We start from the raw sequence: 106,904 nt of genomic DNA, 5'->3' as shown, positions 1-106,904 counted from the left end.
GAGCGGATGCCGAACAGGTAGCCAATGAACAGCGCCTTGAACATCAAGGTCGGATCGAGCGGCGGGCGGCCGTTGTCGGCGCAATAAAGCCCCGCAACACGATCATGGATGAAGGAAAAGTCGATCACCGCGTCGATCTTGCGCAGCAGGTGATCCTTCGGCACCAGACTGTCGAGCGTCACCATCTCAAGAGCCGTCTGGGTGGGGGCAGGTTTCTTCAACATGTCCCAATGAATCACAAACCCCCAGACGGTGCCAGGGGTTTGTCAGCAATCTGAAGGCGCCTCTCGGCGCCTTTTCTTCGTTTTAGGGTTCGCCAGGTCAGGCGGCCGGCAGCCGCGACAGCGGAATAGCGTCTTCGCGCTCGCCGCCGCGCTCCATGGCCATTTCGTCTGCCAACTGACGGATATGCGTGAAGTCGGTAGGTCCCTCGAAAACGGCGCCGCCGAGCCGGATGCCGATCGTCATCGGCGATCCCTCGGCCGAGAATGAGGCTTCCGCAACGCGCCGGCGGATGCGGGTGCCGACGTCCTGGGCGTTTTCGATGGTCGCGCCCGGGAGGAAAACCCCGAGCTCGTTGGTGGCGAGGCGCGCAACCAGGTCGCCCTTTCGCACGGACGACTGAATGATCGCGGCGAGCGACTGCATGACGGTGTCCGCCCATTGCGGGCCATAGCGCCTGCTGATCTCGTCGAGCGTATTGATGACGACGGCGATCATCACGCCGCCGGCGTCGGTGGCGATTCGCTTGCGCCGGTCGATGTAGTGTTCGACGGCCGCGGCAAAGGCTGTCCCGTTCAGTGTTTTGGTTACGGCATCGTGGCGCGCAGTATAGTTAATCGTTTCTTGTAGTTTTTTGAGGTCGCCAACTTTGAGCTGCAAGATCAATAGCAGCGGAAATGCAACAAGAAGTGAAATTAAGCCTGCGCCGACAAATCCCACCAAAAATGGTCGATCCGGTACGAGAAGGTTTAAGATAAGTAAAACGCCGACGGATCCAGCCACGTAGCAGACAGCACCAAGGGTTGCGATCCGAAGAGCTGAAACGATTGTGGCGGAAGAGTAACGCTGGCTAAAATTCATCGCGGGTCATGTCCGTTTGAAAGTAATGCCAGATAAACAGGTTCGGGCAAAGCCCCCGTTAAAAAATCCTGTAAAATTCTCGCTTTAGGCAGTTGTCCACTGGGATTAACTGTCTTGGCAGGAATGTCGGAAGCTGCGATTGGAATGTGGAAAGATGGGTGTTACTTCTTTGCCAAAGAAAATCTTTGGTATACGGGTACGCCGAGTGAATCTTTGATGTTGAGGGGCATCGAACTTGTTTAAGAGCAAAAGAATTTTTGCAGCATTGTCTGCGACGGTTGCTTTGAGTTTTTCGTTTTATGCTGATGCCAATGCAATGTCTCTGCAGCAGGCCATCGAAAAGACGATGAAAACGAACCCGCAGATCTTGCAGGCTGCGAAGGATAGAGAAGCTATCGAGTTTGAACTACGTCAAGCGCGCGGTTTATACTTGCCATCCGTAGATTTGGAGAGCGGGATCGGGCGCCGTCGCTTGTCGAACGAAAGTTCCGGTTCGCTGAGAGATGACCATGACTATCTGTCGCCGGGCGATGTTGGTCTGACGATCTCGCAGACACTTTATGATGGCGGCAGCCGCCGCGCCCAGGTCGAACAGCAGGCTTCGCGCGTCGATGGCGCGTCCTTTCGGGTTCTCGAACGGTCTGAGTCGCTCGCACTCGAAGTGACGCAGGACTATCTGGAATACATGCTCCAGAACCAGATCGTTGCTGCCGCCAAGCAGAACGTTGCGTTCCATACGCAGATGGTCGGCGACATCGACGAGAGCATCAAGGGCGGTGCGCTCACGGACGCTGACCGCCTTCAGGGCAGCGAACGTCTGCAGGCCGCCAAGGCCCGGCTGCGCGAAGCGCTCGAAGAGCTTGAGCAGACGAAAATCCGCTTCCTTCAGGTCGTCGGCGAGCCAATCACCAATGCGCAGACGCCGCCGTCCGTTGGCAAGTACGTCCCGAAGACGCTGAACGACGCGGTCTTCGTCGCCGCCAAGAACAGCCCGCGCATCTATTCGGCCAATGCCGACGTCGATGCGGCCGATGCCGGGGTTCGTGGTGCGCGCGCCAACTACCTGCCGAAGGTCAATCTCGAAGGCTCGGCCCGCGTCGGCAACGACATCGATGGCGACGAAGGCAACACCAACGACTATCAGGTCCGTGTCGTTGCCCGCTGGAACCTCTATCGCGGCGGCATCGACGTTGCGCGCGAGCAGGAGCAGATCCGTCGTGCCGGCGAGCAGCGCTACAATCTCGCCCAGGTTCAGCGCGAGGTCTCGGAGTCGGTCCGTTCCGCCTGGAACGAGCGCGTCAGCCGCGGCGAGCTGTCCGGCATCCTCAACAAGCAGGCCTCGATCAACAACCAGCTCGTCGGTTCCTACCGCGAGCAGTTCAAGGTTGGCCAGCGCTCGCTGCTCGATGTGCTCGATGCGCAGAACACGAAGTTCAACACTCAGGTTCTCGCTGATACCGCGCGCGTTGCGTCGCAGTTTGCCGAGTACAAGATCCTGGCGGCGTCGGGCAATCTGCTTCAGACGATGAAGCTGAAGCCGGTCGATCAGTCCAAACCTTATGCGCGGGAAGAGTTTGTGGTCCCCGCGGGCGTCGCGAATCCTGGATATGTCGAGCTTGATTCACATCAGAAGGCCGGTATGCCCCTGGACCTTCTAGCGCCAATTCGACAGCAATAGTCGACGTGGCCATGGAACAATGCTGAACGTAGCGCTCGGGACCTCCAGCAGCACACCGCTGCAGACATTCAAAGCCGCATTCAAATCCGTGGCTGCGTTCTATGGCCGACCAAGCTCCGACACGGTCCTCTTCTCCGGTCTCCCGGATGAGGTGACCGAGTCGCTTGAGATCGACGATGTCGAGCGCATGGCTGAGCGCATCGGCCTGCAGGTGATCAAGCATCAGGAGCGCGAGTGCCGCCAGAGCAATTTCGATTGCCCGGCGATCGTCGCGTTTGCCGACGGCAGCGTGTTGCCGCTGCTCGAGGTCGCCGAGGACGGCTCCTATGTCACTGATATCGTTCCGATTGCCGGCAACGCGATCCGTCTGACGCGGGAAGAATTCCTGGCGCTGAAGCCGCAACTGGCCTTTGCCTTTACGCTTTACTATCAGAACGCCTCGGAAGAGGCGCTGGTCGGCAATGCCGTCGAGATCGAGAAGCGGCACTGGCTGGCAACGACGCTTGCGCCTTACTGGCGCACCTATGTCCGCGTCATGGTCGCGGCACTCTTCATCAACCTGATCGCGCTCGGCTCGCCGCTGTTCACGATGAACGTCTATGACCGGGTGCTGCCGAACAAGGCGATCCCGACGCTCTGGGTTCTGGCCGCGGGTATCTCGCTTGCCTATGTCTTCGATTTCCTGCTGAAGACCGCTCGCTCGTCGCTGATCGACTATGCCGGACGCAAGGCGGATCTGCGCCTGTCGCAGCTGCTGTTCGACAAGGTGCTGAATTCGACGCTCGCCTCGCGGCCGATGTCGACGGGCGAATATGCCAACCGCGTGACGCAGTATGAATTCGTTCGCGAGTTCTTCACGTCGAACACGATCGGCGTCCTGATCGACAGCCTGTTCGTCTTCATCTTCCTCGGCGTCATTTATCTGATTTCCGGCTGGCTCGTCGTGATCCCGGCGGTCGCCTTCGTCCTGTCGGTCGCGATCGGCTTGTGGGCGCAGGCCGCGATCGGCAAGCGCATGGCGACGGCCGCCAACGAGGCGTCGCGTCGCCAGTCTCTGCTGGTGGAAACGATCTCGACGATCGAAACGCTGAAGAGCCTGCGCGCCGAAGCCACTATGCTGCGCCGCTGGCAGGAACTGACAAAGTATTCGAGCCGCACCAGCGAGGATATCAAGCACATCTCGACGAACGCCATCAACATGACGATGTTCATCCAGCAGATGGTGAGCGTCCTGATCGTGATTGCCGGCACCTACGAGTTTTCCGAAGGCCGCATTGCCATGGGCGCGATCGTCGCGACGGTCATGCTGGCAAGCCGCGCCGGCGCGCCGCTCGGCCAGATCGCCATGACGCTGGCGCGGTTCCGTCAGGCGACCATGTCGCTTCGCATTCTCGACAAGATCATGGAGCAGCCCGACGACCGTCCGTCCACGGTCGGCTTCGTCAATCGCGAGATCACCCGCGGCGCTTTCAGCTTCCAGGATGTGTCTTTCCAGTATCCGGGATCGGACTATCCCGTCATCAACAAGCTGTCCTTTACCGTGAAGCCCGGCGAGCGCGTCGGCATCATCGGCCGCATCGGCTCGGGCAAGACGACGCTCGGCCGCTTGCTCGACGGACTCTTTTGCCCTTCGGGTGGTCGCGTGCTGATCGATGGCGTCGATATCCGCCAGTACCACATGGCCGAGGTTCGCTCGGCGGTCGCCGTGGCCGGCCAGTCGTCCGATCTCTTCTCGGGAACGGTGAAGGAAAACCTGCTGATCGGACGCGCCGATGCGACCGACGAGGAGCTGCTCGAGGTCGCCCGCATGACCGGTGTCGACGAGTTCGTCGGCAATCATCCTCGCGGCTTCGACATGCCCGTCGGCGAACGCGGCACCAACCTGTCGAGCGGCCAGAAGCAGGCGCTGACGATTGCGCGCCTGTTGCTGACGAAACCGAAGATCGTGTTTCTCGACGAGCCTTCGGGCGCCATGGATCTGGCGACCGAGCGCAATCTGATCGCGCGCCTGTCGAAGGCTATCAGCCGTGACACGACGCTGTTGATCGCCACCCACCGCTACAGCATGCTTGAACTCGTCGATCGCCTGATCGTCATCGATAAAGGACGCATCATCGCCGACGGTCCGAAGGGTGCGGTCATCGAGGCCATGCAGCGTAAACCAGCAGGGGCGCAGTCATGAGCCTCAGCAATCGTCACGACAATCCTCCGCTTCTCGCCCGCGGCATTCTGGCATTGGTGGCGCTCGTCATTGCGAGCTTCGTCGCCTGGGCGGCTATTGCCGACATCAACGAGATCGCCCGCGGCGAGGGCAAGGTCATTCCGGTCTCGAAGACGCAGATCATCCAGTCGTCGGAGCCCGGGGTCGTCCAGCAGATCGCCGTCGTCCTCGGTCAGGTCGTCCGCAAAGGTCAGCTACTCGTCCAGCTCGACAATACAACGACGACCTCCACCCTTGGCGAATCCGTTGCCAAGGCGCGTGCGCTCGGTGCCAAGGTTGCGCGCCTGAAGCTCGAGGAAGCTGGTCAATACGATACGCCGTTCATTTGCCCGGAAGAGATCCTGGCCGTCGCGAACGATGTGTGCGCAAACGAGGAGCAGCTTTTCGCTGCCGATCGCGCCAGCTACCAGAACAAGCTTGGCGTCTTGCAGGAGCGCGTGCGCCAGCGCGAGAACGAGCTCAGCGAAGCCCACGCCAACATCGATCGCCTGCAGCAGAATATCGAAGGTGCCCAGCGCCAGTACGACCTAATTTTCCCGCTGGCACAGAAGAAGCTGGTGGCGCAGACGGAAGTGCTGAAGACCGAGCGGGATCTCACCGACCAGAAGGGCCAGCTCAAGGTTTACCAGGAAAGCATCGACCGCCTGCAGGCTGCCGTGCAGGAAGCCAAGCTGCAGCTCGGCGATCTTGCCCTCGAACTGCGTCAGCAGGCGCTGACGGACAAGGCGCAGGCGCTGGCCGAGCTTTCGGTCGTCGACGAGACCATCCGCGGCGCGTCCGACCGCGTCAAGCGCACCGACATCCGCTCGCCTGTCGACGGCATCGTCAACACGCTCGAGGTCAACACCATCGGCGCCTATGTCGATCCGGGCCGTGTCATCGCCGGCATCGTTCCGACCGCTGACACGCTGCTGGTCGAAGCCAAGATCTCGCCGCGCGATGTCGCCTTCGTGCGCCGCGGCCAGCCTGCCGTCGTCAAGGTCACCGCCTACGACTTCTCGATCTTCGGCGGCCTTGAGGGCGTCGTCGAGAATATCTCCGCAGACAGTCTCGTGGAGAAGGAAAAGGGCGAGACCTACTATCTGGTACAGGTCAAGACCGACAAGTCCGCGCTGGAGCGCAACGGCAAGTCCTATCCGATCATCCCCGGCATGGTTGCCTCGGTCGAGATCATGACCGGCAACAAGACCGTGCTGAGCTACCTGATGAAGCCGATCAACAAGGCGCGCAGCGAAGCGCTGACGGAGCGATAGGATGCTGATCGTCAAGCCAGGCAGCAACGCACTCACCGAACTCGAGCCGATCGAGGAGCCTTTGCCGGCCATCGGCGCCGAGGAGATCGAGCCGCGCTTCCGTGCGGTCGTCGGTCGAGGCGGCGAGCGCCGCGGTATCCGCCTCGAGCGGATCTACTGGGATGGCCTCGGGCGCATGTCGTCGGCCGGCAAGATGAGCACGGCCGACCTCGTGCACTATACGGCCTCGCAGATGCCGGAGTCCGGCAACCTGGCCTCGCTGCTGCGTGTGCTCAGCTTCAAGTGGGCGCTGCGGAGGCTGGATACCGTCGAGGACGCCTCGTCCATGGCAAACGTCAATGCCATCATCCAGGCGTCGCCGTCGCCGACGATCCTGCTGACACAGGAAAAAAAGATCCAGCTCTTCAACGATCCCTTCCTGACCATGCTGCGCCAGCGTCTTCCGCTTGGTGATGCGGCGCAGTTGACGAAGAGCTTGCGCTTCTCGATCGACACGCAGATCGATGAGGCGATCGCCACGCTCTATCGCAACAGGGGCAAGACGCTGAACACCGGCTTCACCATAGCCGTCGGCTCGGCCTCGATGAAGGGCCAGATCAATCTGGCTTTGGCGCCAACGCATGAGAAGCCGATGCTGATCGGCTATGTCTCTCGTTACTGACCAGAAAATCCCAGACATGAAAAAAGCGGCCGAGATTCAGCCGCTTATTCTGCATCTTGCCGGCGATTTTCAGAACGTCGTGCCTTCGCCTGGAGCGACCTTTTCGAGTGGCAATGCCGAGGCAACCTGCTTGGCGCCGGTGCGTGTTCCGTGCAGGTAGCCCTTGCCGTCCGCGATCGAGTAGAGTGGCACATAGTCGGGCAGCTTGGTATCCGGCAGAACCTCGTCACGCATGTTGTCGAGAATGAAGCGGTTGCCGTTCACCGCAACAGAAAGCACGGCGTGGTAGAAATGGCGCTTCTGATCGAACAGGACAATGACGGACATGTCCTTGAGCTCGACGCCTTCGGCGTGCAGCGCGGCCATCTTCAGGATCGCGAAGTCCTCGCAATCGCCCTGCTGGCGCGAGAGCGTTTCGGCGGGCGTCGCCCAGTAGTCGGCCACCTTGTAGGTGTCGATGTCGCGGCTGTAGCGGATCGTGTGATTGATCGTGATGTTGACCGCGTTCAGCTTGTCGCGGATCGAGGACTGCGACGTCTTGCTGAAGGCAACTTTGATCGCGGTCGCGGCCCCGGAGCACTTGCCTGCGCTGCAGTCAATTGCGGTTCCATCCGTCATTTCCGACAGGGACGGTTCGAGCTTCTTCAGGGCAGCCAGTCGTTTGAAAGGAATGGCAACCGTCCCGAAAGCGGCGCCACCTGCCGGCGCGGCGATCGCCGGACGCGCAACCGGTTGGGCTGGAGCGACGCTCTCGTTCACCCAGCCGGCCGGCTCGGGCTGTAGCGAGCGCGTCAGCGCGGCAACGTCGATGGTGCCGATGCTTTTCGTCGCAAGGCTGAGGAGGTTGGCGACGCCGCCGAGCGTCAGGGCGCGGGCCGTTTCAGCCGCCAGGTCAACGGAGTAGATCCCGCCTGACATTTGCGAAGACGGCAATACGGATGCCGCCGAAATATTCGGTGCAAATGCGGCTGAAAATGCAGACAAAGTAAAAGCAGCGATATTGCTTGTTTTTATACTGCGCTTCATCGATGGTTGTCTCTCGTTGGCTGCGAGAAACGTACAAAACATCTATAAAAATCAGGTATTTAAGCGTGGATAAGGTTGGTATAAATTATCTCTTCAAAAGAACATAAAAGTTTAGTGTGCCCGTAAACCAAGTTTGGGCGAAGGGTTTGCTTTCCGGTGTTGCCTGTGCAGATATGAAATCCTGTCAAAGGGCCGGAAAAGGCCGCGATTGCGAGTGGTGGGGGAACAGGTGACAGTGCAGTCAATCGAGCCGGTGCAAGGCTCGCATGGTTTACGCTCGACACGGCAAGTGTCGCCTTCGGAAGGCGCCGGTCCCCTCAAACTCATCAAATTCGTTCTCGCAATGTCGATCGTCGTCGCCTGCGGTGCGCTCATGGGCTGCCAGTCCGACGTCGATGGCATCGCCAAGAATGTGAAAACCAACGATATCAAGGCACCTTCGAGCGAGGTCGAGGAAAGCTTCGGAGAAACGGGAGCGGAGATCACGCTGCTGCTGCCCAAGGGCGCGACCGGCATCTATGAGGGTGCTGCGCGTGACGTGCGCGACGGTGCCGGCCTCGGCGTCGGCGAACTCGGCGGCAACCAGGTCTTCGTGAAGGTTGTCGACGTGGCCTCCGGCGCTCCAGCCGCCGCGACCGCGGTCAGCGAGGCGAGGGCGCGCGGTTCCGTTCTCCTCGTGAGCTACGCATTGCCTGCCGTCACCTCGGCTATCGCTGCGGTGCCGGCTGACCAGCGGCCGGCTTTGCTCAATCTGGGCGCCCCTGTGCCGCCAACATCGGGCAATGTCTACAACTTCGTTTCCGATGAAATCGACAGCGCCATTGAAGGCGTGCAGGTAGCCGCCGCCAGCGGCCACAAGAAGGTGCTGGTTTTCGCCCAAAACGACTTTCCCGCTGCTGACGAGGCCCGGTTGGCAAGCGCCATCCACGCCGGCGGCGGCACGTATCTCGGCCTTGCCCGCTACGATCTGACGGACGCTGCCGCCGCTGATGCGGTCAAGAGGGCGGGCGCCAATCTGCAGAATGCCGATACCGTGCTCGTTCTCGGGAAAACGGTGATCACCACGACCATCGCCGGCGCCGTGAAGGCCAGCGGCAAGACGAACGTCACCTTCGTCGGCACAAGCGCCTGGCCGCCGCAAACGTATACGGATCCCTCGGTGGCAGGCACGGTGATTGCCATGGTCGAGCCCGAAGGCGCGACGATGATCGCCGAGCGCTACCAGCGGCACTACAAGCGCGCACTCTCCACCGACGCGGCTTACAGCTACGATGCTGTTGCCGTTGCCTCGGGCATTGTCCGGACAAAGGGACCGGAGGGAATGAACGCACAGAACCTGACCAGCAAGGTCGGCTTCCGCGGCGTGACCGGTCTCTTCCGGATGACGCCGGCGGGTACCGTGGAGCGCAAGATGAGCCTTTATTCCCTTAACGGCGGCAAGCTCAGCCTGCTCGGCGCCACGCCGGCCTCGTTCTGATAACCCACACACTTGGACATCGGACCGTATGGGTCCGCCTTCACCAAGCGCCGTGCTAGGCGCTTAGAGACCCGGCCGGCAGGTGCTTCGCCCGGCAAACGGAAGGGTAGTTGCCGCGCCGCCATTGTCTCCTGCTAATCAGGAGTCAGGGCACGAATTCACGTCAAACGGCCAGGCAGCATTCCTTTTGCTCTCACTTGGCGGCCTTGTCGGTGCCAAGTAGGTAGCCTCCGTCCCAGTGATAGATCTGCTTGTCGTCGACCGTGACCTTGACGACCGCCTGGAATCCGGCGAGCGTCCCGCTGCCGGCATGAAACGCACAGGTTCCCTGCATCGGGCTGGCGGTGTCGTAGGTGACGCAGTACCCCACCGCCGTATCTCCGTTTCCTACGGCAATAACCGTCGTGCTACTGCCGAAAAGGGGACTGCCGGTCACCGGCCCATAGTACAAGATCTTGGTGCCCGCCGGGATCGCCGCGAGGTTCGATTCCGTAATCGTGCAGAAGCTCGGCGCCTCGCCGGTGTACTGGCTGCACTCCTTGGAGATCTTCAGCGGTTGCATAGCCGGTGCGGCGGCCGCCACGGAAGCTAGTGCCAGGATGGCGCCAGCCGACAGGATCAACAGTCTGCTCATTGCCTAGTCCTCGCTATCTCCTCTCCTCGCAATTCGCTGCTTGGGCTAGGGTTGCCATGCCTCGCCGCCGGCTCGCCAAAGTCCGGACCCTAAGGCCGTGCAGCCGCAAAGAAGGGCTCCGGACTCTCCACTTCGATCAGCCGCCGGCGCTCGATCTGCCAGAACCGGTTGCCGATGGCGCGCACGAAGCTGCGGTCGTGGGAAACAACAAGGCAGCTCGCCTGGTGGGCCATGAGTTCGCCCTCCAGCGCTTCCTGCCCGTCGATATCGAGGTGGTTGGTCGGCTCGTCGAGCAGATAGAAGTTCGGCTCCGCCAGCCGCAAAACCAGCATGCCGAGCCGTGCCTTCTGCCCGCCCGACAGCCGCCCGACCGGACGCGACTGCATGTCGATGGTCATGCCGGCCCCCGCGAGCAGCGCCCGCGCTCGCTGGTCGCCAACGTCGAAGCGGCGGATGATCGTCTCCATCGGCGTATCGCCGTCCTTCAAGTCGGCCAGCGCCTGGTCACGATAGCCGAGCACCAGCGAAGGGGTGGCCTTGATGCCATCCTGCGCCGTCTCCGCGTTGCCGATTGCCTTTCGAAGCATCGCGATCAGCCGCGATTTGCCGGCGCCGTTCTCCCCGAGCAATACGATCCGGTCACCCTGGCAGATGAACTGCTTGCCGGTCCGGTAGAGCGTCGTGCCTTCAGGGGTACGGACCTCCGCGTCGTCGAGTGTCACAAGCACCTTGGCATGCGTGCCGCGGTTGGCGAGCTTGATCGCACCGGCCGATCGCTCGAGATGGGCGGGCTTGGCCGCATCCTCGAGCTTGTCGGCGCGTTGCTTCAGCTGCTTTGTCTTGACAACCAGCAGGTCGCTGCCGGAGTTGATGCCGATATTGTTGAGTTTCGCCGCCTGCTTGCGCAATTGCTCGGCCGTCTTCATGTCGCGTTCGTAGCGTCTCCTGTCGGCCGCATCCGCCTCATCAAGCGCTGCCCGCGCCCGGCTGTAGGGCAGGGAGAAGACCTGCGACTGCTCCGGCCGCAGGAACAGCGTACGATTGGTGACGGCATCGAGGAAGGCACGGTCGTGGCTGGAGATGATCACAGGCACATCGCGGGGCAGCGCGTTCAACCAATCCTCAAGCGCCGCGATCTTGCCGAGATCGAGGTGGTTGGTCGGCTCGTCGAGCAGCAGCGCGTCCGGCTCCATCACCCAGGTGCGCGCCAGCATCGCCAGCCGCTGCCAGCCGCCGCTGAGCTGCCTGACCGGGCGGCTGCGCAAGGCTTCGGGCACGTCCAGCGAATCCAGCACGATGTCCACGCGCCAGCTTTCGTTCGCCTGCTGATCGGCAGGCAGCGCCTGCAGGACAGCATCGTGGAACGGCACGTCAAGCAGCTTGGCCGGCACGTCCTGTTCGACATAGCCGATCGTCAGCCCGCGCGAGCGCGTGATGTCGCCGTGGGTTGCCTCGAGCTCTCCTGAAATGCAGCGGAGCAGTGTGGACTTGCCGCGGCCGTTGGCGGCGACGAGCCCCAGACGGTCGCCGGCATTGATGACGAGGTCAAGCTTGGCAAAAAGCGGTGCGCTGAGGGTGACGCCGAGATTGCGGATATTGATAAGGGTCATGATCTTGCTCTGGTCTTGCCGAGCGATCACACGGGCGAGGGCATGCAGCCTTCATCGCGTGCGTGTGCTTCGAGCTCGGTGGATGAGTATTGCAGACGGGCGAATGCCCAAACTGCTGCCACGAAGGGCAGACCAGGGAAGAGAGTTTGTGAGAAACGGTCTCTGGTCAGCCCTGCAAACGCATTTGCAGGGCGTTGACGGGGCCACGTTGCCGGTTGAACCGGAAATAGAAATTTTGCACGCGACCCTCCTTTCTCTTTGAGTGCATAGGAGAAATAGCATTGCGGACCCAGGAATGCAACCGAAGCGCTTGTGCTGCGCGGTCGCGCTCCCGAACTTGCATTGGGCAGCGTGGTTGCTGTAAGCGGCTCGACAGGTATTCTTAAATTTCCAGGAGAGACGCCATGGCAGGCGGTGACGACGATTACGTTTATGATGAAGTGACGGGCGAATGGCGTCCGGCTTCGGAAATGGCTGCCGCGGCCGCGCAGGCCGCTGAGGTCCGGGATGCTGCCGGAAACGTCCTCAAGGACGGCGATTCCGTCACCCTCATCAAGGATCTGAAGGTGAAGGGCGCCAATCAGACCCTAAAGCAGGGCACGGTCATCCGCTCGATCCGGCTGACGGATAACCCGGAAGAGATCGACTGCCGCCACGACACCATCAAGGGCCTTGTCTTGCGCACGGAGTTCGTCCGCAAGCGTTGAGCGCGTGACGGGCAGAAGATTTCGCGGGGCGGAACGAGGGCGATAACCCCCTTCCGCTCAGCGCTTCAAACTTCCGAGGATGCCGCGCACCAGGGCCCGGCCGACCTGTGTCGCCACCGTACGGGCCACGCTCTTCATCGCCGCTTCCACGACCGTTTCGCGCTGGTAGCCGGAGGAGCGGGCGCGGCCCTGGCTCTTGGCCTGCGGTTCGGTCTCATCATCGCCGAAGCCCGGCAGTGTCCAGCGGCCCGAGGCGCTGCCCTCGGTCGGCTCGGTCGGCTGCACCTGCTTGGCTGCATCGGAGTCGGATGCCTTCTTGGCGCGCGCCGCCAGAATCTCGAAGGCGGATTCACGATCGAGATCTTCGTCGTAGACCCCGAGCACCGGGCTCTTATCCATGACCTGCTGGCGCTCCGGATCGGTCAACGGGCCGACGCGTCCGGACGGCGGGCGGATCAGCGTCCGCTCGACGATCGAGGGTGAGCCCTTCGCCTCCAGTGTCGACACCAGCGCTTCGCCAGTGCCGAGCGTAGTGATGACGGTGGCGCAGTCGAAGGCAGGGTTGGGACGGAAGGTGTCCGCCGCTGTCCTCACAGCCTTCTGCTCGCGCGGCGAATAGGCGCGCAGCGCATGTTGCACCCGGTTGCCGAGCTGAGCGAGCACGGTTTCCGGCACATCGAGCGGGTTCTGCGTCACGAAATAGACGCCGACCCCCTTCGAGCGGATAAGACGCACGACCTGTTCGACGCGCTCGATCAGTACCTTCGGCGCGTCGTTGAAGAGCAGATGCGCCTCGTCGAAAAAGAAGACGAGGTTCGGCTTCTCGGGATCGCCGACTTCCGGCAGTTCCTCGAAGAGCTCGGACAGCAGCCACAGCAGGAAAGTCGCATAGAGCCGCGGGTTCATCATCAACTTGTCGGCGGCGAGCACGGAAATCTGGCCATAGCCGCGGTTGTTGGTCCGCATGATGTCGGTGATCTTGAGCGCGGGTTCGCCGAAGAAGTGCTCGGCACCCTGCTGTTCCAGCACAAGGAGACCACGCTGGATCGAGGCGACCGACGCCTTCGAGATCAGACCGAACTGGCTGGAAAGCTCGGTTGCGTTCTCCGCCATGTAATTCAGCAGCGAGGAAAAGTCCTTGAGGTCGAGCAGAGGGAGGCCGCCCTGGTCGGCGAGCTTGAAGGCGATGTTGATGACGCCTTCCTGCGGCTCGGAGGCATCCATCAGCCGCGCGAGGAGCAGCGGCCCCATTTCGGCAATGGTGGTGCGGACGCGATGGCCCTTCTCGCCGAAGAGGTCCCAGAAGATGACCGGGAACTGGTCGAACTCGTAATCGTCGAAGCCGATCTGCTCGGCGCGCTTGGTGAGAAAATCCTTCGGTTCGCCCTTGGCGGCGATACCGGAAAGATCACCCTTGATGTCGGAGCAGAAGACGGGCACGCCGGCCCTCGAGAAGCCCTCGGCCAGCACCTGCAGCGTTACCGTCTTGCCGGTGCCGGTTGCGCCCGTTACCAGGCCGTGGCGGTTTCCGAATTTCAGGTCGAGATATTCCGGCTTGTTGATGCTGTCATCCGAATTGCGGCTGACGCCGACGAAAATCTTGCCATCCTCGAGCATTTCGAAAATTCTCCCTGCGGCTGTCGGCGCCGATTGCGTCAAAATGCGGAGCGTCGTTTCCGCATGGTCATTGTAATATCGCTTCCCTGTTATAAGCAGGGAGCCCGGTGCGGACAACTGTCTGCATTAAAAGGAAAAGTAGGATAAAGCGGGCTTTTGCGGCCGGCGGCTTGAGTTGCCCGGAAAGTTCGACTAACGTTGACGTTAACGTCAAAAATAGGAGGCTGACAATGAATGAAATCGTAGACCAGATCGCCGCGCGTGTGGGCATCACTCCGGAACTGGCCGAAAAGGCGGTGGGCATGATGCTCGGCTTCCTGCAGCGCGAGGCGGCAGACGGTCCGGTCGCCAAGATGATCGAAGCCATTCCGGGCGCTTCCGACCTCGTTGCCAAGTACAACGGCGAAGGCGCGAACGGCGGCGGGATCCTCGGCAGCATCATGGGCGCGCTCGGCGGCGGCGGCATTATGGCGCTCGGCCAGCAGCTGATGTCGGAAGGCCTCGGCATGGGCGAGATCACCACGCTCGCCAAGGAAACCATCGCGATTGCCGAGCAGCACGCCGGCAAGGAAGTCGTGGACGAGGTTGTCGGCTCGGTTCCGGGCCTCAGCCAGTTCGTCTAAGCGGCAAAACGAGACTTTTGGCGGGCGGGCTTGTTCCCGCCCGTTCGCTTTTGTTACGGCGTGACGCCAAGCAAGGCCAGCCAAGCTTGCGACTGGTCGCCGGCAGCCTTGCGTCCGGCATCGTCAAGCACACGGGGGCCGCAATAACGGTCGATGTTGGTTCGGTCGGTGTCGTTGATCTCTGGGTTGTGCGATGCCGCAATAACCTGACGCCAGGCACAGCCAAGGACGGGCTCGACAACGATGCCCTCGTTGCAGCCGGTGCTCAGGCAGAAAGAAATTTTCCTCTGACTTTCGATGCGACCGGCGATGGCATCCGCGTAAAGGCCGGTCCAATCAGCACGGATCTGTTCGCAGCGCTCGGCAGCGTCGCTTTGCTGGCAACCGATCTTCGGAATATAGCTGTCCGCGGGTGGCCAGTCGGCAACCTCGGCGAGGCTGACGCATCCACAGGCAAGAAGAACGGCTGCAATCAACTGCGACATCGGGCCTCTTAACCGGGAAGAGAATCACTGGAGACAAGCTACAGCTTCTCTTGCGTGTTAGGGAGGCACTTCTGAAGCGTCATGGCATCAAAGCCGCAAGGCAGCCGGTTTAATGCTTGCTCTTCGTTTCTCTTGCCAGCTTAAGGATGACGTCGTCGGCAGCGTCGGCCAGAGCCATCGCGATTTCGGCTGCCTTCCATCCCCTTTTCTCGCCATTGCGAATGAGCTCGAAAAGGAGGGGTTCGAACTCCGACCTGCAGGTTTCCATACGCTGATCGGAAATCGAACGATTCTTAGCCAATTGACTATCTACCATGTCAATACCCCAAAACCCTCGAGATAGATTTAGCAAGGCGGCGAGAGAGCGCAAGTAAATATATTAATCGAGCTTTAACAATTTCGACTAATATATACTTTATTCGCCAAATGCTAGAAAAATACAAGAAGGGCCCGTCGGGGTTGGACGAGCCCCGCCTTCTTTGTCGCACAGAAAAAGCAACGCGGTCAGCCGGAGAATCTTCGCTATACTAGGCGAAAGGGTCAACACATCCATATTTTGTATAGCACACCATAAATGTGTTGCGATGGGTCTCGTCCATACGAGATGGTACAATATCTATGCTCGCCATGCGCGAGCTGCCGGGAAATTCTATTCGGTTTTACTTTAGTTAAGCGTGTATTTCCGGACTTTACTTTGGATCGTGGTTGCGGGTGGCTGCGCCCAGTTCATGCCACTCCCGGCCATCGCGGCGGATCAGTTCGTCGGCGCAGGATGGACCACTGCTTCCAGGCGCGTACGGCTCCGGCGTTTCGCTGCTTTTCGCCCATATATCCAGGAAGGGTTGCACCGTCGCCCAACCGGCCTCGATGCCGTCGGCGCGCTGGAACAGCGTCTGGTCACCGGTGAAAAGATCGTAGAGCAGCGACTCGTACCCGGTCATCTTGCCGATGTCGAACTCGTCGGCATAGCGGAAGTCGAGCGAGACCGGGACGGTGTCGACAGATAGGCCGGGCGACTTGATGGAGATCTCGACGCTCAGCCCTTCGTCGGGCTGGACCTGGATGACCATCTTGTTCGGCGGCAGGTGACGGTTGACATCCGTTTTCCGAAACTGCGCGAAGGGCACCTGCTGGAAGGTGATGACGACTTCCGTATCGCGCGCCTTCAGCGCCTTGCCGGTCCTGAGATAGAAGGGCACGCCGGCCCAACGCCAGGAATCGACGTAGAGCTTCATCGCGACGAAGGTTTCGGTATTGCTGTCGGGCGAGACGTCCTTGGTTTCCCGGAACGCGGTAATGTCGTTTCCGTCGAGCTTGCCTGATGTGTAGGCGCCGCGGACGGCATGTGCTTCGGCTTCCTCCGGCGTATAGATGCGCAACGCGCTCAGCGCCTTGCTCTTTTCCGTACGGATCGCTTCGGCGCCAAATCCGTTCGGGGCCTCCATCGCGATCATCGCCAGCAGTTGGAACAGATGATTGGGGATCATATCGCGCATTGCGCCGGTCGCGTCGTAGAATTTGCCGCGCGTGCCGACGTCGACTGTTTCGGCGGCGCTGATCTGCACGTGGTCGATATAGTTGTTGTTCCAGAGCGCCTCGATCATCATGTTGGCAAAGCGGGCGGTCAGAATATTCTGTACCGTCTCCTTCCCCAGGAAGTGGTCGAGGCGGTAGACCTGGCTCTCGGAGACATTGGCGAGGATGCGGGCGTTCAGCGCGCGGGCCGAGGCGAGGTCGGTGCCGAAAGGCTTCTCGATGGCAATCCGCCGGAAGCATCCGTCAGTCTCGCTGGTGAGTCCGTGCTGGGCCAGCTTTTCGACCAGCGGGCCGAAGAACTGCGGCGGTACTGCGAAGTAGAAGGCCGCGTTACAGTTGGTCAGGTGCTTCTTGATCTCGACGAATATGCCATCTTGCGTGAAATCGCCTGAAATATAGGAGATACGCTGCCGCAGACCCCGCCAGGCGTCGTCGGTCTCCGGGCGGATCGGGTCGCTCAATCCGGCTAGGAAGCTGTCCAGCCTCGCAACCAGTGAGGCGTCGTCGCCAGCTTCTATGCCGACGCCGAGGATCTTCAGATCGTCGCCGACCAATCCACTTCGCGTCAGATTGATGATCGCCGGTATCAGCAGGCGCCGCGTCAGGTCGCCGGTCGCGCCGAAGATGACGAGTGTGGCTGACGGAATGGGGGCGGCGTCCATGAAGGTTTCCTCGCTGTTTCCATCGACTATACTGCGCGCTTGTGCGGCGGCAAGCAGGATGCCGCCTGAGCATTGCACGGCAATGTCACCAGAATCGGTCCTACCCGTCGACCGGCCAATGGGATCCGGTCGATCTGCCAGGCGTGTCAGCCCTTTACCGCCACCATGAAGATCCGAGGGAAGCGCAACAACACGCGCCCGTCCGACATCTTCGGGTAGGCCTTTTCAACGCGGCCGAGATAGTCCGCCAGGAACGCCTCGCGATGCTTTTCGCCTGCGTGATCGAGATAGGGCCGCAGGCCCGTTCCTTTGACCCATTCGACGATTGCCGCGGCGTCAGCCATTGGATGGTTGTAGGCTGTATGCCAGATGTCGACGCGGGCGGCCTTGCCGATGAACCGGCTGTAATAGGTGGAGGGCGGCGGCAGGGTTTTGCGGCGAACGCTCCGCGCCTCGAACGCTGCTTTCCACGGGCCGGCATGCGCTGTCTCCTCCATCAGCAGATGCGTCGGCTCGGCCAGATTATCGGGCATTTGCACCGCCAGCACGCCGCCCGGCGCAAGTCCGTCCATCAAGCGATCGAAAATGTCGAGGTGCTCAGGCAGCCACTGGAAGACGGCATTCGCAAAGAGGAGGTCCGCCGGTTCGCTCGGCTGCCAGGTGGCAAGGTCGGCCTCGACAAAGGGCGTGCCGGGCATGCGCTTGCGAGCCGCTTCCAGCATGTTCAGATCGCTGTCCAGGCCGGAAACGCCTTTGGCACCGAAACGCTCGACAATCAGCTCCGTTGAATTGCCCGGCCCGCAGCCGAGGTCCACGGCGTGGCGGACGTGTTCAAGCGGCACCTGCGCCAACAGATCCCGCGCCGGGCGTGTGCGTTCATCCTCGAATTTGACATACTGGCTGGCAGACCATGCCATGACCATCTCCCTTACAAATTAGCTTCCAGGGTGCGCGCTCGCATCGCGCCTACGTCGCGACCGGTCGGCGTCGAGCTCAAATACAGTCGACGAACGGCGGCGAACGCAAGAGGCCACGTACGAAATCGCCCATATCGTCTTTGTATGACAGTATTTATTAAGGGAGCAGGTGAGGCTCGCCCGAGCTATAGTCTCGGGCGGAGACCAAAAGGACTCAGGCCGCCAATATGGTGATCCCATGGGCGTTGGCTGCGGCATTCATGCGGTCCCGCGTTTCCGCTGACGGCGCCGCCTTCGGCGGTTCCTGCGAGCCAGCTGCCTCCAGAAATTCCACCATGTCGCTGTCGACGATAGCCGAGAAGATGGCGGCCTGATGGCCGGGATTGGAGTAGGCGTGCGGCTGGTTCGCCTCGATGCGGACGATGTCGCCGGTCGTCGCCTCGAACTCGTCGATGCCGTTCTCCGTCGCGCGGCGAATCGTCAGCCGACCCTCGATGATCCTGAAGACTTCGGGACTGGCGTGGCGGTGCAGCGGCGTCCGGCTGCCCGCCGGCACGGTAATGTCGAAGATGTTGAGCCAGGCTCCTTGCAGACGAGCCCGTCGCTCGATCCGATCGCCCAGCACGAAAAACACCCTCGCGCTCACCTGGGCAGGCGCCTTTGCAAATGAGTTGGACATCATGTCTCGCTTTTCTTTTTCTTGGCGGCGAGCCCGTTAGACCTTTCCAAGGTCAATGGCAACTGGCTCCAAGTCCGTCGTGGTTGGCGTTTTCAGCGTCGGCCGGCATATGGGCAATGATCCTGTCGGCATCAAGACGGTGCGGCGTATCGCCCCTTTGCGGCTCTCTTCGTCCGAGAGCCGCCGCATGTCCAGCACAGCTGGCGGAATATCAGCGACGAGCCGGGCCAGATGTTCGGGACCGTCACACCTGGAGGCTGCGAGCAGCTGTTCATCGACATCGAAGCACTCAATGCCGATACGCCCGAGAAAATTGCAGTGATCGAGGCGCGCCTGGGGATCATCAACGATGTCACGCTGGCCCTCAATTTGGCGAGCGTGAAGCAAGGACAGGTTACCGGCACCGCATTGGCGCCTACCGTTTAAGGCTGCAGCACTCTCCTGGCCCTCGCTCTGCGCCGCCAGAATGCGTTTGGCGACTTCCCCCAAAGCCTTTGCATTGTCCTTGGCGATGGACGCCGCGATGGCCTGCAGCGCTGCAATATGAATCGCAACCACAGTAACGCTACAAACTGCAGCACTCGTTTTGATTGAAGTCGGTTGCGGTCGAGCCGTCAGAACTGCGTGATGACACTGATCCCGACTCCTTCGGCCTGATCCAGCGTCATCAAGCCCGGGATCGCCTCTTGAAGCGTGATGCGCCGGCCGATTAGCTTCTGTGGCGCGATCTTGCCTGACGTCAGCATCGACAGCATCGCATCGTAGCGCCAGGCCTGCATGCCGTGGCTGCCGTAGATCTCCAGCTCGTGGCCGATCACCTGCGCCATCGGGATCTGCGGTGTCGCATATTCGCCGACCATGAGGCCGACCTGCACATGCCGCCCGCGCCGGCGCAGGTTCTTGATCGAGTTGAAGCAGGTGACGGGGTGGCCGAGCGCGTCGATCGAGACATGCGCGCCACCCTTGGTGATCTCGCGAACCGCTTGCGCCACATCGGCGACGCTCTTCGCATTGATCGTGGCCACCGCGCCGCAGTCGCGCGCGAAGGCGAGCTTCTCGTCGGAGAGATCGATACCGATGGCGTTGGCACCAAGCGCCGTTGCGATCATGATCGCCGATAGGCCGACGCCCCCGCAGCCGTGAACGGCGATCCATTCGCCGGGACCGGTGCGCGCCTGGTCGGCAACGGCGCGAAACGACGTCGCAAAGCGGCAGCCGAGGCTTGCCGCCGTCGCATCGTCGATGCTGTCGGGAAGGTGCACGAGGTTGGTGTCGGCATAATCGATCGCCACGTATTCCGCAAACGAACCCCAATGCGTGAAGCCGGGCTGGAACTGGTTCGGGCAGACCTGCTGGTTGCCGGAATGGCATTCGCCGCAATGGCCGCAGCCGGACACGAAGGGTACGGTCACGCGGTCGCCGACCTTGAAGCGCACCACGCCCTTGCCCGTTGCGACGACCTTGCCGGCCAGTTCATGGCCCGGCACATGCGGCAGCTTGATATCAGGATCATGGCCCATCCAGCCGTGCCAGTCGCTGCGGCAGAGCCCGGACGCGCCGACGGCAATGACCACACCATCCTCGCTGGGCGTCGGATCGGGTAGGGCGCGAATTTCGGGAGCCTTCTCAAAGGCGTCGTAGAACATGGCTTTCATCGATTTTACTCCCTATCAGCCGCAGCGATTCCGACGAATGATGCCACGCCGTCGGTGTCGCATCCAATCGCGCCATCCATGATTTTCCGTGATATACCCATCGATGGCGTGCAAGGGATCGCGCACGAATATTACGCCCTGGAAAGCCTCGTCGCCATTTTCTTGCGTAGGGTTCCAGGCCGCGGATTTCCGCTTGACCGGCTCTTCGCGCGGGGATTTTGCTCTTCGGACTTTTCAAGGAGAATGCCCATGGCCGTCGACACATCGCCCCGTTCAACCACCTGGACCTACGTCGAGGGAGAGTGGCTCACCGGCAATCCGCCGCTGATCGGGCCGACCTCGCATGCCATGTGGCTGGCCTCGACGGTCTTCGATGGGGCGCGTTGGTTCGACGGCATCGCGCCGGATCTCGACCGGCATTGCCAGCGCGTCAATCGCTCGGCGATCAACATGGGCCTGAAGCCCGTCAAGACCGCTGAGGAGATCGAGGCGCTTGCCTGGGAAGGCATCAAGAGGTTCGACGGCAAGACGCCTGTTTACATCAAGCCGATGTATTGGGGCGAGCATGGTTCGGCCGGCAGCGTCGTCACGGTCGACGGTGAATCCACCCGCTTCGCGCTTTGCCTGTTCGAAGCCCCGCTTGGCAACAATGCGCCGAATTCGCTGACCGTCTCGCCATACCGCCGCCCGTCGCCGGAAACGGCGATGACGGATGCCAAGGCCGGCTCGCTCTATCCGAACAGCGGCCGCGCCATTGCCGAGGCCAAAAGCCGTGGTTTCGACAATGCGCTGATGCGCGACATGAACGGCAACGTTGCGGAAACGGCGTCCTCCAACATCTTCATGGTCAAGGACGGCATCGTCTCGACGCCGATCGCCAACCGCACCTTCCTTGCCGGCATCACCCGCGCCCGCGTCATCGGCCTGCTGCGCAAGGCGGGCTTCGAGGTTCGCGAAGTGACGCTCTCGGTCGAGGATTTCATGAACGCCGACGAGATCTTCACGACGGGCAATTACTCCAAGGTCGTTGGCGTCAACCGCCTCGATGGCCGCGACTTCCAGCAAGGGCCGGTCACGCGCAAGGCGCTCGAACTTTATATGGATTGGGCCTTCGGCCGCAGCGAAAGCGACAGCTAAGTCTGTTGCCTCGGATCTGAATACAATGGCCGCGCTTGCCGCGGCCATTCGCTCGGCTGTAGGGAGGAGAGCCGACATCTCTTTGTTCGAACGACCGAGAAGCCCGCGTCATGATCGTGCGCCCCCGTCCCAGCCTGCTTAAACTCTTCTTCATTCTCCGCGGCTCGATCATCAAGCAGGTTTTTCCGCAGATCCTGCTGACCGGCTTCCTGTCCTCGCTCGTGGTTCTCGTTCACAGCGTCTGGCCGGGTGTTCTGCCGGTCTTCAGCGGCGCGCCTTTCGCGCTTCTCGGCATCGCGATCTCCATCTTCCTCGGCTTCCGCAACAACGCCTGCTATGACCGCTGGTGGGAGGCGCGCAAGCAGTGGGGACAGATGATCTTCTCGGCGCGTCACTTCGCGCGGCAGACGCTGATCCTCGAAACGGCGCATGGCGAGGCCGGGGCCGAAGCGCGCAGACGCCTGGTCACGCTCGTCATCGCCTTCATCCAGTCGCTGGTGCCGCATCTGCGTGCTGGCAGCGGCCGCGAAAAGGTCGAGTGCCTGCTGTCGCCTGAGCTGAAGGCCCGCTATCACGCGAGCCGCACGCCGCCGGAGGCGATTTCGCTGGAAATTTCCCGGGAGCTTGCCGATCTGCGTGCCAAGGACATGCTGTCAGACATCTCCTATCAGATACTCGACAAGACGCTGGGAGAGCTGACGCTGGCGCAGGCCTCCTGCGAGCGCATCCGCTGGACACCGGTGCCGTTCGGCTACACGCTTCTGCTCCACCGCACGGCGCATCTCTTCTGCCTGCTGCTGCCGTTCGGCTTCGACGACGTTCTCGGCTGGTTCATGCCGTTTGCGACGGCGCTGGTCGCCTACACCTTCTTCGGCCTCGATGCGCTGGGCGACGAGCTGGAAGCGCCCTTCGGCAACCAGCCGAACGCGCTGCCGATCGGCGCCCTTGCCGACACGATCGAGATCAATCTGCGCGAAGCGCTGGGAGAGACGGACCTGCCGCCGCTCCCAGTGCCGGTCGACTACCTGCTGATGTAGCGGCTACCTCGCCATCTGTTTTGGCCGCACGAGCCACGCGTAGGCAGCGCCGGCAATCAAAAGCACGCAGGTTCCGAGGAACACCGCCCGCATGCCGATATGGCCGCCGACGAAGCCGCCGAGCACCGGACCGGCGACCTGACCGACATATTGCGAGGAGACCGACAGCCCGAGGATGCTGCCGGCCGCACTGTCCGGGACATTATGGCGGATGACCGCGGAGATGCAGGGCAGAAGCCCGCCGAGCGCGATCCCCATCAGGAAGCGCAGGATGATCAGCTGCCAGGAGCTGGTCACGAATGCCTGCGGGATCAGCAGCAGGCCGGCGACGGCAAGGGCACCCGCAATGACCGGCCAGTGGCCGATCCGGTCGGCAAGCTTGCCGAGACGCGAGGCCGACAGGATGCTCCCGAGCGCTGCCGCCGACATGACGATGCCTGCTATCATCGTCACCCTGCCGGGATCTTCCGCCAGCTGCGCGACGTAGACGGTGATGATCGGCTCGATCGACATGTTGGCGAGCATCAGCAGCATGCCGGTGGCGAGCATCGCAATGACGGGACCCTTGTCGGGGATCGAGGCCCAGCCGCCGCTTGCCTTCGCGGCCTGCTTGCGGGCAGGGGACTTCTCTTCCTTGATCAGGAAGGTGGTTGCAAGGAACGCCAGGAAAATCATCCCACCGGCGGCGAGGAAGGTGTTGCGGATGCCGATCAACGGCGGCAGCGCGCCGCCGATCAGCGGCCCGACGAGGTTGCCGGCCATGATGCCGGAAGCGAGTACACCGAGCGCCCATGCGGATCGATCCTTCGGCGTCTGCGTCGCAACCAGCACCATCGAGCCGGACGAATAGCCGCCCGCAAGGCCGACGAACAGGCGCAACGCCACCAGCTGCCAGACGTTGTCAGCCATGCCCATCAGCGAGATCGCGACCGTCATCCCGGCGCTGGCGCGCACCAGCATCAACTTGCGCCCGTAGATATCGCCAAGCCGGCCCCAGAGCGGCGCCACGAAGGCGGCGGCCAGAAAGGTCGCGCCATAGGCGATGCCCGACCACTGCACGATCGCCGCGTGGTTACTGACCCCAAGCTCCTCGACATAGAGGGGCAGGAAGGGCAGCAGCAGCGTCATCGCGACAATCGTCGTGAAGGAGCCGAGCAAGGAAATGACCAGATTGCGCTTCCAGTAGATCGAGCCGCTCTCGACAACGGCTGCGTCCCATTTGGTATCGGTCATTTCGTGGCCTTTGCATTGATCGTATAGGTCAGTTCAGCCGCGCCGGAGGCAAGGACATGTCCCTTTGCGGCGGCAAGAAAATCGGCGCGGGTGAAGGCGTCGGGAAGCGGGAGCCTTTCGGTGTCGAGCGCATAGACCGTTACGCGGTAGCGATGGATGCGGAGATCGTTCCACGGTGGGCACGCGCCCATATAGCCGCCGTAGGGACCATCCTTCAAGAACCCAGCGAAGCCATTCTGGCCGCGGCGGCCATGATCGGTCATCTCCAGTGGCAATCCGCCCGGCGGCAAGCCGTCGCCATCGGCTCCTTCGGCGAGCTTTGTGACCGTGGCCGGGATGTCAGCAAGGATCCAGTGCGTGAATTCCGTCCGGGGCAGGTCGTGCGCGATCACCGTTCCGTCCTTGTTGAGCAGCGAGAGGTCTTGCGGCACATCCGGATCGGTCATGGCAAGCGCATAGGACCGCGTGCCTGCCGGTCCCTTCGACCAGGACAAGGCTGGGCTCTTGTTCTTGCCAGCCGCCGCCTTGCCGTCGGCCGCGATGCAGGAAGCGTTCTGCTCCGGCAAGGTGCCGCCCTTGCCGCTCTTTTCGAAGGTGACCGTCAAATCCGAGGCGAGGGTCGGCAACGCGCCGAGAGCAAGAATGAGGGTCGCTGCCGTTATCGTTTTACGCATGAGCGTGTCTCCTTTTCGATGAGACAGCTCTAACAATCGTGATGATCGCCTGATGCGCAGAAACGCTCAAAGAATTGTCGGAAAAGCTCAAACATTTGCGACGTGCTGCCTGGCTCGCATGCGCTCGGCGAAGCGTCGCGGCGAACGATAGCCGGCCGCAAGCGCCGCCTCGCGGAGCGAGATCCCTTCCTCCGAGAGCAGCGTTGCCGCAAGGTCCACACGCACCTCCGTCAGCAGGTCGCGCAAGGACGTCGATTCCGCCGTCAGCCGGCGCCGCAACGTCGCGTTGCTGGTGCCGAGCTCGGCGGCGATCGCATGGGCGGTCCAGGACTTGTCCGGCTGCCAGCGGATGAGCGAGCGCACCGCGTCGCTCGTTGTCTTCGGCTTGACCGGCAGGACGCCGCGCATGCCAAGCACCGTCAACACCTCCATCACGCGATGTTCGATCAGCAGGGCAGGCAGCGTCCCGCTCGTCAGGCCCTCGCCGGCATGGTGGATCGCGGCAGCAAGAACCGTGTCGAGCGGCAAATCGATCGGCCGAACCGCCCGCTGCGGCGGGAACGAACGCGCCGCCCGCGCGACAAGTTCGTCGGGGAAGCCGATGAAGATCGCCCGGTAGACGCCGCTGGCAGGATCAGGGTCATTGACGACATCGCCGCGCCAACCGCCGGGCAGGACCAGAACGGTGCCCGCGCCAAAGCGCATCTGCCGTCCCATGGTCACGAGTTCCTTCGAACCCTCGACGATGACCACGATCGAAGCGCGCGGAAAGGCGCAGCCGGCGATGCGTTCGCGCTCTCGGGTCACGAAGGTAAAGAGCGCGGAGAACTGCTCCGCCACCTCAGGCAACGCCCGCGGGCGGTTGTCCTTGGCGGCAAGCTTCTGCAGCCGCTCCAACATGGTTTGCGCTTCCGACATGCGATCGTCCGTCATCGATGATGGCGATGATCTTGAACCATCGCCGCAGACTTTCCAAGCCGCCAGTGGTGCCGCAGTTGCCGCAATGGGCTTGAGATGCTATAAATCCGATTGCAAAATGCAATCGGATTTTGGGGCGAGGCCACTGACGCCGAAAGGATTTGTGCCATGGACACCCTGCAAACATCGCGCGAGCAGACCGTTCGCGGGCTCTACGATGCCTATCTTCAGGGCCGCAAGGAGATCGCGGCCGGGATGCTGACGGAGGACTTCACCTTCTCCAGCCCGCGCGACGATCACATTGATCGCGTTGCCTATTTCAGCCGTTGCTGGCCCGAGCCGCCGCCATTTCGCGAGATCGAGATCGAGCACCTTGAGATCGCGGACGACGAGGCCGTGGTACGCTACCGGGCCGAAAAGCATGACGGCAGGGCATTCCGCAACATGGAGGTCATGCTCTTCAGGGGCGACAGGATCGCCTCGGTGGACGTCTATTTCGGTCGCAACGTCTAGAACATGTCCCTCGAAACGGGAGCAGGCCCGAGACATAGGCGAAAGGGAAAACGGAACTCGGTAGCGGGCCCGCGCCAGGCGTCCCGGACTTGCCGCCGAACACGATATTAGCGATGCGCGACGAGTTTCGTCAGTCTGTCGTTCTCTCTCGGCCCGCTCTCCAAATCCGGTACCGGATTTCCACGTCGACGGGTGCAAACACCACGAGGGGAAGCCTGCTGTTGTATCGCAAGAGCGGCTCGTCCGAGCTCCGCACGAACGTTTTCTTCTTGGTATTGTCCGGGCACGCCATCCGCGTACTCGCGACCGCGCCAACTCCGGTAACGACGTAGTAGTCATATCCCCAGCCATCGACCGTGCGCTTCTCCAGCTGGGAGCCGATGGTATGTCGATTGCAATCCACCAACTCGGTTCGACCGACGATCACGCCAACCCGGCGCGCATCTTCGTCGGAACGCTTCGGCAGGAAGATAACGTGTCGTTGCTGGCCCGCTGGCGCCTCGGGAAATGCCTTCAACTCGTCCCGCGCCTGACGGGGCTCCGCCGCAGAAGCCCCACTCACCGCAAGCGACAGAAAAACCAGAACTGAAATTGAGTATTTCGCAGCTTTACCCGCCCAAAATGAAGTTGCCATTTTTCACCCTTCTACCCGCAATGGTGGTCGAGGTTGGGTTGCCGATACAGCTATCGCTTTCACGTGACGCCCGTCCAGCTTGCATACCCAGACCAAGTGCCCGTAGATTATCCAGAAAGGCCATGTTAGCGTCGGGTTGTAGTTCAGCGCCTTGAGATGGAAAAAGCAATGCTTCGTTTAGGCCGGAAGTATAATCGCTTAGCGTCAACGGCGAGCTGCGGATGTGCAAACCCGGAGCTCCACAGGGTCTCAAACCACCTCGCGGATTACTCTCGCAGAAGTTTCTGAAGACTGTCGGGCCGCGATCGCGGCAGGCCTACCAGGTCTGGCAAGCGCGCAGTCTTCGCCCCCGCAAAAGCTGATGCTGCGACAGGCTCGTCTGTTTGACGGCAAGACAACTACCCTGCGAAACTCGGTCCAGATACTGATCGAAGGCAATGTGGTGTCGTCCATTGACGCGAACGGCAATCCTCCGCCCGCCGACGCGACGGTTATTGACTGCGCTGGCAGGGTCGTGATGCCGGGCCTGATCGATGCCCATTGGCATTCGATCTTTGCCGCGGTGCCATTGAACGTTCTTCTTGCAGGTGATCCCGGCATAATTTACGCCGCGTCGACTGCCGAAGCAGAGCGGACCCTCATGCGCGGGTTCACCACCGTGAGAGACCTGGGCGGGCCCGTCTTCACCTTCAAACAGGCAATCGACACCGGCATCATTCCGGGTCCCCGCATCTTTCCTGCGGGGGCAATGATCACCACGTCCGGGGGGCACGGCGACCTCAGGATGCCGTCGGAAATACCCGCGAAAGATGGCCAACTCAGTGTCGGCGAATTGCTTGGCGCCTCGGCGATCGTCGATGACATCGGCTCACTGAAGCGGCGCGTCCGCGAGCAACTCTTGCAGGGCGCGTCCCATATCAAACTGGTGGGAGGCGGCGGTGTCTCCTCGCCTCGCAGCCCTCTCGACATGACGACGTTCAGTGAAGATGAAATCCGGGCCGCCGTCGAGGTGGCCAGGGATTGGAACACCTATGTCACGATCCACGCTTACGCTCCCCGTACCGTGCAGCGCGCTATCGCGGGGGGCGTCGCCTGCGTCGAGCATGCCCGTTTGATGGATGAGGACACGGCAAGAATGTTCGCGGACAAGAACGTCTGGCTGAGCACCCAGCCGTTTCTGAGCATGGAAGACGCCGCGTCGCAAACGGGTCCGGGTGTCGAGCGCGTCAAGCAGCTGTTTGCCAGCACGCCGAAGGTGTACGACTACGCCAAGAAGTACGGCATCAAGCTTGCCTGGGGATCGGATGTCCTCTTCTCGCCGCAGCTGACGCCCCGTCAAAACATCATGCTGACCCATTTGTCCAACTGGTTCAGCAATGCCGACGCGCTGAAGATGGCAACCTCGGTTAATGCCGAGCTGCTCGCTCTTTCAAATTTGCGAACACCCTATACGGGGAAACTCGGGGTTATCGAAGAAGGGGCACTCGCGGATGTGCTGGTATGGAACGGAAATCCGCTTGACGATATTCGATTGATCGAAGCACCGGAAAAGAATTTGTCCGTCATCATCAAGGATGGCCGCGTCCACAAGAACGTGCTGTAGTCACGCCACGTCGGCGGCGGAAAGCTTGCGCGTTTCGCTGCCCTCTTATCCCAAGCCTCGCACTCCACCCGATTGCACCGTGAACATAGCGAGTGGTGCCGTGGCGTGATAGGTGTTGGACTTGGATCAAGCCCAGCATTCACCTGAACTCCTAGCAAAGGACAAATGCCATGGGAGACCAGAAGCGCCCGCTCCGACCAGGGGAATACGCTCCCGCCTTCGCACTTCCCTCGGCAAATCAAAAAGGAACGGTCTCACTCGCGAGCCTCCACGGTCAACCTTTTCTGATCGCCTTCTTCCGCGGGTTGCACTGCCCGTTCTGCCGGCGTCAGGTGGGGCAACTCGGTAGTCTACAGCCTGCCCTGCGCGCCGCGGGGGTGGAAACAGTTGCCGTGATCAACACGCCGGTAGAGCGCGCCCGCATTTATTTCGAGCACCGGCCGACGCCGGCCGTGCTCCTGTGTGACGAGGCTTGCTCCACGCACCAGGCCTTCGGCGTGCCGCACGGTGAGTTCCTGCCCGAGGACAGCGGCGAGAAACCAGTATGGCCCTATCGGGCAAGCATGGAGCAATTCGAGGCCGCTCGCATTAACCCGACGGGTGAATTGCCGGAAGCGTTACACCCGATGGCGGCCAACGCCTTACTCAACGCCAAAGACGACTTCGAGCTTACTGACGTCGATCATGCCATCTTCGCAAGCCACCCCACACAGCTTGTCGGGCACTTCCTCATCGACGGCGATGGCATCGTTCGCTGGGTGCAGATTGAAGCGCGCGACGGGCCTGACAGCCTCTGCATCTTTCCAAACGCGGCGGAAATGCTTGCCGCTGCCAGCAGCCTCCGACGCTGAAGGCGTTGCATCTCCGACATTCGTCACGCATTTGCGCCGCTACCGGACACCTCATGGTCGCGAGGCAAGCTCGCCGAGGTGACTGCGGACCCATTTCACCTCCTCTGAGGCGGTGCGGCGGAAGTGCCTTTTGAAGTCGCGGCTGAATTGGGCTGGGCTGAGGTAACCAACCGACAGCGCGGCCTCTGCGATCGTTTTTTCCTGGCGCGCCATGATCAGCCTTGCTTCGTGAAGCCGCATCGCTTTGACGTATTGCATCGGGCTGCTGCCTGTCAGCGCCTTGAAATGTGCGTGATAGGAGGGGACGCTCATGCCCGCTTCCTGCGCGAGCGCAGTCACTGAAATTTCCGAGCTGTAGGTTTCGCGCAATCGGGCGAGGCTTTGGACGATCTTGCCGGAGGTGCCTTTCTGCTGTAGCGCCGCAATCATGTGTGCGCCCTGCGGGCCGACGAGGATGCGATAGTGCAACTCGCGCAGGATGCCTGCGCCCAGAACCACAATCTCCATGGGATCGTTGAGCACTCGCAACAGGCGTAGCACGACATCCTCGATGTCGGGTTCCATTCTGCTGGACATAAGACTTCTCGCCGCGGTGCCCGCCGGTCCGGAACGCCGTGCCTCGACGTGCGAGGCGATCTCGGCCGCGAGCTGCATGTCGAATTCGAAATAGACCGCGAGCAGGGGGCATTCTGCGCTGGCTACGGATTCCATCCGGAACGGAACCGGGACCGAGACCGCCAGATAATGCTCTTCGTCGTAGAGATAGACCTCGTCTTCAAGCATTCCCTGCTTGCGACCCTGCAGCACGAAAACCGCACCAGGCTTGTAGAGGACGGGGATGTCGTGGAGGACCTCTTCGGTCCTGAGGATGCGGACACCGTGAAGCCCCGTCGGATTGTAGCCGTGACGCGGGGCGAGGCGTCCGGCCAGTTCCACAAGCTCCCGGCGCCTTGATGGCGCACCCTTCGCATTTATAGGATTTGGCAAGACATTCATAGTTTCCGCAATCGATGAACCTGTAGGGAAAGATTATCAGTCAAATGAATATCACCAATCAAGAAGAGATTGTCCACCGTGTCACAGAAGACTTTCTTCATCACAGGCGCGAATTCCGGGTTCGGCCTGGCAGTCGCGACGGCAGCCAGCGAACAGGGACATACCGTCATTGGCACCGTCCGCTCCGAAGCCTCGCAAGCAAGGCTTGCGGAACGCCTGCCGGCGGTCCGTTCCGTCCTTTGCGACGTGACCGAATTCGACAGGATACCGGACGTCGTCGAGCAGGCTGAGAAAGACCACGGCCCGGTCGACGTCCTGATCAACAATGCCGGTTACGGTCACGAAGGGCTCCTCGAGGAGTCGCCGCTCGACGAAATGCGTCGTCAGTTCGACGTGAACGTCTTCGGCGCTGTTGCTGTTGCCAAGGCTTTCCTGCCGCGGTTTCGCGAGAGGCGCCGCGGGTTCATCGTCAATGTCACGTCGATGGGCGGCATGATCACCATGCCCGGCATCGCCTATTACTGCGGCAGCAAGTTCGCGCTTCAGGGAATATCGGAGGTGATGCGTGCGGAAATGGCGCCGTTCGGTGTCCACATCACCGCACTCTGCCCCGGCTCGTTCCGGACCGACTGGGCCGGCCGCTCGATGGTAAGGACTGAGCGGTCCATCGACAACTACGACGCGCTGTTCGATCCGATCCGAGAAGCGCGGCAAGCAAAAAGCGGCAAGCAGCTTGGCGATCCCAACAAACTCGCGGCAGCCGTGCTTAGCCTCATCGAGTCTGCCAATCCTCCACCGCAACTCCTGCTTGGAAGCGATGCGCTCAAACTCGTGTCTGACAGGATCGAGCGCCTGCAGCAGGAGATTGAGGCTTGGAAATCCGTCACGGTCTCGACCGACGGGTAATAGCGCAATGACAAAGGTGGCCGCGGTTCGGATTTCCGATCACGCGGTCTGCCGCTCTCCTCATACTGAGGAGCGTTTCGAGCCGTAAGCAGTCGTTGTTGGCACTCGTTGCGTGTTGCCGAGAACAAGGCGCGGCAAGAGAATCGGAAGATCGCCACGTGCTTTAGGGCATTGGCAGGCTGCCTATTTCGTCTTCCTGGACACCACCCCCACAGCCGGCGCCACCAGCGCGAATTCCTTCATCTCGTCGGGAGACAGGTAGTAGAGCCTGTCGGGGGGCGTTTCCATGGCGTGGATCCAGAGGTCCGGCTTGATTCCCATGTCGTCGAGATGTCGGGTGATATCGGCGGTGGTGCGTTGGGCTTCGGACATGGCGAGATCAGGCGACAGCTTCTCCCTGGTGGCGTTGAAGACCTGATGTACGCCGATGACAGCATCCTTGTCGGCCGTACGGACGACGCCGCCGGCCATGACGATCGGGCAGGAGGAAACACAAAGCGCGCCGCTGGCGACGCTGGTCGCGATCTTGCGTTCGCGGATAACCGTGGAGATGGCGATCGCGTCGCCAATCGATCCGCCTGGCGAATCGAGCGCGACTGTTTTGACGTACTCGCCACGGGCCCGGATTTCGGCGTCAAAGCGTGCGGCCGCGCCGGGTTCGATCGTGCCCTGCGCAAGGAGCACGCCGTCCGCCCGCAGTTCGAAGCGGATCGGCCTCATCAGGACCTCGGGGTCCGCGGTGATCTCGGCAGGTGCGTTTTGGGGTTTGCCCTGCGTGAGAGCCGGCGGAAGCATGGGCAGGGCACCCGGCGTAAGTGGATCGGAGGCCGGACTGTTGGGACTGGCGGAGCTGATCTCATGCCAGTCTATCACCACGAAGACGGCGGCTGCGGCGAGGAGAGCGTGGAAGGCATGCCGCATCAGCGTGCCGTCATCGGCGGAGAGCACGTAGTCCTTCAACCTTTGCCCCGCCGTTTCCAGTCTCATGCCGGCGGTCCTTTGCGTGGTCCTTTGCCTGACAGGTCGAAGCTTGCGACATTCGACTGGTCCGCCGCTTCACTGCGCTCTGCAGCATCCATGGCGGCCTCGACGTCGGCACCCTGCTGCTGGATCTCACGCCTCACTTCCAGCGCCTGCAACAGTTCGGCTGCGGTAATCCGTTCGGCGAAGGGCAGGCGCTGCTCCTGCTGGCGCAGCGTCGAGTGGACGATCGACAGCATGAAGATCAGCACCGCCGGCAAGATATCGATCGAGATGGCGCCGGCCCAGCTGGGGATGAAGTCGCCGGCGTAGCGCAGCACCGCTTCGGCCGAGGAGAGTGGAACGAACCGCCGTTCGGACACCGGCTTGCGCTCGAGGATCTGGTCGGCTGCCTGTGAGAGCACCTTCGATTGTGCCGCGACGGAGGATCGGATCGTTTCCATCACCTGGTCTTGCCGGGTGACAAGATCCGCCTCGCGTCCATCCGCCACCGGAGCGATGAAGCCGAGCGACAGGTCTTCCGCCGCGCGCTTGACCGACGGCGCGATCGAGGTCTGCTCCAGCGAGGTGATGACGCCGGAAAGCCCGACGACTTCGGCAGCGAACTGATCGGCGCGCGGATTGATCGCGCCCGGCGCCGACACCAGCGTCCGCATCGTCTCGAGATGCTTGCGGCCCGCGTCGAAGAGCGTCGTCACCCGTTCGCGCGAGGCGTTGATGCCGTTTTCGAGCTCGGTCAGCTGCGAGGCCATCTGCGACAGGAGCTGCACGACGCTGCCGGCCCCGGTCGTACCGGTCAGCGCGCCGGTCTCGCGTTCCTGGTCGGCGAGGCGCTGGAACCGTTCCTGCGTGCGCTGGATGTCGGGCAGCAGGCTCTGGGCAGCGAGGGCGTTCTGATGCGCCTGGTCGAGATCGGCCGTGTAGTCTTCCAGCGTTTCGGCCAGATGCTGTTCGAGCGCCGCGGAACCCGCCAGCGCGGCCGCGTTGAGCCAGCTCGACATGGCGATGATCATCGCGCAGCCGAGCGCCATGACACCGAGCATGGCCGTCCGCCCGCCTGTACTGGTCACGTGCGGATAAAAACGGGCCATGTAGGTCCAGAAGGCGTAGATCGCCACCGAGACGGCGCTGGAATAGATGAGCGCCGCGAAGAACACGGCGGTTGCCGATCCGTCGAGGATGCTCCGCACGCCGAGATAGGTGTAGACGCCCGAGGCGAGCGCCAGGATCGCGAATGCGAACCGGGTCATGGTCTCGACGGATTCGATGCCTTCCTGCAAGCGATGCGACGTGCCGAGCGCCATGGTCTCCTCCGGGCCAATGCATGCCTTCCGAAAGCGCGCAGCCGTTCGGGGCAAGGACATGCACATGAACAAAGACCTAAGGCAGGTCGCGTAAGTCTTTGTTCACGCGATCGGCCTTAGCCCCTTAAGAAACCAATATAATACCGGCAAAAGCAAGGCTTGGCATCAGGCCGAAGCCTGACGCCGTCAAGCCTTATTCGGCGGGCGTGCTGTCGGCCGACGGCGCACGCAACGACTTTTCGGAGATGTCGATCATCGGTGTGAAGCCTGCCGCCGGCATGCGGACTTCGTCGCGGTCCTCGAGGGCGGCGGTGGGGACCACGACGCCCGGCCGTTCGCTGCGTGCGACTTCGAGCTGGCCAGTCAGGATGGCGCGCTCGGCGCGCAACTGCCGGATCTCCGACTTGGCAATCTCCAGGCTGGTGCGCAGCTGGCCGATTTCGTAGCGATCGGAATCCATGCGCGTATCGATGTCGCGGCGCAGCGCATCGGCATCCCGGTCGCGGCGCACGCGCAGGCTCTCCGCCTCACGCAGCTTCAGCGTCAGCTCGTTGGTCTGCGTGGCGAGTTCGCGGCGGGCGGACTCGCTCTCGGCGCCGGTCGTGCGTGCGCGCTGCAGTTCCTCGGCAAGGCGCTCCGAGCGGGAGAGGGCGGTGACGAGTTCCGATTTGACGCGCTTGAGATCGGCGCGGGCTGCCTGCAGTTCCTCATCCGTCATCTTGTTGCGGCCGTTTGCCGTGACGAGCAGCTTCTCCACGAGTTCGGCCTTGGAGCCGATCGCCTCGTGCTTCGTCGTCAGGTGGGCGATCTCGAGCGCCGAGGAGGCCTGCAGGGTCTCGTGCTCGACTTCGAGCCGCTTGTGGCGCTCCTCGAAGAGGGCGAGGTCCTGCTTCAGGCTCGCAACGGCCATCTGCAGGTTGCGCACCTGGGCTTCCTGTTCGATGAGGCTGGATTTCAGATGGCTGCGTTCCTCGTTGAGACGGGCCATTTCGCGCGCCTGGGTGCCGTTTTCGCGGCGCGAGGTTTCGATGAGCAGCTGGTGCGCCATCGTCTCGTTGTCGAGCTTTTCGCGGGTGGCCGAGAGTTCGCGGCTGCGCTGGTCGAGCTCCGTCTGGGCGCGCTTTAGGAGTGTCGAGGCTTCATCGAACTGGATGGCGCGATCCGTCAGTTCACGTTCGGCATCGAGCAGCCGGTTTTCGATGATCGTGAATTCTTCGCGCGTGACCTGATGCACGCTCTGCAGCTTTGTCAGCTCGTCGCGGAAGGCGTCGATCCCGGAGCGAAGCTGCGCGTTGTCGGCGTAAAAAGCCTTGTTCTCGGCAGTCAGGCGAAGATTGTCCTGGTCCGCCTTTTGACGCGCATGGCTTTCGTAGTCGAGAAGCGAGCTGATGCGCGCGCATTCGGCGCGGAGCGCACCGGTCTCGTTCAGCGACTGGCTGTGAGTGCCGAGCAGTGAGGAAACGCGCTCCTGTAGCGATGTGAGGCTCGACAGCAGGTCTTCCGACGTCCGCTGGTTTTCCTCCAGTGCCGAACCGAAAGCAGCGAAATCGTTGACGTCAGGGATAGCATAGCGCAGCGGCTCTTCGGCGGCCGGGCGTTGATCCGTTATCGAAGCGGGTCGGTATCCTGTTGTCGACAGCGACTTGCCGCCGTCTTCTGCGCGACGAAAAAAACTCATGACCATGACTTATGCCCCAAAAGTACCTGTCAAAACGCCGGCGAAATATGGATTTCAGCTAATTAAGCGACCTATCGAAAATTGCCTTGATTCCGTACCCGCATGCTGTGCGTGCATCTAGAAACGGCGGCGCGGTCGCTGTCAAAATACGCAAGATGACAATCAACAGGTTTGAGGGGCTGACCTGTGACATTCGCGCAACAGCCGCCTGGCGACCTTATTCCTCAGGGAGAATCCGCATGCCGTCCGTCTCAAGCTCGCTACCGAGTTCGACACTTTTCGTCTGCTTGTCGTAGACGCAAAAGTAGCTAACGAAGCCGTTCGCGCCCTTCGGTTTGCCGGTTACAAGGGCGATGCCGTAGTGCTCGCTGCCGAACGGATCGACGACTGCATGTGGAAACTCGATCGAGGCGCGCGCCGCCTGTTTGCACTTGGCTTCAACCTCGGACGCGAACTCCTGCCAGGCGTCGCCTGAGGAGGCGCGGGCGGTTCCCGCCGCAGCGATTGCCATGGCAAGTATGCAAAAGCGGATTTTATTCCTCTGCATCTGAAAAGCCCGTCTTCCAGCTGTTGTAAAACTCGCCCATGATCAGCGATTTAGGGCTGCAAAGCCAAGTGCTTGGCGAAGGCAATTTTTCCTCTCTGCCCGTCTTTTTTGATATTTCGCAGGTTGCCTCTCCATGCTTGCGCTCCTATGTTCCGCCTCACCTGCCGATTACGCAAACTATTGCCAAGAGGAGACCCACAATGGCTTTCGAATTGCCCGAACTTCCCTATGACTACGAAGCGCTTCAGCCCTTCATGTCGAAGGAGACCCTGGAATTCCATCACGACAAGCACCACAAGGCTTACGTCGACAACGGCAACAAGCTCGCGGCAGAGGCAGGCCTTTCCGATCTCTCCCTCGAAGACGTCGTGAAGAAGTCGTTCGGCACCAATGCCGGCCTCTTCAACAATGCTGCCCAGCACTATAACCACGTCCACTTCTGGAAGTGGATGAAGAAGGGCGGCGGCGGCAACAAGCTGCCGAGCAAGCTCGAAGCTGCCATCAATTCCGACCTCGGCGGCTACGACAAGTTCAAGGCTGATTTCATCGCTGCCGGCACGACCCAGTTCGGCTCGGGCTGGGCATGGGTTTCCGTCAAGAATGGCAAGCTCGAAATCTCCAAGACCCCGAACGGCGAAAACCCGCTCGTTCACGGCGCGACCCCGATCCTCGGCGTCGACGTATGGGAACACTCCTATTACATCGACTACCGCAACGCGCGTCCGAAGTACCTGGAAGCTTTCGTCGATAGCCTGATCAACTGGGACTACGTCCTGGAGCGCTACGAAGCCGCAGCGAAGTAATCGGCTCGCACAAAAAAAGATGTCAGCACCCGGCGCCTCGAAACGCCGGGTGTTTTTGTTTTCGATGACTGTCACAAGCTTGTCATGCCGCGCGCCTAAAGCGCTGACATGACATCCTTTTCCGATCTTCCCATTCTCCGTTTCGGCGTCGTCGCAGATCCGCAATATGCGGCGAGGGAGCCGCATGTCGGAATGAACCGCCACTATGCCAGAAGCCTTGCCAAGCTCTCCGCGGCGGTCGAGGTTTTCAATGGCGAGGAACTGAGCTTCGTCATCACGCTCGGCGACATCATCGATCGGGACTTCGAGAGCTTCGACGACATCCTCCCCGTCTACGACCGCCTGAGACACGAAAATTTCTTCCTGCTCGGCAATCATGATTTTTCCGTCGCAGCCGATCGGTTGGCCGATGTCGCCGCCCGCGTCGGTCTGGCATCGACTTACTACAGCTTCGCCAGGCAGGGGTGGCGGTTCATCGTTCTCGATGGCAACGAGGTCAGCACCTTTGCGCCGCCGGAAGGGCATCCCTATCGGGACATAGCCGCCCGTCGGCTCGCCGAGCTTAGGGCAGCCGGCGCCATCAACGCGCAGGAGTGGAACGCCATGCCGAGCGACGAGCAGGTCGCCTGGCTTTCCGACCAGATTAACAAAGCCCGTGCTGCAGGCGAGCGGGTTATCGTCATGAACCATTACCCCGTCTATCCGCCGAACGCGCACGACAGCTGGGACCGCGAGCGCATCATCACTCTTCTGACGGCGCACGAACATGTCGCGGCCTACTTCAGCGGCCACAACCACGCCGGCAATTTCGGCACGCTCGAGGGATGCCATTTCCTCAATTTCAAGGGAATGGTCGATACCGAGACCGAGAATACCTTGGCTATCGTGGAAATCTGGGCCGATCGCATCGAAGTTCACGGTTTCGGCCGTGAGGACAGCCGGACGCTGAAGCTCCGCTAGGCTGCCGCCAATCGTTGCCTGGATAGGGCCGGCAAAGGGTGCCGCCTTCAACCCATCGGTAGGGCTTGCTGCACCTGCTGTGCTATCTCGCTTCGATCCATCGCGCCCAAAAGCCCGTCCTTTGTGTCGCAGCCATCTTGGAAAAGATCGAAGAGCGTTGAGGCGGCTCGGCAGCCTTCGAGGCTATTCGGGTCTTTCTTGTGCAGGTAGCACCACTCCGAAAGAGCCTCGAACACGACATTGATGTCATCTGTAAAGGAGATCACGTTTGATAGGTCTGTCATTTCATTCGATGCTCCGCTCAGGCAGAAGCACGAAACTCCCAAGCGGCCGTTGCCAACAGATGCCGACCGATCATGGATAATACTGCCTGCGACGCAGCATGGCTATTAATTAAGACATAGCGGGCCTCCACCAAACGCGCTGGCCTCAGAAGTCCGGGGGAATTGATCTGATCTCTCGCAGATAATGTGCGATTGGCGCCAGTTCGACGACGCCAGGCATGCTTTGGACGATGTCCTCCGGTTGGCACCACGGATAGGGGAGCGATGTGATCCAATCCATGACCGCTCCCAAATGATCCGCCGAAATGATCTCCATCCGATCGATGCTAATGACTAGCCTTTGGACAAGACCTTGGATGTCGGAAAAGTACCAATCGTAGCGGCCGCAGCCAATTCGGATGTCTCCGTTATTCTTCGCCGACATGCCGACGAGCCAATGGCATGGAAAATGGCGTCGATTGGCGTCTGTGGGGCGAGCCAGGCAGAAAGTATAGACATTTTCGAAGTCGTTCGCGAAACGCCGGCAGAGAATCTGTTCGATCTCAGGCAGGCCCTTGGCTGAACTTGGAAAGGAGATGGCGTCGGTCTTGACCACCATCTCCAGCGCAATATCCTCGGCGAAGGCGTGGCGCATCAGGAACGGCCGGTTCCCGTCTTTCGCATGGAAGTACGCACTGACGGCTTCGAACGGACTTGGCATGGCGTAACCTCCGCAATAGACCCGCATCACCCTATCCTATTTTGCTGTTACGGTGGGCGACGGAGGCGCGGTCGTGGTCGTGATAACAATCCCGTCGCCCATTCAATCCGAAGCGGACTTTTTGGAGGCTGGACTTTAGCGTCTGGCTTTCCATTTCCCTTCGATCGAAACCCATCGAAACGTGCCTCGGCCATTGAAGATTGCGACCTACAACGTCAACGGCGTGAACGGACGCCTCGAGATCCTTCTTCGCTGGCTGAAGGAGGACAAGCCCGACGTCGTATGCCTGCAGGAACTGAAGACGGAAGACGCCCGGTTTCCACGCGGTGCGCTCGAGCGGGCCGGCTACGGCGCAATCTGGCACGGACAAAAGAGCTGGAACGGCGTCGCGGTCCTATCCAGGGGCTCGACGCCGATACTGACGCGGCGCGGTCTTCGGAGCGATCCTGATGACACGCACAGCCGCTACATTGAGGCAGCCATCGACGGCATCCTTGTCGGGTGCCTCTATCTTCCGAATGGAAATCCGGCCCCTGGCCCGAAGTTCGATTACAAGCTCCGTTGGTTCCGACGGCTGCACGAATATGCAGCCGAATTGCGCGACCTCGAAATTCCGGCCGTTTTGGCTGGTGACTTCAACGTCATGCCGACGGAAATCGACGTCTACAAGCCGGAGCGCTGGCTGGATGACGCCTTGTTCCGGCCGGAGGTTCGCAAGGCCTATGCCGATCTGGTCGCACAAGGCTGGACCGACGCCGTAAGGCACCTGCATCCGAACGAGCGCATCTATACCTTCTGGAAGTACTGGCGAAACTCCTTCGAACGCGACGCTGGTCTCCGGATCGACCATTTCCTGCTCAGCCCGATGATCGCCCCATGGCTCAAGTCTGCGAGCGTGCGCAGGAAGCCCAGGAGCTGGGAACATACGAGCGACCATGCGCCAGTGATGATCGAGCTTGAGGTTCCCAAGCGCGAAGACGACGCGTGAACACGAGCGATGAAACTGGAAGGAACGCAAGATGGATGCCGACCTCGATACGATGTCGCGGAACGAATTGATCACGGAGGCGAAGCGCCTCCGCGACGCGATCAGAAAACACCGCGACGCCACAGGTCACGACCTCTGTTGGCATCATCCTCAGCTCTGGGAAATGCTGCCGGAAAAGCTCAATCCCGACATCGCGGTGCCTCCCTGGCCGAAGTTCCTCCGAGGTTGCGTCCGCTATCGTGAGAGTTTGGATCGGCAGAAGCCCGACGCACCGGTCCTGGACGAAGAGTTCAAAACCTGATTCGCGCCAACTTCACCGACGGTGAAACTCGGGCGGAAGCGGAGAGCACTGGCGTGCACCTTTCATCCACTCAGGTGGTTGCAGTGGCTGGCGTGTTCATCCACTCGCTCGTCCAGAGCTGCCGCAACCGGTCGCCTTCGCCTCGGAAATAGGCGTCTGCCGCTTCGCAATGCTCCACACGATCGCTGCGAAAATTGCGGATTGCCTGACGCAGCTCACACCAGGCGACAATGTTGGCGGTCTGCGAGTAATAGATGAGGGCGATCGGCTGGATCCTGCGCTCCGTCGTGCGGCCGAGTTCGTCGCGGTAGTAAAGTTGCAGTTTCTGTTCGTCGCGGATGGCGCGACGAACCAGACCAAGATCGAGCCCGACAGGAGATTGGGCAACCGATCCCCAGGCGTAGAGCGCTTTTCGTTCCATCGCCTGGCGCAGCGGCGCAGGTACGGCGCCTGTTATCTTCTGGTTGACGCCCTTGGCCGCCTGCTTGAGTTCCTCGTCGCCGGTTCGATCGAGCAAAGCCAGCGACAAGACGATGGCCTCCATTTCCTCGACCGAGAACATCAGCGGCGGCAGGTCGAAGCCCGGCCGCATGATGTAGCCGATGCCCCGGCCGCCCTCGATCGGAACCCGCATCGCCTGCAAGGCGGCGATGTCGCGATAGATCGAGCGCACGGTCACCTCAAGCGTCTCCGCCATGGCCGCCGCCGTCATCGGTCTGGTCGCCAATCGCAGGATCTGGATGATCTCGAAAAGCCGTGAGGCCTTGCGCATTTTTCGCCTCCGTTGGTCCAGGCTCCTGACAATACACTGTCAGTTGGGCAGTCGTATAGCTTTCCCTATCGAATTGAAAATCAACACGGTCTTGGAAATCGACCCTTGAATTGGATAGCGGGTAACTGACATGACTTACAGCGAAAATCTCTGGCTCTACTTCACCCTTCTCTTCGGCATCATCATTGTTCCGGGGATGGACATGCTGTTCGTGCTGGCCAACTCCCTGAGCGGCGGCAGGCGCACGGGCATTGCTGCGACCGCCGGCATCGTGGCGGGCGGGGCGGTGCATTCGCTCTATGGCGCTATCGGTGTCGGTGTGCTCGCCGTCCTCCTGCCGACCCTGTTCAACCCGCTGCTCTTTGCCGGCGCCGCTTACATGGCCTGGATCGGCTTCACGCTGATTCGCAGTTCGATCACCGTGGAGACCGTCGGGGCGGGCGGTCTGGGCTCGGGCTGGCGGGCATTCCGCCAGGGCGCGGCGACCTGCCTGATGAATCCCAAGGCCTATCTCTTCATGATCGCCGTCTACCCGCAATTCCTGAAGCCGATCTATGGACCGATCTGGGCGCAGGGCCTGGTCATGGGCTTTATGACGATGGCGACCCAAGCGGCTGTCTATGGCACTCTAGCGCTGACAGCGGCGCGAAGCCGCACTTTGCTGGTGTCCAATCCCAAGGCGACGATCCTCGTCGGACGGGTCGCAGGCGCCCTTCTGATCGCCGTCTCAATACTGACGGCATGGCATGGCTGGCGCGTGTCCGTATGAGGAGGGCGCCGCCACCTGACGGTCCATCTTTCCTGATGTCTCACCCACTTGTTACTTTTTTGGTCTGAAAAATTTGCAATGATGCCGCCCGTCCAGCGAAGCCGGGGCTTTGAGGACCTTTGGTAATCAAACAGGAGTGCAGACATGAGACTGAAAGCTATAACCGCGGCAGTGCTCATCGCCGGTCTGGGGGTGATAGGCGTTGCGATTGCAGCGGAGGACGGCACGCACGAAGCACGTTCTGCGCTGATGAAGAAGGTCGGGGGCGCGGCAGGGGCAATGACAGCGATCGCCAAGGGCGAGAAGCCTTATGATGCGGAAGCGGTGAAGGCTGCCCTGATGACGATCTCGGAAACGGCAAAGGTTTTCCCGGATCAATTCAAGCCAGGCACCGAAACCGGGGATAAGGCAGCAAGTCCGAAGATCTGGGAAGATCACGAGGATTTCAAGGCTCGTGCGGCGAAGCTTTCAGCGGATGCCGACAAGGTTCTCGCCCAGCTTCCGACCGACGCAGCCGGAGTCGGCGGCGCTCTGAAGACGCTTGGCGGCAACTGCGGCGGCTGTCATGAGAAATTCCGCATAAAGACCGAATAGCGATCCAGGCATTTTGCTCGAACGATCCGTGCCAGCCTTGCCGCCGGTGCGGATCGTTTTATGTTTTCCGCAAAGCGGTTGGCAACAGGAGCGGTGAATGATCCGCAGGTTCGTCCGGTATTTGCTCTGTCTCGTCGGTGTATTCGTCATTGGCGGGGCGGTCTTCTATTTCATCACCGCGCCCAACGCGCTCCCCGAAAGCCACTGGGCCAACCTCGGCGACCCCGACCTGAAGAACGGCGAGATGGTCTTCTGGACGGGTGGCTGCGTCAGTTGCCACGCCGCGCCGGGATCGGAGGGCGATGCCAAGCTCACCTTGTCGGGCGGCCTGGCGTTGAAGAGCCCCTTTGGCACATTCCACGTGCCCAACATCTCGCCCGATGAGAAGGCGGGTATCGGGACATGGACGCTGGCGCAGTTCGGCAATGCGATGAAGCGTGGCGTCTCGCCGAACGGACAGCATCTCTATCCGGCCTTTCCCTACAATTCCTATGCCCGGATCAGCGACAAGGACATCAACGATCTCTTCGGCTATCTGAAGACGCTGCCGAAGAGCGGGAACGTCGCCCCGCCGCACGACTTGCCTTTCCCTTATAACATCCGGCTGGCATTGGGCGGCTGGAAGTTCCTCTATTTCAACGACGAGCCGCGCGTCGTGCTCGCGGCCAATGTCGACGACAAGGTCAAGCGCGGCCAGTATCTGGTCGAAGGCGCCGGCCACTGCGGCGAATGCCACACGCCGCGCGATCGGCTTGGCGGCTTCGTGGCAAACACCTGGCTGTCGGGAGCACCGAATCCGGAAGGCCGGGGCCGCATCCCTAACATTACGCCAGGCTCGAAGACCGTCGGCTCATGGAGCCAGGACGATATCGCCAACTATCTGGAAACCGGCTTCACGCCCGACTTCGATACGGCAGGGGGCTCGATGGCGGAGGTGCAGCGCAACCTCGCTCGTCTGCCGAAGCCGGAGCTCGAGGCGATCGCAGCTTACCTGAAGGCGGTTCCGAGCCATTAATATTAGCGATATCTCAAAAATGCCGCATTGCAGCACTCCACTCGGCTGCACGCACTGGAATGCCCTGTGGCGAACCCCGGTTCGCTTTCCGAACGACGCCCAAGAACGTCTTCCGAAAGGACAGCCGCATGCATGTTACGTCGGTCAACTCTGCGGATGATCTCGAAACTGTTGCCCGCAAGGGCGGCAAATTGCGGCGCATGGTCGCCCGGTTGCCGACCTACATGGCCGACATCCGCGAAAATCCTGCCTGGCTGCCGATGTTCCTGCTGGCGCGCACCGTCCCGGCGCGCAAGGTGCATTGGCTGACCGCGCGGCGCAGCAATGGTGCGATCGAGAATCTGCCGACGCTCTTCAAGGGCGTGAATCATGCAGATGCCGTCGCGGCGCTGCGGCGCGACGGGATATTTCCGAACCTGAGCCTACCCGAGGCGATCACCCGTGAAATCGCCAGCTTTGCAGATGCGACCCCATGCTTTGGAAATTTCGATCGCAAGATCGAGTTCCTGGCGTCCGATCGCCGAGCCGTGGAGCAGCAATGGGGGCGGCCGATCCTGAGCGGCCACCATTTCGAGCGAGCGCTTGATTGCCCAGCCGTTCGTGCTGTCCAGCGCGATCCGGTTCTGTCGGAGATTGCGCGCTGCTATCTCGGTGCGCAGGCCCGGCTGATCACCACCCGCACCTGGTGGAGTTTTCCGACGAGAGCAAGCGAAGCCGACCGCAGCCTGGCATCGCTCGACAAGTATCACTTCGATCTCGATGACTGGCGGATGCTGAAGTTCTTTTTCTATCTCGTCGATGTCGACGAGGGCACCGGTCCGCATGTCTATGTCAGGGGCAGCCACAACAAGCGGCGCCTCAAGCACCAGTTGACCCTTCTGGTCGGCCACCCCGCGCACGAGATCCTCGAATTCTACGGCAAGGAGAGCGTGATGACGCTGACCGGCGCGGCCGGCTTCGGCTTCGCCGAGGATCCCTTCGGTTTTCATATGGGCACGGTTGCCAAGACGAAGCCGCGTCTGATGATGGAGGTGGGCTTCGGTGTTTCCAAGCCCTCACGCCGCCGCTTCCACGGTGAGCCGGTCCTTCGATAAGACAAGCGGCGCGTCGGCCTAGGCCGCCTTCGGCTGGTGCTCGGCGCCGAACATCAGGACATATTGGTCGAGGTCGTCGCCTGCGTGCCCGAGGGCGCGGTAGATTTCAGCAGCAAAGGTCATCGGTGCCGATCCCGGCGCCGTCACCAGCTTTCCGGCGCGCACTGCCTGCGGGCTGTCCTTGTAGTGCGCCTGGCCGGCATAGCCCGGCGCGCTGGCGATGAAGTCGGCGGCGTTGCTGGTATGGTCGGTCGCATTCAATGCTCCGGCGCGCGCAAGCGCCAGAGTCGCGCCGCAGATTCCCGCCACGAGCTTGCCATGCGTAGTGAAGTCGTCGATCACAGGCTTCAGATCGGGTGCCTTTTCCGTTTCCCAGATCGTGCCCCCACACAGCACCAGCCCGTCGAAGGCATTGGCATGCAGGTTTTCCGCGACGGTGTCGGACGCAACGCGCATGCCGCCCATCGAGCGCACCTCAGCGCCGTCGGGCGTTGCGATCACCACGTCGAAGCCGAAATAGGAGCGCGCGGAGGCCGTCAGTTGGGCGACCTCCCAGTCGGCGAATCCATCGGTGAGGACGATTGCAAGTCGGGTCATCCGTTTCTCCTTGCAGGCTGTCCGGGGCGGTCAATGCCGCTCATGCCAAAGCTTGCATATAGCGCATGCCGGTGACCGGGCGAGGCACGAAGTCCATATTCTCGTAGAAGCGATGGGCCTGTACATTGCCGGTGGCGGCGCTGACTGAGAGGTAGCCGCAGCCTGCACTGCGGGCCGTGTCGCGGGCGCGGTTGACGAGATGCTGACCGACGCCATGGCCGCGATGGCCGTCCCGCACGAAGAGATGATGCAGATCCATGCCGCGAGCACCGTCCTGCGCCCTGTAGAGCGGCACAAGAATGGCGTAGCCGATCAGGCCTTCATCGCTTTCGGCAACCAGGGCGCTGATCCATGGCACCGGACCGAACAGGTCACGCTCGAGCTGCTCCGGGCTCGAGGCGGCCGGATCGCCGTGGTGCTTGGCGAGCAGGCCGATCATTTCGTTGAGTTCGGGCAGGTCACGCGGCTTGGCGGCGCGGATATTGATCACCGGCGGGCGGATCAATGAGATTTCGGTGTCTTCGATTTCAAGCATGGTCTTCGCGTCCTTGTGTGGTGTTCTGCCGTCAGGACGCTGCCGATACAACAAAGCCGCCTGACGGCGGCTTGTTGACAATATGATCTGTCCGGCCGCCCCTTACAGGTACAGCCAAAAATACGAGCTGGTGATGTGCGCGTTCTTGATCATGTGTTGATAGATCATCCAGAACGCGGTGTTTGTCAATGGGTTTTGTGAGCTCGCGCTTGGAAGCGAACAGCGTCGCCTGACGCAGCCGTCCGATCGCTCGGTCACCGACATCGAGAGCCAGATCGGCAAGTGTCATGCCGATCTGTACGCCGCCGCTGATCGCTCTTGGCGCCGAAATCGCGAGGCCGTTGATGTCGCTTTTCATCTCAGGGATATTTGTATATAGGGTACCCCCCTATGCTAAATGGATAAGCTTATGTCCCACACCACGCACCAGAAGAAGAAGCTGCTGGCTCGCGTCAGCCGTCTGAAAGGCCAACTGGAAGCCGTCGAGCGCGCGCTGGAGGCGGAGCGACCCTGCGGAGAGATCTTGCAGCTGCTTGCCTCGATCCGCGGCGCCCTGAACGGCCTGACCGGTGAAGTGCTGGACGACCACCTTCACGAGCATGTCCTGCATGCCGCCGATGAGAAGGCCCGGATGGAGGCCGTCGAGGAAATATCCGAAGTTCTGCGAACCTACATTCGCTGAGACAACCGACATGAGGAGCGTGCGATGGCCGCACAGACCCAAACACTTGAGCACGACCACGTTTTCCTGGGTGCCGACCACGACCGCAACGCCCGGCGCGTTTGGTTCGTCATTGCGCTCACCGCCGTCATGATGGTGGTCGAGATCGGCGCCGGAACCTACTACGGCTCCATGGCGCTGGTCGCCGATGGCTGGCACATGTCGACCCACGCGAGTGCGCTGCTGATCTCGGCGGTTGCCTATCTCTATGCCCGCCGTCAGGCGCACAATCCGCGCTTCACCTTCGGCACCGGCAAGCTCGGCGATCTCGCGGGCTTTGCCAGCGCCATCATTCTGATGCTGATTGCGCTCCTGATGGCCTGGGAGAGCTTCCTGCGCATCACCCATCCCGTGCAGATCAGTTTCGCCCAGGCGATCGGCGTCGCTGTCGTCGGTCTGCTGGTCAATCTGGCGAGCGCCTGGCTCCTGAAGGACGACCATCATGGCCACAGCCATGGCCATTCCCACCATCACGAGCATCACCATCACGGCGATCATGCCTACCATGGCGACCATGCACATTCCGCACATGCCTCGGACAACAACATGCGCGCCGCCTACGTCCATGTCATCGCGGATGCGCTGACCTCGGTACTTGCCATCGCCGCACTGCTGTTCGGCAGCCTCTACGGTTGGCTCTGGCTTGATCCGCTGATGGGCATCGTCGGGGGCCTTATCATCGCCCAGTGGTCGTGGGGCCTGATGCGGTCGTCCGGCCGCGTGCTGCTCGATGTCGTGCCGCAGGAGGCAGATCTACAGGACGAGATCCGTTCGGCGCTGGAAACGGGCGGCGAGCGGATCACCGATCTCCATGTCTGGCAGGTCGGTCCCGGCCACCACGCCGCGATCGTCGCTCTGGTGACCCCACAGGCGGAAAGTCCTGCCTTCTACAAGGCAAAGCTCGGACCCGTTGCCGGCCTCTCGCATGTCACCGTCGAGGTCACGCAGTCCGCAGCCGCTTGACGCGACTCATCGGGGCCACAATCAGTCTCTAGCCAAGTGTTCGTTGATTTGAGGCAGAGGAATTTTCATGCGTGGCTTTTCGATCCGTCGCCGGACCCTTCTCGGTTCGGCATTGCTTTCACCTGCCTTGCTCCTGCCGCGCGTTGCGTGGTCGGAAGACAGCGACGATGAAATCAACCGGCGGATGGACGCGCTCGAAAAGGCGATCGGCGGTCGCATCGGCGTGTCGGCGATCGACACGGAGACCAACATCTCCTTCGGTTACCGCGAGACCGAGCGCTTCCCCCTCTGCAGCACCTTCAAGGTCCTGGCTGCGGGGTTGGTGCTGGCGCGTGTCGACAAGGGACAGGAAAATCTCGAGCGGCGCGTCGTCTACGAGCAGGACGAGCTCGTCACCTATTCGCCGGAAACGGAAAAGCACGTCGGCGGCGAGGGCATGAGCATCGGCGAACTCTGCGAGGCGGCGATCACACTGAGCGATAACACGGCAGGCAACCTGCTGCTGGAGAGCTTCGGCGGACCGGCCGAGTTGACCAAATGGCTGCGCACGCTCGGCGATCGATCGACGCGGCTCGACCGCTGGGAAACGGCGCTCAACGAAGCCAAGGACGGCGACCCGCAGGATACGACCACGCCGGACGCGATGGTCGACACACTCGGTAACCTGACGCTGGGCTCGGCCCTGTCGGAACCTTCGCGTGACAAGCTGGTGGCGTGGATGGTGGCGAACACGACAGGCGGCGCGCGGCTGCGCGCCGGCCTGCCGGACACGTGGAAGATCGGCGACAAGACGGGCACCGGAAACAACGGCAGCGCTGCCGATATCGCCGTCGTCTGGCCGCCCGGTCACGGTGCGATCCTGGTCGCGGCTTACCTGACGCAGGCCAAGGCGCCGGTCTCCGAGATCAACCCTGTCTTCGCCGAGGTCGGAAAGATCGTGGCCGATATGGTCGGATAGCGCTTTCCTCTCAAAGAAATGCTACGGAAACGTGAATCTCCGTCGCATCGATCTGAGTCAGTTTGTGAAGGTTTCATCGCCGAACTGAAGCGTTGTGCCAGGCAGGTTTCGTGAAATGTGGCGCCACTGGTCCTTTGGCAACTCAACATGACCGCTTTGCGCCGAAAGCAGCCGCCCTGTTGTCGCCTATCGCCATACTCACGCGATCGTTGCGAGCAGATCCTCCACCGAGGCAACGCGGACGAAGGACTGCGCCGCCGGGGCAAGATCAGGGTCCAGAGTAACCAATGCGTCCGCCTGGAGCTGCGCGACGGCGATGTATTCGGCACAATAGGTATTCTTCCATTCGAGTTTGCTGGCGATGTTCCACGCGTACCGCTGCAACACGCGGTCGCCGAGCAGTCGAATTCTCAGACCGCGAAGATAGTCCAGCTGATCGTCAGCTTCCCTCTTGTCCAGATCGCCATTACGAACCGCCGAGTAGAGGCGGGCCAATACCTGGGATCGCAAGAGCGTCGGGGCAACCAAGGCGTGGCTGTCAGGGACCTCTGCGGCGTTCTTCGCGAGCAGGAGCGCAGCGTCTGCCGCGATCGCAAACCGCTTCTTCATCACGATCTTCCCTCCCTGGACATTGATGCGGATCCAGCTTGTGCGGTTAGATCATCCTCCCTCCAGTGCCGACAGCAAAAAATGCCCCAATCCGTCATCGAGCCCGCTCTGCCGCCTTCCGGTCGTCAGAAACGGTCCGCCGGATCGACCCGCTGGCAAAGCGCGACTACGCCAGCTCCGCATCTAGGCACCGATGATCGTGTCGGTGCTCGGCTGGTCCTTGCTGTCGCCGTCGCCGGTCAGCTGCCGCTTCAGCTCGTCGGCAATCTGCTTTTCGATGGCCTCGCGCTGTTCTGGCGGCATCGCCTTGAGATCGTCCTCGGTCAGGCCGAGCCGCTGAAGGACCTGGTCGCGGATCCGCTCCGCCGGAGTCTGTTCGGCGAGATCGGTAAACTCGGAGACAACAGCGTCATGGCGTGCTTTCGCGGGATCTTCGGTGCCGTCCATGGTCACGGTGCCGCTGCTCTGCAGCGCCCACATCGTGCTGGAGATCGACGTCGGCGTGCTGCTTGGCTGCAGTGCCGCGCCGCTCTGGCGAACGCTGAGTTCGATATCACCCGTCTGTTGCTTGTTGCGTTGGCCGGATTGGCTGAAGAGGTTGCTCAGTCCATAGGTGCTGGAAATGCTGCTGCCGATCTTCATGAAAATTCTCCTTTGAGCAATGCGCGGAGAATGGCGCGGCAGTCCTGCCCGGAGCTTGTGTCGGCGGGCTCGGATGGCCGGGACAAGTGGCGGCCATCCAATGGGTCTCGAGGCGTCAGGGCAGGGCGTAGCCGATCACATAGTCACCGGCCTTGGTGCCGACCGAGCCATGTCCGCCGGCGACGATGACGACGAACTGCTTGTTGTCGCTGGTCGTATAGGTCATCGGCGTCGCCTGGCCGCCGGCCGGCAGACGGGCCTGCCATAGTTGTTGCCCGTTGGTGACATCGTAGGCTCGCAGGTAGTTGTCGACGGCAGCCCCGAGGAAGGCGACCCCGCCCTTGGTTAGCATCGGGCCACCGATGCCGGGTACGCCGACCTTGAACGGCAGCGGCAGCGGCGTCATGTCGTGCACGGTGCCGTTCTTCAGCTTGTAGGCGATCTTGCCGGTGAGGAGATCGACGCCGGCGACGTAGCCCCATGGCGGCGCCTGGCAGGGGACCTTGAGCGGTCCGAGGAACGGTCCCATGAATACCCCGTAGGGTGCGCCGTCGTTGCGGTTGAGGCCCTGTTCGCTCCCTTTCTCATCCTGCCCCTTCGGCGGGATGTCGGAGGCGGGAACCAGCCGCGAGGTGAAGGCAAGATAGGTCGGCATGCCGAACATGATCTGCCGCTCCGGGTCGACAGCAACGCTGCCCCAATTAAAGGTGCCGAAATTGCCGGGGTAGATGATCGAGCCCACGAGCGAAGGCGGCGTATATCGCCCTTCATATTTGTATCGGTGGAAATCGATGCGGCAGGCGAGCTGGTCGAGCAGAGTCACCCCCCACATGTCGTTCTCCTGCAGCGGCGGCGGCGAGAAGGTGAGGTCGGAGATCGGCTGCATCGGCGACGTATGATCCTCAGGGATGGCACCTGATGGCGCGGGGATTTCCTTGAAGGGAATGATCGGCTCACCGGTACGACGGTCAAGCACGTAGATGTCGCCCTGCTTGGTCGGGCCTACCAGCGCCGGCACGACGGTCCCATCGGGCTTCCTCATGTCGAAGAGCACCGGCTGGGCCGGCACGTCCATGTCCCAGAGATCGTGATGGACAAACTGTTGAACCCATTTCAGCTGCCCGGTGTTGATGTCGAGCGCGACGATCGAGGAGGAGAATTTCTCGACGTTCTCGCTTCTGTTCATACCGAGCTGGTCCGGCACCTGGTTGCCGAGCGGGATGTAGACCATGCCGAGCCCGTCATCGACGCTGAAGACCGACCAGCTGTTCGGAGAGTTGGTCGTATAGGTCCGGCCTTGGGGCAGGGGGGTTGTCACATCGGGATTGCCGGAGTCCCAGTTCCAGATCAGAGCACCTGAATTGATGTCGAATGCGCGGATGACGCCGGACTGCTCGTGCGTCGAATAGTTGTCGTTGACGGCCCCGCCGATGATCAGCTTGCCGGCGACCGCGACCGGCGGCGAGGTCGAATAGTAGTAGCCGGCCGGATTGTACTTCATGCCCTGCTCAAGATGCAGCACACCCTGATCCGCAAAGCTCGTGCAGACCTTTCCGTCGAGCGCATCGAGAGCGATCAGCCGCGCATCCGAGGTCGGCAGGTAGACCCGATCGACGCAGGGCTGGCCGGCGGCCGTCGCCGTATCGTGGTAATAGGTGACGCCGCGGCAGGTCTGGTGCTGCCTGTCAGGGTTCATGCCGGAATTGGCGTCGTATTTCCATTTTTCCTTGCCGGTCGTCGCGTCGAGTGCGATCGCCCAGTTATGCGGCGTGCAGAGGTAGAGCGTGTCGCCCACTTTGAGAGGTGTCACCTGGTAGGTCGTTTCGCCGACATCATCGGGTCGCTTCACGTCACCGGTCTGATAACGCCAGACCTCCTTGAGATCCTTGACGTTGCTAACATTGATCTGGTCGAGCGGCGAGTAGCGCTGGCCGAATGGGGTGCGGCCATACTGGTGCCATTCGCCGTCCTGAACGGTGCCGCCGAATGTCGTCGTGCCGGAAGCCTCGGTCGGCAGGTTGCCGTGCAGGTCATGCGGGTCCGTCGTCATCGAGAAGCTCGCAACGGCGATGGCGATCAGCACCGGAATGGTAAGCGGCCAGTGGCTGGCCCCGTAGGACGTCCCGGTCGGACTCTGGAAGCCGAGGGGCCGACGGATCCAGGGCGTCAGCAGCCACAGTCCGAGCAGGATGATCAGACCGCCGCGCGGACCGAGTTGCCACCAATCGAAACCGACCTCCCAGATCGCCCAGACAAGCGCAACGATGATCAGAGCCGCGTGGACCCACAGGGCGGCTGCACGACGCAGCAGAAGCAGGACGGCGGTGATGAGAAACATCGCACCGGCGAAGAGGTAAAAGAAGCTGCCGCCAAGGATGATGAGCCAAAGCCCGCCGCCGACCAGGGCAAGGCCGAGGAGCATGAAAAGAACGGAGGTAATGACGATTACTACCATTATGGGGAACTCCCGCTGAGGTTAGCCGGGTGCGGTCAGGCGCGAAAAATGCCTTCTAATCAGCGAGATAGAGCGGTCGCAATGGGCGTCAACTGCGACCATAGGTGTCAGAGGGGATAGGTTTGCATCCGATCACGTGCCGCAGAAGGTCTGCAGCACACGTTCTTCCGGCTTCGGCGGCTCCATGTAGGCCGCAAAGTCCGGTTGGTCGTCATACGGCTTGGCGAGAACGGCAAGCAACGCCTCGAACAGCGAAAAGTCGGCATCCTCGACGGCGGCGTTGATCGCCTGCTCGATGCGGTGGTTGCGCGGAATGAAGGCGGGATTGACAGAGCGCATGGCCGCCCTGCGCTCGGCCTCGGTCCGGCCCTCGTCACGGGTCAGGCGGTCGCGCCAGCGGGCAAGCCATTCGCGCGCCCCATCCGGTTCCCGGAAAGCCGAGAGGAACAGTGCCTCGCCATCTCCTGGACCGACGGCGTCGGAAAGGCGGCGGAAGGCGAGGGTAAGATCGGCCTGGCTTGCCTGCATCGCGGCAAGCAGCGATTGAATAAGGTCCAGATCGCCGTCTTCGACGGTCGATAGGCCGATCTTCTCGCGCATGCCGCGCAGCCAGTGGATCTGGAAGCGCTCGCCATATTGCCGGATCACGCTGTTGGCGAGCTCGACGGCCTTTTCCGCATCCGCATCAAAGAGCGGCAACAGGGTTTCGCCAAGCCGTGCCAGGTTCCATTGGCCGATGCCGGGTTGATTGGCATAGGCATAGCGGCCGCCCTGGTCGATCGAGGAAAAGACCGTGCCGGGATGGTATTCGTCCATGAAGGCGCAGGGGCCGAAATCGATCGTCTCGCCCGAAATGGTCATGTTGTCGGTATTCATGACGCCGTGGATGAAGCCGATATGCAGCCACCTGGCGATCAAGGCCGCCTGCCGCTCGCAGACGGTCTCGTAGAGCGCGAGGTAGGGATTGTCCCTGTCCTTGAGTTCCGGATAGTGCCGGTCGATCACATAATCGGCCAGCGCCCGAACGCCGTCGGTATCGCCCCGCGCGGTGAAGAACTGGAACGTGCCGACGCGAATGTGGCTTGCGGCAACACGGGTAAACACTGCACCTGGCAGCATGTTCTCGCGATAAACGGGCTGCCCGGTCGAAACGGCGGCCAGCGCGCGGGTTGCCGGGACGCCGAGCGCATACATCGCTTCGCTGACGATATATTCCCGAAGCACCGGGCCGAGCGCGGCACGGCCATCGCCGCGGCGGGAATAGGCGGTCTGGCCCGCACCCTTCAGCTGGATGTCCCAGCGCTGGCCGTTTCGGTCGATCACCTCGCCAAGCAGGATCGCCCGCCCGTCGCCGAGCAATGGCACGAAGGAGCCGAACTGGTGCCCTGCATAGGCCATCGCCAGCGGATCGGCGCCTTCAGGCACGAGGTTGCCCGAAAAGATCGCCGCGCCGTCGCGCTTCAGCGCCTCGACATCGAGGCCGAGTTCTTCCGCAAGCGGTTCGTTCAGTTTGATCAGCCACGGCTCGGCGGCCTGCGAGGGCGCCTGGCGCGTAAAGAATTGCTGTGGCAACCGCGCATAGCTGTTGTCGAAGGCGAAGGGCCGCGAAGGGGATGCATTCTGAGCAAGGGTCATATGCTTTAGGTAGGGCTCCGGCGCGCATGACGCAAGCCGGGAGCCCTTGCTCCGAGCTTGCGGCTGGTCGTGCGGCGCTTCAGTAACCCAGCCATTCCCGGATGGCACGGCTGCCTTTCCATATAAGCATAACGACGCCACATTTGCGGGCGTATACAAGGATCTCTAATCCCCTTTTGGCATCACGCCATACCATACCGCGGCCATCGCTTCCGCGCCGGCCACGCCATTGCGAGTGATCCCTGACGATGTCGGATCAGATCTATCAGGCGGCTGCCGTCGGGCGCGCCAAGCCCAATTTCCGCGTGATAGCGATGATCGTGGCGAGCGCCATGTTTATGGAGCAGCTCGACGCCACCGTTCTGGCGACGGCGCTGCCGACCATGGCACGCGATTTCGGCGTCAGCGCCCCGTCGATGAGCATCGCGCTGACTTCCTACCTTCTCAGCCTGGCGATTTTCATTCCGGCAAGCGGCCTGATTGCCGATCGCTTCGGCTCGCGCACCGTTTTCCGCTCGGCGATCGCCGTCTTCGTGACAGGCTCCATCTTCTGCGCGCTGTCGCCCAATCTCCTCTGTCTCGTGCTGGCGCGACTGCTGCAGGGCCTTGGCGGCGCGATGATGCTGCCGGTCGGGCGCCTCGTGCTGCTCCGCAGCGTCTCCCGCAAGGACATGGTCAACGCCATGTCGTGGCTGCTGGTGCCGGCGCTGATCGGCCCGATCCTCGGCCCTCCGGTTGGCGGCCTGATCGTCACCTATCTCGACTGGCGCTGGATCTTCTACATCAACGTGCCGATCGGCATCATCGGCTTCACCCTGGTCTCGATCTTCATCGAGGACTTCAAGGGCGAGGCGAAGCGCCCGTTCGATACGGTTGGTTTCATTCTCTCCGGTATTGCGCTCGGCTCGCTGTTGTTCGGTTTTGAAAGCTCGAGCCGTCCGGGCGAGGGTGCGTTCTCGCTGTTCCTCATCGCGGTCGGTCTGCTCTTCGGCGTAGCCTATCTCAAGCATGCCCGCCGCCACCCGGCGCCGATCATGGACTTTTCGCTGATGAAGGTGTCGAGCTTCGGCACGTCGGTCATTGCCGGTTCGCTGACCCGTATCACGCAGGGCGCGCAGCCCTTCCTGCTGCCGCTCTATTTCCAGCTCGGTTTCGGACTGTCGGCGGCCAAGGCCGGCCAGCTCGTCACCGCAGCGGCCCTCGGCTCGATGGCGATGAAGGCCGTCGCACCCAGCGTACTGCGCCGTTTCGGCTTCCGCAGCAGCCTGGTCGCGAACGGCATCATTGCCACCTGCGGCTATGCCCTCTGCGCCGCCTTCCGGCCCGACTGGCCGCTGGGGCTGATCTTTGCGATCCTCGTCATGTGCGGCTTCTTCATGTCGTTCCAGTTCACGGCCTACAACACGGTGGCCTACGATGAGATCGACCGCGATCGCATGAGCTCGGCCACCAGCTTCTACACGACGTTCCAGCAGCTGATGCTGTCGCTCGGCATCTGCGTCGGCGCGCTGGCGCTCCACACGTCGATGACGGTCAACGGCAGCGAGACGCCGGAGCTCCACGATTTCTCCGCCGCCTTCCTTTTCGTCACCGCGATCTCGATCACGGCGACCTTCTGGAACCTGCGCTTTTCGCGCAGCGCCGGCGCCGACATCAGCGGTCATAACGCCGGCAAGGCTGCGCACACCGCAGAACACTGACCGCGACGCGGCAGAGAACTGACCGTCACGCGGCACTCGGAAGCGCCGGCAGGCAAGCCTCGCAGATCGCGGCAACATGCCGGTGATCGGTGCCGCAGCAGCCGCCGACGATCCTGATTTGCGGCATTCTCTGCATCAGCTCCCTGTACCGCTGCCCGAGATCGACCGGATCGCCGGCATCCAGCGTTTCGCTGTCGTCCAGTTCGGCATGGCTCATGCGCGAGGCATTTGCCCGCAGCCCATGAATGCGTTTTGTCCATCCCGCGCGATGATCCAGCGCCTCGGCAAAATGCGTCGGATGCGCGCAATTGATCATGTAATAGGCCACCGAACCGCCCGTCGCCGCATCCGTCGTCTCGATTACCTCCTGCATGCTGCGCCCGGTCACCAGCTTGCCGTCGGTCTCGACCGTGAAGGAGATAACGCAGGGCATATCGCGGGCCGAGGCCGCCCGGGCGATACCGATTGCCTCGTCGATGTTGTTCAGCGTGACGGCGGAGATCATGTCCGCATCGCTCTCGGCAAAGCTGCCGATCTGGACGCTGTGATAATCCTCGGCTTCGGCCGCGTTCATCCGGCCGGCCTTGTACCCATCGCCGCGTGGCCCCATCGCGCCGCTGAGCACGATCGGCCGCCCCGGCTCCTCGTGCCGCTCGCGCAATCCCGCAAGCAGGGCAATGCTTTGAACGTTTGCGTCATGCAGCGCCTCCGACGTGTAACCCAGCTTTTCCGCCCAATCGGGGCTCGCCCTCCATGTCGGGCTGTCGAGAATGAAGCCGGCGCCATGCTTGCGGGCGATGTCGAGGTAACGGCGATAGTAGGCGCGCAGCCGGTCGCGGCCTTCTTCTGAAGCCATCATCACGAAGGATGCGAAGTGCGGCAGCTGCAGTCCGTCATGAAAGATGAAGGTCGTTTCCATGCCGCCGTCGGTGACGAATGCGCCGCCCTTGAGTTGCGGCAGGCTGTGTCTGTACTTGGCCATGACAATCCCTCTATGTGCAAGCAATTCTCACGAACAAGTTCTCCGCTTCCGGGCTGCGAAACTAGACGACTTGCGGTATAGTTGGGCATCGCATGATGTTTGCCTTTGATTTCAGCCGCTTCCGCGGGGCGGATGACAAAAGGCCTCCATATAGACCAGAGCTGGCGGGCAAAAACCGTACCGGCGGTACAGGGAATTTGATGCGCAAGGGCCAGGAGACCAGAACCCGCATCCTGGATGTGGCCGAAACTGCCGTCCTGCAGAAGGGCTTCGGCGGCACCTCGATCGAAGAGCTGATCGCCGAGACCGGCATCACCAAGAGCGGCTTCTTCTACCACTTCCGGGACAAGAACGCGCTCGCCAAGGCGCTGCTCGAGCGGTACATCGAAAACGACGAACGAATCTACGACGAGATATTCACCCGCGCCCGCGAGCTGACCGAAGATCCGCTGCAATCCTTCATGCTCGGTCTGAAGCTGCTTGCCGAACTGCTGTCCGACCTGCCGAACGGCCATCCGGGCTGCCTCGTGGCCACGGTCTGCTACTATGAACGCCTGTTCGACCGCGACATCCAGGAAACCAACAAGCAGGCGGTGCTCGCCTGGCGACGGCGGTTCCGCGGCATGTTCGAGGAGATCATGGTAGTCTACACGCCGCGCGAACCGATCGAGATCGACCAACTGGCCGACATGGTTTCGACGGTGCTCGAGGGCGGCATCGTCCTGTCGAAGGCCTTGAAGGAACCGCAGGGGCTCGCCGACCAGGTTCTCGTGCTGCGCAGCTTCGTGAAGCTGCTGTTTCAGCCGCAGATCGTTCGCCAGTGATCCGGCCTAGCGGTCGTCTTCCATGGCAGCCGCCATCTCGGCGAGCTTGCGCACGGTATTGAGATTGCGCGCCGTTCCTAGTTTCAAGGCCGGCAGCTTGAGCTTCGATTTGCCGGAGCCAACAGGGAAGTGGACATAGATTTCGCGCCCGGCGAGAACGGCCTCTTCGCCATCGGGGGCCACCATCTTGTCCAGCGCATCATCAGGCGCCGCTTCCGGTAGGAAGCTTACCAGGAGATAGTTGGGCTTGGCATCTGGGAAGGGCGCGTTGGCGGCAATCGCTTCCAACTCCTTGCGGCTGCGCAGCATCACGCCGGGCTTCTTGCCGAGCAGCTTTCCCAGCGCGTCGTCCAGCTTCTGCTCGACCTCGACCTCTGCTGCATCGGCGCGAAACAGCACGTTGCCGCTCTGGATGTAGGTCTTCACGTCGCTGAAGCCGAGCTCTTCGCAGACCGCCTTCAGCTCCGCCATGGGCAGCTTGCCCGTGCCGCCGACATTGATCGCCCTCAGGAGCGCCACATAGACCGTCACGGGCTCCTCCAGCCGATTATATCTTGCCCGCGACCTTGATCGCGAAAGCATATTCGAAGGCGATCTCCTCGAGGCGCTGGAAGCGTCCCGAAGCGCCGCCATGGCCGGCATCCATGTTGGTCTTCAACAGGATCGGTGCCGAGCCGGTGGTCTTTTCGCGCAGCCGCGCCGCCCACTTTGCCGGCTCCCAATAGGTGACGCGCGGATCGGTGAGGCCGCCGAGCGCCAGGATCGGCGGATAGGCCTTGGCGCCGACATTGTCGTAGGGCGAATAGGCGGCGATCTGCTCGTAGTCTTCCTTGCTCTCGATCGGGTTGCCCCATTCCGGCCATTCCGGCGGGGTCAGCGGTAGCGTGTCGTCGAGCATGGTGTTCAGCACGTCGACGAAGGGAACGGCGGCGATCAGGCCGGCGAACTTTTCCGGCGCCATGTTGGCAACGGCGCCCATCAGCATGCCACCGGCCGAGCCGCCCTCGGCGATGATGTTGGCATAGGAGGTGAACTTCTCCTGATTCAGATAGTCAGCGGCGGCAATGAAGTCCTTGAAGGTGTTGGTCTTCTTTTCCATCTTGCCGTCTTCGTACCAGGCAAAGCCCTTGTCCTTGCCGCCGCGGATATGGGCGATGGCATAGACGAAGCCGCGATCGGCGAGCGACAGGCAGTTGGTGTTGAAGCCGGCCGGAATGGTGATGCCGTAGGCGCCGTAGCCGTAGAGCAGGCAGGGTGCCGAACCGTCGAGCGGCGTGTCCTTGCGATAGAGCAGGGTGACGGGCACCTGTTCGCCATCCCAGGCGGGCGCGAACACGCGGCGGGTGACGTAATCGTCCGGATTGTGGCCCGAGGGCACCTCCTGGGTCTTCAACAGCGTGCGCTCGCGCGTCACCATGTTGTAGTCGTATAGCTGCGACGGCGTCGTCATCGAGGAATAGGAGAAGCGGATGACGTCGGTGTCGTATTCCGCGGCCCCCTGCAGCCCGAGCGAATAGGCCTCTTCGGCAAAGGCGATCGCGTGTTCCTCGCCGGTGCGACGGTCACGGATGATTATCTGCGGCAGGCCATCCTTGCGCTCCAGCCAGAGCAGGTGGCGGGCATAGGCCATGTGGCTGATGATCAAGGTTCCCGGCTTGTGCGGCACGACCTCGCGCCAGTTCGCCTTGCCCGGGTTTTCAACCGGCGCTTCCATGATCTTGAAATCCTTGGCGTCGCCGTCATTGGTCAGGATGTAGAAGACGTCGCCGCCTTCCGTCATCGAATATTCGATGCCTTCCTCGCGCTCGGCGACCAGCTTCGGCTCGGCCGTCAGGTCCTTGGTGGACAGCAGGCGGTATTCCGAGGTCTCGTGATCGTGGATGTCGATGTAGATGAAGTCGTCGAGCAGCGAACCGCCGACGCCCATGAAAAAGCCCGCATCCTTTTCCTCATAAACCAGCCGGTCTTCAGATTGAGGCGTGCCAAGAATGTGGTGAAACACCTTCGACGGGCGGTGGTTCTCATCGAGCGCAGAATAGAAGAAGCTCTTGCCATCGGGCGCCCAGACGCCGCCGCCGCCGGTGTTCCCGATCACGTCGGCCAGGTCCTCGCCAGTCGCAAGGTCACGCACGCGCAGCGTATAGAACTCAGAACCCTTGTCGTCGTAACCCCAGATGCCGCGGCTGTGGTCGGTCGAGTGATCGAGGCCGGCGAGCCTGAAATAGGCCTTGCCCGCGGCCTCCTTGTCGCCGTCGAGCAGAACGGTGCGGATAGCCTCGTCCTTGACGGCGCCGTTACGCGGAATCCGGAAATAGCGAGGCTGTTCGCCGCCGGTCACGAAGAAGGTACCGTAGGCGTAGTCGCCGTCCTTCATCGGCACGGAGCTGTCGTCTTCCTTGATGCGGCCGCGCATCTCCGAAAACAGCGTCTTCTGCAGCACCTTTGTGTCTTCCATGGCCGCGTTCATGTAGACGTTTTCGGCTTCCAGATGTTGGCGGATCGCGGGATCGAGGATCGCGGGATCCTTGAACATCGCCTGCCAGTTGTCGGCGCGCAGCCAGGCATAGTCGTCGGTGCGGGTGATGCCGTGGCGCGTATCGGAGATCGGCTTCTTGGTGGCGACGGGTGGGTTCGGCAGGTTCTTGAAGACGGTCAAGGAAAGCTCCGGAAACGTGATGTCAGGTGGGCAAGAGATAGAGAGGCGGATGCCTGGGATCAAGCGCCCAAGACGGACCTGTGGCAAAAGCGAAGGAATGCTCACGTTGCCTTGATGTCACCACATTGTTTAAGAAAGTCCGCTATGCCACCCGGAATTCGCCCCTCGTACGACCGTCAAAACCACGGTTCTCCACAGGCGATTCCGGAATGAGAATGCAAAGGAATCCCACCGTAATGCCAAAACGTCTCGTGTTGCTTCTGTCCGCATTTAGCCTTGCTTTTCCAGCCTTCGCAGTCGATCCCGCCATCAAGAAGCAACTCGAAAAGCTCGATCCCGCGACCCGCCTCGAACAGAGCTGTGACACGGAGGCGATGAGCCGAATCAACAAGGACGAGACCGGCTACAAGCCCGACAAGGTCATCGCCTACACGTTCAAGGATCCCGTTCCGAGCGACGACAGGCTGGAGGCGCCAGGCGCGGTCTTCCGCAGCAAGGGCGACTGGTATCATCTCTCCTACACCTGCATCACCGGCCCGCAGCACATCAATGTCCGCGATCTGCAATACAAGATTGGCGAAAAGGTCCCGCGCGAGAAGTGGGAAAAATATTACCTCTATGATTGATCGCGGCGCGCGCCGTGAGTTGCCTTTCTGAAGCCTTAGTCCTCAGGCATCAGAATTGCCGCTGAAGCCGGCGGCGAATCGCAGCAGCGACCGCAGGCGGCATCAAACCACATGGCGCCTGACCGCGATGTGCATTATGCAGCGCTTGAACCACGAACGGCTTCTCTTTGGCATGAATCGTATTCTTCTCGTTTCGGCGTTGCTGATCGCATCCGCCTCGATTGTGTCCGCTGCCGCTCCTCCGCCGGAGGAAGCGCCGGTCGTCACCGCGCCCTCGAAGGTCGTGCAGGCCCCCAAGATGGCAGCAGGGCCGAAGCTGGTTGAGCCGCATCTGCGCATTGCCCGGTCGGGCATCAAGGGTCACGCGCGGGTGGCGCTGACCTTTGACGCTTGCATGGGTCAGGCCGACGACCGCATCCTCTCGGTGCTGGTCCAGGAGCGCATTCCCGCGACCATTTTCGTCACTGCGCGCTGGCTGAAGCACAATCCGCAGGCGCTGCAGGTCTTCCTTGAGAATCCCGATCTGTTCGAACTCGAGAACCACGGTCAGAATCACGTTCCAGCCGTCGACAAGCCGGTCTCGATCTATGGCATCGCGTCCGCGGGCTCGCCCGAGGCCGTGCGGCAGGAAGTGCAGGGCGGTGCCGATGCGATGCTCGCAGCCGGTATTGCCCCGCCGCACTGGTTCCGCGGCTCGACCGCCAAATACGACCTCTCCGCCATCGCCCAGATTCGCGACATGGGGTACCGCATCGCCGGTTACTCGGTGAATGGAGACGGCGGCTCGCTGCTCGGCGCCGTTGTCACGGAAAAGCGCATTGCATCGGCCAAAGACGGCGACGTCGTGATCTCCCACATCAACCAGCCGACCCACGCCGCCGGCGAGGGCGTCGCCAAGGCGATCGTCGATCTCATGGCCAAGGGTGTCGAATTCGTCCGGCTGCAGGATGTCGAGGACACCGGCGACGACCGGACGACGCAGTGAGCTAGCCAAGGGCGCTCTGTAGCGTTTCCTCACTCACGTTCGAGCGTCGGGGCACGTCGGGCGCGTCGCGATCCAGCGCGAAATCATCAAACCAGTCGCGGTACCCTCCGCCGATCAGTGCGCCGATAACCTGTGTCGCAAGATAGGAGAAGGTGATGCCGTTGCCGCCATAGCCATAGGCGGCATAGACTTGTGGCATCGAGGGAACCGGACCGATCAGCGGTAGCCCGTCCGACGTCGCCCCGAACGTGCCGCACCATGCCGTCGCGACGCGGGTGTCGGCGCTGGACCAGAGCCGCTTCATCTTCTCCCGGATCGTCATGATCTTTTCGGCCAGCTTGGCGTCGCGGGCCGCGGGGTCGACGGTGTCGTCATCCTCGCCGCCAGCGATGATCCGCCCATCAGGCGTCGTGCGCATGTAGAGATAGGGGTGGCTGTCTTCCCAGATCAGCACCTGATCGCGCCAGAGCGCTGCCGGATCCTGCGGTATCGTCGCCAGCGCCCAGCTCGATGTCATCCGGTGCTGTTTCGGCATATCGATGCCCGGCATGGCGTAGCCGGTGGCGAGCACCGCCGTTTTCGCCTCGATGACGAACGCACCGTCTGTTTCGGCGCTGACCCGCCCGCCTTCGCTATGTAGCTTGGTGACCGAGGCGCTGATCAGGCGCGCGCCTTGCTTCACGGCAATGTCCAGCAGGCCCCAGGTCAGGAGCAGCGGATCGGCCTCCGCCGAGCCGCGCGACAGGATGCCCCCATCGCGGTCGATTTCGAACTCGGTAAAGAGATCGCAATGTTCCAGATACCGGCTTGGCAGTCCGGCACGACGACGCAGCTCGACCTCCCTGCGAAGATCGCCCGCGCCCTCCTGGTTATTGGCGAGGAACAGCGATTGCCGGGGAAGCAGGTTGCAGGCGATCCGGTGGGCGACGATCAGCTTGGAGAGACCGGCGACCGAGGCTGCGCTCCGCCTGTAGATGCCGGCGGCGCGTTCGAAGCCATGGAAACGCTCGAGTTCGCTCAGCGTTCGGTCTATCTCCCACTGCAGCATGGCGGTGCTCACTGCCGTGCTGCCGAGACCCGGCGTCTCGCGGTCGACGATGACCACGGAAAGACCTCGTTCCGCGAGGTGCTGGCCCATCAGCGCGCCGGTAATCCCGCCGCCGATCACCATGGCGTCGACTTTGAGATTGTCCTGAAGTGGCTGGTAATTGGGCTTTGTTCCTGCGTGGCTCCAAGGGGAGGTGCCGCTCTTCAGCCGGTTCTGGCTGGAATCTGCAAGATCGATTTCTGCCATCTGACGCTTCTTACCTCAATTATTTCGGCAATTGCGGTTGCAGTCTCTCTTCGATGAAAAGTTCATCGACGATGGTCATGACAATCAGCGATAGTGGTAGTGCCAGCATAGCACCAACTGCGCCCCACATCCAAGTCCAGAACAAGATCGCCAGAAACACCACGAAGGGATTGATTTCCAGGCGCTTTCCCATGACCGCCGGGAAGATCAGGTTTTCCATGACGAGGTGGACGATGAAGAATGCCGCCGCTGGCATAAGGCCCACCACGATGCCGTCATGCGTGATGATCCCCGCGATGGCGACCGCCAGCGTCATCATCGTAATGCCGAGATAGGGGATGAAGCTCGACAGGAACGCGAAGAAGCCCCAGAGCACCGGCGCCGACAGGCCCCCTACATAGGCGATCACCATCATCACGAGGCCAAGGCAGACGTAGATCAGCGACGCCGTCGCAAAATAAAATCCGAGAACCTGTTCCACGCCGTTGATCACGCGGATGGCGGCAAGCCGCTGCGAGCGCGACCGGAACACCATAATGATGGATTTGCGCAACGTCACCCGTCCGGCAAGGAAAAGCAGCAACGCGGCGAAGAAGATCAACGCCTGCACGAGGGCAGGGGTGAGGTTGGTGCTGACGAGATGCACGACGTTGCCAGTGTTCTCCAGAAGCTTCTCACTCGACATTGGCCCGGTCTGGAAAGTCTCCGGCGTAATGTGCAGCCACTTGATGCGCTCGAGATAGGGCATGAGGCGGTTGAAGCTCTTCTCGACGAAGGCCGGGCCCTCGTTGACGAGCCTTGTCACCGGTCCGGCAAGCGAATTGGCGAGAAGCGCGATCACAAGCGCAACCGCAGTAGACAGGATGACCGCATTGGTGATGCGCGGCACGCCGAGCTTGCTGAGCTTTTCCGCCAGCAGCCCAAGGATCATGCCGACGACGACGGCGAGCGTCACCGGAATGAGGATCAACGACATCATGTAGATGGCCGATAGTGCAAGCACTCCAAAGATACCGATGATGGCCCAAGCCATGCTGACATCAAGCCCGTCCTTCTCCAGGCGACGCATCGGCGCTTGTGGCATCTCCTCCGTGTCCTGGGTCAGTTTTTCTGCCCAGGCGCTGACGGGAGTCGTGCCCACTGTCATTTTGCTGGCCTGCTTGCGGATGCCGTTGGCAATTCCCATCGATAGACGATCCCCGGAAGCCCAGTTGCTTCGCGACGGAAACGCGCGGAACCCCTTCAGGTTCCTAAGGTCAGGTAGACAGGGTCAGGCCGATGCCCCAGGGATCATGCAGGAAGACACCGCCATTGCGCGTTTCACTCTTGATCTCCAGTTCGTCGAGCTTGGTGACAGCTTTTTTGAGCGCTTCCTTGTCGTTGAAGCGTAGCGTGTAGTCGGAAAGGCCCGTCATGCCCTCGGCGCGGGTGCCGGCGCCGCGGCTGTTCCAGATGTTGGCGGCGACATGGTGATGGTAGTCGCCGGTCGCAAAGAAGCTGGCGCCGGGATAGCGCGCCATCAGCTTCAGGCCAAGAATATCGCGGTAGAAGGTGTCTGCTTCCGGAATGTTGCCGACCTGCAGGTGGATGTGGCCGATTGCCGTTCCGTCGGCCATTCCGTTCCAGGCATCGTTGGGTGCGCTGTTGTAGAGCGGTTGCAGATCAAGGCGAAGCGTCGCCATTTCCACCTGACCGTCCGGCTGGAATTTCCATTGGTCGTGGGAACGGTCGGCATAAATCTCGATGCCGTTGCCTTCCGGATCGGAGAGATAGATGGCCTCGCTGACGAGGTGATCGGATGCGCCGTCCAGGACGACATTGTTGTGCGCCGCGTGGCGCAGCCAGCGGGCGAGCTCGGTGCGGCTGGGCATCAGGAAGGCCGTATGGAAAAGGCCGGCTGCGTTGCGCGGTGCGACACGCACATCCTTGCCTGTCGTCAGCGTCAGAAGCGGCGTGCCGTCGACACCGAGGATTTCGCCGCTCGCGCTTTTCTCGATGACATTAAGGCCAAGCATCGATTGATAGAAATTGGAAACCAGCGGCAGGTCGGTGACGACGAGATGCGACTGATCGACATAGGCAGGACGCGTCAGGGCGTAGGACGTTTCAGTGGTCATGGGTGTATCTCCTGCCTTGGATGGGGGAGGCATACCGGCGGTAGCGGCGAAAGCGCCGCCCGTAGCAATACCAAGGAATTTGCGCCGGTTCATGTGCCTCAGAGGTTCCCTTGGTCGCTGTACTTGATCCCTATATGGCGCATTCTGATTGTTCACAGAAGATCCGATTTTGACGATTCAGCGTTCGATGCTTGTTGACAAGAATCCATCCTGATCTTGATCTTGATCAAAGCGCCTTATTTATCTCTTGAGAGGATGTGGCCGTAAGAAACGGCAGCGCTGGAGGGCCTGAATGTACAAGAGAATCATCGTTCCGATAGAAATAGGCGGGTTGGACAGGGGCGAAAAGGCGCTCCGCAAGGCATCCACGCTCCTTGAAAAAGGTGGCGAGATCATCTTGCTCAACGTTGTCGAGGACGTTCCCACCTATGTCGCGATCGATCTGCCGCCCGAGCTGCGGCAAAACGCGATCGACGATGCCGAACAGAAACTCGGCATGCTGATCCGCACGAGCGGCATACCGGCAATGATCGAGATCGGTCACGGCCGCCCCGCCCACAGTATCCTCGCTGCCGCCGAAGCGCATGATGCGGATCTGATCATCGTCGCCTCGCACATTCCCGACTTCAGCAACTACTTCATCGGTGCCACCGCCGACCGCGTCGTCAGGCATGCCAAATGCTCGGTGCTGGTCGATAGGCAGCGCTGAGAAGAAAACAACGGCAAAAGACCGATGGAGGAATATCCATGACCGACACGCAGACCTACGAGCAGATCCTACGCAACCGCCAGCGCGAGCTTCTATCGCGGCTGAGTCGCATCGACGTTGATCTCGGGCGCACCAAGGAGCAGGACAGCGACGACCGCGCGATCGAGAGCGAGAACGACGAAGTGCTGGAGGGGCTTGGCCAGGCCGGCCAGGAAGAGCTGCGCGCCATCGACGCAGCCCTCGATCGGATCACGAAAGGCACGTATGGCACCTGCGTCCGCTGCGGCGAGCCGATTTCGAAGAAGCGTCTCGGCGCCGTACCCTATGCCCCGCTCTGCGAAGACTGCATGAGCTGAAGGCTCTAAGTCATTAAGGTGGCATGTCATCAAGGGTGGCCCATTTTCAGGCTACCCTTCTGCCTTCCACCTGTGTATCTCCACGCCGAAGCCAGAGCGTCCAAGGCTCACGAAGATGTAACGGCGTGCCATCGCTGTTGTGTTGCCTGCACACCGTTTCGGTGCGACGATCGGTTGGAAAGGTGAGGGGTTTCCCGGCATGACAGAGTTCAACGGCATCCGCTGGGCTTACGACAAATATGAGCTGATCGCCGATGGGGTCGTCCATGGCATTGGGCTTGCTTTCGCGCTCATCGGCGCGACCGTTCTGATCTTTTACGCCACTCTCTGGAGTTCCAATGGCGAACTCGCGGCGGCATGGATCTACAGCGTAGGCCTCGTGCTGACGATCGGCATCTCCTTCTCCTATAACGCCTGGCCGGTTTCGCGGACGAAGTGGTTCCTTCGCCGGCTCGATCATTCCTCGATTTTCATCCTGATCGCCGCCACCTACACACCCTTCCTGGAGCGTGGCGCCGACAGTCCGCTGCTGTTCGGGATGCTCATCGGCATCTGGGCGATCGCGGGGCTCGGCATCTTCCTGAAGTGCGCCCTTCCAGGCCGCTTCGACAAGGTTGCCATCCTTCTCTACCTCGGCATGGGGTGGAGCGGCATCTTCGTGGCCGGGCCGGTGGCGGAGCGCATCCCCTTTGTATCGATGCTCCTGATCCTCATCGGCGGGATCATCTATTCCCTCGGTGTCATCTTCCACGTCTGGGAGAAGCTGCGCTTCCAGAACGCCATCTGGCACGGCTTCGTGGTCGCCGCGGCGGCCGTGCACTACTCGGCGGTGCTCACCTGCTTCAGCATGGCAGGCTCCGGGGTCTGATCAGCCGGCCTGCGTGTCCATTTCGATCAATTCTCTGCTATCGCGAATGATCGCTTTCGTCCCGTCATTTCGTTGGTTTACAACGCTGAATGCCGGGCGTATGCCGCTTGCCGGAACCGAACTGAAATTGGACTTGATATGAACCACGCCGTTCTCGTGCGCGATGCCACCGAAGCCGACCTCTCGGCAATCCGCGATATTTATAATCACGCTGTCGAGCATACGACCGCCATCTGGAACGAAACGCTGGTTGATCTCGACAACCGCATCGAGTGGTTCAAGGCCCGCAAGGCAAAGGGCTTCCCGGTCATCGTTGCGGAGAAGGATGGCAAGGTCACAGGCTATGCCTCCTATGGTGACTGGCGAGCCTTCGACGGCTACCGCCACACGGTCGAACACTCAGTCTATGTCGACAAGGATTGCCGCGGCGCGGGGATCGGCGAATTGCTGATGCGGGCGCTGATCGAGCGTGCGGCCGAGGCCAACATCCACGTGATGATCGCCGGCATCGAGGCGGCAAACGCTGCGTCCATCAAACTGCACGAAAAGCTTGGTTTCCGCGTTGCCGGCACCTTCTCGGAGGTCGGCACGAAGTTCGGCCGCTGGCTCGATCTGACTTGCATGGAGCTTAGGGTCACGAAGTGAGCCTCATCGTTCTCACTGGCGCTTCCGGATCGGGCAAGACGGCGATTTCCAAGGCGATCGCCGCTCGGTTCGCTGGTGAAATCGACGTCTACCATTTCGATGACATCGGCGTTCCCCCGCTCTCGCGGATGGCGGCGGACTACGGCTCGCCAGCCGGATGGCAGCGGGCCATGACCTTCAAGTGGTTTGAGAGCCTCGCGGAGGCACAGCACTCCGGCCGAAATCAGTTGCTCGAAGGCCAGATGCGCCTTGCATTTCTAGAAGAAGCGGCAACAGCAACAGGCATTGCCTATTTGCCGCTGCTGGCCGACTGCGATGACGAAACACGAACGCATCGCCTGGCGGTCGAACGCCGGCAGCCAGAGCTTGCCAACACCGAAATGATGATCTGGGCATCCTTCCTCCGCCGCGAGGCCGTGGCAAAGAAATGCGCGATATTGGATACGTCCCGCTTGTCGCTGGATGAAAGCGTCCAGGCGGTCGTCGAACGCTTCTAAGCAGCTCGGACGCGAGCTTTTATTTCTCCGGCTCGAACACCATCGCGTGGCCGTTGATGCAGTAGCGCAGGCCGGTCGGCGGCGGACCATCGGGGAAGACATGCCCCAGATGGGCATCGCAAGTGCCGCAGCGGATCTCCGTGCGGACCATGCCGTAGGTCGTATCGCGGAGTTCGGTCACCGCGTCGGGTGAGACAGCTTCGAAATAGCTCGGCCATCCGCAACCGGCATCAAACTTCGTGTCTGAGCGGAACAGCGGTGCATTGCAGCCGACGCAACGATAGAGCCCGGTTTCGAACGAATCCCAATAGGGGCCGGTAAAGGCACGCTCGGTGCCATGCTGGCGGGTGATCCGGTATTGCTCGGGAGTCAGCTGCTCCTTCCACTCCGCGTCGGTCTTGTGAACTTTGGCGATTGTCGTATCGGCCATGGCTTGTTCCTTTCGCGCCGGGGGGCAGCTTTGATTTTCGACAGCAATGTGGTGCGAAAGGTCGCATGGATCAAGGGATGCCGAGCTCGTCAAAGCGTCATCCCGTTCCGGCGAAAACGGCGATGCCGTTGATATTTCGTCGATAAACCGATCGCCCCGGAGGTTTGAGGCGCCCTGGACAGAGTCTGTGACTATCGCTTCAATAGACGCTTCGAAGATACTGCAAGGGGCTGACCGACCCGAGATGATCCGTTCCCTGTGAGTATCCTGCCGCTGCCGGTTGCTCCCGGTCGAACAAGACTTGTGACCGCGCGCCTGTTCTCGTAAACCTGACGGACTTCCGGCTTTCGCCGGCTCCACGAAGCACTGCCAGCAGAGGAGGGAATATGGCCGGTGTCACGGCTTTGACATTTGCGGCCTTGTGTCTGCCACTTCTCGGCGCAGTTCTCGCTCCCTTTCTCGTTCGCGTCCTTGGGGCGAACGCCGCTTGGCTCTTGGCGCTTGCGCCGCTTTTGGCCTTTGCGCACTTCGCCAGCCTGCTGCCGGTCATAGCGGGCGGCGAGGTGATAACAGGCGGCTATGCCTGGGTGCCGAGCTTCGACCTCCGCTTTTCCTGGCTGCTCGACGGTCTTTCGCTGACCTTCGCGCTGCTGATTACCGGGATCGGCACGCTGATCGTCCTCTATTCGGGCGGATACCTGAAGGGGCATCTGGATCAGGGGCGCTTCTTCTCCTTTATTTTCCTGTTCATGGGCGCCATGCTCGGCCTCGTCGTCTCGGACAGCCTGCTGATGCTCTTCATCTTCTGGGAACTGACGTCGATTACCTCCTTCCTCTTGATCGGGTTCGACCACGAGCGCGAGGCAGCGCGTCGCGCCGCCCTGCAGGCGCTCGTCGTTACCGGCGGTGGCGGCCTGCTGCTGCTGGCGGGCCTGCTCCTGATCTGGAGCACGACAAACGCGACTGATTTGTCGACGCTGCTGCAATCCGGCGATCTGCTGCGTGGCAATCCATATTATCTGGCGATCCTGATCCTCATCCTCTGTGGCGCCTTTACCAAATCGGCGCAGTTTCCGTTTCACTTCTGGCTGCCGAACGCGATGGAGGCGCCGACGCCGGTCTCGGCCTACCTGCATTCGGCAACGATGGTGAAGGCGGGCGTCTATCTCCTGATGCGCCTCAATCCCGTCATGGGCGGGACACCGGCCTGGGAGACGTTGCTGCCGCTCTTCGGTGGCGTGACGCTGATCGTCGGCACGCTGCTTGCGATCCGCCAGACCGATCTCAAGCTGCAACTCGCCTATACGACCGTTTCCTCGCTTGGCCTTCTCGTGCTGTTGACCGGCTTCGGCGCGCCCTATGCCACCGAGGCCGCGGCGCTCTACCTCATGGCGCATTCGCTCTTCAAGGGTGCGCTGTTCATGGTTGCGGGCATCATCGACCATGAGACCGGCACGCGCGACATCACCAGTCTGCGCGGCTTGAAAGCGGCGATGCCGCTGACCTTTGCGGCAGCACTCGCCGCGGCTATTTCCATGGGCGGTCTGCCGCCGTTCTTCGGATTCCTCGCCAAGGAAGAGATTTACGCCGCGCTGGCACATGCGGACCCACGATCGATCGTCTTCACAATGGTTGCGGTCGCGGGCAACGCGTTGATGTTCGCGATTGGCTTCGCCGTGGCGCTGAAGCCGTTTCTCGGGCCGGTCCGTGCAACGCCCAAGCACCCACACGAGGCACCGCCATTGCTTTGGGTCGGTCCTGTCTTGCTGGCGCTATTGGGCCTGATGACTGCGGTTTTCTCCGCAACGGCGCACCATTACATCTCGTCTCCAACGGGATCCGCCATCCGTGGATCGGCGAGCGTGATCGAGATTTCCCTTATCCCGCATGTCGGCGTGCCGCTGCTTCTGTCTGGTCTTACGATCGCGCTCGGCACGCTCGTTTATTGGCGGATAGACCAGGCGCGTCTGGCCATGGCGACGGTACTGTGCAAGCTAGGACCCGGACCGGATCGTGGCTTCGATTACTTCATCGTAGGTCTGATTAGATTATCGATGCGCGTAACGCGGTTCGTCCAGCCGGGGCGACTTGAACTCTACATCACCTGCACCTTCCTCTGCCTTGCCGCAATCCTGCTCGTCCCCCTCTGGCTCTATGGCGAAATGCCGATGCTGCCTGTCTGGCCACGGCAGGTCCAGGTCCACGAATGGGCGATCTTCCTGCTCGCCGTTCTTGGTCTGTTGAGCGTTGTCATCGCGCGCGACCGGCTGACGGCGATCGTCTCGCTCGGCATCCAGGGCTTCTCCGTCGCCATCATATTCCTGCTGTTCGGCGCGCCCGACCTGTCCTTCACGCAGTTCATGGTGGAGACCCTGTCGGTCGTCATCCTGGCGCTTGTCATGACCCGCCTTCAATTGTCGCCGACCGATCGGCGGCCGCTCAGCCAGAAGATATTCGACGGCTGCATCGCGATCGCCTGCGGCTCTGGCTTCGCGCTGCTTCTGATGAAGGCCACGCAGGGGCCGTTCAACAATGCGCTGACGGAGTTCTTCAACACTTACTCAAAGACCATCGCGCACGGCGCCAACGTCGTGAACGTCATCATCGTCGATTTCCGCGGCACCGACACGCTGGGTGAGATCGCGGTCGTCGCCATCACCGGCCTTGCGATCCTCGCCCTCATTCGAATCCGCGCGCAGACCGAGCGCAAGCTTGCCGAAAACGATCCTGACGCGCCTGAGGATCTGGGGATCGAGCGCCCATGAACACACTGATCTTCCGCACGATCACGCCGGTGTTGACGGCTCTGATGCTGCTCTTTTCCGTCTTTGTGCTCCTGCGCGGCCACAACGAGCCGGGCGGCGGCTTCATCGGCGGGTTGATTGCCGCCTCGGCGCTGGCGATCTTCGGCATTGCCCGCGGCGTCGGCGCCGTGCGCCGCGCCATCGTCTTCCATCCCCTGGCGATATCAGGGGCCGGACTGTTGATGTCCTGCTCCGCCGGTCTGCTGTCGGTCGTCTTTGCCGTGCCGTTCATGACCGGGCTGTGGATCTATCCTGAGATAGCCAGTGTCGAGGTGCCGCTCTCGACCGTCATGCTCTTCGATATCGGGGTCTACCTGGTGGTCGTCGGTGCCATCACCTCGATCGCGCTGGCGCTTGAGGAAAGGGAGATCGAGTGATGGAGCCGCTGTTTGCGATCCTCGTCGGCCTGTTCTTCGCCGCCGCGATCTATCTGATGCTGTCGAAATTCTCGATCCGGATCATGCTCGGGATCGCCGTCCTCGGCAACGCGGTGAACCTGTTGCTGTTTACCGCAGGACGTTTGACGCGCGAGGTGCCGCCGATCATCGCGGCAAACCTCGATACGCTCCCTAACGGCGCCGCCAATCCGCTGCCGCAGGCGCTGATCCTGACGGCGATCGTCATCTCCTTTTCCTTCCTCGCCTTCCTGCTGGTGCTGACCTATCGCGCCTATCAGGACATCGGCACCGACAACACCGACGAAATGCGTGTCGCCGAGCCCGTCGATCCACCGCTGCCGCCGATGGGGTACTAGATGGCGGCTCCGGTAAGCACGATCACCGATCTCTCGGCTGCGATGGTCACGGCGTCTGTGCCGCTCGCCAACTGGCTCGTCATCGCACCCGTGGCGCTCTGCATCACGCTCGGCGCCGTCCTCTTGATGATGCGCGGCTCGCTGCGACTGCAGGCGCAGGTCGCCATTCCGGGCCTTGCCGGTCTGGTCCTGCTGGATGCCGCGCTGTTGGCGAAGGTGGTGGCGCATGGCCCGCTGACCATGGTCATGGGGCGCTGGCTTCCGCCGTTCGGCATCGCCTTCACCGTCGATCTCTTCGGCGCGCTGATGGCCCTGACCGCTGCCATCGCAGCGCTCGCCGGCGGCCTTTATGCGTTGAAGGACGTCACCGAAAGCGGCCGCCGATACGGTTTCTTTCCCTTCCTTTTGCTTCTGATGGCAGGCGTTTCCGGCGCGTTCCTGACAGGCGACGTCTTCAACCTCTATGTCTGGTTCGAGGTGCTTCTCATTTCGTCCTTCGGGATGTTGATCCTCGGCTCCGAGCGCGGGCAGATCGACGGGGCCATGAAATATGCGGTGCTGAACCTGATCGGCACGACGCTGTTCCTGATCTCGGTCGGCATCGTCTACGCTGTCTTCGGCACGCTCAACATGGCCGATATCGCTGGCAAGGTGGAGAGTGTGCGCGACACCGCGCCGCTGATGACCCTGTCCGCCCTCTTGCTGCTGGCCTTTGCCATGAAGGCCGCTGCCTTTCCTGTCAATTTCTGGCTGCCGGCCTCCTATCATACGCCGCGCATCGTCGTGTCGGCACTGTTTGCCGGTCTGCTGACCAAGGTCGGCGTCTACGCCCTCATTCGCGTCATGGTCATGCTGCTGCCGATCGAGCGCGAACAATTGAGCCTTCTGATTGCGGCGGTGGGGGCAGCGACCATCGTCGTCGGCGCGCTTGGGGCGCTGGCGCAGGACGATATCCGCAAGCTCCTCGGCTATGTCGTGATCTCGGGCATCGGCAACATGCTGGTCGGCATAGCGCTAGGCACGCCCGGCGGCCTGTCCGGCGCGATCTTCTACGCGCTGCATTCGATGGTGCTGATGACGGCGCTCTATCTTCTCGCCGGGCAGGCTGCCGCCCTTGCCGGCGGTTTCTCGCTGACCGCGCTCGGCGGCCTCTATCGCAAGAACGGCGGTTTTGCCGCGTTCTCTTTCATCCTCTTCGTCGCCGCGTGTGGGTTGCCGCCCTTTTCCGGCTTCTGGCCGAAGGTGATTTTGGTCAGAGCATCGATCGACGTCGGCGCCTGGTGGCTGGCCGCCGCGATCCTGATCGGCGGCTTCCTGCTGACGGTCGTATTCGGACGCGTCTTCCTGCTCGCCTACTGGCGACCGGCAACGGCACCGCAGGCGGCAGTGTCAATCAGCTGGCAGGCGGGGCTGCCGCTTTTCATCCTGACAGCTCTTGTCGTTGCTTTCGGCATCCTGCCCGAACAGCTGCTGGACATGGCGCAAGCTGCGGCGACCGGCCTCATCGATCCGACAGCTTATCTGCAGTCGGTCTTCCCGGATGGAGGGATGCCATGATCGCCCTGCTGCTGAACGTGCTGCTCGCCATTGCCTGGGCGACCGTTACCGGCAGCGCGTCGCCGCACAACCTCCTCTTCGGCTTTGCGATCGGCGCCCTGTGCTTGTCCATCATCCGCGAACCCTATGGCAGCCGGGGATATCTTCGCCGGTCCTTCGCGATCGTGCGGCTTGCCCTTCTTTTTCTCAAGGAGTTGGCGATCTCGGCCTGGAAGGTCGCCGTCACGGTGCTGACGCCCAACATGCGGCTGCAACCCGGCATCTTCGCCTTTCCGCTGACCGTCGACCGCGATTTCGAGATCACGCTTCTAGCCAACATGATCACCCTGACGCCGGGCACACTGTCGGTCGATGTCTCCGACGATCGCAAGACGCTTTACGTGCATGCGCTGGATTGCGCCGATCCCGAGGCGACCAAGCGCGATATCGCCAACGGTTTCGAGCGCCGGATCATGGAGGCATTTCGATGATCTCCCCGCTTGCCATCATGTCCACGGCCGCCGCGGTTGCCCTGGTCATCCTTGGAATTGCCTTTCTCCTGGCGGGATGGCGGGTCCTCGTCGGGCCGACGCTGCCCGACAGGATCCTGGCGCTCGATACACTGTCAGGCACGGCAATCGGCTTCATCGCCGTATTGGCGGTCAAGACGGGCTTCAGCCTCTATATCGACATCGCCATTTCGCTGGGACTTGTCGCCTTTCTGGCAACGGTCGCCTTCGCGCGTTTCGTGATGTCGCGCGCTCCTGTCGCGGAACGGCACAGCGAAAAAAAGGCGCGTGCCCCGAAAAAGCCCAAAGTCGCGGCCAAACGCAGCGACAAGAATGGCAGGAAGGGCAAGAAATGATGGACTATGCGACAGCGCTCGTCGTCGCTTTCCTTTTGCTGGCCGGTTCGTTGTTTGCGCTCGTTGCCGCACTCGGCGTCGTGCGGTTGCCGGATCTCTACACGCGCATGCACGCCGCTTCCAAGGCTGGAACGGTCGGTTCCGGCATGCTGCTTTTTGCCGCCGGTGTCGCCGCGGGCGAGGTTTCGGTCTTTGCGCGGGCGCTCGCCGGTTTCGTCTTCTTCCTGCTGACGGCGCCGGTCGCGGCGCACCTCCTTGCCAAGGCCGCGCACCAGTCTGGATATCGCCTCGGCCCCCAATCGGTGCGCGATGACCTCGCCAAAAGATGAGAGCGCTTCCGATTCAGTATTTTAAGTTGATTTTTGCACCCTTTTGCAGATTTCTTAATGGTTAATGTTTGGGTTTATGGCAGGCAATTCTTGCGAAATAGACATTTTTCGGTAGATATATATGAAATAATAATTGGCGTTTTCGTAAAACGGTGATAATTGGTGATCAAGTAGAGTTCTGATATTGAATTAGAATCACGTTGCTTATTTCCTCGTTGGCTTTGGATTTCAGTGTTTAATTGAGGAAGTAAGCTGCGTGGTAGCGTACTAATTCGAAATCGGGCAGTATAAGAACGGGTTTCGGCCTCAGGAATCTAGGGGTGGATTTCAGTTTTTCGAAACAGGTTGCCGTAGCCTGGGTTTTTTGCTGTTGGCTCTACGATGACGGTCTTGGCTGACGAGGCTTAGACCTTTGGAGCATTGAAACAGGAGAAACGTATTATGACGGATACTGCAGCCGGTAGCGGGCCGGAGTTGCTGGTCGAGCTCACCGCAGATATTGTTGCCGCCTATGTCAGCAACCACGTGGTCCCGGTTGGCGATCTCGCTAACCTGATTTCTGACGTGCATTCGGCACTTAGCAATACGTCGACGCCGCAAGCTGCAACGGCGGTTGTCGAGAAGCAGAAGCCGGCTGTATCGGTGCGTAAATCCGTTCAGGATGAACAGATCACATGCCTGGAGTGCGGCGGCAACTTCAAGTCGCTCAAGCGTCACCTGATGACCCACCACAATCTCTCGCCGGAAGAATACCGCGAGAAATGGGAGCTCCCCGTCGACTACCCGATGGTAGCGCCGGCCTATGCCGAAGCGCGCTCGCGCCTCGCAAAGGAAATGGGGCTCGGCCAGCGTCGCAAGCGCGGACGCGGCTGATCGTTGCCAAGGATTTGATCCTGTAGAGCCGGGCGGAAGCCCGGCTTTTGTGTTTTTGGCCGGGGAAGAAAGGGGGAAGCGGCCAAACTGATGCTGCGCACGGCCCTGATGGCGCTCTCCCGGCATTACAATCCGCCGGCGCCCGCGCGCCGATCGCGCGTGGAGCATTGGGGTGCGCAGGGCTACAGGCCCGAACTCTATTCGTGATGAGGCGGGTGGTTGCTTAGGCCACCGCGCGTACGCGGGCTTCCTCGCGGATGCGGTTGACCATCGAGCGCAGGCCGTTGGCGCGCTGCGAGGAGAGATGCTCGACGAGGCCGATCTTCGAGAATACGTCGAAGGCGTCGAGGGCCGCGATATCCGATGCCGTCTTGCCGGAATAGGTTGCAAGAACGATGGCCACGAGCCCGCGCACGATATGCGCGTCGGAGTCGCCCTCGAAGGTCATGACGGGATTGTCTGGATCCCCCGCGGTGTGCGTTACGAGCCAGACCTGGCTGGCGCAGCCCATCACCTTGTTAGCCGATGTCTTCTTGTCGTCGGGAAGGTCCGGAAGCGCCTTTCCGAGCTCGATCACATAGCGATAGCGATCTTCCCAGTCGTCGAGGAAGGAGAAGTCGTCAATGATCTGCTCGAGGGACGTCATGTATTGTGGCCTTTCGTTATCAGGTTTCATATAGGTGAAACGCGGCCAGATTTGAACCATTAAAAAGAAACGCCGCGGAGGATAGGCATCCTCGCGGCGCAGCAAAAGCTGGAAATAAACAGGGCAGGCACGTCAGGCATGGGATATTCCGCGGCTTGCGGATCGCCGGTGCAAGCTTGGTTGCGGGAAATCCCGCGTAATTCTCAGGTGGCCGGACGCGGCGTCGGCAGCGGAATGGTGCCCGTCGTCACGGTGTCGGAAAGGCTTTCATCGCCGTCGTCAACCGGCGGGCGATAGGGCATCGGCTGGTTCAGCGCTGCGGTGCGCTCCTGTGCCTCGGCCTGAGCCTCGGCATGGGAGGGCGCAAGTGCCGCGACGGGAGCGATCGGCGCATTGGGTGCGACAGCAGGCTTGGCGGCGTTGTCGTCACCGAAACGGCTGTCCAGCAGCTCATAGGCGACACGGGCGCCTTCGCGGGCCCGGTGGCCGAGCGCGGCCATGGTCTCCGCACCCTTGACGCAGACCTCCGGCTTCTCGCCGCACATGCCTGTCACGTAGTCATAGGCGCCTGTCGCCGCGACAAAGGCGTCGGAAAACTGCAATGTCGGCTGCGAGCTGGTCGAGCTCTCGCCGCTGAAGAACGACAGCAACACGAGCACAAGCCCGAACCAGAATGATCCTTTGATCAGAAACCACATCGTCGTTGCCATCCTGTTTTCCCGTTCGGTCTTACCGCCGAATCGGTCCGGTCTTCCGGTGTGCTTTGACCTTAGAGCAGAGTTGCGAATGCCAGTTTTCAAAACTCGTCGGCATTTGCCTCAAATTTAGTTCGAATTTTAATGAACGGGATTTGCACCGCATTTCGGTCAAATTGTAGCGACCGCTGTTAAGCATGTCATCGGCCTCCTCCTGTAATTGCAGGCAAACCTTGCGGCAGATGTGCCACAAAGGTTAACAGCAAGCTGAAATGTGAGCGAAATCCGTCGCTTACCGCCCGTTAACCGTAAAAAATCAAAGCCGCTTCCATATGTCCAAAAACGGGACATTTCGCTCTTCTGCGGTGTGGAGGCGGCTTTTCCCTTATCCTTTCCTTAAGCGCCCAAGGCCTATTGTCGGCCCTGGTAAAAAGCCTTTTTTGGGCGGGTATTGCGTGCGTGTAATGAGTAAGATCGCAGAGCGGGCGGCAGCCCTCGTGGACCGGGCGGTGGAAAGCTGGCTCTCCCGGACAGGAGGGGGCACAGCGGTGCGCCAGCGTGAATTGATGATCCTGCGCCGCTTGGCGCTGCTTTCGTCGGCGGCTCTCGTCGCGGTCCCCGTTGGGCTCTCTTCTGTGACCAGTCCTGCCATTGCGCTACCCGTCGGTGTCGCAACCGTCTGCGCGGCCTTCCTGTTTTCTGCGGTGGGCAGCATTGCCCTGTCGCGTCAGGGTACGGCAACAGCGCCGATTGCCGCGCCTGTCGCCGAAGACTTTTTCATGGAAGCAACCGCCGGTCTCGCCTTCTTCCTGGATCCGCAGGGCAACGTCACTGCCGTCGGCGGTCGTGACAAGCGCGAATATCTCGCCTGGATGCGTGATCCGATCGGCAAGGGCTTTGTCGATCAGATACATGTCTCTGACCGCATCCTTTTCCTGCAGGCGCTGGATCAGCTTCGCCAGGGTGAGGCGACTGCCGCGGTCGATCTGCGGCTGGAGCGCCCTTCGGTTTCGCGTGACAACAGGCAGTTTGCCTACCTGCGTATGGATATGACCGCGCGGCAGGACGGCGACGGCACGCTCTTAAGCGTGATTGCCCAGCTACGCGATGTCTCGGTGGAGCAGCAGTTACGGCAGGAGGCGCAGAACCGCGCCGCCGACGCCCGCTCGGCAAACGATGCAAAATCGCGGTTCCTTGCCGCGGTCAGCCACGAATTGCGCACGCCGCTCAACGCCATCCTCGGCTTCTCCGACATCCTGCTCGGCGAGTATTTCGGCAAGCTCGAAAACGACCGCCAGCGGGAATATGTCGGCCTTGTCAGGGAATCCGGCGCGCACCTGCTCTCCGTCGTCAACACCATGCTCGACATGAGCAAGATCGAAGCGGGGCGCTACGAGCTTTGCCTCGAACCCTTCGACATTGCATCCGTCGTTCGTTCCTGCGAGGCCATGCTGGCGCTGCAGGCGAAGTCCAAGGGTGTATCGCTGACAAGCCGAGTGCAGCGCGGTCTCGACGAGGTCGTGGCCGATCAGCGCGCGATCCAGCAGATCCTGATCAATCTGGTTGGCAATGCCGTGAAATTCACCGATGCGGGCGGTGCGATCTCGATCGACGCGTCGATGCGCGACGGCGTTCTGAACCTCTGCGTGAGCGACACCGGCATCGGCATTCCCGGCGACAAGCTGGAAACGCTCGGCCAACCTTTTGTCCAGATCCAGAACGACTATAGCCGCCGATTCGAGGGAACGGGACTCGGCCTGTCGTTGGTGAAGGGCTTGGTGGCGCTGCATGGCGGCGACTTCGCAATCGCCAGCACGCCGGGCGCCGGTACGATCATTACGATTTCCATTGCAGCGGATGGCTCTGGCATTCCGGCTGTGGGTACTGCCCGCAACGATCTTGTCGAGTTTCCGCCGCGACTGAAGGCTGTGCCGGCGCTAGCGGGCGTTTTGGAAGAGGGGCTTTTCGATGGCCGCGAGCAAGCGAAAATCGCCTAAGGGACGGAGAGGCCGACAGAAACGGCCGAGCCTCCTTCTCACAGGGGCAACCATGGTCGGCGGTATCGGGCTGCAGGGCGCAAGCGTGCTCGGCGGCGTGATCGGCCGCAACCCGTCGGTTGCCGGCGGTACGGCAGCCTTCCTTGTCATCTTCAGCTTCGTCGCCGCAAACGCGCTCTGGTATCAGCCAGGGGCGCATCCGCACCCGTTCCTGCGCACCCGCGATCCGCTCTTTCCGAACGTGCTCGGCGGTCGCCCGGTCATCGAGGAGCAAAGCGGGAATGTCACCACCTTCAAGATCCAGCGGCAGGACGAGGCCGACGTCACGCAGACCAATGCGACGCCGCCAGTCGCTCCCGGCGGGCAGCAGCCGAGCCAGATCGTCATGGACATCCAGACCGAACTGGTCCGGCGTGGCCTTTACAACGGCACTCCGGATGGGGTCATCGGCCCGCGCACCAGTGCGGCGATCCTCTTCTTCGAAGAAACCGTGGGCATGCCGCAGACGGGCGACGCAACGCCAGATGTGCTGGCAGCGCTCAGAACCGACTCGGTCGGCCCCTCGGCGATCCCGCTGGAAAAGCCGCGCGAAGACATCACCTCGAAGGCATCCGCCGAGGATCCTGTCGCCGCCGCCATCCGCAGCGCCGAAAAGAGTGTGAAGACCGCGCCGACACTTGCAAAGAAAGCCGCACCATCCGCGGAGTTGTCGACTGTGGATCTCGTCCTGAAGATCCAGAAGGGCCTCAGCAACATGGCCTACGCCAATGTCGGCGTTGACGGTGTGCCGGGAGAACAGACCCGCACCGCCATTCGCCACTTCCAGAAGCACTACAACCTTCCCGAGAATGGCGAGCCGAGCGAAGTGGTCTTGAAGAAGCTCAAGGAGATCGGCGCGCTCTGAAGCCCGGCAATGCCAAGCATTGCCGCTTGCCGTTTGTCTGCTATAGCTCGCCGATGAGATTACGCACCGATATTTTCGTCTCCGCCCTCCTGCGCCGGGTTTTTGCCAAAGGTGACTTTGCCGCTGTCGAGGCAAAGGGTGCCGACGAGGCGGGCGCCATCTTCATTCGCCAGCACTTCCGCGATGGTCTTGAGACTCTCTACGGCCCAGCGCCGCAAAGCCTCTTCGACGACGAGACGAGCGGGGAGCGCCTATTCGAGCAACGGCTGACGCGCGAAGAGCCTGATCGGGTCAGGGAAATGCTCGAGCGTGAGCGGAAGTTCGACCCGGACCTCTGGATCGTCGAGCTTGAAGCCGATGAGCTCGGGGATATCGTTCCGCTTGGCGACGGGCGCGAGAACCCGCTCTAGTCAAAGTCAGCGTGTACGGATGATGCGCCTGTCCTGGGCGGGCGGTTCCTCATGGGTGGCTTGCGCCGTTTCTGTTTTTTCGGGCAGGTAGGTATAGCTGTCGGCGCGGCGCCAGGCGTCGACGCGGGCGTTGCACTCTTCCAGATCGAGACTGTCCAGCACCATCCATGCGCGCGTGACGCCATGCTGCGGTTCCGCGAGGTGCGGGTAGAGCTTTTCGAGCACAAAGACGGCGTCGCGGAAGTCCAGGCCGAGACTGATGAGCGTGGTCGCCAGTTGCTGACCGGAGATATCGAGCATAATGCGCTCTGCAAGCCAGCGGCTTGCCGAAAGCCCGCTGGCAAGCGCCTTTGCAAAGAGCGCCGCTTCGCGATTGCGGGCAAAGCGGACGAGGAGTGCGGCCTGGATCGGCGACAGGTTACGCAGCCCGAGGCGATCGCCTTCCGGGCGGCTGACATGACGTGCCAACTCCCTGATTCTATTGCGTATCTCCTCTTCACTCGCGCGGCGCGCTGCAGCCTCGGCTTCCTCGAGGGAAGCCGGAACCGGCGGTTCGGATGGTACGATGCCGGTTTCGACCTCAGCCGGAGCTGCCAGCCGCTGTTCCGCCTGACGCAGGCCGACCAGCGCGTCGATGACCCGCGGGGAAAGCGCATCCCGGCTGACGATCGCCTTCATGTGTGCGCTGCCCTGGGTGCGCGCAATGGTGATCAAGGTCTCGTCGTCGATCGCCGGCGAGGAGGTGAGGAACGGCGCTGCAATGTCGATCGACTGGCAGCCGACGAAAAGCGCGACGGCGGGTGGAATCTGCGGGCATTGGGAAAGGGCTGCCACGGCCTGACGCTTTGCCTCGAGAGAGGAGGCCTGGAACAGCGGCGTGAAGAGTTCGGCGAATTGGCGCAGTTCGGAGCGGGTTGGCGGCTGCAATCCCTCGAAGCTGCTGACGGTCGCCATGAGAACCACGTCCTTCTTCCGGCTGGCGGATGGGGCCTCTAGGTCTCGGAACCGGTCACGCACAAGAACACACCCTGGAAACGCAAAAAGGGATGTCGCAGGACTGGACGTGAAGGGACGCCCCTTACCCCACATAGGTTATGAACAAATCCTACATGGGCAGGGTTAACGCTTGCTAAAGACTTTATTCAATTTGTACCGAAAGGCTTCACCGTATGACGACCGCGGGACGGAGTGACTAAAGCCCTTTGTGTCCGCGCAGCGCCGTCAAAAGCCTCTCGGCGCTATTGTTCCCGGACTGATAGAGGTCAAGCGCAGCGGACGCTGCCATCTGGGCTTCGGCGCTCTTGATGTCGATCCGCTTTTCCGCACACCACGCATCGAGGGCATCGCGCAGCACGTCAAGGTCCTCAGGAGAGAATGTCGAACCGATAAACAAAGACATTTTAACCCCTCCCTGTCCGCAATAAGCGGAAGACGGCGCCCCGCCGCCTGGCCACGGACCCGTGGCCGATGACACAACTTTACCGGTATTGGTGAGGATCGCAATTGATATTTTTGTGACGAGAAACCACGGAGCTGTGATGGGGCCGCCATCGCCGACACAACCTCCGTTAAGTATATGAATTAATGCTAATATCGTTGCGACATTGTCGATTGAAACTTCTTATGAGAAGTTTGAAACCAAATGGGGACTCAGCGCGTTTATAAGACGTCGTGCAAATAGCTAACGTCCAGGCATGAAATTAACGATCTGTTAACTGTCATATGTCTCAATTCGGGTATGAACGGCGATCGAGTGCTTCGGTCGTCCGGTTTCACATCACGGTATTTCAAACAGGTGCCGTGAGAAAGGCGCGAATGCCTCGGAGCCCGGTTTCGGGTTCTACAGGACGCGCTGGCTCGCATAGGCGGGCAGGGTGAGATTCCGCAGTTCATCCGTCTCGGGCCGTGCATGGAGACGAGAATGGCAATAGTCGTCGCATTGGCGGACCGTCTGTCTCAGACGCAACGCCGCAAGGGCAGGAAACCAGTCGAGGCACAGATCCTCCTTTTCACGGGCGTGCGTTACGAGCGCCTGACGGAAAGCTCGAAGCGTTCCCCGGCGCCTCGCATTTCGCGGGCAAAGAAATAGACTTATTGCTTCAATCCGAGGGGCCGGCATATTCGTCGCAGCCGGCCTCCGCGAGGAAGTTCCGCGCGGCTGCGTCGAAGCTCGCCTGGGGCGCCAATGTCCTCAACACCACATAGCCTTCCGAACGCGTACTTTCCACGAGAATGGTTTTCTGCAGGTCAGGCGGCAAAGCCTTGCGAAGCTCTGTCAACTGGATCGGCGTTCCGACCAGAATGTCGAGCGCTCCCCCCACAGACGTTCTGTCGTTCATGCTGAAGACCTCGTTCGAAGCCTCGTCATAGAGCGCGACAGACCAGAACGGCACATTGCCCTTGGCCGTCAGGCGGATTGGATTTTCCACAATGTCGAACGAGCAGACAGCAGTGCGGACAAAAGGGTCATCGTTGGAAAGTCCCGCGGCATCGTCCGTCGACCCAAGCAGGTAGAACTTGTCGAGATCGCCCTCGGAGGCGACGCGGGTGGCGGCGTCCTTGCCGGTAAAGTGCGGCAGCGAAAGAATGATGACGAGGTGCAAGAGTGCCGCCCCGAAAAGTCCCGCGAGGATGGCAAACAGGATCCTAAGCATTGCCGCATCCGGTTTTCTGAAGCTTCGGCATCGCAAGGTCGATAACGCCGGAGCTGCCGGCTGTCGGGGTATCGAAGAGGGTCAGGACGAGTTGGAAGGTACCCGCCGCCGGCAGCGCTAGCCAGTTTCCCGGTCGGGCGTGCGCGGAAATGTCGATCGTGAAGCTGCTGTCGGGCTGCCGCAGCACCGTCCAGGAATTCAGCGCGCCGGGAAGCCCCGGTCGCAGCGAGGCAGGATTGCCGCTGTTGTCTGCGGTAAACAGCGTCCAGATGCGGGCGGGCGGCGTCTGCCCCGTGATACGGTAGCTGCAGCCGGCATTCAGCCGGTCGCCGGCGTCATCGACCTTGGCGGTAAACATCAGGCCTTCGGCGTTTCCGTAAAGCAGGCGTCCGGCACGCGCCCGGTGCGATTTCGCATAGGGGTCGGCGCTTTCGGTTTGTAGCTCGGGGAAGGCTTCCCAGGCGCCGAGCTTGATCGCGCCGAAGCCGGCCGTCGCATCCAGCGCGTAGAGCGAAATCATGATCCCGCCACCAAAGGCGATAATCAGAGTCATCGCTATGAAGAGAGGAAACCGAAACACTATGCGCCCTTGAGAAACAAATCAGTTGAAAGGGTTACCACTGATTCTAGCTAGGCGGAATGGTGCAGGGCGGTATCGGCGGCATATCCCGGCCAAAACGGATCAACGCTGGACCATTCGAAAGGCCGACTGATTGTCGATTTTCGATAGCTGGATCAGCGTCCAGACTTTTGGCATCAAGCGATTTTCAAAGATCGGCGCCCGCCGCGACGACTTTTCCGGAAGCTATCAGCGCCCGCACAGATTCGTGCACTGCCTCCAAGCTCGTGTACCGCGGTTTGTAGCCCAGGCGGTTTCGGCTCTTTTCAATTGAGTGGCACGAGCTTCGGATCACGTGCCCACGACTGCTTTCGGCATACTCGCCGAGATCGGCAAGCCATTCTTCAAAGGGCTTGTAAGCGATGCGCGGCTCCTTTCCGAACCAGCGATATGCCGTTTCCGCGTAGCCCCGCAGGGTCACCGCTTGTTCCGATACCGTGTTGAAGACTTCGCCGATTGAAGCCGACCGGTTCTCGATCGCACACATGATCCAGCGAGCCACGTCATCAGCATGGACGTGATGGACCATTTCAAGTCCGAGGTTCGGCAAGACGAGTTCATCGCCACGGGCAATCAGCGAAAAGACTTCCGGATCCGCGTTTCCGATCGGGTTGATCGGATTCCAGCCTTCGCCGACGATATGGCCAGGACGGAAACAGGTCGCGGGAAAGCCGGTGACGTGCGCCTCCCGCGTCAGCCAGGCTTCGCACTCGGCCTTGCCCCTCCCGTAGGCGTCTATCGGATTGGGCGGATCGGTCTCGGTCGAGGGGATCGCAAAAAGGCGGCCATAGACCCAGATCGAGCTACAGAACAGGTAATGGCCAACCTTTCCTCGGAGGGCCTCCACCACGTGCCGTGTACTGGATAGGTCGAACGATATCATATCGACGACGATATCAGGCCTTAGATCTGCGATCTTGGCGCCGAACCGGCCGGCTTTCTCCTCGGCCGCGCGATCGAGCGCGACGTTCTCGATCTCACCCCATGCGTAGTGGGGGCGATACGGTTTTGCTGTGCCACGGCTCACATTGACGACCTGATGGCCTCGCTCGACAAGCGCTGGCACCAGATAGCTTCCGACGTGGCCACTCCCTCCGATGATGACGATGCGTGACATGATCGGCCTCCCTCGCTCTACGAAGCAGTTGCTGCTGATGCCCTTAGTCGGCGCTCGCCACCTTTTGCGCGGCAAGCGGGGGCGCCGCCTTCAGCGCCTGGCCAAGGTCCTTGAGAATGTGCGTGGACTCGACCGAGAGCATCCGGGGGCGGACGAGGGGCGGCGGGCTGCCCTCCGCCGGCTTGGCGGCGGCGACCGTTTTTGCCGTCTTGTCGGGCGGCAGCGGCTGCGTGCCGGGGATCTGTCGAAGCGTGATGCCCTGGTGCGCATAGTCCATGGCACGCTTGAAGGTCATGGCCGGCAGCGAGCCGCCGGTCATCTCGTTGGTCGACGTATAGTCGTCGTTGCCAAACCAGACGGCGCACGTGTAGTTGCCGGTGTAGCCGATGAACCAGGCGTCGCGGTACGCCTGCGTCGTGCCCGTCTTGCCGGCTGTCAGAATGCCGTTGTCGAGCGCTGCCTTTCGCGCCGTTCCGACATAGGGGACGCGGGACAGCATCTGGTTCATGTAGGTGTCGGCCTTCTCGGAGAGCACCCGCTTGGCGGGCGGCTCGTCACGGTCGAAGTCGTAGAGGACGTCGCCGCCGTAATCGAGGACCTGCGTGATGCCGTGACGGCGCGACTGGTAGCCACCTGCCGGGAAGACGGCATAGGCGGTCGCCTGGTCGAGCACCGTCACCTCGGAGGTGCCGATCGGGATCGTCACGTCGTCGCGCACGGGCGACTCGACGCCGAGGTTCTTCGCCATGGCCCGGATCGGCTGGATGCCGAGCTTTTCCTTGGCAAGGCGCACTGGAATGGTGTTGATCGACTGGGCGATGGCAGTCGCAATGGTGACGCGGCCGGCGTACTTATTGGCGTAGTTGCGAGGGGCCCAGTTGCCCCAGTAGATCGGCGCGTCGACGACGATGGTATCGGGCGTCATGCCGCTCTCCATCGCCACCGAATAGGTGTAGACCTTGAAGGATGAACCCGGCTGCCGCAGCGCCTTGGTGGCACGGTTGAACTGGCTTTCGCCGTAATCCCGGCCGCCGACCATGGCCCGCACCGCGCCGCCGTTTTCGATCACCACCATCGCGCCCTGTTTGGCGTGATAGCGCTCGCCATATTCGCGCAGCGACGTTTCCACTGAATCGTCGGCCGCGCTCTGCAGCCCCATGTCGATCGTGGTCCTGACGACGAGCGAATGCTGGGGGAAGCGCGGCGACAGGCGCATGACCTCGTCAAAAGCCCAGTCGAGGAAGAAATCGGGTGATTCCACCTGGTTGCGGTCGACGACCGTCGCCGGATTACGCCGGGCGGCGATCACCTGGCCCTCGGTCATCAGGCCGCTTTGCACAAGGTTGGTCAGCACCTCGTTGGCGCGACCGCGCGCCGCCGGCAGGTTGACGTGCGGCGCATATTTCGCCGGCGCCTTGAACAGGCCGGCGAGCATTGCGGATTCAGCCAGATTGACGTCGGTGATGCTCTTGCCGAAGTAGAACTGCGCCGCTGCGGCAGCGCCGAAGGTGCCACCGCCCATGTAGGCGCGGTCGAGATAGGTGGAGAGGATTTCCTTCTTGGAGAGGTTGGCTTCGAGCCACAGCGCCAGGAAGGCTTCGGTAATTTTTCGGTCGATCGAGCGTTCGTTGGAAAGGAACAGGTTCTTGGCGAGCTGCTGCGTCAATGTCGAGCCGCCCTGTACAACTTCGCCGGCCTGGGCGTTGGTAACAAGCGCGCGGAAGAGACCGATGACGTCGATGCCGAAGTGATCGAAGAAGCGCCGGTCCTCGGTCGCAAGCACTGATTTGATCAGCGCGTCGGGCAGTTCGTCGATAGGCACGGAGTTCTGGTGAATGACGCCGCGATGGCCGATGACGTTGCCATAGCGATCCAGGAAGGTGACGGCGTAGTCGCCGCGATTGCGCCAATCTTCCTTGGTAGCTTCAAAGGCAGGCTGGGCGAGGGCGAGCATCAGGACGGCGCCGACGGAACCCCATGTCAGGCCTTCGCCGGCCAGTTCGAAGACAATGCGCTTCCAGCCGCGAACGCGGAAGCGGCGGAAGAAGATGGTGATGTCTTCCCAGATTTCGGCCGAGCGAAAACCGGCATTCCAGATGGTCGAATCGATCCACGAGTCGATCTTCAAAAGCAGGTGGCGTTGCTTGCGCGGCCGTTTTTCTGGATTGTCCGGATCCGTCACGTCTTATATTCCCGCCCGATCAGTCACTTCGACGTCGGAGGAACCTGACGCCGGACTATGGCAAATCTGCCGACAGTGCCCCGGAGTAACCGGAGCTTGGTGAATCATTGGTTGATTTGGCTGACAAGAACAAGAGAAATGGAAGCTCTCACGCGATTTTGCGCGGAGCTGTTGCAAGAACGGAATGATGGAAGAAGTACCCTTCTGGAAGACGAAGACGCTCGCCGAGATGACGACGACCGAATGGGAGAGCGTATGCGACGGCTGCGGCCTCTGTTGTCTCAACAAGCTCGAGGAGTGGGATAGCGGCGACATCTACTTCACCTCGATCCGCTGCAAGCTGCTCGACGACCACAGCTGTCGCTGTTCCTCCTACGAGAACCGCTGGGATTTCGTGCCCGATTGCGTCCAGCTCTCCAAGGAAAACGTCGACGAGATCGCTTGGCTGCCGCCGACCTGCGGCTACCGGCTGATCAACGAGGGGCGCGATCTTTACTGGTGGCATCCCCTGGTTTCTGGCGATCCCGAGACTGTGCATGCCGCCGGCATTTCGGCGCGCGGCCGGACGATCGACGAAACCGAGGTCAAGGTCGACGACTTTGAGGATTATGTGGTGGATTGGCCGCTGACAGTGGGCGACGAGGCGCAGGCCCAGCAGCCGGAGGCGGCTAAGTAGTCGCTGGCTGAGCGACCGTCTCAAGGAATTCTCTCAGCTCAGCGCGAACATAGTCTTCGATCGAGCCTTGCGGCTCGAAGCCCCACCAGAGCAGGCAGCCCTGCCACTGCGACAGAATCAGCCGTCCGAGCGGCGTTTTGCCTTGGGCGCCGAGGGATCGGTCGAGCGCTGCCGCCAGTGTCTTTCCCCAGGCAGCCCCACGAGCACGCAAGGCCGGGTCGCGCAGATCTTCCCGCAGTACCAGCAGGCCTTCAGCGTAGGACGCGGCATCGTCGCCGTAATCCCTGGAAAGGCCGGCGAGCAAGTTGATGGCGCCTTCGGGTGTCTCGGGAAGAGACTGGATCTGCCGGGCCGTCTCCATGTCCAGCCGGTCCCAGGCGCGCAGCAGGCAGGCCCGCAGCATTGCAGCCTTGGTCCCGAAGCGCTGTACCAGCGTCGAGCCGGAAAGGCCGCTGATCTTCGCCACCGCGCCGAAGCTTGCCGCGTCAGGACCTTCCGAATGGACGAGGCCGAGCACCATGTCGAGAAGCTGTTCGTCGGAAAGCGTACGGGGTCGCGGCATGAAAATTCCTCTTGTGTTCGCGACGAATATGAACGAACGTTCGTTTATATTCAAGTGCAATGGCGAACACCCATTGCGCCTGGTCCAGCGTGGAGGACAAGCACGTGACAGCAGCGCTTTCAGGAAAGATCGCCCTTGTGGCCGGAGGCACGCGCGGCGCAGGTCGCGGGATCGCCTTGGAACTCGGGGCCGCCGGGGCAACGGTCTACGTTACCGGCCGCACGACGCGGGAGAAGCAATCGGAGTATGGCCGCCCGGAGACGATCGAGGAGACCGCCGAGATGGTAACCGCTGCGGGCGGCGAGGGGATCGCGGTTCGCGTCGATCATACCATGCCTTCGGAAGTCGAGGTGCTGGTCGAAAGGATCCGCCGCGAACAGGGCCGGCTCGATATCCTGGTCAACGATATCTGGGGCGGCGAACATCTGACGGAATGGAACAAGCCGGTCTGGGAGCACTCGCTCGACAAGGGGCTGCACATGCTGCGGCTGGCGATCGACACCCATCTGATCACCGCGCATTTCGCGCTGGCGCTGATGGTCGAGCGCCCCGGCGGGCTGCTGGTCGAACTGACCGACGGCACGGCCGAATACAACGCCACGCATTACCGCCTCTGCCCATATTACGACCTCGTCAAGACGGGCGCCATCCGCATGGCCTGGGCGCATGCCAAGGATCTTGCGCCGCATGACGCGACGGCTGTGGCGCTGACGCCCGGCTGGATGCGCTCGGAAATGATGCTCGATATCTTCAATGTGCGAGAGGAGAACTGGCGCGACGCGACGTCCGTGCAGCCGCATTTCATCATCTCCGAGACACCGCGCTTCACGGGCCGGGCGGTGGCAGCCGTTGCCGCCGATCCAGAACGCGTCCGCTGGAGCGGCCAGTCGCTGTCGAGCGGCGGGCTCGCCAAGATCTACGGCTTTGACGATGTGGACGGCTCGCGGCCGGACTGCTGGCGCTACATGGACGAGGTCATGGACGCAGGCAAAGCCGCCGACGCTACCGGCTATCGTTGATTCGATCTAGCCGGATGGAATGACAACGAATTGTCTTTGCAGGGTTTTTGGCGCGACGTTCTGCCATGACTTGCGCACGAGGCCATGCACGAGTTCGTCGCTCGCCTTGCCGTAGAAAAGCCGGGTCGAGCCGCGCAGTCCCCAGCCGCCCGGCACCGCGGCCGTGTCGTCGGGCGCCACCGCCAGCGTCATGTGTTGCTGGTCGGGCGTCAGGCGGACGACGCAATAGTCTTGTTCCGGCACCGTCAGGAATATCTTGCTGCGCACGCGAAAATCGCGCGTGCCATGATGCGCGCTCTCGACCGCCTCCGGCAGGCTGAGCGCAAAGGAAATGAGCTCTTCCTGGTTCATGCGATAAAATTAGCACATGCTGATGGATGTGGACCAATCAGAAAAACTCAAGCAGTCCGGTGGCTTTGGAAAATTTTCACTTGATAGGAAAATAATCCTTGACGGCGTGACGGTCGTTTGATAGGGTTATGGCATAGTCGGAAAGTTGCGGGCGCGGCGGAGTGCCGAGGCAAAGCTTTTCGGATCTGAAAGCCGGGCGTTCGACCCGGCTTTTGTGTTTCTGGCCGCCATCGATGCTGAAAAGCATCGACGAGAGCCTGCCGGTCACGACCGTGCGCGCGACGCGCGGTAAGTACCTCAGGGCCGAACCGGTTGCCGCACTCTACGAACAGGGGCGCGTTGCCCATGCCGGGCGCTTCGTCGCGCTGGAAGACCAGATGTGCGACTTCGGCCCGGACGGGCTTTCATCCGGCCGTTCGCCCGACCGGCTGGATGCGCTGGTCTGGGCGCTGACGGCACCGATGCTGGAGGGATACGGAGAACCCCGGGTGAGGGGTGTCTGAGGACTAGCGTTGAGGTTGCTGTTGTGCTGGGCGTGGCGACTGCGGCTCCGGGCGAACTTGACGCCACTCGTTTTCGAGCTGGTCGACGACATGCTGGGGAATGGTCGGCTGATTGCTGTTGGCCGGCTGCTGCATGCTCTCCTCCGAGGCTGGATTTAACGGTGAGTTAATCACTGGCACGGCTTAAACTACGTGTAAATCAGGCGCTTAAACACTTTAAACGATTGAATTAATTTTAATCGATTGAGACGTAGAACGCCGTACCACTTTTTGAGGCTGGTATTATGGTTATCCACATCGACAGGCCCTTCTTTTTCAACACTGTGCGCCATGCGCTCTTTAAGGGAGCGCTTAATCAGCCGCAGGTGGAGGGCATGACCGCGATTCTCGATTTCTGGGAAGCGCGAATGGCTGAGGCCGATCCGCGCTGGCTCGCCTACATCATGGCGACCGCCTACCACGAGACGGCCTATATGATGCAGCCGGTGCGCGAGACGCTGGCGACGACCGACGCAAGGGCGATTGAGATCCTGGAAAATGCCTATGCGTCAGGCAAGCTCTCCTGGGTGAAGACGCCTTACTGGCGGCCAGACGAGGACGGCAAGTGCTGGCTCGGCCGCGGCCTGGTGCAGCTCACCCACAAGCGCAATTACGAGGCGATGAGCTTGCTGACCGGCATTGATCTCGTGGCCGAGCCCGACCGGGCGATGGAGATGGACGCCGCCGTTTCGATCCTGATCGAAGGTATGGTCCAGGGCTCTTTCGCCACTCATAAGCTCGCCGACCACCTGAACGAGACGACGGAGGACTGGGTCAATGCGCGCCGCATCGTCAACGGTACGGACCGGGCGGAAAAGCTCGCCGGCTACGGCAAGACCTTCCTTGCGGCCATCCGTCGCGAACGGCCGGCAGGTGCGCTTGCGCGGTTGAAGGCCTGGCTGCTGCGTGCTATCGCGCGGGTCTTCGGCTAGACGCTCACAGGAGTTCCGCGTGATCCGCCACATCGTCTTCTTCACAGCGCCCGCGGACCAACTGGAAAAGGTGCGCGCCGGCCTGTCGATCCTGACGGCGATCCCGCACGCCCGCCTGCTGGAGATCGGCACCAACATCAAGACCGACCAGCTAGGCACCGATGTCGACCTCGTTGTCTACGGCGAATTCGAGGACGAAGCTGCTCTTGCCGCCTACAAGGCGCATCCAGACTACCAGCGCTCCATCGACCTCGTGCGCCCGATCCGCGAAATGCGGATGGCGGCGGATTACGAGAGCAACACGGCGGTGAAGCGGCCGCTGCGCTGATGCTGCAGCCTGCCCTCCAGCGCGCCAGTTAGGGATGCGGTTGGACGGCAGGCCTAGCCGAGAGCGCTCTGCGCGGCGCAGATCCTGTCGACCAGAGCATCGAGTTCACCCTTCGGTGGACGATTTTTGGCGAGGCGCTGCTTCAGGTGCATGATGGGCTCGGCGAGGATCTCATCCAGGCTTTCAGCACAGGTGAAGTCACCTGCGACCTGCTTGACCTTCGAATTGTCGAAGATCGCAGTCCAGGCCTTGTCGCCGATCAAGGGACCTTCCCAGGCCGGATTATACTTGATCAGGGTGTCGGTCGGCACGTGAACGATCTTGGCCTCGACGCCGAGCAATCTGCCGATCGCCCTTTGGATATCGTTCCAGATATGCGCGCGGTCGGAGGTGATGTGGAAAACATCGCGAAGCGCCGCCTTCTTGCCGAAAAGCCTGACGAAAGGCACTGCGAAATCGACCGAGCGGGTCAGTGTCCAGGGCGTGTGGCCGTCGCCTGCCACGATGGTGGGCTCGCCGTCCAGCATGCGCCTTGCCATGATGTCGCTATCGCCCAACATCATCGGCACACCGGTGCGTACCGTGTGGCTGGGGCGGACGATCGTCCAGGCCAGGTTATCGGATTTCTTGAGCAGTTCCTCGCAGGCAATCTTGGCCTGGCTGTAGGGCCAGTACGGATTGATCGCCGGTGTCTTCTCGGTAATCACATAGTGACGTGGCGGCTTCTCATAGACCGAGGCCGAGGAGATGAAAATGTACTGACCGCATTGCCCCGTAAACACCTCGATGTCGCGCGCAATCTGGTCGGGCGTGAAGGCGATGAACTGGCATACGACGTCAAAGTTGGCCCTGGCGAGATCCGCGTAGGCGGTCGATCCAAGTTCACCCACGATCGAGGTCACGCCTGCAGGCAAAGGGTCTTGTCTCAGGCCGCGGTTGAAAACGCTGACATCATGACCCTCGGCAACGGCGCGCTCGACGCATGGGTAAGAGATTTGGCCGGTGCCGCCAATGAAAAGGACTTTCAAAGCCATCTGGAAACCTCGGTATCTGACAGGCGGGATCTAGGGTCCCCTTCATAGCGTGAAAGGACCCGGGCGTCTCGCGTAAATCTGGCTAGGCTATGGCGCCCCCAGACGGCAAGCAGGGAGGCCTGCATCTCCCGTCCCACTCTGACAAGCCATCGATAATGTGATGGGGAAAGCGGTATTGAATTTCTTCACGAATGTATGAGACGCATGCTATCTCAGCTGGGCTAGGAGCGATGCTGCATGGTGGTTGTGAGGGCTTTCGGGACGTCGTGCTTGGACCCGAAAAAGCGGGAAATCGAGCGTCTCGCGGCGCTGGAGCAGCTTGACCTCCTCGATACCCCGAAGGACGAAGGTTTCGAGCGCATCGTGCGGCTGATCAAGGAGATCTTCGCGGTCGAGATCGGCCTTGTGTCCCTCATCGACGCGCATCGGCAATGGTACAAGGCATGTTCTGGGCTGGCGGCGGACGAGGTTCCGCTCGAAGATACGTTCTGCCGTTACGTGGTCGACCATGAGGAACCGATTTTCGTACAGGATGCGACCCGCGATCCGCGGTTCGCGCACAACCCGGCCGTAACGGGAGAAAGCCACGTGCGGTTTTACGCCGGGGTGCCTTTGAAAACCAAGAGTGGCCACGTTATCGGAACGGTATGTGCGATCGATCGCCGCCCCAGATCGTTCGGGTCCAGGGATCTTTCTGTTCTCCACGAACTGGCGGGCGTGGCGATGGACCGGATCGAGCTGCTGCAGTCGGCCGCGACCGATAGCCTGACGGGCACGCTTACCCGCCGTGCCTTCCGGCAGGAGGCCAATCAACTTCTGTCGCTTGCCCTGAGACACCAGCATGACCTGTCCTGCATTGTTCTGGACATCGACCGCTTCAAGAGCGTCAACGACACCCATGGCCACGCCGCGGGGGATCAGGTGCTCCATGCGGTCACCGAAACCTGCAAGGCGAACCTGCGGGCGGGAGATCTGTTCGGCCGGCTCGGGGGAGAGGAATTTGCCATTCTCCTTCCGCATATCAATCGCGAAGAGGCGTTCGCGGTCGCCGAAAAGGTAAGGATGGCGATCTCGTCCCGGCCGATCCGAGGAGCTTTCGGCGACTTGAACGTGACAGCAAGTTTCGGCATTTCGGCGCTTTCGATCATCACCAGGGATATCGAGACGCTGTTGGCTCAGGCCGATGCCGCAATGTACCACGCCAAGCACAACGGTCGAAACCGATGCGTGTCGTGGAACTCTATCGGCGCTGATGGTCCGACTGGTTCGCGCCGTCGCGTCCTGAAAGCGGGGTCCATCATGTTCAACGACCGCCGCTCGACGATCGACTGCACCATACGCTCGCTCGGTACCGACAGCGCCGGGCTCTCCGTCTCCAATTCCGCTGGCATACCTGCGGAATTCGTCCTGATCATCAAGGGCGAGGGTTTCGAGACCAAGTGCCGGATCGTGGCGCAGGACCGGCAAACCATAGAAGTCGCCTTCAAGGCCTGATCGGGCTCCACCTGCGATTGGCTGTCGCCACGCCGCAGGCTTGAGAGTCCGCCTAACTCCGGGATACCAACCATGAGATTGAGATCATTGCTGCCGTGGAGCTCCGCGGCGGGTCGCAGGACCGTGCCCGAGAAGAAGGCCGCAGGTGGCTTCATGTCGCTTGCCGCAGGGGGGCGGGCGAGTTGGACGGGGCGCTCCTATGCGGCACTGTCGCGCGAGGGCTTCATGAAGAACCCGGTCGCACACCGCAGTGTCAGGCTAGTGGCGGAAGCCGCAGCCTCGGTGCCGTGGCTGCTCTACGAGGGCGATCATGAGCGGCCGGATCATGCCATCCTCTCGCTGCTCGGCCAGCCAAACGGACGCATGGGTCGCCGATTTCTTCGAGGCGCTCTATGGGCACCTGCTGCTGTCGGGCAATGCCTATGTCGAGCCGCTGATGGTCGGCGGAAATGTGCGTGAGCTGCACCTGCTGCGGCCTGATCGCATCGGTATCGTCGAGGGCAGGGATGGGTGGCCCGAGGCTTACGACTATCGCGCCGGCGGTTCCGTGCGCCGCTTTCCGGCGGAGACGGAGGGGCTGGGGCTGCTGCATCTGAAGCTCTTCCATCCACTCGACATCATCTCGGTTTCCCGCCGCTTGCGGCCGCCCAGGTGGCGCTCGATCTCTCCAATGCGGCGGCGACCTTTAACAAGGCGCTGCTCGACAATTCGGCCCGCCCGTCAGGCGCGCTGGTCTACCAGCCGAAGGAGGGCGGCAATCTCTCGCCCGACCAGTACGAGCGGCTGAAACAGGAACTCGACGAAGGCTATTCCGGCCCGATGCGCGCCGGACGCCCGCTACTCCTCGAGGGCGGGCTCGACTGGAAGTCGATGGGGCTGTCGCCGAAGGACATGGATTTCGTCGAGGCGCGCTGCCCGCGACATCGCGCTTGCCTTCGGCGTGCCGCCGATGCTGCTTGGCATTCCCGGCGACAACACCTATGCCTATTACCAGGAGGCGAACCGCGCCTTCTATCGGCTGACCGTGCTGCCGATGCTGACCCGCACCGCGGCCTCGCTTTCCGCCTGGCTCTCCGGACATTACGAAGACCGCCTGCGGCTTGAGTCCGATCTCGACAAGGTGGCCGGGCTTGCGGCGGAACGCGATCAACTATGGACAAGGTTGGGAAGCGCGGCGTTCTTCACGGACGAGGAGAAGCGCCAGGCGGTGGGGTATTGAAAGCCTGCGCCGGCGCATGAATCAAACTCTGAGCGCCTGGACTCAATGTTCGAGCAAACGCACCCAAGCGATTCAAAAGATTCGCTGAAGTGCGAGGACGGCACCCCGAATACGGCGGCGCGAAGTCGTGACCGCCGGTCGGCTGTCGTTCTTCGCCAACCAAGGATCCCTGCGATCACAGACCTTTCCAACGATGCCGGGCTCTGGGCGACCAGGGCGCTCGGCGCGTCGGCGGGGGCAGCGGTGTCGCTCGTCTATCTCCTGCCGAAAAGCCGACGGGAGGCTGCGAGCCGTTTCTTCACCGGCCTTGCCTGCGGGACGATCTTCGGCGGCCCGACGGGTATCTGGATTGCCGAAAGGCTGGCGCTGGCGGATCGCCTCTCGGCCTCTGAGGTCGTGCTGTCGGGTCGGCGGCGGCAGGCATCTGTGCCTGGTGGGGTCTCGGCATCCTGTCGCGCCTCGCAGGACGATACGGCGCGCGGGCGCTAGCCGGAATAACAGTTTACAACGAGGAGAATATCATGACCGCAAGCCGCGCGCTGGTGCGATCACCCATGGGCGCGGATACGCGCAAGTTCGCCAATCTGGAGCTGAGGGGGCTGAAGCGCGACGGCAGCTTCTCCGGCTATGCCAGCGTCTTTGGCGAAGTCGATCTCGGCAAGGATGCCATCGAGCGCGGCGCCTTCCGCAAGTCGCTGGCTGAACGCGGGACGTGCGGCGTGCGCATGCTCTTCCAGCATGACCCGGCAGAGCCGATCGGCGCCTGGAAGACCATCCGCGAGGATAGCCGCGGTCTCTATGTCGAGGGCATGCTTGCCGAGGGTGTGGCCCGGGCGCGCGAGGTGCACCAGCTCCTGAAGAGAGGCGCGCTCGACGGGCTTTCGATCGGCTTCCGCACCGTGCGGGCAAAGACCGATGCGAAGTCGGGCGTGCGCCGCATTTTTGAAGCCGACCTCTGGGAGATCTCTGTTGTGACCTTCCCGATGCTTCCGTCGGCGCGCGTGCAGAACATCAAGAATGCGCGGTGGTTCCGCGACAAGGAGACCGAGCTGGTCCGCGCCATGCGCCGGGCCGCCCGGATGATGCTGACAGAAACCTTCAGATAGGAAAACGGGACATGACCGACATGCATGAGACAGGTTCGAGGATCGCGCCGGAAATCAAGGCGGCGCCCGAGATGGCTGTGGCCTTCGACGAGTTCATGGAGACGTTCGAGGCCTTCAAGGACACCAACGACCGCCGCTTAGGCGAGATCGGGGAGAAGGTGGCGGCCGATGTCGTCACTCGCGACAAGATGGATCGCATCAACCGGGCGATGGACGAGCAGAAGAAGGTGCTCGACCAGCTGGCGCTGAAGAAGGCGCGGCCGCCGCTCGGACGTGGCGGCGGAAACGGCGTCGAGTCGAACGAGCACAAGGCGGCGTTCGAGCAATATATCCGCCGCGGCGACGAGGCCGGCTTGCGCGAGCTCGAGGCGAAGGCAATGTCGGCGGGGTCGGGGACCGATGGCGGCTATCTTGTGCCGCCCGAGACGGACACCGAGATCGGCCGTCGCCTCTCCGTCGTCTCGCCGATCCGCTCGCTTGCGACCGTCCGCCAGGTCTCTGGCTCGGTGCTGAAGAAGCCGTTTGCGACCTCGGGCATGGCGGCCGGCTGGGTGGCCGAAACGGCGGCCCGCCCGCAGACATCGAGCGCCCAGCTTGCCGAACTTTCCTTCCCGACGATGGAGCTCTACGCCATGCCGGCGGCGACGCAAGCGCTGCTTGACGATGCCGCGGTTGATATCGAGGCTTGGATATCCAGCGAGGTCGATACCGTCTTTGCCGAGCAGGAGGGTACCGCCTTCGTCAACGGCGACGGCACCAGCAAACCGAAGGGCTTCCTTGCTTACACTACAGTCGCCGACAGCGCCTGGAGCTGGGGCAATCTCGGCTATATCGCGACGGGTGCGGCCGGCGCCTTCAAGACCACGGGTGCTTCCGACACGCTGATCGATACGATCTATTCGCTGAAGGCGGGGCATCGGCCGAACGCCAACTTCGTCATGAACCGCAAGACGCAGGCCGAGGTCCGCAAGTTGAAGGATGGTGACGGCCGCTATCTCTGGCAGCCGCCGGCAACGGCAGGCGAGGCGGCTTCGCTCGTCGGCTTCCCTGTTGTCGAGGCCGAGGACATGCCCGATATCGCGGCCAACGCGCTGTCGATCGCCTTCGGGGACTTCCGCGCCGGCTATCTCGTCGTCGACCGCACCGGCGTGCGTGCTGCGCGATCCCTATTCCGCCAGGCCTTACGTGCTCTTCTACACAACCAAGCGAGTCGGCGGCGGAGTGCAGAATTTCGAGGCGATCAAGCTCATCAAGTTCGCCGTGAGTTGATCGGGGCAAGGCGGGTGCGGCCACTATTCGTATCCGCCTGCCGAATATGCCTGCATCAAACCAATCCAAGATCGTCCATGACTTTTGCACTGATTACCCCACCTTCGGCGGAAGCGCTGACGCTTGCGGAAGTGAAGGCCCATCTGCGGCTTGATGACGGCAGCGAAGATGCGCTGCTGGCCTCGCTGATCAGCGTCGCCCGCGAGCATCCGGAGCGCACGACGGGCCTCTGCCTGATCACCCAGGTCTGGCGCCTCCATCTTGAATCGTTACCTGAAGATCGCGTGATTCAGATTGCCAAGGGACCGGTGCAAGCGGTTGAAAGCCTGAGCATTTACGATGAGGTGGGCGAGGAAGTGGTCTTGCCCGCGGCCGGCCATGTGCTTGACGGTACTGCCCGGCCGGCGCGTCTGTGCTGGCTCGAAACTTGAACCCTGCCATTGCCGCAAGCGGCATCGAGATCGATTTTTCCGCCGGCTTCGGCGAGAGCGGTGCCGAGGTGCCCGACACACTGAAGCGGGCGATGCTGATGCATGTCGCCCAGATGTTCGCCTTCAGGGGCGCCGTCGCCGTCGAGGACCAGCCAGCAGACGTACCCGCTGGTTACGACCGATTGGTGGCGCCGTTCCTGATGCGGAGGCTCTGATGCGATCCGTCTTCTTCGATCCCGGCCAGATGACCGCGCGCTCGACCTGGAGGCGCCGGAAGAAGCGCCGGACGGGCAGGGTGGCGCGACCGTCACCTTTGCCGCAATTGCTTCCATGTGGGCGCGGATCGAGCCGGTGAGCGAAGTGCGCGAGGAGCGGGCGGGCGCGGATGTTTTCACGCTGACCCACCGTATCTGGCTGCGGTTCCGCAGCGACATCAGGGCCGGGATGCGGCTGCGCAAGGGCGATCGGCTGTTTGCCATCGGCACCTGGCGCGATCCGGATGAGACCGGCCGCTACCTCTGCTGCCTCTGCGAGGAAGAGTTACGATGAGCACTGCCCTTTCGATCACGCTCCGCGATCTGGCGGCGATCCTGGCGCGGTTAGCTAGAGATACCGCAGGTAATTCGCCGGCAAACGGAGGCGAGAGCCATGAGCGCAGCCAATGAACTGCTGACGGCTATCCATGCACGCCTGACCGGCGACGCAGAGCTTCTCGTCATGATCGGCGACGACGGTATCCGCGATCGGCTGGTGACCGGGCGAAAGCTTCCTTGCGTGCTGATCGGCGAACTCGTCAGCAACGACTATTCGACTTCGACCGAGAGAGGCGAGGAGCATTTGGTATCGCTCGAAATCTGCTTCGACGTGGGTGGGCGAAGGCAGGCGCAGCTGGCGGCCTCGCGTCTCCACGCCCTGCTGCAGGATGTGGCGCTCGATCTTGGAGCGTATCACCTCGTCAGCCTGCTGCATCTCAGGACGCAGAGCCGCCGCGAACCGAAGACGAAGCTCTATGTCGCCGAGTTGCGCTTTCGGGCTGTGACGGAGCCGCCGCTGCATAGCGACGCAACCTAGGCCTCGAAGCGGCTCGTGGCGTCGCGGTCGCCTTCGTATCGTCTCGCCAGCGGAAACGGCGGCAGCCACGACTCGCGGCGGATGGTCCAGAGTTCGTAAGTTGGCTGTAACTGGTCGGGAGCATCGAGCGATCCGAGGTTCACTTCGACCTCATCCCCGGAGCGCCCGAAAACCGGGGAGCCGCAGCGGGGGCAGAAGAACCGCCCGTCGTACTCACCTGTCTCGCCTTCGACCGTCACCGCATCCTGAGGAAAGATCGCGGATGCGTGAAAGAGTGCGCCATGATGCTTGCGGCAGTCGAGACAATGACAAATGCCGACCCGATAGGGGCGTCCAATAGCCACGAGGCGGACATTGCCGCAGCGGCAACCGCCAGTGAACCGGTCCATGTTGTTTCTCCTCCAAGATCAAGCGGTGGGCTGCTTATGAAGAAGATGGGAAGGTGACCTGAAATGTCCCGCCCATCGCAGCAACTGCCTGCATCTCTCAGGCCGGTTCGTATACCCTGGTCGCTGCCTTGACCTGCGCAGCCAGCGTCAGCACGAAGCCGAGCGAGATGACGGCGAGCGCGGCGCATGTCGCGATTGCGGTTCCGGCACCGGCGCGATCGAGGATCGCCGTGAAGACGACGGGTGCGATGGCATTGGCGAGGTTCTGCGGCAGCGACAGGCGGGCTGATTGCAGCCCGAATTCGCGCGGCGAGAACAGGGCGAGCGGCAGCAGGGTGCGGGCAACGGTCATGACACCGGAGCCGAAGCCATAGAGCAGGATGAAGGTGACGAGCAGTGGCGTCGAAGGCGGGATCAGCAGCATCATCACGAAGCTTGAGACCATCAGGCTCACGCCCATTGCGGCGCTGAGGATCGGATTGCCGCGACGCCCGAGGAGCATATCCAGGATGCGGGCGGAAATGCCGATCACGCCGCGTGCCGAACCGAGCTGCAGCGCCAGCGCAGGCGAGGCGCCTGACTGACGCAGTATTTCGAGCAGCGATGGCGACACCCCGAAAGTCACGAAAGTCGATATCGTCGTTGCGGCGGCAATCAGCAGGAAGGCCTTGCGCTGTCCCGCAGGCGAAAGCGGCACCGGCGTTTCCTGTGCGGCGCTGCTGTCCGCAGTAAAGGCGATCGGCTTCGGCAGGGCGAAAATATGCAGCGGCAGGCAGACGAAAAACTGCAGCGCCGCGCAGATGAGAAACGTCATGCGCCAGCCGACGCTCGCGTTCAGCTGACTGAGGATCGGCCAGAAGATCGCGCTCGAAAGGCCGGTGAACAGCATGAGGATGGCAATCACCCGTTTGCTGTCAGGTCCGGCTCGCTCGACGACGGCGGTATAGCATGGAGTGACGGCGCCAACTGGAGGATTGGGCATTGGCTGAACGGCAGGCTCGGTGGTGGCACTCCGGCGGAGGTCGTGGCCGCGGTGCTGCGGGAACACGGCTTTGACGATTTCGACGTAGCGGAGGTCAGCGGCGATCTGTCGGGGTATGTGCAGGGGGGACTCCGCGCGCAGCCTGATCTAGCCACTCCAGGAAGCGTTTCGGATCGATGCGATCGAAGATGCGGGGCTTTTGCGTTTCCGGTCCCGCATGCGGACAAGCCTGCCGGCGCTGCCAGTCGAAATTCTTGTGGACCGCGAAGACGAGCCGCTGTGGCAGGAGACGCGTGGTCATGACAGCGATTTTGCCGCCGAAGCCTTGCTGAGCTTCTACAACCCCGACCTCGATTATGAGCAGGCGAGCGCCCGTTCCCATCGCGTGGCGCAATCGACGAACCGGATCATTCAGCAGCATCTCACAGCCGTCGTACCTGAGGAGACGGCGCTTGCCGCTAACGAGGCGTTGTTGCGCGACAATCGCATTGCCCGGCGCTCCATCCGGTTCTCACTGCCGCCGAATGAGATGCGTATCCAGACTGGCGATATCGTTACACTCCCAGACGGACCCCACGGTCGCTTCCTGATCACCCGCGTCGAAGATGGGGACGCCCGCCGGGTCGAGGCGCGCGAATTTGCGGCCTCGGTCGATAGGAGTGCAGGGACGGTTACTGGTGCAAAGCCGAGCGGCGAGGGCGGCTCGAACCTGTTTTCTCCCGTCGTTCAGCTGATGGATCTGCCGCGATTCGATGGCAGCGATCCTTCGAGCTTCGCCCGAGGCGCAGCCTTTGCAAAACCGTGGACAACAATCGGGCTATCGTCGTCTGCTACGAGCGAGGGTTACAAGGGCAGGGTGCTACTCGATCGGCCGGCCCGCATTGGCTCATTGACATGCGCGCTCGCGGCAGGGGTTGTCGGCCGCTTTGACTGGTCACTGCCGCTCGAACTTGATCTGCCATATGGCGGCCTGGCTTCGGCACCGGCGACCTCAGTTCTGAATGGCGCCAACCTTATGGCGCTCTTGTCGGTCAACGGTGCCTGGGAAGTCCTGGCGTTCCGGGAGGCCGAGGAGGTAGAGAGTGGGCGTTGGGCGCTGCATGGCTTGTTACGGGCGCTTGCCGGCATCGAGGATGCGATGCTTTCCGGGGCAGCAGTCGGCTCGGCCGTCGTGCTGCTCGACGAAGCGGTCAAGCCGCTCGGCCTCGGCAGCGACGAAATGGACCTGCGGTTGAATTGGATCGCCGAAACGGCCTCGTCGGCTGGGAAGGCCGGCCCCTTTGCCTTCGAGGGAGGCCTGCGGGCACTGACGCCGCTTGCCCCCGTCCACATCAGATGCGCGCGCAACGACGATGGCGTGAAGGTCCCTGGATCCGGCGCGGGCGCGACAGCGCCGACAACTGGCTCGCCGCCGAAATTCCGCTGGATGAGCCGTTTGAACGCTACCGCGTCGAGATTATGGACGGTGACGCGGTTCTGAGAGTAAGCGAATCCGACAGGGCGGAGTGGGTTTATCCCACCGCTGACGAACTCGCCGATTTCGGCCATCCGCAAAACAGCCTCAGCCTGCGTGTCCGGCAACTTGGGGAACGTGTGTCGCTCGGCATTCCGGCGCACGCGACATGTGTTGTGTGAATTTCATCTTGAAGGAGAGAAAATGATAGATCTGAAGAATTGGTACAGTTCGAAGACCATTTGGGGCGCGCTGATTTCAATCGTCGCATCTGTGTTGCATTTTGTCAGTATCGACCTTGGTGCGACGGACAAGAGCCAGTTGGTCGACACAGTCGTCAACATAGCTGGCGCACTCGGCGGCCTGCTCGCTGCTTACGGGCGTGTCACCGCCAAGGCGACCATCAAGTCCGTTTCTTGAATCCGGCGCGGCGAGCGGAAAGCTTCGTTCGCCGACCGGACTTTTGAACACGCCTGGCGTGAATTCGGAATTGTTCTAAATATCAAGGATTACAAGGCATTCATTTGCCATTCAGGTCTCTTGAGTACATAGTCTGGGCCAAGTTAGTATCCATTGAAAGCATTGCACATGGCCTCTCCCTTGAGCGTCGCAGCGCTAGCCGCCGGGCTGGCGATAACGTCGCCCTCACCGGATAATCCGCGTACCTTGACGGTGCGTGTTGCAGGCGATTGCAGCGAGGCCGCGCGTGAGGTTGTGGAAAAAACGGGAGGTCAGCTCCTTTCCGTTCAGCCTGCTGGCGACAGCTGCATCATCACCGTCCTCGTCCAAGGCAACGGACAGCGCCCGCGTAAAGTGACCGTCAAGGTTCCGATGTAGGCAGAATCGCCCTATCTAGACGCCAAGAGATCAAGCGGAGCAAAGCGGACCGATGCGCATTCTGGTAGTCGAAGACGATGTCAACCTGAACCGGCAGCTCAGCGACACGTTGAAGGAAGCCGGTTACGTCGTCGATCAGGCCTTTGACGGCGAGGAGGGCTACTTCCTCGGCGATACCGAGCCTTATGACGCGATCATTCTCGATATCGGACTGCCGGAACTGGATGGCGTCACGGTGCTCGAAAAGTGGCGTGGCGCAGGTCGCGGCATGCCCGTGCTGATCCTGACGGCGCGCGACCGCTGGAGCGACAAGGTCGCGGGCATCGACGCCGGCGCGGATGACTACGTCACCAAGCCGTTCCATGTCGAGGAAGTGCTGGCACGCATCCGCGCCCTGATCCGCCGCGCGGCGGGGCATTCTTCGTCCGAGATCATCTGCGGCCCCGTGCGGCTCGATACCAAGAGCTCAAAGGCGACAGTCAATGGTGTGGCGCTGAAGCTGACCTCGCATGAGTACCGGCTGCTGTCCTATCTCATGCATCACATGGGGGAAGTGGTTTCGCGTACCGAGCTGGTCGAACATATGTACGATCAGGATTTCGACCGCGATTCCAATACGATCGAGGTTTTCGTCGGGCGCCTTCGCAAGAAGATGGGCGTCGATCTGATCGAAACGGTGCGCGGGCTCGGCTACCGTATCCAAGCGCCGAACAATGCGAATTAAATCGCTTACTGCACGCGTCCTGCTGCTGACCACGATCTGGTCGACTGTCGCGCTTGTCGTCATCGGGTTGCTGATCTCGACGCTCTACCGAAAGAGCGCGGAGCGCGGCTTCCAGGACCTTTTGCGCGCCCAGCTCTATAACGTCGTCAATTCCGTTACGATCGGCGACCAAGGGGCGCTCAGCGGCAGCCCGCAACTTGGCGACCTGCGTTTTGCGCAGCCGAAGACGGGCTGGTATTGGGTCGTCGAACCACTCGGCACCTACACGGCGCCGCCGCTCGTGTCGCCCTCGCTGGGTTCCGCGTCGATCCCTGTACCCTCTGTTCTCGAAGCGCCCTTCGACAAGAATTATGAGCGCTACTATCAGGTGACGGATGCTGCGGGGAATCGGATCCAGGTTGCCGAGACCGAGGTCGTGCTGGATACTGACGGTCGCGCCGCCCGCTTCCGCGTGACCGGCAACGTCGATGTTGTCGAGAACGACGTTCGCAATTTCTCCCATAGCCTTTACCTGGCGCTAGCCGGCTTCGGTGTCGGCAGCCTGATCGTCAACGCACTGGCGATTCTCTACGGCCTCAAGCCGCTCGACAAGGCGCGCGCCGCGCTCGAGCGAATTCGCGCCGGCGAGAGCGAGCAGTTGAAGGGCGATTTTCCGCGCGAAATCCTGCCGCTCGCCAACGAGGTCAACGCGCTGATCGACAGCAATCGCCGCATTGTCGAGAGGGCGCGCATGCAGGTCGGCAACCTTGCCCACTCCCTGAAGACGCCGATTGCCGTGCTGCTCAACGAGGCGCGCGTGCTGGAACGCACGCACGGCGATCTCGTGCGCGGCCAGGCGGAGGCGATGCAAGGCCAGGTGCAGTCGTATCTGAACCGTGCCCGCATTGCGGCGCAACGCGAATCCGTGCTTGCCCGCACCGACGCCGAACCCGCTCTTGAGCGCCTGGTGCGCGTGATGCGGCGCTTGAACCCCGACAAGCAGTTTGAACTCACGGCGGCGCAGCCACATGTTGCGGTCGCCATGGAACAGCAGGACCTAGAAGAGATCGTCGGTAACCTTTTGGAGAACGCCGCCCGTTTCGCGGCGACCAAGGTTCGCGTTTCCGTCGCGGAAGCACCGGAGGAGGTCAAGGGCACGGAAGGCAGCGGGCGTCGCCACTGGGTCGAGCTCGTTGTCGAGGACGATGGGCCAGGACTTGAGCAGGATCAGGTTCGCGAGGCGCTGAAGCGCGGCAAGCGGCTGGACGAAAGCAAACCGGGTACCGGCCTTGGACTTTCGATCGTGACGGAGATTTCCAACGAGTATCAGGGGCGGCTCGAATTGTCCCGCGGCGAATGGCAGGGATTGAAGGCCCGGCTTATTTTGCCTGGCATCACAAAGGATGTTGCGTGAGCATTTGCTTGATGTCACATAGACATAGGCGATTGCATAGCATGCTTTGCCTTATTGCCGACACGGCTTGGTGCGCGTGTGGCTGCGTAATTGACACCTAATTCTGGTTCGGCTGAATGATGCTACGTTCGCAAGGCATGATCGTTTCCTCGCTTCTTGTCGCCATCACGCTTTCAGCGTGCCAATCGACAAAAAGCGGTGGCTCCGGCGGTCTTTTCTCGAGGAAACCTCCTGCTTCGGCTACCTATATCGCGGCGTTGCAGGGCGGCATCATCGGTCGCAGCGGCGTGGATATCAGCGACAGCGACCTCCAGCGCGCCCTGGAAGCCGAGTATCGCGCGCTGGAAAGTGCTGCAGTCGGACAGCCTGTTGTCTGGAGCGGGCGCAATGTCAGCGGCAGGGTCGTCGCGTCTGCACCCTACCAGGTCGGCTCGCAGAACTGCCGTCAGTATACCCATAGCGTGACGATCGGCGGCAAGGAAACGGTGGCGCGCGGTTCCGCCTGCCGAAACGATAATGGCAGTTGGTCGCCCCTCGGCTGAGCGACGGCAGAACTAACTGCTCGGGCCATGTTGCGGCCAAACGCCTCAAATAATCGTCATTGCGGCTTTGCTTGTTGGAATAGATGTTCGCTTCGAGTATTTGGCATCTATGCTTTTCTGGATTCTTGTGGCCGCTCTGACGGCCGCCGTCGCTGCCGTTCTGCTTTACCCGCTTCTGCGTGACACGAGAGCGGTCGATGACGCGCATGCCGGGGAGGCTGCCGTCTATCGCGATCAGTTGCGGGAACTCGATCGCGATCTCTCTGGTGGGCTGATTTCAGAGGATGAGGCCGATTACGCGCGAGCCGAAATTGGCCGGCGCCTGATCACTGTCTCGGCCGCGCCGGTCATCGATCGCAAGGCCTCGAAACATCACCGTCTTTCCGAGGCGTTCGTGCTGTTGCTCCTGCCGATGGTGGGGCTCTGTCTTTACATTTTTGTTGGGCGACCCGATTTGCCGTCGCAGCCGCTGCAAGCCAGACTTGAGAATCCCGGCAACGATATGGCGATCCTGGTCGCCAAGGCCGAGCGGCACCTGGCGCAAAATCCCGATGACGGCAAGGGCTGGGACGTCCTGGCACCGATATACTTCAACACTATGCGTGTCGCCGATGCCGAGAATGCCTATCGCCGCGCGATCCGTCTGCTCGGGCCGAGCCCGGCGCGGCTGGACGGCCTTGCCGAGACGCTGATGGCGATCTCGGACGGTGTGGTCACCGAAGATGCGCGCAAGGTGTTGGAGCAGTCGCTTCAGCTAGATCCCGACAATCCGAAGGCCCGGTTCTACATTGCGCTTAGCATGGAGCAGGCTGGTCAGGCAGCAGAGGCCAAGGTCGCCTTCGAGGCGCTCGCGAAGCAATCGCCGGCCGACGCGCCCTGGTTGCCGCTGGTCGCCGAACACATTGCGAAGAATGGCGGCGCGCCGCCGAGCGGTGCCGCGCGCGTGCCGGGTAATCCGACGCAGGCTGAGGTTGCCGCTGCGGAGAGCATGAGTCCGGGCGACCAGCAACAGATGATCCGCGGCATGGTGGAGAGCCTTGATGCCAAGCTGACCCAGGACCCGAACAATCTGGAAGGCTGGCTACGGCTTGTCCGCTCTTATGTCGTATTGAAAGACACGGATCGCGCAGTTGCGGCTCTGAAGCGCGGACTGGCAACGTTTCCGGCCAGCAGCGGACAAGGCAAGCAACTCCTTGCGCTGGCGCAAGAACTTGGCATTGCGATGGATGGCGGCGTGTCGCCGAGCGGCGCCGCGAGCGCGCCCGGTAATCCCACCCAGGCTGAGGTTGCCGCAGCCGAGAGCATGAGTGCCGGTGACCAGCAACAGATGATCCGCGGCATGGTGGAAAGCCTTGATGCCAAGCTTACCCAGGACCCGAACAATCTGGAAGGCTGGCTGCGGCTTGTGCGTTCTTATGCCGTATTGAACGAAAAGGCGCACGCGGTCGACGCGTTGCAGCGTGGACTCGCGGTATTCCCTGCAACCGGCGAGCAAGGCAAGCAACTGTTGGCGCTGGCGCGAGAGCTCGACATTGCGACAGAAGGAATGACGGAATGACGCGCAAGCAGAAGCGCCTGGCGGTGATCGGTGGCGGCATGAGCTTCATCATTGCGGCGGTGCTGCTCGTCATGTTCGCCTTCAGCCAGTCGGTGGCCTATTTCTATATGCCTGCGGATATCGCCAAGAACCCGGTGCCGCCTGGAACGCGCATACGTCTCGGTGGCCTGGTGGGCGAGGGCAGCATCGTGCGCGGGGGGGGATCGACAGTGCAGTTTGCGGTGACCGATGCGACCGGCGATCTGGTCAGGGTACGATATACCGGCATTCTTCCCGACCTCTTTCGCGAGGGCCAGGGCGTGGTGACCGAGGGGCGTTTCGAAACGGGCAGCGACGTCTTCACCGCCGATACGGTGCTGGCCAAGCACGACGAGAAATACATGCCGAAGGAAGTTGCCGACAAGTTGAAAGAGCAGGGGCTGTGGCAACACGCGGGAGAATCGCAATGATCATCGAGATCGGCCACTATGCCCTGATCCTGGCGCTGGCGACGGCGCTCGTGGTCTCCGTCGTGCCGGTGATCGGTGCAAGGCGCCTCGACCGTGCGATGATGGATCTGGCCTCTGTAGGGTCCCTGGCGATGTTCGCGCTGGTGGCGTTCTCCTTCGGAGTTCTGACCTACGCCCACGTCGTCTCCGACTTCTCTGTCGCCAACGTCTGGGAGAACTCCCATTCGCTTGTGCCGCTGCTGTTCAAGTTGTCAGGCGTCTGGGGCAATCACGAGGGCTCGATGATGCTCTGGCTGCTGATCCTGGTGCTGTTCAGCGCCCTGGTCGCGGTCTTCGGACGGAATTTGCCCGATACGCTGCGGGCAAACGTGCTCGCCGTGCAGGCCTGGATATCGGTCGCCTTCATCCTGTTCATCCTGCTGACCTCCAATCCCTTCATGCGGCTGGATCCGGCCCCGGCCGAGGGGAAGGACCTCAACCCGGTGCTGCAGGACGTCGGTCTGGCGATCCACCCGCCGCTGCTCTACCTCGGCTATGT

Annotated in this window: 109 protein-coding genes and 10 pseudogenes; 68 read left to right on the top strand and 51 right to left on the bottom strand. The window is 61.6% G+C overall.

Annotation, left to right across the window (positions count from 1 at the left end):
- The coding region (locus AF71_RS21065; RefSeq protein ID WP_169682924.1) for a transposase at nt 1–224 on the bottom strand (224 nt) is incomplete at its 3' end.
- Nucleotides 225–321: 97 nt separating this feature from the next.
- The gene (locus tag AF71_RS21060) at nt 322–1,083 is read right to left on the bottom strand and encodes a diguanylate cyclase (RefSeq protein ID WP_169682922.1); all 762 of its coding nucleotides are present in this window, start codon (nt 1,081–1,083) and stop codon (nt 322–324) included.
- Between the two features lie 316 nt (nt 1,084–1,399).
- Between AF71_RS21060 and AF71_RS21055 the strand changes: the two genes are divergently transcribed.
- Genes AF71_RS21055 through AF71_RS21040 form a run of 4 tightly spaced genes read left to right on the top strand, consistent with a single transcriptional unit; the run spans nt 1,400 to nt 6,896 of the window.
- Entirely contained in the window at nt 1,400–2,761 is a 1,362-nt protein-coding gene (locus tag AF71_RS21055) for a TolC family outer membrane protein (protein ID WP_112666360.1), read from the top strand.
- Between the two features lie 19 nt (nt 2,762–2,780).
- Nucleotides 2,781–4,943, top strand: coding sequence for a type I secretion system permease/ATPase (locus AF71_RS21050; RefSeq protein WP_169682920.1), 2,163 nt, complete (start codon nt 2,781–2,783; stop codon nt 4,941–4,943).
- Nucleotides 4,940–6,235, top strand: a complete 1,296-nt coding sequence (locus AF71_RS21045; RefSeq protein WP_169682918.1) for an HlyD family type I secretion periplasmic adaptor subunit — start codon at nt 4,940–4,942, stop codon at nt 6,233–6,235. The genes AF71_RS21050 and AF71_RS21045 overlap by 4 nt, the downstream gene beginning before the upstream one ends.
- Before the next feature lies 1 nt (nt 6,236).
- Nucleotides 6,237–6,896 carry a ribbon-helix-helix domain-containing protein gene (locus AF71_RS21040; protein ID WP_113161963.1) on the top strand — a complete coding sequence of 220 codons (660 nt, stop codon included), beginning with the start codon at nt 6,237–6,239 and terminating at the stop codon, nt 6,894–6,896.
- A 69-nt stretch (nt 6,897–6,965) separates the two neighbouring features.
- Here AF71_RS21040 and AF71_RS21035 read toward each other — a convergent pair whose 3' ends face one another.
- Nucleotides 6,966–7,829: a transglutaminase-like cysteine peptidase gene (locus AF71_RS21035; RefSeq protein WP_246733752.1), complete on the bottom strand. Its 864-nt coding sequence runs from the start codon at nt 7,827–7,829 to the stop codon at nt 6,966–6,968.
- 322 nt (nt 7,830–8,151) lie between these two features.
- Between AF71_RS21035 and AF71_RS21030 the strand changes: the two genes are divergently transcribed.
- The gene (locus tag AF71_RS21030; RefSeq protein WP_169682914.1) at nt 8,152–9,399 is read left to right on the top strand and encodes a hypothetical protein; all 1,248 of its coding nucleotides are present in this window, start codon (nt 8,152–8,154) and stop codon (nt 9,397–9,399) included.
- Nucleotides 9,400–9,592: 193 nt separating this feature from the next.
- Here AF71_RS21030 and AF71_RS21025 read toward each other — a convergent pair whose 3' ends face one another.
- The gene (locus AF71_RS21025) at nt 9,593–10,033 is read right to left on the bottom strand and encodes a hypothetical protein (RefSeq protein ID WP_169682913.1); all 441 of its coding nucleotides are present in this window, start codon (nt 10,031–10,033) and stop codon (nt 9,593–9,595) included.
- A gap of 89 nt (nt 10,034–10,122) precedes the next feature.
- On the bottom strand, nt 10,123–11,643 hold the full coding sequence (locus tag AF71_RS21020; RefSeq protein WP_169682911.1) for an ABC-F family ATP-binding cassette domain-containing protein: 1,521 nt from the start codon (nt 11,641–11,643) through the stop codon (nt 10,123–10,125).
- 404 nt (nt 11,644–12,047) lie between these two features.
- Between AF71_RS21020 and AF71_RS21015 the strand changes: the two genes are divergently transcribed.
- Entirely contained in the window at nt 12,048–12,350 is a 303-nt protein-coding gene (locus AF71_RS21015) for an alkylphosphonate utilization protein (protein ID WP_018859604.1), read from the top strand.
- 57 nt (nt 12,351–12,407) lie between these two features.
- Here the strand turns inward: AF71_RS21015 and AF71_RS21010 are convergent, their stop codons facing one another.
- Entirely contained in the window at nt 12,408–13,967 is a 1,560-nt protein-coding gene (locus tag AF71_RS21010; protein WP_169682909.1) for a helicase HerA-like C-terminal domain-containing protein, read from the bottom strand.
- A gap of 230 nt (nt 13,968–14,197) precedes the next feature.
- Between AF71_RS21010 and AF71_RS21005 the strand changes: the two genes are divergently transcribed.
- Entirely contained in the window at nt 14,198–14,590 is a 393-nt protein-coding gene (locus AF71_RS21005; protein WP_169682907.1) for a hypothetical protein, read from the top strand.
- Between the two features lie 53 nt (nt 14,591–14,643).
- Here AF71_RS21005 and AF71_RS21000 read toward each other — a convergent pair whose 3' ends face one another.
- The 5 genes from AF71_RS21000 to AF71_RS20980 all read right to left on the bottom strand — a co-directional run bounded on the left by AF71_RS21000 (nt 14,644) and on the right by AF71_RS20980 (nt 18,872).
- Nucleotides 14,644–15,075, bottom strand: a complete 432-nt coding sequence (locus AF71_RS21000) for a hypothetical protein (RefSeq protein ID WP_169682905.1) — start codon at nt 15,073–15,075, stop codon at nt 14,644–14,646.
- Between the two features lie 109 nt (nt 15,076–15,184).
- Nucleotides 15,185–15,376 carry a hypothetical protein gene (locus tag AF71_RS20995; RefSeq protein ID WP_169682815.1) on the bottom strand — a complete coding sequence of 64 codons (192 nt, stop codon included), beginning with the start codon at nt 15,374–15,376 and terminating at the stop codon, nt 15,185–15,187.
- Nucleotides 15,377–15,764: 388 nt separating this feature from the next.
- Complete coding sequence (zwf, locus tag AF71_RS20990; RefSeq protein WP_169682903.1) at nt 15,765–17,273, bottom strand: glucose-6-phosphate dehydrogenase; 1,509 nt, start codon at nt 17,271–17,273, stop codon at nt 15,765–15,767.
- A gap of 146 nt (nt 17,274–17,419) precedes the next feature.
- Nucleotides 17,420–18,190 (bottom strand): trans-aconitate 2-methyltransferase, encoded by a 771-nt coding sequence (gene tam, locus AF71_RS20985; protein ID WP_169682901.1) that lies wholly within the window; start codon nt 18,188–18,190, stop codon nt 17,420–17,422.
- Between the two features lie 214 nt (nt 18,191–18,404).
- Nucleotides 18,405–18,872 (bottom strand): cupin domain-containing protein, encoded by a 468-nt coding sequence (locus AF71_RS20980; protein ID WP_169682900.1) that lies wholly within the window; start codon nt 18,870–18,872, stop codon nt 18,405–18,407.
- A 177-nt stretch (nt 18,873–19,049) separates the two neighbouring features.
- Here AF71_RS20980 and AF71_RS20975 point away from each other — a divergent pair.
- Nucleotides 19,050–19,295 (top strand): annotated as a pseudogene (locus AF71_RS20975) (hypothetical protein); the annotation flags it as partial.
- A 188-nt stretch (nt 19,296–19,483) separates the two neighbouring features.
- On the opposite strand, the gene AF71_RS20970 reads toward AF71_RS20975, so the two are convergent.
- Nucleotides 19,484–20,524, bottom strand: a complete 1,041-nt coding sequence (locus AF71_RS20970) for a zinc-dependent alcohol dehydrogenase family protein (RefSeq protein WP_169682898.1) — start codon at nt 20,522–20,524, stop codon at nt 19,484–19,486.
- 249 nt (nt 20,525–20,773) lie between these two features.
- On the opposite strand from AF71_RS20970, the gene AF71_RS20965 reads away from it, so the two are divergent.
- Nucleotides 20,774–21,661 carry a branched-chain amino acid aminotransferase gene (locus tag AF71_RS20965; protein WP_025661077.1) on the top strand — a complete coding sequence of 296 codons (888 nt, stop codon included), beginning with the start codon at nt 20,774–20,776 and terminating at the stop codon, nt 21,659–21,661.
- Nucleotides 21,662–21,771: 110 nt separating this feature from the next.
- Complete coding sequence (locus AF71_RS20960) at nt 21,772–22,698, top strand: bestrophin family protein (protein ID WP_169682896.1); 927 nt, start codon at nt 21,772–21,774, stop codon at nt 22,696–22,698.
- Nucleotides 22,699–22,701: 3 nt separating this feature from the next.
- Here AF71_RS20960 and AF71_RS20955 read toward each other — a convergent pair whose 3' ends face one another.
- The 3 genes from AF71_RS20955 to AF71_RS20945 all read right to left on the bottom strand — a co-directional run bounded on the left by AF71_RS20955 (nt 22,702) and on the right by AF71_RS20945 (nt 25,523).
- On the bottom strand, nt 22,702–23,931 hold the full coding sequence (locus AF71_RS20955) for a multidrug efflux MFS transporter (RefSeq protein WP_169682895.1): 1,230 nt from the start codon (nt 23,929–23,931) through the stop codon (nt 22,702–22,704).
- Nucleotides 23,928–24,605 (bottom strand): YbhB/YbcL family Raf kinase inhibitor-like protein, encoded by a 678-nt coding sequence (locus AF71_RS20950; protein WP_169682893.1) that lies wholly within the window; start codon nt 24,603–24,605, stop codon nt 23,928–23,930. The genes AF71_RS20955 and AF71_RS20950 overlap by 4 nt, the downstream gene beginning before the upstream one ends.
- Before the next feature lie 87 nt (nt 24,606–24,692).
- Nucleotides 24,693–25,523, bottom strand: coding sequence for a helix-turn-helix domain-containing protein (locus tag AF71_RS20945; protein ID WP_113471788.1), 831 nt, complete (start codon nt 25,521–25,523; stop codon nt 24,693–24,695).
- 168 nt (nt 25,524–25,691) lie between these two features.
- Here AF71_RS20945 and AF71_RS20940 point away from each other — a divergent pair, with 168 nt between their 5' ends.
- Nucleotides 25,692–26,036 (top strand): nuclear transport factor 2 family protein, encoded by a 345-nt coding sequence (locus AF71_RS20940; RefSeq protein WP_169682891.1) that lies wholly within the window; start codon nt 25,692–25,694, stop codon nt 26,034–26,036.
- Between the two features lie 130 nt (nt 26,037–26,166).
- On the opposite strand, the gene eco is transcribed toward AF71_RS20940, so the two are convergent.
- Complete coding sequence (eco, locus tag AF71_RS20935; RefSeq protein WP_169682889.1) at nt 26,167–26,670, bottom strand: serine protease inhibitor ecotin; 504 nt, start codon at nt 26,668–26,670, stop codon at nt 26,167–26,169.
- 168 nt (nt 26,671–26,838) lie between these two features.
- Between eco and AF71_RS20930 the strand changes: the two are divergent.
- Together AF71_RS20930 and AF71_RS20925 are read left to right on the top strand one after the other, a co-directional pair.
- Nucleotides 26,839–28,273: pseudogene (locus AF71_RS20930) on the top strand (amidohydrolase family protein).
- 170 nt (nt 28,274–28,443) lie between these two features.
- A complete protein-coding gene (locus AF71_RS20925; RefSeq protein ID WP_169682887.1) occupies nt 28,444–29,124 on the top strand; it encodes a redoxin domain-containing protein in 681 nt (226 codons plus the stop codon).
- Nucleotides 29,125–29,175: 51 nt separating this feature from the next.
- Here the strand turns inward: AF71_RS20925 and AF71_RS20920 are convergent, their stop codons facing one another.
- Nucleotides 29,176–30,120, bottom strand: coding sequence for an AraC family transcriptional regulator (locus tag AF71_RS20920; protein WP_169682885.1), 945 nt, complete (start codon nt 30,118–30,120; stop codon nt 29,176–29,178).
- 78 nt (nt 30,121–30,198) lie between these two features.
- Here AF71_RS20920 and AF71_RS20915 point away from each other — a divergent pair, with 78 nt between their 5' ends.
- Nucleotides 30,199–31,026 carry an oxidoreductase gene (locus tag AF71_RS20915; protein WP_169682883.1) on the top strand — a complete coding sequence of 276 codons (828 nt, stop codon included), beginning with the start codon at nt 30,199–30,201 and terminating at the stop codon, nt 31,024–31,026.
- Between the two features lie 183 nt (nt 31,027–31,209).
- Here the strand turns inward: AF71_RS20915 and AF71_RS20910 are convergent, their stop codons facing one another.
- The 4 genes from AF71_RS20910 to AF71_RS20895 all read right to left on the bottom strand — a co-directional run bounded on the left by AF71_RS20910 (nt 31,210) and on the right by AF71_RS20895 (nt 35,536).
- Nucleotides 31,210–32,013, bottom strand: a complete 804-nt coding sequence (locus tag AF71_RS20910) for a hypothetical protein (RefSeq protein WP_113471778.1) — start codon at nt 32,011–32,013, stop codon at nt 31,210–31,212.
- Nucleotides 32,010–33,311: a hypothetical protein gene (locus AF71_RS20905; protein ID WP_018116222.1), complete on the bottom strand. Its 1,302-nt coding sequence runs from the start codon at nt 33,309–33,311 to the stop codon at nt 32,010–32,012. Before AF71_RS20905 ends, AF71_RS20910 begins: the two co-directional genes overlap by 4 nt.
- Nucleotides 33,312–33,504: 193 nt before the next feature.
- Nucleotides 33,505–34,995, bottom strand: coding sequence for a hypothetical protein (locus tag AF71_RS20900; protein WP_169682881.1), 1,491 nt, complete (start codon nt 34,993–34,995; stop codon nt 33,505–33,507).
- Nucleotides 34,996–35,206: 211 nt separating this feature from the next.
- A complete protein-coding gene (locus AF71_RS20895; protein ID WP_025661062.1) occupies nt 35,207–35,536 on the bottom strand; it encodes a hypothetical protein in 330 nt (109 codons plus the stop codon).
- Nucleotides 35,537–35,736: 200 nt separating this feature from the next.
- Here AF71_RS20895 and AF71_RS20890 point away from each other — a divergent pair, with 200 nt between their 5' ends.
- Together AF71_RS20890 and AF71_RS20885 are read left to right on the top strand one after the other, a co-directional pair.
- The gene (locus tag AF71_RS20890) at nt 35,737–36,339 is read left to right on the top strand and encodes a superoxide dismutase (RefSeq protein ID WP_018116360.1); all 603 of its coding nucleotides are present in this window, start codon (nt 35,737–35,739) and stop codon (nt 36,337–36,339) included.
- 108 nt (nt 36,340–36,447) lie between these two features.
- Nucleotides 36,448–37,299 carry a metallophosphoesterase gene (locus AF71_RS20885; RefSeq protein WP_169682879.1) on the top strand — a complete coding sequence of 284 codons (852 nt, stop codon included), beginning with the start codon at nt 36,448–36,450 and terminating at the stop codon, nt 37,297–37,299.
- A 47-nt stretch (nt 37,300–37,346) separates the two neighbouring features.
- Here the strand turns inward: AF71_RS20885 and AF71_RS20880 are convergent, their stop codons facing one another.
- Both AF71_RS20880 and AF71_RS20875 read right to left on the bottom strand, forming a co-directional pair.
- A complete protein-coding gene (locus AF71_RS20880) occupies nt 37,347–37,583 on the bottom strand; it encodes a hypothetical protein (RefSeq protein WP_018859485.1) in 237 nt (78 codons plus the stop codon).
- Nucleotides 37,584–37,728: 145 nt separating this feature from the next.
- On the bottom strand, nt 37,729–38,283 hold the full coding sequence (locus AF71_RS20875; protein ID WP_169682877.1) for a hypothetical protein: 555 nt from the start codon (nt 38,281–38,283) through the stop codon (nt 37,729–37,731).
- A gap of 193 nt (nt 38,284–38,476) precedes the next feature.
- Between AF71_RS20875 and xth the strand changes: the two genes are divergently transcribed.
- Together xth and AF71_RS20865 are read left to right on the top strand one after the other, a co-directional pair.
- Nucleotides 38,477–39,271, top strand: coding sequence for an exodeoxyribonuclease III (xth, locus tag AF71_RS20870; RefSeq protein WP_018859483.1), 795 nt, complete (start codon nt 38,477–38,479; stop codon nt 39,269–39,271).
- Nucleotides 39,272–39,302: 31 nt separating this feature from the next.
- Complete coding sequence (locus AF71_RS20865) at nt 39,303–39,572, top strand: hypothetical protein (protein WP_113471774.1); 270 nt, start codon at nt 39,303–39,305, stop codon at nt 39,570–39,572.
- Nucleotides 39,573–39,642: 70 nt separating this feature from the next.
- On the opposite strand, the gene AF71_RS20860 is transcribed toward AF71_RS20865, so the two are convergent.
- Nucleotides 39,643–40,344: a YafY family protein gene (locus AF71_RS20860; protein ID WP_018859481.1), complete on the bottom strand. Its 702-nt coding sequence runs from the start codon at nt 40,342–40,344 to the stop codon at nt 39,643–39,645.
- A 130-nt stretch (nt 40,345–40,474) separates the two neighbouring features.
- On the opposite strand from AF71_RS20860, the gene AF71_RS20855 reads away from it, so the two are divergent.
- The 4 genes from AF71_RS20855 to AF71_RS20840 all read left to right on the top strand — a co-directional run bounded on the left by AF71_RS20855 (nt 40,475) and on the right by AF71_RS20840 (nt 43,816).
- Nucleotides 40,475–41,113, top strand: coding sequence for a LysE family translocator (locus AF71_RS20855; protein ID WP_018859480.1), 639 nt, complete (start codon nt 40,475–40,477; stop codon nt 41,111–41,113).
- Nucleotides 41,114–41,257: 144 nt separating this feature from the next.
- Complete coding sequence (locus AF71_RS20850) at nt 41,258–41,707, top strand: cytochrome c (protein ID WP_018116350.1); 450 nt, start codon at nt 41,258–41,260, stop codon at nt 41,705–41,707.
- 97 nt (nt 41,708–41,804) lie between these two features.
- Nucleotides 41,805–42,722, top strand: a complete 918-nt coding sequence (locus AF71_RS20845; protein ID WP_113471772.1) for a cytochrome c — start codon at nt 41,805–41,807, stop codon at nt 42,720–42,722.
- Nucleotides 42,723–42,850: 128 nt separating this feature from the next.
- The gene (locus AF71_RS20840; RefSeq protein ID WP_169682875.1) at nt 42,851–43,816 is read left to right on the top strand and encodes a hypothetical protein; all 966 of its coding nucleotides are present in this window, start codon (nt 42,851–42,853) and stop codon (nt 43,814–43,816) included.
- Nucleotides 43,817–43,834: 18 nt separating this feature from the next.
- On the opposite strand, the gene AF71_RS20835 is transcribed toward AF71_RS20840, so the two are convergent.
- Genes AF71_RS20835 through AF71_RS20825 form a run of 3 tightly spaced genes read right to left on the bottom strand, consistent with a single transcriptional unit; the run spans nt 43,835 to nt 45,306 of the window.
- Complete coding sequence (locus AF71_RS20835; RefSeq protein WP_018859477.1) at nt 43,835–44,413, bottom strand: type 1 glutamine amidotransferase family protein; 579 nt, start codon at nt 44,411–44,413, stop codon at nt 43,835–43,837.
- 40 nt (nt 44,414–44,453) lie between these two features.
- Nucleotides 44,454–44,948 (bottom strand): GNAT family N-acetyltransferase, encoded by a 495-nt coding sequence (locus tag AF71_RS20830; protein ID WP_018116573.1) that lies wholly within the window; start codon nt 44,946–44,948, stop codon nt 44,454–44,456.
- Nucleotides 44,949–44,979: 31 nt separating this feature from the next.
- Nucleotides 44,980–45,306: a hypothetical protein gene (locus tag AF71_RS20825; protein ID WP_113471771.1), complete on the bottom strand. Its 327-nt coding sequence runs from the start codon at nt 45,304–45,306 to the stop codon at nt 44,980–44,982.
- Nucleotides 45,307–45,357: 51 nt separating this feature from the next.
- Here AF71_RS20825 and dmeR point away from each other — a divergent pair, with 51 nt between their 5' ends.
- From dmeR to bla, 3 genes are all read left to right on the top strand, one after another.
- The gene (gene dmeR / locus AF71_RS20820) at nt 45,358–45,630 is read left to right on the top strand and encodes a Ni(II)/Co(II)-sensing transcriptional repressor DmeR (protein WP_018116571.1); all 273 of its coding nucleotides are present in this window, start codon (nt 45,358–45,360) and stop codon (nt 45,628–45,630) included.
- Nucleotides 45,631–45,654: 24 nt separating this feature from the next.
- On the top strand, nt 45,655–46,632 hold the full coding sequence (gene dmeF, locus AF71_RS20815; protein WP_169682873.1) for a CDF family Co(II)/Ni(II) efflux transporter DmeF: 978 nt from the start codon (nt 45,655–45,657) through the stop codon (nt 46,630–46,632).
- A 67-nt stretch (nt 46,633–46,699) separates the two neighbouring features.
- A complete protein-coding gene (gene bla / locus AF71_RS20810) occupies nt 46,700–47,590 on the top strand; it encodes a class A beta-lactamase (RefSeq protein ID WP_169682871.1) in 891 nt (296 codons plus the stop codon).
- 198 nt (nt 47,591–47,788) lie between these two features.
- On the opposite strand, the gene AF71_RS20805 is transcribed toward bla, so the two are convergent.
- From AF71_RS20805 to AF71_RS20790, 4 genes are all read right to left on the bottom strand, one after another.
- Nucleotides 47,789–48,199, bottom strand: coding sequence for a hypothetical protein (locus AF71_RS20805; protein WP_169682869.1), 411 nt, complete (start codon nt 48,197–48,199; stop codon nt 47,789–47,791).
- 183 nt (nt 48,200–48,382) lie between these two features.
- A complete protein-coding gene (locus tag AF71_RS20800) occupies nt 48,383–48,841 on the bottom strand; it encodes a hypothetical protein (RefSeq protein WP_113471768.1) in 459 nt (152 codons plus the stop codon).
- A 115-nt stretch (nt 48,842–48,956) separates the two neighbouring features.
- Nucleotides 48,957–51,296, bottom strand: coding sequence for a glucose/quinate/shikimate family membrane-bound PQQ-dependent dehydrogenase (locus AF71_RS20795; RefSeq protein ID WP_169682867.1), 2,340 nt, complete (start codon nt 51,294–51,296; stop codon nt 48,957–48,959).
- A 132-nt stretch (nt 51,297–51,428) separates the two neighbouring features.
- Nucleotides 51,429–52,931, bottom strand: coding sequence for a protein adenylyltransferase SelO (locus tag AF71_RS20790; protein ID WP_169682865.1), 1,503 nt, complete (start codon nt 52,929–52,931; stop codon nt 51,429–51,431).
- 248 nt (nt 52,932–53,179) lie between these two features.
- Between AF71_RS20790 and AF71_RS20785 the strand changes: the two genes are divergently transcribed.
- Entirely contained in the window at nt 53,180–54,631 is a 1,452-nt protein-coding gene (locus AF71_RS20785) for a DHA2 family efflux MFS transporter permease subunit (protein ID WP_169682862.1), read from the top strand.
- A gap of 25 nt (nt 54,632–54,656) precedes the next feature.
- Here AF71_RS20785 and AF71_RS20780 read toward each other — a convergent pair whose 3' ends face one another.
- Nucleotides 54,657–55,613 carry a homocysteine S-methyltransferase family protein gene (locus AF71_RS20780; protein WP_113471765.1) on the bottom strand — a complete coding sequence of 319 codons (957 nt, stop codon included), beginning with the start codon at nt 55,611–55,613 and terminating at the stop codon, nt 54,657–54,659.
- A 200-nt stretch (nt 55,614–55,813) separates the two neighbouring features.
- Between AF71_RS20780 and AF71_RS20775 the strand changes: the two genes are divergently transcribed.
- On the top strand, nt 55,814–56,437 hold the full coding sequence (locus AF71_RS20775; protein WP_169682860.1) for a TetR/AcrR family transcriptional regulator: 624 nt from the start codon (nt 55,814–55,816) through the stop codon (nt 56,435–56,437).
- A gap of 6 nt (nt 56,438–56,443) precedes the next feature.
- On the opposite strand, the gene AF71_RS20770 is transcribed toward AF71_RS20775, so the two are convergent.
- Nucleotides 56,444–56,968, bottom strand: coding sequence for a DUF1697 domain-containing protein (locus AF71_RS20770; protein ID WP_169682858.1), 525 nt, complete (start codon nt 56,966–56,968; stop codon nt 56,444–56,446).
- Nucleotides 56,969–56,984: 16 nt separating this feature from the next.
- Nucleotides 56,985–59,093, bottom strand: a complete 2,109-nt coding sequence (locus tag AF71_RS20765; protein WP_169682856.1) for a S9 family peptidase — start codon at nt 59,091–59,093, stop codon at nt 56,985–56,987.
- A 236-nt stretch (nt 59,094–59,329) separates the two neighbouring features.
- Between AF71_RS20765 and AF71_RS20760 the strand changes: the two genes are divergently transcribed.
- A complete protein-coding gene (locus AF71_RS20760) occupies nt 59,330–59,719 on the top strand; it encodes a DUF930 domain-containing protein (RefSeq protein ID WP_018116560.1) in 390 nt (129 codons plus the stop codon).
- Nucleotides 59,720–59,891: 172 nt separating this feature from the next.
- On the top strand, nt 59,892–60,704 hold the full coding sequence (locus AF71_RS20755; RefSeq protein ID WP_026372088.1) for a polysaccharide deacetylase family protein: 813 nt from the start codon (nt 59,892–59,894) through the stop codon (nt 60,702–60,704).
- 1 nt (nt 60,705) lies between these two features.
- Here AF71_RS20755 and AF71_RS20750 read toward each other — a convergent pair whose 3' ends face one another.
- The 3 genes from AF71_RS20750 to AF71_RS20740 form a co-directional block, all read right to left on the bottom strand.
- A complete protein-coding gene (locus AF71_RS20750; RefSeq protein ID WP_169682854.1) occupies nt 60,706–61,998 on the bottom strand; it encodes an FAD-dependent oxidoreductase in 1,293 nt (430 codons plus the stop codon).
- A gap of 19 nt (nt 61,999–62,017) precedes the next feature.
- Nucleotides 62,018–63,184 (bottom strand): AI-2E family transporter, encoded by a 1,167-nt coding sequence (locus tag AF71_RS20745; RefSeq protein WP_169682853.1) that lies wholly within the window; start codon nt 63,182–63,184, stop codon nt 62,018–62,020.
- Between the two features lie 70 nt (nt 63,185–63,254).
- Nucleotides 63,255–64,115, bottom strand: a complete 861-nt coding sequence (locus AF71_RS20740; protein WP_169682851.1) for a VOC family protein — start codon at nt 64,113–64,115, stop codon at nt 63,255–63,257.
- A gap of 292 nt (nt 64,116–64,407) precedes the next feature.
- On the opposite strand from AF71_RS20740, the gene AF71_RS20735 reads away from it, so the two are divergent.
- From AF71_RS20735 to AF71_RS20715, 5 genes are all read left to right on the top strand, one after another.
- Nucleotides 64,408–64,824, top strand: coding sequence for a universal stress protein (locus AF71_RS20735; protein ID WP_018116555.1), 417 nt, complete (start codon nt 64,408–64,410; stop codon nt 64,822–64,824).
- A 38-nt stretch (nt 64,825–64,862) separates the two neighbouring features.
- On the top strand, nt 64,863–65,180 hold the full coding sequence (locus AF71_RS20730; protein WP_018116554.1) for a TraR/DksA family transcriptional regulator: 318 nt from the start codon (nt 64,863–64,865) through the stop codon (nt 65,178–65,180).
- Between the two features lie 199 nt (nt 65,181–65,379).
- Nucleotides 65,380–66,048 carry a hemolysin III family protein gene (locus tag AF71_RS20725; protein WP_018859461.1) on the top strand — a complete coding sequence of 223 codons (669 nt, stop codon included), beginning with the start codon at nt 65,380–65,382 and terminating at the stop codon, nt 66,046–66,048.
- Nucleotides 66,049–66,186: 138 nt separating this feature from the next.
- A complete protein-coding gene (locus tag AF71_RS20720; protein ID WP_169682848.1) occupies nt 66,187–66,693 on the top strand; it encodes a GNAT family N-acetyltransferase in 507 nt (168 codons plus the stop codon).
- Nucleotides 66,690–67,190, top strand: coding sequence for a hypothetical protein (locus tag AF71_RS20715; RefSeq protein WP_018116551.1), 501 nt, complete (start codon nt 66,690–66,692; stop codon nt 67,188–67,190). Before AF71_RS20720 ends, AF71_RS20715 begins: the two co-directional genes overlap by 4 nt.
- 19 nt (nt 67,191–67,209) lie before the next feature.
- Here the strand turns inward: AF71_RS20715 and msrB are convergent, their stop codons facing one another.
- A complete protein-coding gene (gene msrB, locus AF71_RS20710) occupies nt 67,210–67,620 on the bottom strand; it encodes a peptide-methionine (R)-S-oxide reductase MsrB (RefSeq protein ID WP_018116550.1) in 411 nt (136 codons plus the stop codon).
- A gap of 386 nt (nt 67,621–68,006) precedes the next feature.
- On the opposite strand from msrB, the gene AF71_RS20705 reads away from it, so the two are divergent.
- From AF71_RS20705 to AF71_RS20670, 8 genes are all read left to right on the top strand, one after another.
- Nucleotides 68,007–70,385: a putative monovalent cation/H+ antiporter subunit A gene (locus tag AF71_RS20705; protein WP_169682846.1), complete on the top strand. Its 2,379-nt coding sequence runs from the start codon at nt 68,007–68,009 to the stop codon at nt 70,383–70,385.
- The gene (locus AF71_RS20700) at nt 70,382–70,801 is read left to right on the top strand and encodes a Na(+)/H(+) antiporter subunit B (protein WP_018859458.1); all 420 of its coding nucleotides are present in this window, start codon (nt 70,382–70,384) and stop codon (nt 70,799–70,801) included. Before AF71_RS20705 ends, AF71_RS20700 begins: the two co-directional genes overlap by 4 nt.
- Complete coding sequence (locus tag AF71_RS20695; protein ID WP_018859457.1) at nt 70,801–71,178, top strand: Na+/H+ antiporter subunit C; 378 nt, start codon at nt 70,801–70,803, stop codon at nt 71,176–71,178. The genes AF71_RS20700 and AF71_RS20695 overlap by 1 nt, the downstream gene beginning before the upstream one ends.
- Complete coding sequence (locus AF71_RS20690; protein WP_169682844.1) at nt 71,179–72,735, top strand: Na+/H+ antiporter subunit D; 1,557 nt, start codon at nt 71,179–71,181, stop codon at nt 72,733–72,735.
- Nucleotides 72,732–73,205 (top strand): Na+/H+ antiporter subunit E, encoded by a 474-nt coding sequence (locus AF71_RS20685; protein ID WP_025661036.1) that lies wholly within the window; start codon nt 72,732–72,734, stop codon nt 73,203–73,205. Before AF71_RS20690 ends, AF71_RS20685 begins: the two co-directional genes overlap by 4 nt.
- On the top strand, nt 73,202–73,579 hold the full coding sequence (locus tag AF71_RS20680) for a cation:proton antiporter (RefSeq protein ID WP_113471757.1): 378 nt from the start codon (nt 73,202–73,204) through the stop codon (nt 73,577–73,579). The genes AF71_RS20685 and AF71_RS20680 overlap by 4 nt, the downstream gene beginning before the upstream one ends.
- Nucleotides 73,576–73,908 (top strand): monovalent cation/H(+) antiporter subunit G, encoded by a 333-nt coding sequence (gene mnhG / locus AF71_RS20675; RefSeq protein ID WP_192304235.1) that lies wholly within the window; start codon nt 73,576–73,578, stop codon nt 73,906–73,908. The genes AF71_RS20680 and mnhG overlap by 4 nt, the downstream gene beginning before the upstream one ends.
- A gap of 441 nt (nt 73,909–74,349) precedes the next feature.
- Entirely contained in the window at nt 74,350–74,781 is a 432-nt protein-coding gene (locus tag AF71_RS20670; RefSeq protein WP_018859452.1) for a MucR family transcriptional regulator, read from the top strand.
- Between the two features lie 223 nt (nt 74,782–75,004).
- Here the strand turns inward: AF71_RS20670 and AF71_RS20665 are convergent, their stop codons facing one another.
- Nucleotides 75,005–75,427, bottom strand: a complete 423-nt coding sequence (locus AF71_RS20665; RefSeq protein WP_113471206.1) for a SufE family protein — start codon at nt 75,425–75,427, stop codon at nt 75,005–75,007.
- Nucleotides 75,428–75,630: 203 nt separating this feature from the next.
- Complete coding sequence (locus AF71_RS20660) at nt 75,631–76,125, bottom strand: DUF5330 domain-containing protein (RefSeq protein WP_112824466.1); 495 nt, start codon at nt 76,123–76,125, stop codon at nt 75,631–75,633.
- A gap of 461 nt (nt 76,126–76,586) precedes the next feature.
- Between AF71_RS20660 and AF71_RS20655 the strand changes: the two genes are divergently transcribed.
- Genes AF71_RS20655 through AF71_RS20645 form a run of 3 tightly spaced genes read left to right on the top strand, consistent with a single transcriptional unit; the run spans nt 76,587 to nt 79,433 of the window.
- Nucleotides 76,587–78,119 (top strand): HAMP domain-containing sensor histidine kinase, encoded by a 1,533-nt coding sequence (locus tag AF71_RS20655; protein ID WP_169682842.1) that lies wholly within the window; start codon nt 76,587–76,589, stop codon nt 78,117–78,119.
- Complete coding sequence (locus AF71_RS20650; protein ID WP_169682840.1) at nt 78,091–79,023, top strand: peptidoglycan-binding domain-containing protein; 933 nt, start codon at nt 78,091–78,093, stop codon at nt 79,021–79,023. The genes AF71_RS20655 and AF71_RS20650 overlap by 29 nt, the downstream gene beginning before the upstream one ends.
- A gap of 53 nt (nt 79,024–79,076) precedes the next feature.
- Nucleotides 79,077–79,433, top strand: coding sequence for a DUF1491 family protein (locus AF71_RS20645; protein WP_026372176.1), 357 nt, complete (start codon nt 79,077–79,079; stop codon nt 79,431–79,433).
- Between the two features lie 6 nt (nt 79,434–79,439).
- Here the strand turns inward: AF71_RS20645 and AF71_RS20640 are convergent, their stop codons facing one another.
- Together AF71_RS20640 and AF71_RS20635 are read right to left on the bottom strand one after the other, a co-directional pair.
- Nucleotides 79,440–80,450: a DUF2336 domain-containing protein gene (locus AF71_RS20640; protein ID WP_169682838.1), complete on the bottom strand. Its 1,011-nt coding sequence runs from the start codon at nt 80,448–80,450 to the stop codon at nt 79,440–79,442.
- Nucleotides 80,451–80,625: 175 nt separating this feature from the next.
- The gene (locus AF71_RS20635; protein ID WP_018860034.1) at nt 80,626–80,832 is read right to left on the bottom strand and encodes a hypothetical protein; all 207 of its coding nucleotides are present in this window, start codon (nt 80,830–80,832) and stop codon (nt 80,626–80,628) included.
- A 522-nt stretch (nt 80,833–81,354) separates the two neighbouring features.
- Here AF71_RS20635 and AF71_RS20630 point away from each other — a divergent pair.
- Nucleotides 81,355–81,522: a hypothetical protein gene (locus AF71_RS20630; protein WP_018860035.1), complete on the top strand. Its 168-nt coding sequence runs from the start codon at nt 81,355–81,357 to the stop codon at nt 81,520–81,522.
- Nucleotides 81,523–81,532: 10 nt separating this feature from the next.
- On the opposite strand, the gene AF71_RS20625 is transcribed toward AF71_RS20630, so the two are convergent.
- The 4 genes from AF71_RS20625 to AF71_RS20610 form a co-directional block, all read right to left on the bottom strand.
- Complete coding sequence (locus tag AF71_RS20625) at nt 81,533–82,087, bottom strand: DUF1254 domain-containing protein (protein ID WP_169682836.1); 555 nt, start codon at nt 82,085–82,087, stop codon at nt 81,533–81,535.
- Complete coding sequence (locus AF71_RS20620) at nt 82,080–82,667, bottom strand: DUF1214 domain-containing protein (RefSeq protein WP_025661024.1); 588 nt, start codon at nt 82,665–82,667, stop codon at nt 82,080–82,082. The genes AF71_RS20625 and AF71_RS20620 overlap by 8 nt, the downstream gene beginning before the upstream one ends.
- A gap of 187 nt (nt 82,668–82,854) precedes the next feature.
- On the bottom strand, nt 82,855–83,823 hold the full coding sequence (locus AF71_RS20615; RefSeq protein ID WP_169682834.1) for an NAD-dependent epimerase/dehydratase family protein: 969 nt from the start codon (nt 83,821–83,823) through the stop codon (nt 82,855–82,857).
- 43 nt (nt 83,824–83,866) lie between these two features.
- A complete protein-coding gene (locus tag AF71_RS20610; protein ID WP_018860040.1) occupies nt 83,867–86,005 on the bottom strand; it encodes a transglycosylase domain-containing protein in 2,139 nt (712 codons plus the stop codon).
- 187 nt (nt 86,006–86,192) lie between these two features.
- Between AF71_RS20610 and AF71_RS20605 the strand changes: the two genes are divergently transcribed.
- On the top strand, nt 86,193–86,681 hold the full coding sequence (locus AF71_RS20605; protein ID WP_169682928.1) for a YcgN family cysteine cluster protein: 489 nt from the start codon (nt 86,193–86,195) through the stop codon (nt 86,679–86,681).
- Here AF71_RS20605 and AF71_RS20600 read toward each other — a convergent pair.
- On the bottom strand, nt 86,674–87,243 hold the full coding sequence (locus tag AF71_RS20600) for a TetR family transcriptional regulator (protein ID WP_169682832.1): 570 nt from the start codon (nt 87,241–87,243) through the stop codon (nt 86,674–86,676). The genes AF71_RS20605 and AF71_RS20600 overlap by 8 nt on opposite strands.
- Nucleotides 87,244–87,347: 104 nt before the next feature.
- Between AF71_RS20600 and AF71_RS20595 the strand changes: the two genes are divergently transcribed.
- Nucleotides 87,348–88,262 carry an SDR family oxidoreductase gene (locus AF71_RS20595; protein ID WP_062371600.1) on the top strand — a complete coding sequence of 305 codons (915 nt, stop codon included), beginning with the start codon at nt 87,348–87,350 and terminating at the stop codon, nt 88,260–88,262.
- A 6-nt stretch (nt 88,263–88,268) separates the two neighbouring features.
- Here AF71_RS20595 and AF71_RS20590 read toward each other — a convergent pair whose 3' ends face one another.
- Nucleotides 88,269–88,613, bottom strand: a complete 345-nt coding sequence (locus tag AF71_RS20590; protein WP_169682830.1) for an MmcQ/YjbR family DNA-binding protein — start codon at nt 88,611–88,613, stop codon at nt 88,269–88,271.
- A gap of 230 nt (nt 88,614–88,843) precedes the next feature.
- On the opposite strand from AF71_RS20590, the pseudogene AF71_RS20585 reads away from it, so the two are divergent.
- The 3 genes and pseudogenes from AF71_RS20585 to AF71_RS20575 all read left to right on the top strand — a co-directional run.
- Nucleotides 88,844–89,116 (top strand): annotated as a pseudogene (locus AF71_RS20585) (DNA-packaging protein); the annotation flags it as partial.
- 284 nt (nt 89,117–89,400) lie between these two features.
- A complete protein-coding gene (locus tag AF71_RS20580; RefSeq protein WP_169682829.1) occupies nt 89,401–90,087 on the top strand; it encodes a hypothetical protein in 687 nt (228 codons plus the stop codon).
- 19 nt (nt 90,088–90,106) lie between these two features.
- Nucleotides 90,107–90,415 carry a Dabb family protein gene (locus tag AF71_RS20575; RefSeq protein WP_018860049.1) on the top strand — a complete coding sequence of 103 codons (309 nt, stop codon included), beginning with the start codon at nt 90,107–90,109 and terminating at the stop codon, nt 90,413–90,415.
- 53 nt (nt 90,416–90,468) lie between these two features.
- Here the strand turns inward: AF71_RS20575 and AF71_RS20570 are convergent, their stop codons facing one another.
- A complete protein-coding gene (locus AF71_RS20570; protein WP_169682828.1) occupies nt 90,469–91,449 on the bottom strand; it encodes an SDR family oxidoreductase in 981 nt (326 codons plus the stop codon).
- Nucleotides 91,450–91,686: 237 nt separating this feature from the next.
- On the opposite strand from AF71_RS20570, the gene AF71_RS20565 reads away from it, so the two are divergent.
- The 8 genes and pseudogenes from AF71_RS20565 (at nt 91,687) to AF71_RS20530 (ending at nt 98,039) form a co-directional block, all read left to right on the top strand.
- The gene (locus AF71_RS20565) at nt 91,687–92,943 is read left to right on the top strand and encodes a sensor domain-containing diguanylate cyclase (protein WP_169682826.1); all 1,257 of its coding nucleotides are present in this window, start codon (nt 91,687–91,689) and stop codon (nt 92,941–92,943) included.
- Nucleotides 92,944–93,015: 72 nt separating this feature from the next.
- Nucleotides 93,016–94,162: pseudogene (locus tag AF71_RS20560) on the top strand (phage portal protein).
- A 174-nt stretch (nt 94,163–94,336) separates the two neighbouring features.
- A pseudogene (locus AF71_RS20555) lies at nt 94,337–94,653 on the top strand (DUF6107 family protein); the annotation flags it as partial.
- Nucleotides 94,654–94,683: 30 nt separating this feature from the next.
- A complete protein-coding gene (locus tag AF71_RS20550) occupies nt 94,684–95,268 on the top strand; it encodes an HK97 family phage prohead protease (RefSeq protein ID WP_210258329.1) in 585 nt (194 codons plus the stop codon).
- A gap of 11 nt (nt 95,269–95,279) precedes the next feature.
- A pseudogene (locus AF71_RS20545) lies at nt 95,280–96,537 on the top strand (phage major capsid protein).
- Between the two features lie 77 nt (nt 96,538–96,614).
- A pseudogene (locus tag AF71_RS32280) lies at nt 96,615–97,183 on the top strand (phage head-tail connector protein).
- Nucleotides 97,183–97,517: pseudogene (locus tag AF71_RS20535) on the top strand (phage head closure protein). The pseudogenes AF71_RS32280 and AF71_RS20535 overlap by 1 nt, the downstream one beginning before the upstream one ends.
- 99 nt (nt 97,518–97,616) lie before the next feature.
- Nucleotides 97,617–98,039 carry a DUF3168 domain-containing protein gene (locus AF71_RS20530; RefSeq protein ID WP_169682823.1) on the top strand — a complete coding sequence of 141 codons (423 nt, stop codon included), beginning with the start codon at nt 97,617–97,619 and terminating at the stop codon, nt 98,037–98,039.
- Here the strand turns inward: AF71_RS20530 and AF71_RS20525 are convergent.
- Nucleotides 98,036–98,428 (bottom strand): GFA family protein, encoded by a 393-nt coding sequence (locus AF71_RS20525; RefSeq protein ID WP_018860054.1) that lies wholly within the window; start codon nt 98,426–98,428, stop codon nt 98,036–98,038. The two genes, AF71_RS20530 and AF71_RS20525, sit on opposite strands and share 4 nt — an antisense overlap.
- Before the next feature lie 97 nt (nt 98,429–98,525).
- A pseudogene (locus AF71_RS20520) lies at nt 98,526–99,374 on the bottom strand (MFS transporter); the annotation flags it as partial.
- Nucleotides 99,375–99,609: 235 nt separating this feature from the next.
- Here AF71_RS20520 and AF71_RS20515 point away from each other — a divergent pair.
- The 9 genes and pseudogenes from AF71_RS20515 to ccsA all read left to right on the top strand — a co-directional run.
- The gene (locus tag AF71_RS20515) at nt 99,610–100,890 is read left to right on the top strand and encodes a phage tail protein (RefSeq protein ID WP_246733749.1); all 1,281 of its coding nucleotides are present in this window, start codon (nt 99,610–99,612) and stop codon (nt 100,888–100,890) included.
- A gap of 177 nt (nt 100,891–101,067) precedes the next feature.
- On the top strand, nt 101,068–101,283 hold the full coding sequence (locus AF71_RS20510; RefSeq protein WP_018860058.1) for a hypothetical protein: 216 nt from the start codon (nt 101,068–101,070) through the stop codon (nt 101,281–101,283).
- 168 nt (nt 101,284–101,451) lie between these two features.
- Nucleotides 101,452–101,700, top strand: a complete 249-nt coding sequence (locus tag AF71_RS20505; RefSeq protein WP_018860059.1) for a hypothetical protein — start codon at nt 101,452–101,454, stop codon at nt 101,698–101,700.
- Nucleotides 101,701–101,752: 52 nt separating this feature from the next.
- Entirely contained in the window at nt 101,753–102,424 is a 672-nt protein-coding gene (locus AF71_RS20500; protein WP_169682821.1) for a response regulator transcription factor, read from the top strand.
- A complete protein-coding gene (locus tag AF71_RS20495; protein WP_018860061.1) occupies nt 102,414–103,817 on the top strand; it encodes a HAMP domain-containing sensor histidine kinase in 1,404 nt (467 codons plus the stop codon). Before AF71_RS20500 ends, AF71_RS20495 begins: the two co-directional genes overlap by 11 nt.
- Nucleotides 103,818–103,933: 116 nt before the next feature.
- Complete coding sequence (locus AF71_RS20490) at nt 103,934–104,359, top strand: membrane protein (protein ID WP_025661003.1); 426 nt, start codon at nt 103,934–103,936, stop codon at nt 104,357–104,359.
- Nucleotides 104,360–104,468: 109 nt separating this feature from the next.
- Nucleotides 104,469–105,590 (top strand): annotated as a pseudogene (gene ccmI, locus AF71_RS20485) (c-type cytochrome biogenesis protein CcmI); the annotation flags it as partial.
- A 323-nt stretch (nt 105,591–105,913) separates the two neighbouring features.
- Nucleotides 105,914–106,366, top strand: coding sequence for a cytochrome c maturation protein CcmE (gene ccmE / locus AF71_RS20475; RefSeq protein ID WP_169682819.1), 453 nt, complete (start codon nt 105,914–105,916; stop codon nt 106,364–106,366).
- Nucleotides 106,363–106,904 (top strand): cytochrome c biogenesis protein CcsA (gene ccsA / locus AF71_RS20470; RefSeq protein ID WP_169682817.1); only part of this gene is annotated, 542 nt, incomplete at its 3' end. The genes ccmE and ccsA, both read left to right, overlap by 4 nt.

Origin of the sequence: Rhizobium sp. 57MFTsu3.2, from assembly GCF_012932765.1 — a bacterium.
Classification (GTDB): domain Bacteria; phylum Pseudomonadota; class Alphaproteobacteria; order Rhizobiales; family Rhizobiaceae; genus Rhizobium; species Rhizobium altiplani.
Note: the sequence above shows the minus strand (reverse complement) of the source record. Positions and strands in the feature narration are given on the sequence as shown.

Coding starts and splice junctions, on each gene's coding strand:
- AF71_RS20705 (WP_169682846.1), top strand. CDS start 68,007: ATGGCCGGTGTCACGGCTTTGACATTTGCGGCCTTGTGTCTGCCACTT.
- AF71_RS20850 (WP_018116350.1), top strand. CDS start 41,258: ATGAGACTGAAAGCTATAACCGCGGCAGTGCTCATCGCCGGTCTGGGG.
- ccmE (WP_169682819.1), top strand. CDS start 105,914: ATGACGCGCAAGCAGAAGCGCCTGGCGGTGATCGGTGGCGGCATGAGC.
- AF71_RS20980 (WP_169682900.1), bottom strand. CDS start 18,872: ATGATGTCCAACTCATTTGCAAAGGCGCCTGCCCAGGTGAGCGCGAGG.
- AF71_RS20775 (WP_169682860.1), top strand. CDS start 55,814: ATGCGCAAGGGCCAGGAGACCAGAACCCGCATCCTGGATGTGGCCGAA.
- AF71_RS20550 (WP_210258329.1), top strand. CDS start 94,684: ATGACCGCAAGCCGCGCGCTGGTGCGATCACCCATGGGCGCGGATACG.
- AF71_RS20855 (WP_018859480.1), top strand. CDS start 40,475: ATGACTTACAGCGAAAATCTCTGGCTCTACTTCACCCTTCTCTTCGGC.
- AF71_RS20660 (WP_112824466.1), bottom strand. CDS start 76,125: ATGTGGTTTCTGATCAAAGGATCATTCTGGTTCGGGCTTGTGCTCGTG.
- AF71_RS20670 (WP_018859452.1), top strand. CDS start 74,350: ATGACGGATACTGCAGCCGGTAGCGGGCCGGAGTTGCTGGTCGAGCTC.
- AF71_RS20605 (WP_169682928.1), top strand. CDS start 86,193: ATGGAAGAAGTACCCTTCTGGAAGACGAAGACGCTCGCCGAGATGACG.
- AF71_RS20910 (WP_113471778.1), bottom strand. CDS start 32,013: ATGAGACTGGAAACGGCGGGGCAAAGGTTGAAGGACTACGTGCTCTCC.
- AF71_RS20840 (WP_169682875.1), top strand. CDS start 42,851: ATGCATGTTACGTCGGTCAACTCTGCGGATGATCTCGAAACTGTTGCC.
- AF71_RS20635 (WP_018860034.1), bottom strand. CDS start 80,832: ATGTCTTTGTTTATCGGTTCGACATTCTCTCCTGAGGACCTTGACGTG.
- AF71_RS20805 (WP_169682869.1), bottom strand. CDS start 48,199: ATGAAGAAGCGGTTTGCGATCGCGGCAGACGCTGCGCTCCTGCTCGCG.
- AF71_RS20720 (WP_169682848.1), top strand. CDS start 66,187: ATGAACCACGCCGTTCTCGTGCGCGATGCCACCGAAGCCGACCTCTCG.
- AF71_RS20665 (WP_113471206.1), bottom strand. CDS start 75,427: ATGACGTCCCTCGAGCAGATCATTGACGACTTCTCCTTCCTCGACGAC.
- AF71_RS21005 (WP_169682907.1), top strand. CDS start 14,198: ATGAATGAAATCGTAGACCAGATCGCCGCGCGTGTGGGCATCACTCCG.
- AF71_RS20615 (WP_169682834.1), bottom strand. CDS start 83,823: ATGTCACGCATCGTCATCATCGGAGGGAGTGGCCACGTCGGAAGCTAT.
- AF71_RS20790 (WP_169682865.1), bottom strand. CDS start 52,931: ATGACCCTTGCTCAGAATGCATCCCCTTCGCGGCCCTTCGCCTTCGAC.
- dmeR (WP_018116571.1), top strand. CDS start 45,358: ATGTCCCACACCACGCACCAGAAGAAGAAGCTGCTGGCTCGCGTCAGC.
- eco (WP_169682889.1), bottom strand. CDS start 26,670: ATGGCAACTTCATTTTGGGCGGGTAAAGCTGCGAAATACTCAATTTCA.
- AF71_RS20920 (WP_169682885.1), bottom strand. CDS start 30,120: ATGAATGTCTTGCCAAATCCTATAAATGCGAAGGGTGCGCCATCAAGG.
- AF71_RS20795 (WP_169682867.1), bottom strand. CDS start 51,296: ATGGTAGTAATCGTCATTACCTCCGTTCTTTTCATGCTCCTCGGCCTT.
- AF71_RS20690 (WP_169682844.1), top strand. CDS start 71,179: ATGGCGGCTCCGGTAAGCACGATCACCGATCTCTCGGCTGCGATGGTC.
- AF71_RS20895 (WP_025661062.1), bottom strand. CDS start 35,536: ATGCAGAGGAATAAAATCCGCTTTTGCATACTTGCCATGGCAATCGCT.
- bla (WP_169682871.1), top strand. CDS start 46,700: ATGCGTGGCTTTTCGATCCGTCGCCGGACCCTTCTCGGTTCGGCATTG.
- AF71_RS20780 (WP_113471765.1), bottom strand. CDS start 55,613: ATGGCCAAGTACAGACACAGCCTGCCGCAACTCAAGGGCGGCGCATTC.
- AF71_RS20785 (WP_169682862.1), top strand. CDS start 53,180: ATGTCGGATCAGATCTATCAGGCGGCTGCCGTCGGGCGCGCCAAGCCC.
- AF71_RS21060 (WP_169682922.1), bottom strand. CDS start 1,083: ATGAATTTTAGCCAGCGTTACTCTTCCGCCACAATCGTTTCAGCTCTT.
- AF71_RS20965 (WP_025661077.1), top strand. CDS start 20,774: ATGGCCGTCGACACATCGCCCCGTTCAACCACCTGGACCTACGTCGAG.
- AF71_RS20940 (WP_169682891.1), top strand. CDS start 25,692: ATGGACACCCTGCAAACATCGCGCGAGCAGACCGTTCGCGGGCTCTAC.
- AF71_RS20830 (WP_018116573.1), bottom strand. CDS start 44,948: ATGCTTGAAATCGAAGACACCGAAATCTCATTGATCCGCCCGCCGGTG.
- AF71_RS20800 (WP_113471768.1), bottom strand. CDS start 48,841: ATGAAGATCGGCAGCAGCATTTCCAGCACCTATGGACTGAGCAACCTC.
- AF71_RS20950 (WP_169682893.1), bottom strand. CDS start 24,605: ATGCGTAAAACGATAACGGCAGCGACCCTCATTCTTGCTCTCGGCGCG.
- AF71_RS20680 (WP_113471757.1), top strand. CDS start 73,202: ATGATCTCCCCGCTTGCCATCATGTCCACGGCCGCCGCGGTTGCCCTG.
- AF71_RS20525 (WP_018860054.1), bottom strand. CDS start 98,428: ATGGACCGGTTCACTGGCGGTTGCCGCTGCGGCAATGTCCGCCTCGTG.
- tam (WP_169682901.1), bottom strand. CDS start 18,190: ATGGCATGGTCTGCCAGCCAGTATGTCAAATTCGAGGATGAACGCACA.
- AF71_RS20580 (WP_169682829.1), top strand. CDS start 89,401: ATGGTTATCCACATCGACAGGCCCTTCTTTTTCAACACTGTGCGCCAT.
- msrB (WP_018116550.1), bottom strand. CDS start 67,620: ATGGCCGATACGACAATCGCCAAAGTTCACAAGACCGACGCGGAGTGG.
- AF71_RS20495 (WP_018860061.1), top strand. CDS start 102,414: ATGCGAATTAAATCGCTTACTGCACGCGTCCTGCTGCTGACCACGATC.
- AF71_RS20760 (WP_018116560.1), top strand. CDS start 59,330: ATGCCAAAACGTCTCGTGTTGCTTCTGTCCGCATTTAGCCTTGCTTTT.
- AF71_RS21010 (WP_169682909.1), bottom strand. CDS start 13,967: ATGCTCGAGGATGGCAAGATTTTCGTCGGCGTCAGCCGCAATTCGGAT.
- AF71_RS21040 (WP_113161963.1), top strand. CDS start 6,237: ATGCTGATCGTCAAGCCAGGCAGCAACGCACTCACCGAACTCGAGCCG.
- AF71_RS20695 (WP_018859457.1), top strand. CDS start 70,801: ATGGAGCCGCTGTTTGCGATCCTCGTCGGCCTGTTCTTCGCCGCCGCG.
- AF71_RS20945 (WP_113471788.1), bottom strand. CDS start 25,523: ATGTCGGAAGCGCAAACCATGTTGGAGCGGCTGCAGAAGCTTGCCGCC.
- AF71_RS21020 (WP_169682911.1), bottom strand. CDS start 11,643: ATGACCCTTATCAATATCCGCAATCTCGGCGTCACCCTCAGCGCACCG.
- AF71_RS20645 (WP_026372176.1), top strand. CDS start 79,077: ATGAGATTACGCACCGATATTTTCGTCTCCGCCCTCCTGCGCCGGGTT.
- AF71_RS20860 (WP_018859481.1), bottom strand. CDS start 40,344: ATGCGCAAGGCCTCACGGCTTTTCGAGATCATCCAGATCCTGCGATTG.
- AF71_RS20880 (WP_018859485.1), bottom strand. CDS start 37,583: ATGACAGACCTATCAAACGTGATCTCCTTTACAGATGACATCAATGTC.
- AF71_RS20905 (WP_018116222.1), bottom strand. CDS start 33,311: ATGGCGCTCGGCACGTCGCATCGCTTGCAGGAAGGCATCGAATCCGTC.
- AF71_RS20740 (WP_169682851.1), bottom strand. CDS start 64,115: ATGACCACTGAAACGTCCTACGCCCTGACGCGTCCTGCCTATGTCGAT.
- AF71_RS20825 (WP_113471771.1), bottom strand. CDS start 45,306: ATGAAAAGCGACATCAACGGCCTCGCGATTTCGGCGCCAAGAGCGATC.
- AF71_RS20730 (WP_018116554.1), top strand. CDS start 64,863: ATGACCGACACGCAGACCTACGAGCAGATCCTACGCAACCGCCAGCGC.
- AF71_RS20725 (WP_018859461.1), top strand. CDS start 65,380: ATGACAGAGTTCAACGGCATCCGCTGGGCTTACGACAAATATGAGCTG.
- AF71_RS20500 (WP_169682821.1), top strand. CDS start 101,753: ATGCGCATTCTGGTAGTCGAAGACGATGTCAACCTGAACCGGCAGCTC.
- AF71_RS20735 (WP_018116555.1), top strand. CDS start 64,408: ATGTACAAGAGAATCATCGTTCCGATAGAAATAGGCGGGTTGGACAGG.
- AF71_RS20750 (WP_169682854.1), bottom strand. CDS start 61,998: ATGGCAGAAATCGATCTTGCAGATTCCAGCCAGAACCGGCTGAAGAGC.
- AF71_RS21055 (WP_112666360.1), top strand. CDS start 1,400: ATGTCTCTGCAGCAGGCCATCGAAAAGACGATGAAAACGAACCCGCAG.
- AF71_RS20530 (WP_169682823.1), top strand. CDS start 97,617: ATGAGCGCAGCCAATGAACTGCTGACGGCTATCCATGCACGCCTGACC.
- AF71_RS21000 (WP_169682905.1), bottom strand. CDS start 15,075: ATGTCGCAGTTGATTGCAGCCGTTCTTCTTGCCTGTGGATGCGTCAGC.
- AF71_RS20490 (WP_025661003.1), top strand. CDS start 103,934: ATGATGCTACGTTCGCAAGGCATGATCGTTTCCTCGCTTCTTGTCGCC.
- AF71_RS20890 (WP_018116360.1), top strand. CDS start 35,737: ATGGCTTTCGAATTGCCCGAACTTCCCTATGACTACGAAGCGCTTCAG.
- AF71_RS20600 (WP_169682832.1), bottom strand. CDS start 87,243: ATGCCGCGACCCCGTACGCTTTCCGACGAACAGCTTCTCGACATGGTG.
- AF71_RS20960 (WP_169682896.1), top strand. CDS start 21,772: ATGATCGTGCGCCCCCGTCCCAGCCTGCTTAAACTCTTCTTCATTCTC.
- AF71_RS20685 (WP_025661036.1), top strand. CDS start 72,732: ATGATCGCCCTGCTGCTGAACGTGCTGCTCGCCATTGCCTGGGCGACC.
- AF71_RS20955 (WP_169682895.1), bottom strand. CDS start 23,931: ATGACCGATACCAAATGGGACGCAGCCGTTGTCGAGAGCGGCTCGATC.
- AF71_RS20900 (WP_169682881.1), bottom strand. CDS start 34,995: ATGGTCATGAGTTTTTTTCGTCGCGCAGAAGACGGCGGCAAGTCGCTG.
- AF71_RS20650 (WP_169682840.1), top strand. CDS start 78,091: ATGGCCGCGAGCAAGCGAAAATCGCCTAAGGGACGGAGAGGCCGACAG.
- AF71_RS20845 (WP_113471772.1), top strand. CDS start 41,805: ATGATCCGCAGGTTCGTCCGGTATTTGCTCTGTCTCGTCGGTGTATTC.
- AF71_RS20655 (WP_169682842.1), top strand. CDS start 76,587: ATGAGTAAGATCGCAGAGCGGGCGGCAGCCCTCGTGGACCGGGCGGTG.
- AF71_RS20700 (WP_018859458.1), top strand. CDS start 70,382: ATGAACACACTGATCTTCCGCACGATCACGCCGGTGTTGACGGCTCTG.
- AF71_RS20630 (WP_018860035.1), top strand. CDS start 81,355: ATGGCAATAGTCGTCGCATTGGCGGACCGTCTGTCTCAGACGCAACGC.
- AF71_RS20510 (WP_018860058.1), top strand. CDS start 101,068: ATGATAGATCTGAAGAATTGGTACAGTTCGAAGACCATTTGGGGCGCG.
- AF71_RS20570 (WP_169682828.1), bottom strand. CDS start 91,449: ATGGCTTTGAAAGTCCTTTTCATTGGCGGCACCGGCCAAATCTCTTAC.
- AF71_RS21050 (WP_169682920.1), top strand. CDS start 2,781: ATGCTGAACGTAGCGCTCGGGACCTCCAGCAGCACACCGCTGCAGACA.
- AF71_RS20885 (WP_169682879.1), top strand. CDS start 36,448: ATGACATCCTTTTCCGATCTTCCCATTCTCCGTTTCGGCGTCGTCGCA.
- AF71_RS20755 (WP_026372088.1), top strand. CDS start 59,892: ATGAATCGTATTCTTCTCGTTTCGGCGTTGCTGATCGCATCCGCCTCG.
- AF71_RS21045 (WP_169682918.1), top strand. CDS start 4,940: ATGAGCCTCAGCAATCGTCACGACAATCCTCCGCTTCTCGCCCGCGGC.
- dmeF (WP_169682873.1), top strand. CDS start 45,655: ATGGCCGCACAGACCCAAACACTTGAGCACGACCACGTTTTCCTGGGT.
- AF71_RS20865 (WP_113471774.1), top strand. CDS start 39,303: ATGGATGCCGACCTCGATACGATGTCGCGGAACGAATTGATCACGGAG.
- AF71_RS20745 (WP_169682853.1), bottom strand. CDS start 63,184: ATGGGAATTGCCAACGGCATCCGCAAGCAGGCCAGCAAAATGACAGTG.
- AF71_RS21025 (WP_169682913.1), bottom strand. CDS start 10,033: ATGAGCAGACTGTTGATCCTGTCGGCTGGCGCCATCCTGGCACTAGCT.
- AF71_RS20835 (WP_018859477.1), bottom strand. CDS start 44,413: ATGACCCGACTTGCAATCGTCCTCACCGATGGATTCGCCGACTGGGAG.
- AF71_RS20565 (WP_169682826.1), top strand. CDS start 91,687: ATGGTGGTTGTGAGGGCTTTCGGGACGTCGTGCTTGGACCCGAAAAAG.
- AF71_RS20505 (WP_018860059.1), top strand. CDS start 101,452: ATGGCCTCTCCCTTGAGCGTCGCAGCGCTAGCCGCCGGGCTGGCGATA.
- mnhG (WP_192304235.1), top strand. CDS start 73,576: ATGATGGACTATGCGACAGCGCTCGTCGTCGCTTTCCTTTTGCTGGCC.
- AF71_RS21015 (WP_018859604.1), top strand. CDS start 12,048: ATGGCAGGCGGTGACGACGATTACGTTTATGATGAAGTGACGGGCGAA.
- AF71_RS20925 (WP_169682887.1), top strand. CDS start 28,444: ATGGGAGACCAGAAGCGCCCGCTCCGACCAGGGGAATACGCTCCCGCC.
- AF71_RS20625 (WP_169682836.1), bottom strand. CDS start 82,087: ATGCTTAGGATCCTGTTTGCCATCCTCGCGGGACTTTTCGGGGCGGCA.
- zwf (WP_169682903.1), bottom strand. CDS start 17,273: ATGGACGCCGCCCCCATTCCGTCAGCCACACTCGTCATCTTCGGCGCG.
- AF71_RS20590 (WP_169682830.1), bottom strand. CDS start 88,613: ATGAACCAGGAAGAGCTCATTTCCTTTGCGCTCAGCCTGCCGGAGGCG.
- AF71_RS20875 (WP_169682877.1), bottom strand. CDS start 38,283: ATGCCAAGTCCGTTCGAAGCCGTCAGTGCGTACTTCCATGCGAAAGAC.
- AF71_RS20970 (WP_169682898.1), bottom strand. CDS start 20,524: ATGAAAGCCATGTTCTACGACGCCTTTGAGAAGGCTCCCGAAATTCGC.